The following is a 115,343-nucleotide window of genomic DNA, read 5'->3' on the forward strand; positions in this document are numbered from 1 at the left end:
ATTCGAACCTCCGACCGCCTGGTTCGTAGCCAGGTACTCTATCCAGCTGAGCTACGCGTCCGTCGTTTAAGTATCTTTTACATCTTTACTTACCAGATGCTCTTTTAATTAACCACTTAGAGAAAAGTGGCGAATGCGGGACGTATCTTGAAAGAGTGAACCTCCGAGCGTCTGCATCGCAATTCTTTATATTTAACCACTTAAGAAAAGTGGCGGACGCGGGAGGATTCGAACCTCCGACCGCCTGGTTCGTAGCCAGGTACTCTATCCAGCTGAGCTACGCGTCCGTTATTTACAAGAAACCATTTACTAAAAAATGGCGGAGAAGGAGGGATTCGAACCCTCGATAGGGCTACAAACCCTATACTCCCTTAGCAGGGGAGCGCCTTCAGCCACTCGGCCACCTCTCCGTCTTGTGGATGCGTATAATAAAGGCTTGAGAAAATAAGTCAAACACTTTTATGGTAAAAATGGGCCGTATGCTCATAGAATGTGCAGCTTTTAAGTCATTTATATAACAGCGTTTAACTTTTCTGCACTTTGCGGCTAAAAATACGACAAAGATAGGATAAGATACAAAAAAGCCGCTCTGAAAGCGGCTTTTTATCAATAATTAGATTAGTCAGCTTGTGGGCGCATATGCGGGAACAAGATAACGTCTTTAATAGTCGGTGAGTCTGTAAACAACATCACTAATCGGTCAATACCAATCCCCTCACCTGCCGTTGGCGGTAAACCATATTCAAGTGCTTGGATATAATCATCATCAAAGTGCATTGCTTCATCGTCACCAGCATCTTTCTCTTCAACCTGACGAGCAAAGCGTGCTGCTTGGTCTTCTGCGTCGTTCAACTCAGAGAAACCATTTGCGAGTTCACGACCACCAACAAAGAATTCAAAGCGGTCTGTAATGAATGGGTTTTTATCATTACGACGCGCAAGCGGAGACACTTCCCATGGATACTCTGTGATGAAAGTCGGTTGAATAAGCTTGTGCTCAGCAACTTCTTCAAAGATCTCACATAAGAACTTACCAGGGCCCCATACACAGTTTTCAGGAGTCTTGACATGAATTTGCTTAGCAAACGCTTTTAGCTCTTCAAAGTGATTCTCTGGGTCTTTAAAGATATGTGCTTGTGCTGCTGCCGCTTCTGAGTGTTCAATGATGGCATCCGCCATTGATAAACGTGTAAATGCTTTACCAAAGTCGTATTCTATTGTCTCTACCACTTCACCGTCAGCATTTTTAATTGTATTAACAACAGTCGTTGTGCCAAGTACATCTTGCGCTACAGTTCGTAACATATCTTCAGTCAGGTTCATCAGATCATTATAATCAGCATACGCCTGATAGAATTCGATCATGGTAAACTCAGGATTGTGACGCGTTGATAATCCTTCATTGCGGAAGTTACGATTAATTTCAAATACACGATCAAAACCACCTACCACTAGACGCTTAAGATAAAGCTCTGGTGCGATACGCAGATACATATCAATGTCTAGTGCATTATGGTGCGTTACGAATGGGCGTGCCGATGCACCACCAGGAATGACCTGAAGCATCGGTGTTTCAACTTCCATAAAATCGCGTTCAGCTAAGAAACGACGAATACCTTCGATCACTTTTGAACGGATACGGAAAGTTTCACGCGTTTCCATGTTAGTGATCAAATCAACGTAACGCTGACGATACTTCGCTTCTTGGTCAGTTAAACCATGGAATTTTTCAGGTAATGGACGCAAAGACTTAGTCAGTAGTTCATACTCAACCATATCAACATACAAGTCACCTTTACCGGATTTATGTACTGGGCCTTTAACACCAATAATATCGCCAATATCTAGTTGACCATACTTGGCTTTTAAGTCTTTTTGTACATCTTTTGAAGCATACGCCTGAATACGGCCTTTCATATCTTGTAAAACCAAGAATGGACCACGTTTAGCTAAAATGCGGCCAGCAACAGAAGCTTGATGATCTAGCTCAAGCAACTCTTCTTTCGATTTATCACCAAGCTTAGCCTGTAGATCAGCCGTATAGTCTTCACGGCGGAAGCTGTTAGGGTGGCCATTAGCGTTGCAATTCTCGCGAATCGCATCCAACTTGGTACGACGCTCAGCAATGAGTTTATTTTCGTCTTGGATTTGATCTGTCATTTTTTAGCTCTTAGTTTAGCTTGTTGATTAAAGGCCTGATTTCAGGCTAGCTTCGATAAATTTGTCTAAGTCACCGTCTAAAACGGCTTGCGTATTACGATTTTCAACGCCAGTACGTAAGTCTTTAATACGTGAGTCATCCAATACGTATGAACGTATCTGACTACCCCAACCGATATCTGACTTAGCGTCTTCTTGTGACTGCTTTTCAGCATTTTGCGCTTGCATTTCAAGCTCAAATAACTTGGCTTTCAACTGTTTCATCGCTTGCGCTTTGTTTTTGTGCTGTGAACGTTCGTTCTGACACTGTACGACCGTATTCGTTGGTACGTGGGTAATACGAACCGCAGACTCGGTGGTGTTAACGTGCTGACCACCAGCACCAGAGGCACGATATACATCAATACGTAAATCAGCCGGATTAATATCAATCTCAATATTGTCGTCAACTTCTGGGTATACGAACGCAGAGGCAAATGAGGTGTGACGACGACCACTTGAATCAAAAGGACTCTTACGGACCAAACGATGAACGCCCGTTTCTGTGCGCAACCAACCGTAAGCATACTCACCAACAAAGCGCACTGTTGCACCTTTGATACCGGCTACATCACCGTCTGTTGCTTCAACCAGCTCTACTTTAAAGCCTTTTGCTTCACCCCAGCGTAAATACATACGCAAAAGCATGTTACACCAGTCTTGAGCTTCAGTACCGCCAGAACCTGACTGTAAATCTAAATATGCATCGTTGCTATCGTGTGCACCTGAAAACATTCGACGGAATTCAAGTTTTTCCAAAGACGCCAACAATACTTCTAATTCTTGCTGAGCTTCGTCAAAGGTATCCTGATCTTCCGCTTCAACGGCCAACTCTACCAAGCCTTCCGCATCATCAGCACCTGAAACCAAGTTATCGATGGTTTCTACAACTTCTTCTAAGGCTGACTTTTCGCGCCCTAAAGCTTGTGCTTTTTCAGGCTCGTTCCATACCGCCGAATCTTCAAGTTCCGCATTAACCTCTTCTAAACGCTCTTGTTTATGAGCGTAGTCAAAGGTACCCCCGAAGCAGCTCAGTACGTTCGCGAATGTCCTTGATTTGATTAATCACAGGATTCACTTCAAACATGCATATAACTCCAAAAATTTATCGATTCTCTGCGCTTACTCGCAATGCCCATTATGGCGCTACGAAGCGACAATTATTAAACGCGCCATAATAGCAAAGTTTGTTCTGGCTATAAATGCCTTTATGAGGTTATTGCGCTGATTTCTCGCACTATCAGCTGTAATGAAAACTTGCCTCTAAACTCATTAATGTCAAGCTGATAGGCCACTTGTGAATGCGTTGCTTGTGAATTCGGCCATGACCGTACATCAACGTTAAAAGCTATCGCATCGACCAATCTCCCTGATTGATGTTTGAGCACCAGTTTCAGGTGTTTTTCGCCGACAATTCGCTGTTGTATTAGCTCAAATTCTCCACAGAAAACAGGTTCAGGGAAATGCTGTCCCCAAGGTCCTGCCTGTTGTAAAAGCTGCGCGAACTCCATTGTAAAGCAATCAGCAGGTAGCATTCCGTCAGTTAATAACACACTCTGTTTGTTCTCAGCAGACAAGTTTTCACTCACGGTTTGCACAAATACTTGCTTAAAGCGTTCAAAGTTACTCTCTAAAATGGTGAGGCCGGCCGCCATTGCATGTCCGCCAAACTTCTCTATTAAATCAGGATGGCGAGTATTAAGAGATTCTAACAAGTCTCTTATATGTACACCTTCAATGGAGCGGCAAGAACCCTTTATCTCACCATTATCTCCTTGAGCGAAAACGACGGTTGGACGATGATATTGCTCTTTAAGACGTCCTGCTAGAATGCCTATTACACCTTGATGCCAATCATGTTGGTATAAGCACACCGCATCAGGAACGCTTTGACTACTTAGTACCAAACGCTCCAATACCGCTTGAGCTTCTTGCTGCATACCTTGCTCAATCTCTCGCCGCTCATGATTCAAGCTATCCAGTTCACTGGCAATACGACGTGCCTGATGTATATCCTTGGAAAGTAAACAGGCTATCCCCAAGCTCATGTCATCCAAGCGACCCGCCGCATTGAGGCGAGGTGCTAACGCGAAGCCAAAATCACTGGCCGTTAATCGCGCTGCATTTCGATTGGCAACTTCTATCAACGCCAAGATCCCTGGTCGCGTATGACCACTGCGGATACGTGCTAAACCTTGATAAACTAACGTTCTATTGTTGGCATCTAGAGCTACCACATCTGCTACAGTTCCTAACGCCACAACGTCAAGTAAAGATGCTAGATTTGGTATCGCTTGCTCTAGACGCTCAAAATAACCTTGCTCTTTTAATGTGCTTCGCAGAGCCACTAGTAAATAAAAGGCAACTCCGACTCCGGCAATCGATTTAGAGGGAAACTGGCAGCCATGTTGGTTAGGATTTACTATCGCATCAGCATTAGGTAAATGCTCACCTTGTAGGTGATGGTCCGTGACTATCACACTGATCCCTGCTTGCTTAACGATATCAATACCAGCAATACAAGAAATGCCATTATCAACCGTGATCACCAGTTCAGGTTGCAACTGCACAATTTGCTTTGCTAAGGCAGGACTCAAGCCATAGCCTAAGCTGAACCTATCTGGCACCAAATAATCCACATGTTGATAGCCAAACTGAGCTAACCCTTCCATCAGCACCGTAGTGCTCGTCGCACCATCCGCATCAAAATCACCAACAATTAATATTTTCGCCTGACTGTGTAACGCCGATTGTAAAATATCACAGGCTTTTTCAATGTCTTTTAGCAAGCGAAAATCAAGAAGCGTATTAGTTCTGTTATCTAACTCATGTGCAGATTGTACACCTCGGCTGGCGTATATTTGTTTGATAACTGGGTGTAATTGGTTTGGTAGGTGACTATCATCGACGCGCTGACGTACTTGGATGTGGGTGTTCATTAACTAACTAAACCTTAAATTTTAAGCAATAAAAAAGGCCTGACGGCCTTTTTCTCATTGACGGTATTATACCCTCAATTACGACTTCGTGCTTTTCTCTTCTAACATTTTTGATAATGAGTCTGCAGGCTGGTAACCTGGGATCAGCGTACCGTCGTCAAGAATAATAGCTGGTGTGCCAGACAAGCCAAAGCTCTGACCTAGCTGATAGTGCTCTGCAACTGGGGCACTACAATTTTCAACTTCCGCCACTTTTTGCCCTGCTTTGGCATCAGTAAGCGCTTGTGCAGCATCTTTTGCACACCACACGTTTCTTAGATCTTCGTAGCCAGATCCCTGTAGACCACCGCGAGGATATGCCAGATATTTCACTGTGATACCCGCTGATAGGTAGTCTTCTAACTCTCTGTGCAACTTACGGCAATAACCACAGGTAATATCTGTGAATACCGTGATCTGATGCTTTTCATTTTCTGCTTTATACACAATCATTGAATCTTGGTATTGCGCCACGCCTTCTTTACGTACACCACTTAGCGCTTGATCAGTTACGTTTACACGATTTTCCAAGTCAATTAAATTACCTTGCATCAAGTATTTACCATCAGCGCTGGCATAAAGTACACCTTTGTCGGTCAAAACTGTCTTTAGACCCGCTACAGGGCTGTCTTCAATACTTGAAACCGTTACGCCTAATCTAGCAAAGCTTTCTTTGATAGGATCAACAGCCAGCGGCGTGACCTCCTCAACTGAAGTAGCTTCAGGGGCTGTGTTGGCGAAGGTTGAAAAGCAGCATGCCATTGCCGCTACATACATTAATTTTTTCATATTATGCTCTTTCAATTATTATCCAGTCACCCAGTAGACCGGCAATTTTAAATAAAATTCCATCAAGCCCTAGGATGATGTTGCTGATGAAGCGTTTTTAAACGTTCACTGGCAACATGTGTATAAATCTGTGTCGTTGATAAGTCACTATGCCCCAACATCATCTGTACAACTCTTAAATCAGCGCCATGATTCAACAAATGTGTTGCAAATGCATGACGTAACGTATGTGGTGATAATGGTGACGTTACATTCGCCAAAATAGCATAGTGTTTAATACGATGCCAAAAAGTTTGACGTGTCATACCGGTTCCGCGCTTTGAGGGAAACACAAAATCGGTGGCATGTTTTACCATTTCAGGACGCCCAACCTTTAAAAACTGTTCCACATAGTGCAATGCTTCTTCACCCATCGGAACCAAACGCTCTTTGCCACCTTTACCTTTTACCAACACAACTGCTTGGCGTAGATTGATCTGTTCTATTCTCATGCCAACCAGCTCGGTTACCCGTAACCCTGTAGCATACAATAACTCTAGCATTGCTTTATCTCTGAGTCCCATTGCATCTGCTAAATCTGGGGCGCTTAGTAATGCTTCGACTTCCTGTTCTGTTAGAGTTTTTGGTAATGATTGCGTTGTTTTAGGTTGCGCAATATTCAAAAGTGGCGTGGCTGTGATCACTTTTTGGCTCAAAAAGAATAAATAAAACCTTTTTAGGGCACTGATCGCTCTAGCCGTACTGCGCGATTTTAGCCCTAAATCATGCCGGTGTGCCAAATATGCTTCAACATCTGAACTTTGTACTTCCAATAGTGAATAGCTGCTATCTATTGATTGGATAAAACAAGCAAACTTATCTAAGTCACTTCGATAGGCGCTAAGGGTATTTTCACTTAATCCCTGCTCCAAATATAAAGTGTCCAGAAACAATTCTATATTGTGTGCATTCGCTTCATTTAATGGCGTTCTTGAGATATTTTCGCTCACAGGCTTCCTGTATCAATTTAGTGCGTCATAAGGTAGACTTCGCGCCTATCATATCAGTCAATCTAAAAGTGATAAATACTATGCAAATAGGGTTATTTTACGGTTCAACCACCTGTTACACCGAAATGGCGGCCGAAAAAATAAGAGACATTATTGGTGAAGACATTGTGTCATTACACAACATCAAAGATGAACCTCTCGCCAATGCCCAAAAGTATGACTTTTTGATTTTCGGAATTTCTACTTGGGACTTTGGCGAGTTACAAGAAGACTGGGAATCGTGTTGGGATGATATTGACAGTGTTAACCTAGCAGGTAAAACCATCGCCTTGTTTGGGATGGGTGACCAACAGGGTTATGGCCAGTGGTTTCAAGATGCTCTGGGTATGTTACATGACAAGATTGCGCCACAAGGGGTTAATTTTTTAGGTTACTGGCCCAATACTGCTGATTATGAGTTCGAAGAATCCAAAGCGCTAACTGATGATGGCAAATATTTCGTTGGGTTAGCTCTTGATGAAGACAGCCAATATGATAAAAGTGATGAACGTATTGCCAACTGGATCACCCAAATCATGACCGAATATAGTGATTCACTTTAATATGGCATATAGTGTTTAACCTGTGAATCAACGAAACTGCTCGTTAATTCGTTTCACAGCCTGATTAATCTCATCTGCGGCTGCTAGCTAGGATCTCCGCTGCACTTACATTAGTTGTAATTGACGTCTGGTGTATATCTGTGATGCTAGCGCTAATCTCTTTGATGGTTTGCCCTTGCGTTTTAGCCGCTCGTGTCAACTGCTCATTTTGCTGGCTTATTTGAATACTCTGGTTGTCGTTTTCAATACTCTGTACCGCAGTTTTAAACCCCGCCAGAAGCTAGGTGATAAAAATGTGTGATTTACCACCTTATCCAAATAAAAACAAAAACAAAATTATCAAAAGGTTAAATAGTTATCTGGTGCCGTATTCATTTTAATTCCATGATAGTTCTCTTAGCCAAATCCTCATAAATGGGAACCCCAAATCAGGGTCTACCATATCCCATACCTTCAGCAGAGGAGTGCCAAATGCCTCCCCATCAGAAAATATTTTGACATAATGTTCACTTGCCCCTTTGTAACCATTGGGGTGAAAAACAACTTCCAGTGGCAAACCTATGAACTTGATGGCGGCTACTGACCATGCAATCGCAGCCATTTCTTCGCCTTGCATCCAGCTTTGGTTCCGGCCACTTTTGTAAATATCACCACTCATCAAGTGCCTTTCTGTAGGCTCACAGACTGCGATATGACCCGCTTCATGAAGAATATCTCCAGGATAAAGCAACTTTGCGGAGTCAATTTGTAATACGCCCCGTTCTAGTCTCAGCCCTGGCAAAAACGTTTTTTGCTCAATTGCGCATTCCTGATACGACAAACCTATCTGCTTTAAAAAATCCAAAATAGCCATAACTGTTGCTTGCATTACCTAGGTCCTTTTATTCAATACGGTTACCAATAAATAAGGTATATATTACTTTGTGCCCACTTTAAATTGTCATATTTGTAATAAGATGTAATTTGCTTTTGTCATTTTATTACTATAATTCATTGAGCCAGTTTACTGGATGGTAAGGAAGCTTGTGTATAACCTACTTATAGGTCCCGTCTTTGCAGCAGTCTAGCCTCTTGCACTTTATGTAATGCAGTAACCCGTAATCACTGTTTACTTTCAATAACTCAGGGGCGAGTCATGAAAAACAAAAGCAATGCCAAATTTACGTGGCACAAATATCTATCAATTGTAAGTTGTGGTTTGATCCTAGCGCTACCCGCTAAACAAGCTTTCAGTGCGTCATCGCAAACTGTCAGTTGCAAAGCACCTTCAAGTTGGTTTTCAGGTGATCCTGGCATTCCCAGTGAAGTACCGAATAACGGCAATGATTTTTGCGATTTTTATCACTTTACTTGGCAATCATTTATCAGTCTGATGTCTCCATATAAGAGCACCTCAGTTAACTCCCAGAACAATGCAGAAAATAGAAACTTTTCAAATGCAAGTGATTATCCACTTTATGAGCTGGATGAAAAAGGTAATCCAGCGAACTCATGTGACGACACAGTTACGGGTGTAACTTTGAAAAACGCATTGGCTAAAGGTCATAGTTTTATTCACGGTGAAGCAGGCGGTGGGGATGTAATTTTCGACCAAGTGGGCAATATCGTTTATTACGATATGCGCTTTAGCCGCAACATGTGTGATGATGCAGAGCAAATAAAAAGTGCCACGAATTTCCCCGGCGGTACAACCGAATTGAAAACAGCTTGGAAAGTCTTAACCGAAGCAGACAATCAAGCCGACTATCTCGTATGGAACAACCCACAAGGCGTCCCAGCCGATACCACTCTTGGTTTAATTGGCTTTCATTTCGCCATTGCGACGCCCGATCATCCGGAATTTATCTGGGCAACATTTGAGCATAACAAAAACGTACCAGACTGTAATAAACCCACTACTAATACAGGCTGGTCATTTATCAGTGAATCATGTTCAGCAGCTCTTGCTAGCGGAGATAATATGGCACTTTCCAAGTGTCTGAATCAAGCAGCTCCTAACGGCACACTTACTGGTGTCCCCACAGAAATATGTCGCGTCTATCCAAATGGTACAGCTGCCGGTGACTGGAAAGCAGAAGAAAATGTTAGCGATATTGTATCTATGAACGACAGTGTTCATCAGCAGCTGACTGGGGATATGAGTATTTTCAAAAACTACTTTAATGTTGGCGCTATTTGGGTGAGTGATATCAACAAAGATTCTAGTGTAAATGGCGATGTCAGTAATCAGCGGGGTTCACTACGTTTGGCCAATACTGTTGCTGAAACTACATTCCAATGGGTTGATACAAATCCAGAAACGAATCAAGGGTTTGCCTCAAACTGTTTTGGCTGCCACGGTTATGCAGGTATCGATACGGTGAAAAATAAGAACACCACATCAGGGTCTTTAAGCCACATTTTTGACAACATTGTTGTAGGTATGGGCCAGTGTGTCGATGTTCAAGCAGGTCCGATAACTAACCAACAGGATGCAGTGAAAAAATGTAAGGGTACTGCAGATGACCAAGGCGTATGTCCAAACCTAGCTTTAACATGGAATGGTCAGTGGACTACCACTCAAGAGGGCGTTATGTCAGTGTGCGGTTGCTGCAAATAACTTAATCTACATGCATCTGAGCCAATAGCCTATCTCCGATAGGCTATTGGTTCGGTCTTATCAAAGGCGCACCATGGCATGAAATTACTTTTCTATCCCCAGTACCCAGATAAAGAGTATTATTCCATCACTCATATCATCAATAGATTGAACTATCAGGTAACCCGTGACTTAACTGCGTCATTTGATATGGCTTTTCTATGGAGTGATGTGACTGAGCTTGACTGCCCAGCCGAGCTACTTGAAGCCGTCGGTGACAAGCACATCATCAATCGAAACTGTCTCGATATCAGTAAAAAGCATGTTGAGCAATTACAGTATGCGGTATTTGGTTATGGCAGCTTTATTGACCCATTAACCCATTGTGGAAGGTGTGTTGAAAAACCCAATGCGAACGGCGTTAAGGGTGGTCGAGTGATTAATACACCGATAGAACATTGTGATGAAAGTAAAGTTTATCAAGCACTTATTGACTCTACAATAGGTGACTACCAGCAAGAATATCGCGTACCTGTTATTTTTGGTCAACTCCCTATAGTTTATTTAGTACAGCAAACCGTCGCTTGCGATAAGTTAGATAACAGAGCGCAAAAACCACCTAAACTTTTGGGCACCCATACGGTATTTAGTTATCAGGAACAAATAAACATTACCAAGTTTTGCCAACTAATCGGTTTAGACTTCGGCGAGCTAGACATTGTAAGGTGTGCGCAAAGCCAGCGTTTATTCATTCTTGACGCCAATAAAACACCAGCCGGATATGGCATGTTGAACTACTTCCTATGGCAACACCAAGATAAAGAGACTGCATTAGATACGTTGACAGAAACCTTCGATAGAGCAATCAATAAATTGTTAGTTAACGACTCAACTTGTGAGTTTTCTAATCCAATCGGAGCGCATAACCTATGAAAAAAGCATACTGCTTAGCCACAGTAACCTGCGACAACTTCGCGCTCGGTACAGAAGTATTAATTTATAGTTTTTTAAAATATAACCCTTGGTTCGAAGGTGACATCGTGATCTTCATTGACCATTTGTCTTCGACCAACAAAACACGCTTAAATGCCCATTATCCGGTAAAATTTATCGAGCGTTCGAAGCAAATTGAGCAGGCGACCAATAGGTTGCGCAATCATTTGCCGCAATTGCGCGCCGATCTGCATCTACGGTTATTATCACTTGAAGTACTGCGCTTACGCGATTATGAAAAATTGGTATTTTTAGACAGCGACGGCATGTGCTGTGGCGACATAAGAGACGTATTTGAACATCCAAACGAGTTTTTAGCCGCACCGGATGGTTTCGCCTACGAACATAAAGCTAACAAGTTACTTGCCAATACCCAATCCCCTCTTTTAGCGATCCCAAAAAGTTACGGGCAAAGCAATCTGACCAACACCTTTAACTCTGGTTTTATGGCTATTTCAAAAAGCTACCTAACAGGTGAGCATTATCAAGGTATTGTTAGACTCATTGATGACCTTTCCCTTTGGCGTAGCTTTGGTGTCAAAGGTTTTACCGATCAAATGCTATTTAACATCTACTTTAAGAACAAAGTAAAGCTAACGGACGGCCGCTACAACTTTATGCCTTTTATCGAGCAATACATTCAGCAGCTAGACAAAGTAACCATGCTAGATGCCAAGTTCATTCACTTTGCTGGGGTTATTAAACCATGGTTCAACTACGACGATAAAGAAATTCTTGAGCTAGCCCCCCACTACCTCAAATACTTACATCTATGGCGTGATGTTTGGAATGAATGCACACTAGGAACAGATAATCAGTTTGCAGCATGGCGTATCAAGCAGCAGTACTACTGGACGGAAAACTATGGTGCAAAACACCCAACGAGTATGCAGGCACTGTCAAATGAATATGAAGAGCAACCTGCAGTAAAGTTAGTTAATCAATTATAACAACGTATGACCCTATCTAAATACGCTAGGTATGTTTAAAGAAAGGCTATAGAAAAGGAGTGCTTAGCACTCCTTTTTCATAGCTACTTACTTTGTGTTGCCATATATTTTTGTGCCGCAGTACTTAAGCTAATACCATTTTGATCAAATGCTTCAGCCTTAAAACCACCTCGACTTTCCAAATTATCTTTACTGATTAGAAAGCTAAAAATACTACTTTTTGTGCCACCCGCATTGGTATACTTCGATTGACCGTGACATCCCATACATCCGCCCATCACAATGTTATTTTGCTCCCCATGACTAACGCCAGGAACAACCAAGTTAGGTACATTCTGAATGTTTGCCGCAGTGTCCCCAGCTCTTGGGTTTGGCAAACAATTTACACTAGGCTGTCCAGATGCTGGAACAGGTTTATCACAGTTCACAGTATTCGGTGGCTGTGGAAGTGGGCCCGGAGCCCCGCCTTTAAATAACTGAATGCCTGGTTGACTACTTTCAATCACATTGTTTGCTAAAAAGAAGTCTTTCGTCAGCGGATTAGCTTTACCTGCTACACTGCTGTCTTCGTTTGCAGGTAAAGGTTGAACACCTTTGAGTTGATAATACTGCCACACAGAGTTACCAAACTGGCCGGATTGCGCCATGGCGTTTTTCACCTCTTGATTTACGCTAATCACTGCATTAGTGATAGTCGGTGGCTGAACAACTTTGATAGGACCCGCAGAGGTATCTGTTGGCTGCGTATAATTACCATTAATAAAATCATAACCATTTGCAGGCGTAATTTCGCCGGCTTTTGGTAAAGGCAATTGCACTAAGTTTGTGCCAGTGTTCACAATCGCATGTGGTGTTGACGACACTGTGCTTTGATAACTCAATTGATTATAGGTGGTATAAAAGTAGAGGCCCGTATCAGCGCCGTTTGGCTTTTTCAAGTTATCTACGTGCTCAAACGTAGAAAACACAAACGCTTCGTAATTCTCCATTTTTCTGATGATATGCAAGCCAATCAGACCAAAGGTGGCAACATGCGGCTCAAGAGCACTCTCCTCACCTTTATAGTACACAGCTTCAGCAGTATGGTAACGGCCAGATTGCGCCAACTCATCACTCAATACCCGCCATGCCGCTTTTATTTCTATGGTTTCATTCGGTAAGTCAAAGCTTTCTAACGGTTGTCCTACAGTAACATTTAACCCTTTAATGTAATCATATTCTGTCTGGTTTACCTTCGCTTCAAACAACACTTCATAGTCGTCATAAGGGTTAGTAGAGGGCGTGCTGCCGTTTTTTGGGAAAAAAATCTTATTCTGACCAATTTGAGAACTCTCATCGAGATTATTAAAGCGCGCTTGGTTCGATGACACACTTACGTTTAACAAGTCGTACTGTGGTAATAGAGTCGGAAAATTCCCACTGGCTTTGGCTTCTTTTGGGAATAACTCAGAACGGTGAGCGTAACTTTCCCAAAGCAAAATATTGCTACTGAAGTTATCTGTTGAGCTCTTCCCAGAGTGATAAAAGCGAGGGTTACCCGACGTCACAAAACTAGCGTCAGGATCGACCGTCCCCCTGACTACAGGGGAGACATCAGTCGGCCCTGAATTAGATTTTTTAGTCGGTGAGTTCAAGTAGATAAATTGCCGCCAAGCAAAACGTGCAAACTCTTCATGACTTATTGGGTCGTCCAACTGGTATTTTGGTGGTGGTGCAGGCAGTTGTGCAGGTGTTGCAGTTAAATCAGTTGGGGTGATAGCTGCCCCTCCGGGAAAGCTCTGTGCCAAAACGATGCTTGAACACATGATCAGTGCTCCCGACAATGCAGCCTGTGAAATAAGCTTAGTTAAGCCTTTTACTTGCGTATTCATGATGAATTCCTTTTTGACGAGTATTAACCCTGAGAGTTAAACCATTGCAGTGACAGACTAGTGTCGTTGTAATCAGGTTCTGGCCCCCCCTGATCATCGGTTACAAATAACGTACCACCACCATAAACGATACCATTGAGATCAAACTCAACGGTGCTTGCCGCCACCAAAGACGTTTTTGAATGGTCGTTCTTAAACTGGATTTGGTAGCCTGATTGCATGATGAATTTACCGTTACCATTGGTAAACAAATTCACGCCTGTTCCTTGCCCCGTAATGGGAAATGTATGTGATTGTCCATCAAACGTTTGGAATGTAATAGGCTGACCATTGGCATCAATAATTTGTATCTGCTGCTGGAATTGTGCCTGATGAGTGGCGCTAAAAATTACTAGTTTTCCTGCTGGAATACTTAAAGCTTGAGGTGCTGACCAATTAGACATGTTAATTTCCTCTTCAACAATGCGTTTAAACGAGCATCTACTCGCAGTGAGTTAAATAAGCATTCAGTATTTTTTGCTTATTGTGTTTACAGGCACGGCGTTATGCTCAGACAGCGCCGACTACGCATGTATTCCTTTTGATGATTGCACTACTCATAGTCATGAAGAACTGAGTGCATATCTCCAGTTTTTTTAATCCGAATTAACCGTTGGTCTTGCCAAGCGTATATTCCCTGACAGGGATGAATGAAAGGTTGCTTGAGCACATTGCTGTAACCCCCCATGTATTGAAACACCACAAAATCACCAGCCTGTACAGAGCCCCTTACACCTTGGCAAATTACATCCTTTTCTATACAGGTGTTACCAACAAGATCGAATGTCTCGCTTAAGTTTGTAGTTGAACGACTACCTGGCTTCGGTATGATCTGGACAGGCAAGGTTTCGCCTTGCCATTTATGATTGACGTTGTGATTACTACCATTTATAAGCGCCAACGCTCTGCCAGCTCGACGCTTAACTTCCAATACTTGTGCAACAAATACCATAGCGTTTGACACCAAGGCAGTGCCTGGCTCAAGCAATAGTAACGGTTGGCTTTCACCCTCTTTTAATCCGTACTGAGCCCTAATTGGAGAGCATATGACATCAGCATATTGTTCAAAGGTTGCAACACTTTGCCCATATTGTCTTGCTAAAGAGTCAGGCATCTCCCCAAAGAAACCACCGCCCGCATTTATAAAATGAGGAGACGTTGATTTAAAAAACGTTTTGCTGGCGCTGAGTAGGCCGCTTATACGAGAAGAAAAAGATACAATGCTGCGTGACGAGTTAGAATAATGACTGTGAAACCCAACGATTTGGCAATTCTTGAGACTTTTTTGCCAATTGACTAATTTACTCATGTTAGCGTTATCACAAGTGATGCCAAAGCGAGATTCACCTCCTTGTGCGATCGGATAGGTAATTCGCACGCCAATTCGAAACTGACGCTGAGGGTAGCGCTTACATACCTTTTCAACCATAGCCAGTAAATACCAGGCATCGGCATTGAACAGCGCCCCTTCAATCATCACGGTTTCAACAAACTGCTGACTATGAACAGGCCCATTAACAACCACTTGAGAAGGATGATAACCAACCACCTTTGTGGCCATGTCATACTCCATTTTCGACACGACTTCAGCAAAACAGCCAAGCGCTTTGAGATGGTGACACAACGCAGGGGTGTAGTTGGTTTTGAATGAGTAAGCTATTTGACACGCTTCGTATTGCTCAGCAAAGCTATTTCTAAACTTGTGATAATTATCACTGACCTTGTTCAGATCCAACAAATAATAGGCATCCTGTGCGATATCCGCCAATTCTTTCAACTGTGCATGGCTAAGGCATTGCAAACGTTCCACAGACTTTTCAAAGCTCGGAACATGAATATCTGTATATTCCTTATACGTTTGCATATCTAACTCCTTATACTAAATATCTTTGTGTGGCTTGCTGCCACAAACCTTGCGCTTTAAGTAATGCAACGAGCACCTCTCGCACAGCGCCTTGCCCACCGTTTGCTTGTGTTGTCCAATGCGCAACCTCCTTGGCTTGAGCAGTTGCATCGGCTGGGCATACTGCTATTCCAGCGCGACGCATCACCGGGATATCCATCAAATCATCCCCCATATACAAACACTGCTGCGCACTTAATTGATAACTTTCAAGCACTCGTTTAAACGCATCAAGCTTTACAAGTTCGCCAAAACAACACGGTGCCATGCCAAGCTCTTGCGCATGTTGTGTATTTGCAGGATCTGCTCTACCTGAAATGATCCCTACGGGAATACCCTCACGGATAGTCATGCGGATCAAGTGATCATCCTGAGAATGAAAAAACTTGATCCTAACATCCCCCCCATAACCAACCAGACCATTTGTCATTACACCATCGATGTCTAGCAACACCATGCGGATCTGTTTCGCTTTTGCACTATCCATATTCTCTCTATTATCCTTCTAAACTAGTCAATTGAGAGCGCAATGCAGGCTCATCGCAACACAGTAGCTCTTGATAATTTGCAATCACTTCTCTTAAATCTCTAGGAGTTTGTTTACGACTTTGAGCGATTAACGGCGCATTACTCATATTTAGAAATTCAAGCACGATCCGCTGCTGTGATGAGGTTTTGATAGCCTCATACTCCACCTCACACCACTCTTGCCCAGAGCTATGTAACGTGTCTCTAATATGCTGGTAGTAAGATTTATTCAAAGCAATGTCTGTCTGTAGTTGCTGGATGTCTACCTTAACCTGACAGCGCGCTTGAGGAGGAGAAACCCCATAGTCTTCCCACACTCCACTTTGTTCAGCTATCAATTTAGAAACGTGGACTTTGAGCTGGTTGCGACGCTCAAGTATGATTTTTTTTATGCTTGAGTCGTGGAGTAAACGGGAAAATACGGTTTGATTCTGACAGTGAGTCATTTTAAACCCTACTGCTTTGTGACCTAAATCTAATTGCCAAATACGCTCTAAACAACTCAGAGGCTGTGCATCCCTGTGACGTATATCGTTTGCCACACTAAATTCACCTCCGCGCAACGACAATGCGTAAAACACCCCTTTGGGATTAAAAATCTCATGATGGCACAAAATATCAGGATGAGATTGCAACATGGTACACAGCATGTTGCTGCCACTGCGTGGCGCTGACAGTATGACAAAACGTTCTATTTGCCCACTAAACATATGCGGGCTCGGAGGTTTTTTGCGTCATAGAGCGTAAGCTATTAACTATTATCAACTGTTTGGGGTCAACCAAGTAAATAGCCCCATCATAAGAGGTCGCAGCTAAAAATTCACCGTGGCGCACCACCGCACTAATACCATTTTTGGCAATACAATTACGTATCACAGAGCCGTTCGTTAAGTCGACCTTTAATAACTCCCCCCAGTAGTTGGTAATAATAACCGTGTTTTGATCCAGAAACAGTAAGCCCTTCGGTGAGCGCTTTCCTATATGAATACAGTGATGTAATTTGCCATCCTCAATACCATGTACTTTTAAAATAAAGTCACGTCCAGCGCTTGCAACGTACTGTCCACTTGGGTCTATCACCACATCATCAATAATCGCCGTATGGCCTAAATAACGCTGTAAAATGTTCCCCTCAAAATCCCAGCTCACCAGCTCCCCTTCTGCACAGCAACTTACCCCTAAACGCTGGTGAGGATGTAAGGCAAGGGCTTTGACTGCATTGTCATGAGCTGCAATTTTTTTAAACTGTCTACCATCGCTGGCCAAATGTGCAATTTTTCCGCTATAACAGGCTACAAACAGATCCCCTTCAAAACCGCTATGATGAGCACTGACAATACTGTTAATCGGCCCTTCGTTTAACGCAATGCTGGCTTGTTCATGTAAGTTTTGATGTGAGCGTTCAAATAAATACAAATGTTGATTATGGGCACCGACAATGACCTTTTGCATTTGCGAACAAAAATGCACTGCATTCATCAAAACACGTCCGCTTTGCGGACTATACTGGGTATGCCAGCGTGCCTGCTCTATCGTGAGCAAACCTACTCGAATGATGCCATCATCACTCACCACGACTAAAGAGCCATCGCCTTTGGATGCAATATCATTAAAACAAGCGTTACCAAATGCGTGTTGGGCACCCAGATGGTGTATACACGCCCCAGATGTCACATCCCAAACAAATACAGTACCATCAAAGCTCCCTGCAATTACCCGCTTACCATCTGACGCCCAGTTAAACGAGCGCTCCCATAAAGTATTTTTACTTTCTAATTGTCGGATCTGCTTAAAGTTTTGATGATCCCAAATCAAAATTCGTTGGTCGTAGGCCGCCGATAAAATATCACCATTTGTGGGTGAAACAGCCACCTTTTTAATGGCTGATGTGTGGCCTTCTAATTGCGCTATTAGTTCATGCGTTTGCAAATCGAATACCCGAACGATGCCATCATCGCACCCTAGTACCAGTCGCTGATTTTGCTCATCGATTGCACAGCTATCCGTTTCCGTCGTGAAGGGACCAATCTTAGCCAGTTGCTTGCCCGTGTTGATATCCCATACTCGTAGCGTCATATCATCGCCAGATGTGTATAACTTTCCAGCAAAGTAGTTGACCGACAACACATCTTTTTCATGTCCCAAGATAACCCGTTCAATGGCTCCCGTATCAAGATCCCATATCATAATTCGCCAATCTCGAGACACAGATGCCCCTAAATGGTCATTGATAAATACAAAGTCTTCAACATCATCGTCATGTCCCTTGAGAACACATTTCAGGCTTTTGTCAGCCAAATCCCACAAGTATATGTTGTAATCTGAGGAGGCACTGGCAGCCAAAGTCCCATCCTGATTAACTGTAACTCTATTGACCAAGTGTTCATGGTAGCCAAGCAGTTCAACCTGCTCAGTATCAATATCAAATAATGCAACGGCACTATCGTAGCCAGAAGTAATAATTCGCTGACTATGACCTACTTGAGCTGCACAAGTAACCGGACCACGATGATATAAAAATTGTTCTGAAACACTCATAATCTATTCCTTTGTTAAAACTGAATGTCTAAACACGGCAGTGCTTGAGGGAAAAGCTCTCCCCCTGTTTGCTTATCCAACAAATGGAGATAACCCAACGCTGTTAAGCCATTGACAGCATAGTTGTTATGATCTGCACCATTGACCCGACAATCAGCAGCATAATGCGCTAACGACGAAACCCACTGATGGTAAAATGACTTACGCTGCTGTGCACTAAAGTGCCAGAGACTATAGATTGTAAAAAAGGCATTGCTCCACCAGATGTAACTATTCCCCGCGCCTTTAATGGCATCAAACAATGTTTGTTGATTCTCTAACACATCTATGTGCATATAACGATGAGGTAAGGTTTTGAAGCGTTGCCACTGTACTTTAAAGCTCTGCGCACCACCCCAACGCTTTAATTCTGTTTGCCAAAGACATTCTAAGTCTTGCCAGTCGATATTATTGGTATCGGTGTTGTGCCACAGTTGGTAGAAACAATCAGGCTCAGGAAAGTGCTCAAATATTTTTTTTACAAATGCAGGGAAGTTTTCACCATCCCAATGTTCAACGATAAATTTGCGAACAGCTAACGCCTGTTGGCTATAATCAAAAAATACCACTTGGCTATTTGCATGAAACCCTTGTGTTGCCAGTATTCGGTAGGCCTTAAAACCTGCCGCAACGCTAAATACGCTGTCAAGAGCATGACCTTTAGGCTCATTATCCAAGTCATCATATGACTCAATATTCAACAAAAATACGCCCCTTTTGGAATTTTTGGTCTGCTTTTGTGCCCGCTGTAAAAACTCTAGCTGGGCTGGGGCTAGCTTATTCTCGACCTCTGAAAGCGCGGGGGAGCCGAGCAAACACTCAGCAAATACTTGTTGGGTTTTTGGTACATTCAGATCAAACCGATTGTAGTTAATATCTTGCGAAAACGCCTTAACATGAAGTCCTTGTTCTAAACTGTGTAATACAAATTGCCACCCTTGGGCATCACATGGCTGTTTTTTCTTTTGCCACTGCTCGCTATCGTCAAGTGCTACTTCAGAGGCTACCGAGACCACCTCACGCATTTGCCAATCAATTTCACCAAATTCGGGCTGTCCGGCCCTGTGATATTGTGAAACATTGACTAATATACAGTTAGACTCAATACCCAGCGTATGATTGTCTGAACGGTACAGCTGTCCCGCGACTAAAAAGTCTTGCTGTTGGCAAAGTTCACTTATGCTCTGGTGAAATCCCTGACGTTGCCAATGAGGTAAATACCACTGCTCATCAATCACATGCCCTATAGATTGAATTAGGCAATAATCTGCACCTTTCTCCACGGCCATACTTAGTATCGCGGCTATGTTGTGTCCTTCGAATATTTCTTTGCGATAGCGGTAACGAGAAAACGCAATAGTAAGCTCTCGCATCTTACTTTGCAGAGCATTTAGCTGTTCGCCAAATGGATTAAGCAATCCAAAAATGAGTTTATTCATACGCTAATTCCTGCTTTTGTATCGCATTGAGTTGGGGCTGCTCCAAAACGACACTGAGTAAAATTCCCTCACCAAATGATTGGGCTTCAATTTGATCGGCACTAATACCTTGTAGGACCTCGCTTGCCAACTTAACCGCTTTGCATATCGAAGGTGTGCGTACATAAATGGTAACAAGGTCAAATAGTTGCTGTGAGACAAACGATTTGATTAACGTAATGCCTCCCTCTACTAGCACACTGTTTACTCTTTTTAGCTTTAATTGCGCTAGGGGTTGGGCCAAAAAGTGATCTTTTGTATCAATATGATGTATAAGTCCATTTCTTGCTTTTGAAGTGGCTGACCCCACCAAAAAAGTGGCTCTGTGTATATTGGGCTGATCGACGTCTAAGTTTTGAAGCTGTGCGGCTCTTTTACCTGCAAAGATTATTCTTGCAGGCTGGCGCATGGGCTCACGACCCAATACTTCCTTCCTAACAGTCAATTTGGGGCTGTCATTGAGCCAAGTATTTGCCCCCACAGCAATTGCATCATATTTTTGCCTAAGCTCATGCACGCGTTGCCAATCTGAGCTGCACGACACTGAGAGTGCTTCACCATTTGGGCAACACGTATTGGCGTGCCCATCAATGGCAAAATTAATATGAATAAATGGTCTGCTAATTGGATTTGGGATTGCTTTAGATTTTCCATCATAACTTGCCAACATATGCCCCATTTGCTGACGTTTAGTCTCAAGGTAATCAATAGCATGAGATGTTGGGTCGCTTGGCACTGGCAACCGACCTGTCACCTTGACACCCAACTCTGTAAGTTGTTTGATTTTAAGGGGATTATTGGTTAGCAGCCGCACAGATTCTAGATCATGTAAGCGGATGATCTGCGCTGCATCATCATATGTTCTCGCATCTATCGGCAGATTTAGCATCGCGTTCGCTTCGATAGTGTCATAGCCTTGCTCTTGCAGGGCATAGGCTTTGATTTTGTTGCTTAAGCCAATACCACGCCCCTCTTGAGGCAGGTAAATCACCATGCCTTGATGCGTGGCAATATAAGACAATGCAAAATCGAGTTGTTGTTTGCAATCACACTTTAATGACCCTAGCACCTCTGCGGTGAAACATGCTGAGTGCATTCTGACGGGTAAATCACTACGGCCCTGCAAATCGCCTTTGCAAATAGCTGTTATTTCTTCACCTTTGTGGTTGCGATAAATCTTTACATCAAACGAGCCTAGTTGGGTGGGTAATACGGTACTTGCAGTTAAAATCATAACGCATCTTCCTTTTCTTACCGATGACTTGGCCACAAAGACCATAGCCGGTCGCGCATCCCTTACCGCTCACAGTAATGCGAAACATTATATTAACAACATACAATTACTCTAGCTCAAAATATAGAAAATAAAATTACAACTGCTTACAAAAGCAATATGACGGGCACTAAATATAGCGAATGAGTATCTGGGAGGAATAAAAGTTTTTACATTTTTAGATAGAAACTCTTGCAAAGCTCTATAAAATCAGTGCTGTATGTTTTCCCTTCCTGATAAATACATAACGACTCGACGTACAATGTCTGCTGTTGCAGGCGATGAAACTCCATCATGCTGCGCGTTGGTGCTTTTTCACTAGTGCTGGAAACTTGGCAATGACGTAGCAATGATAATCCACTGGAATATGCAATAGACTGAAACAACTCAGCTTCTTTACAAGGTAAGATGATCGCCAACCTAGACAAGTCATGACTCACTTTCATAAAGGCATCTATCAGTTCCTCAAAGGTTAAACTATCGGTATGGCGTGCTGCATTTCTTGCACTACATGGCCCTTTGAGACTGTTATTAAAATATGGAGGGTTGCAAATCACCAAATCAAAAAGTTGCTGACACTCAAAAGACTGAATATTGCTATGATGAACTCTAATGTCTGGCCATGGACTGCACTGAACATTGTTGCGCGCGTCTGTAACCGCCCCCGAATCAATTTCAACGGCATCAACATTTAATAACGGCTGACGCTGTTTACACATCAGAGATAATAGTCCCGTGCCACAACCAATATCCAATAAGCACTTGGTATTGCTTAAATTTACCCAGGCTCCTAGCATAATTCCATCCGTTGACACCTTCATAGCAGTGTTGCTTTGTTGTATCTTAAATTGCTTAAATGCAAACCCAGACATGATTCACCTTTTCCAAAATAGCCATCGCGCGTATAATTGCGCACATTGTCCTTTATTTATGATGCGCTATGCAATTTTCTGAATTCGATCTTGACGCCAAAGTTTTGGCCGCCATTGACAAAATGGGCTATGAAACAGCCACCAGCATTCAACAACTCGCGATCCCCGAAGCCTTAATTGGTCGTGATATTTTAGCTTCGGCCCCAACAGGTACCGGTAAAACCGCCGCGTTCTTGATCCCTGCGATTCAGTATTTACTTGATTTCCCTCGTCGTGACCCGGGGTTTGCACGCGTGCTGATTATGGCCCCAACCCGTGAGTTGGCTTATCAGGTACATGAACAGTGCCAGTTACTTGCTGCAAACACCCACCTACGAATAGGGGTGGTAACCGGTGGCATTAACTACGGAAGTCACAAAGAAATCTTTGAGAAAAACAACGATATTCTTATTGCCACGCCTGGGCGTCTCATGGAGTACCTTGAGACTGAAAACTTCCACGCTGAGAATGTTGAGCTACTGATCTTGGATGAAGCTGACCGAATGCTTGATTTAGGCTTCAAAAAAGAGATGCTACGTATTTGCGATGAAGCTAAAAATCGACGTCAATGTTTCTTGTTTTCAGCCACACTCGAAGGCGATAGTGTTGAACTATTTGCAGAACGTATTCTTAACGATCCTGCGCTGCTAGAAGCTGAGTCATCAAGAAAAGAGAAAGCTAAAATCCACCAATGGGTACACTTGGCGGACGACTACAAGCATAAGCTCGCCATGCTTACTCACCTCTTGCAAGAGGAGGAAGTGCAAAAGGCCATAGTGTTTGTAAAGACTCGCGAACGTTTAGAGCAGTTGGTGGGGGAATTATACGCCAACGATATAAAAACCACTTGGCTTCGTGGTGAAATGCCTCAAGACAAACGCATGGCTGCTATGGCTAGTTTTCACAGTGGTCGCACCCGCATCCTAATAGCCACCGATGTCGCTGCTCGTGGTATTGATGTACCTGATATTACTCACGTCATTAACTTTGACATGCCACGATCTGCTGACGTGTATGTACACCGTATCGGCAGAACAGGTCGTGCAGGTAAAAAAGGCACGGCTATCTCTTTGGTCGAGGCACATGATGCTGCGATACTTGCTAAGGTTGAGCGTTATACTGAACAAAGTCTTAAGCGCAGGGTGATCAAAGGGGTAGAGCCTAAGCACAAAGAAGCCAAACTCCCCAAAAAGAAAAAAGATCCGGTAAAAATAAAAGCAAAGAAAAAGCTTAAAACCAAACAAAAGAAAAAGAAGTAACCTCTTTTTCAAAACAAAACCTAAATTCATTCTCTAAATAATGGGTTTAGGTTTTGCCTTTTTAGCTTAGATATTGCAATAAAACCGCTTTTAGTTTGTCCATTTCTATAGGTTTGGTAATAAAATGATTCATGCCGTGAGCGAGGGCTTTATCGAAATCTTCTGACATTGCATTGGCTGATAAGCCACATATTGGAATATCCAATTTCAGCTCATTACGTATGCATTGCGTTGCTTTAAATCCATCCATCACTGGCATTTGTATATCCATTAAAACAAGATCATAAGCATAAGGGGTGTTACTTAGCTTATTGATCGCTTGCTTACCATCTTCAGCAATATCAGCCTCAAGTCCCAAAGCATTTAACAGCTTTTTGGCAACCATCTGATTGACTGCATTATCTTCAACTAGCAAAACATGACCGTGTAAATTTAGTTCTATTTCTGGCTCTAAATGAATTTGCTTTTTACCGTTACGCAGACCAAAAAGTTTGCAAGCATAGTCGTAGAAGGTCACATAAGTATAAGGCATCTCCAACACCAGCACGTCATTAGCAATACCTGCTCGAGAGATTAACACCGAATCTCTTTTATCTATAACGACACAAAGCTTCTCACTGTAATGCTGTAGCATCGCCATATCTGACAGACTCATGCTCTTTGACAGTTCATTATCTAACATCAATACCACATATTTATTAGCAATTTGCTGCTGAGCTAGGTGTTTCGACTTACCCAATTGCACATAATTAACCTGACACTTATTAACCGTAAAATATTCACTGATAAGGTCTAGGGGTTTACAATTATGGCTATGATATAGCAAAGTTACGGATAAATTATCTGCTTTGGGGAGCTTTAATACTTCCTGATGTTGAGCAGGCTTTAACCTTAATAGCACCGAAAAAACAGACCCTTGTTCCGATTGAGAGCGAACACTAATACTACCATGCATAAGCTCGCAGAGCTGTTTTACAATGGCCAACCCCAACCCTGTTCCGCCATATTTTCTACTGGTTGATACATCTGCTTGGGAAAAGCGATCGAACACGTCTAGTTGGTGTTGTTCTGACATACCAATCCCCGTATCTTCTACTTCTATACCTAAGATCACTTCTCCGGTAGCACTACCATGTGCACAAAGCCGTATATCAATCCCTCCTATCGAAGTAAACTTAATAGCATTGTTACACAAATTTAAGATTATCTGTGTGATACGTACTTCGTCGCCAACAAAATGACTCAATTCGGTTGGACACAAACACCTGAGATATAAATTCTTTTCAGCAGCTCTAAGACTGACCGATGCAAGGATATTTTCAAGCATTTTATTGAGTTCAAACTCTTTATCTTCAATATCGAGCTTACCAGCTTCTATTTTAGAAAAGTCTAGAATGTCATTGATAACCGACATTAAAACACCACTGGAATAATCTATTTTATCGAGATATTCACGTTGTTCTTCCTGTAAATCCGATTTTTTCAACAGCTCAACGAGTCCGATAATACCGTTCATGGGGGTGCGAATTTCATGACTCATATTGGCCAAAAACAAGCTTTTTGACACCGTGGCTTGTTCTGCTTCCTGACGCTTTACATCCAACTCCTGATTTAGCGCTTTTTGTTCGATCACCAACTCTTTAGTCCGCTCAAACAACTCTGTTATTTGAATATTTTTTTTATGGAACACACTGGCAGCCAGTGACAGTTGTCCGATTTCATCTGTGCGTTTTAGATAAGGAATGTCCACTATATGAAGGTTATTACTGAGACGTTGAAACAATACAGTCAAAGTTCTAATTGGACGGATCACCCGTAAAATTAGGAACACTGCATATATGGCAACCATCAGCATACTCAATAAAATAAACAGCTCGCTGCGCTGCTGTAAAGAGTTCATAGTCTGCTTTGCCTCAACAATTTTATTTTGCATCGCTTGTTCTTCTTGTTCACGAAGCTTTGAAGAAAGGTGTAATATTTCATTAGCGCTACCTGTTAAAACCACGTTGGTTAAATACAGATAGCCACGAATGGTTTGATGTAACTTTCTAAAGGCTAAATGAATATCCTGAAACTGAGCCGCCACTGACTCTTCATTAAGCGCTGTGAGCTCAGCCCTTGCCTCAGATACTTGAGCATCAAACGTTCTAATATGTTCAGAGTTTTGTGTTATTAAATAAGCCAGCACTGCGTTGTGAGCTTTTAGCAAGTAGGATGATATAAGCGCACGATTATTAACATCAATTTCTTTATTGATGGATTCTTGAGCTTTATTAACCAAGCCCAGCAGCTCATTTTGGTATAAAGATTGACGCTTTTCCCGGCCCGAAATAACCGTCGACAAATTATCGCGGTAGTCACTTATATGAGTTCGCATTCGCAAAATCATATCACCCACTTCTTTGCGACTAGGAGAATAGTCTAACTCCGCAAGCGCACTTTCAATTTTATTGATTAAGTCTTGGCTACGATCCATCGCCACCAAACTTGCAGACTGCTTATAAATCAGAACATTTCGTTGCAGGTCGATAACAGAAAGTTCAAGGTCGTAAGCAATCTCTGCCATTTGAGTTGATTGTTCAATCTCTGCATCGCGCTGCTCAAGGAGTCGATAACTAACATTAGTTAAATATGCGGAGAACAACGCCATCAACCCAATACATAACAGCCCTAAGCTAAGTTGAAATGTCAAAGAGCGATAGAACTTCATACCACGCTCCTAATTAATAAACTCATACCACTTTTGCAAGCTGTAGTCATAGCTGGGCATAACAGTATTCCACACTGCTACATTACTAAACCGTTTTAGATAGCTACCACCTGTACGGACTTCTCCCTTTTTAACGGATAATTGACCATCAGTCCCCGCTAAGTCACTTGCCGCAGGCTGACCTTCATACCAATAATTCCATTCATCCTGCGACAGATAATTTTTTGCTCTTTGCGGGTTCGAAATGTAATAACCCTGACGTGCGATAAATGCACCAGGCCAGCCCGATAACCACCAATTCATATACTCATATGCCGCGTCTTTCACTGCTCCTTGGGTATGCGAAGACAGGCACATTACTCCATGCCACCCCCGATATCCTTCTTTTGGTGCAGCATAAATAACAGGCACATTTTGACCATTAAGAGCCGACACTGCCGGAGAGAACATACTTTCAATGACCACTCGGTTACTTTTCATAAAATCAACCGATTCAGGCACCGATGTCCAAAAACCACTAAAGTGGCCTCGTTGCTTATACTCACTTAGAATCTTAAATAATTGATCAAGCTCTTGATTGGTAATGTTACCAATATTGCCAAAGGTCATAAGTCGCTGCGCTTGCGCCGCGAGGGCTAAGTCGAATAATCCAATTGTAGGGGCATTCACCACAGCAACCTTACCTTGGTACTTTTCCTCAAGCAGCCACCCCCAACTTTCAGTTTTATAGGGAATGCCTGGCTCAATGACATTAGTGTTATATCCAAATGAGTCTACATTATGTACATAGGGTAGATAGCTGATTAGTTCAGTTTCCTGATTAGAGAGACTGCCATCTGGCTGCACGTGTAGTAGCTTATATGGTGCATCTCCCGCTCCGATACTAGCACTTGGTTGCACACGGCCAGTCTTAGTTAAAGGGTTTATTTCATCCCAGTAACGCAATCGCTTCTTCTCTATGGGTTGGATCGAGCCCGTATACCACAACACATTGATGCTATTTGACCACTGTTCATACAAATCAAAAGATTCCGGAGACATAGCAGCCTTTTGTAACACCGCCGCACTTCCTTTAGGCTCAAATGACAGGTTAATACCCAGATCCTTCTGTGCTTGCTCTTTTAATGCTGCTTGCAAGGTCACATGTGTGCCAAGTACTCTGACTGTGTGTGTTTTTTTAGCAAACACGTATGGCACATTAAATCCAAGTAGACCACATGCTCCCAAGCCTGCTGCGCGCTTTAGTAACTTACGCTTACCTTGATCAATATCACAACGAAGCGGTTTATTGGTCATCGCTATTTCCTTCTTATCGCAACTTTGCGACACATTTATCACTTAAATTTTAACCAAGTATAGAAGAGCAAAAGGTATTTGGTATGCGCAACAACAAATTTTACGCTCACAACAAAGGCGCAAGGGCGCAAAGAAATTGTAAGAATGAAGGGACGACTCAACGTATCAAGCTGGCCTTAAAAATATAACTGGGCTTAACAAGTATGGGGAAGGCAAAAGGCAAAAAAAGCGTGCTACGCACGCTTTTTTCAAGTTAGCTTTGTTCTTCTCGCAAGAAAACTGGATCATTAACTTTACTGGTGGCCTGCTCACTAAAGTAATAACCTGCCACATCAAATTCTCGTAACTTGTCAACACTTGTCACTTGTTGCTCCATAATATAGCGAGCCATCATCCCACGCGCCTTCTTGGCGTAGAAACTAATCACTTTATATTGACCATTTTTACAGTCTTTAAAGACAGGTGTAATAATTTCACCTTGCAATGCCTTTTTATCTACAGCCTTGAAATATTCATTAGATGCCAGATTAACTAACTGTGATGACTGAGTTTGTGCCAGCGCCTCATTTAGCTTTTGCGCTATAATACTTCCCCAAAACTCATATAAGTTCTTGCCGCGAGGGTTATCTAGTTTCGTGCCCATTTCTAATCGATATGCTTGCATCAAATCCAGAGGCTTTAGCACTCCATATAGACCAGATAATATTCGCAGATGCTGTTGTGCATACGCCAATGTATCTTCACTTAGAGAGCTTGCTTCCAGGCCACTATACACATCGCCGTTAAAGGCCAGTACCGCCTGTTTGGCGTTTTGTGATGTGAAGGGTAATGACCAATCATTAAAGCGAGCTACGTTCAACCCAGCCAGCTTATCGCTAATTTTCATTAAACTGGCAACCTGTTGCATTGATAAAGTACGACATACTTTTATCAGTTCTTCACTGTGCTGTAATAATTCAGGCTGAGTAAAATGCGATATATGTGATGACGTTTCAAAATCTAAATTTTTTGCCGGAGAGATTACCGTGATCATGGCGAGCCTATTGACTTAAAATATGTTTAATGTCAATTTCAACACTATCCCCTGTTGACTTCAAGTACTGAATAACCCTTGATTTTATAGGGGATAACAACAATTCAACAAAGTGTCCCTACCTTTTATACACTGTGAACACCCGCATAATAGTGTTATCCGCATAAATACGGACAATTGACCTATTAATGGCTGTCATGGTGCTGCAACATAGGAACACTAAAATTTTTCGAAATTTTGCTGCAAATAGGAATGAGGAAAACCAATGACATCAGCACTAGATAGGCTCAAACAGCACTCTTCGATCGTTGCCGATACTGGCGATATTGAAGCAATTCGTAAGCATCAACCAGAAGATGCCACAACTAATCCGTCGCTACTATTAAAAGCTAGCGAAATGCCAGCCTATCAAGCTTATCTACAAAAAGCATGGGACTACGCAAAGTCAGTACATTCTGATACGGATAAACAGCTAGAACTAGCGTGTGATTACTTTGCGGTTCTTATTGGTAAAGAAATCGCTGATATCGTCCCAGGCTATATTTCTACAGAAGTCGATGCGCGTTTATCCTTTGATACGCAAGCGACCATCGACAAAGCCAAGAGCTTATTGGCTCTGTATCGCAAAGAAGGCGTTAGCCAGGATAAGATCCTGATTAAAATCGCGTCAACTTGGGAAGGCATCAAAGCCGCTGAGCAACTAGAAAATGAAGGTATTAAATGTAATTTGACCTTATTGTTCAGCCAAGCTCAAGCTCGTGCATGTGCCGATGCAAACGTATTTTTGATTTCTCCATTTGTTGGCAGAATTTTAGACTGGCATGTTGCCAATGGCCTAGCAAAGCCGACAGATCCAATGGCTGACCCTGGTGTACAATCTGTTCGCAGCATTTATGAATTTTACAAACGCCATGGTTATAAAACGGTTGTAATGGGTGCAAGTTTCCGTAATACCGGTGAAATAATCGCACTAACGGGCTGTGATAAATTAACGATTAGCCCTGCACTACTTGAGGAGTTAGGCGAATTAACTGATGCGCCAGAATATTTACTTGAAAGTAATTATGCCCTTGAAGCGAAACCAGCTCCGTTGAGTGAAGCGCAATTCCGCTGGTTACACAACGAAGATGCCATGGCAACAGAAAAGCTGGCTGAAGGTATCCGCTCTTTCGCTCAAGCACAGGAAGAGTTAGAAACTCGCTTCAAAGCCCTCTAATAGCGCTCCTCTAGTTCCTTAAAAACGCCACTTAATGTGGCGTTTTTTATGTCAGCTATTTGTTGATTTTAATCAAAGTGTCACCCGACTTTAACCTAAACGACACATTTGTGTTTTATTTTTACGCAAGTTGTGGTATACCGAAGTTGCTTAAAGTGCGAAATTAAGTACAAAAGCGTTATTGAGGTTAATAATCAATAGGAGAAATTCATGGATAGCCTAGACGATATACTAGAAATATTAGAAGGTCCTGAAACACAAAAACGAACCTCTCAGAAAAAGCAAAAACGAAAATGGCGTGAAATAGAAGCGCTAAAAGATAAACAGCGTCTTCGCAAAGAACTACAGGAACTAGATTACTTCGCAGACAACCTAGATTTAGACGAATTAGATTTCATTTAATTCATCTGGATTTAACCTTTAAAAAAGGCTCCTATGAGCCTTTTTTAGTATTCGCCAACTTCACTCTATACCTGCCAGTTAATGGGCTGTTTACCCATCTCCTGTAATAACTGATTAGTTTTAGAAAAGTGCTGACAACCAAAGAACCCACGGTGAACCGACAAAGGAGAAGGGTGTGGAGCATGCAACACGTAATGGCGGTGCTTATCAATATTCTTACCTTTTTTCTGGGCATGGGCACCCCATAATAAAAACACAATACCGTCACGGTGTGTGTTCAACTGCTCAATAACCACATCGGTAAAGCGCTCCCAACCTAGTTTTTTATGAGAGTGAGCTTCGCCCTGCTCAACTGTCAATACGGTATTAAGCAGCAACACACCTTGCTCAGCCCAAGGCAACAGATAACCATGATTTGGAATGGTAAATCCAGCAATATCCTGAGCTAGCTCTTTATACATATTAGCTAACGAAGGTGGTGGCTTAATGCCGGGAAGCACCGAAAAACATAGGCCATGGGCTTGACTCGGCCCATGATAGGGGTCTTGTCCTAAAATAACGACTTTGACCTGCTCAAACGGCGTTACTTTGAAAGCTTCAAAAATTTGTTCATGTGGCGGATATACCGTGACACCTTCAGCGCGTCGCTGTGCCACATAGTTTAATGTCTCTTGAAAATAGGTTTGCCGCTCTTCCTGACCCAATACACTTTGCCAAGTTGTCATGCTGGTTTCCTTTATTCTTTATCGTAATATGCGCGAGCAAGCTGCAGTTTATCACACATATCCGTTACTCCATCAAGCACCCGAGTACTGTAGCGATGCAACAAATCCGCATCTACTTCGATAAATTGTTGATATTGAACAGCGGGGATCTCCGGCCAAACTTGCCAATTAATGGTTGGCATAACCTTTTTGCTTTTCTCATTGGGCAACACAATGACTTCTGGCTTTTTCTTGAGCACATTTTCAACACTGATTTGTGGATACTCCATTGAGCTATCAGCAAATACATTGTCTACGCTGCATAATTCTAGTAGCTGATGAATCCATGTATTACGGTTAATGCTCATCATTGGCTCAGGCCACAGTTGATAAAATACCTGTAAGCGTTTCGCACCTTTATAATGCGTTTTTAAACGATTGAAGCGCGCAGTGAATTGTTGTGCTAATTGCTCTGCTTCTTGAATTTTCCCAGTTAACTTACCAAACAAACGTAATTCATCCGCAACCTTGCTAATATCTCTGGTATCACTGTAGATAACGCGTATCCCCAGCTTTTCTAGCTTCTGCAAGTCATCCTTTTTGTTACCAGAGTGCCACGCAATCACCAAGTCAGGCTTCAGTGCCAGCACTTTTTCAAGCATGATGCCATTGTGGCCGCCAATACGAATAATCTCGTTCGCCGCTTCTGGGTAATCTGCGTACTCAACTGTGCCGACAATACGTTCACCTGCTCCAATGGCAAATAAATTTTCTACAATATGTGGCGCTAAAGCAATGATCCGCTTTGCGTCACTGGCGTGGCTATAACTACAAAATAGCCCAATGATAAGTAGGCATAAACGTATATAAAGCATTAGAAATCAAACCCCTCTAAGGCCTTAACTCCTGACTCAAAAGCATGTTTAACATTGCGAACTTCGCTCACAGTATCAGCTAATTCTGTTAATTTTCGATGAGCGCCGCGGCCCGTCACGATCACTGATTGCATTTTTGGACGATTCGCAATTGCATGAAGCACTTCTTCTAAATCAATATAATCGTAACTGACCATATAGGTGAGCTCATCAAGTAGTACCAAATCAATGCTATCATCTTGCAACCATGCTTTAGCTTGTTGCCATGTTTGTTGTGCAGCTTGTGTATCAGTTTCTCGGTTTTGCGTCTCCCAAGTAAATCCTGTTTTCATCACTGCAAAAGGGACCCCAACTTTTTCTAATAAATTACGTTCACCACACTCCCACATCCCTTTGATAAACTGCGCCACCGCAGCTTGTTTACCATGACCAACACAGCGTGCCACCGTGCCAAAGCCAGAGGTTGACTTGCCCTTGCCATTACCGGTGATCACCTGAAAAATTCCCTGTACTTTATCAGCACTAGCCACCTTTGCATCTACTTGCTCTTTCACTTTTTGCTGTCTTTGCTGATGTTTTTCCTGATTTTTTTTACTACCTGAGTCGCTCATAAATTCCTCTTGGTTAAATTGTTTTTATGCTTCTAACGCCATTGCCAATAATTTATCTATATCCAAATGTTGCTCGCAGGCATCAGCCAAGCGTTCAAGCTGCTGCTCTCGGTGCTTTGCCAAGTCAAATGCATTTGCCTGCACTCGTCCATCGCTGGCCCATGCCAGTATCATATTGGCAGCATCAGGGGTATCAAACAGGCCATGTAAGTAGGTACCCACAATCTGATTATCATCAGATATAAAGCCATCTTGAGTAATATTGTGCGGATGATTGGTAAAGCGCATGAACGGCTGGTTAAAGGCCTTGCCTTCACTGACACCACAATGAATTTCATACCCTTTGATGGCAACAGGTATCTCTCCTAGTAAACACTCACCTGATACTTGAGTTAACGTTTTACTGCCTGTTAGCGTGGTCGAAAATTGGGCTAGGTTTAGAGCACTAATTTGTTTTGCCGAAGATTCGATGCCATCGGGATCGTAAATCGCTTGCCCCAACATCTGCAAACCTCCACAGATCCCCAACAACTTGCCACCAAAACGTAAATGCCGCATGATCTCTGCTTGCCAACTCTGTGCTTTAACAAAGGCCATGTCTCCTAATACATTTTTGCTACCCGGGACAATGATAAGGTCAGTTGGACCAATTTGCTCACCGTAACGCACATAGCGTAAGTCCACATTGGGGTGTAGTCGCAAGCTGTCAAAATCAGTGTGATTACTAATATGTGGCAAAAGCAACACACTCACTCGCAATTGTGCGTCTATCACATGGTTGTCTATTGTCACCGCATCCTCTGCATCCAGATTGAGTGAATGCAAATACGGCATCACCCCCAGTACAGGTTTGCCTGTATAAGCTTCAAGCCAGTCCAAACCTGATTGCAGCAACTCGATGTCACCTCGAAAGCGATTGATCACAAACCCTTGTACCAGTGCTTGCTCCTGTTCACTGAGTAACGCCAAAGTACCAACAAGGTGGGCAAACACCCCCCCTTTGTCGATGTCCGCAACAATGATAACTGGGCAATCAACTTCACAGGCAAAACCCATATTAGCAATATCATTCTCTCGTAAATTGATTTCTGCTGGACTGCCCGCCCCTTCCACTAATACCAACTCATATTGTGCTTCGAGTCGTTGGTGAGATTCTAATACAGCACCCATCGCAACTTTTTTATAGTCATGATATTTACCCGCTTCCATATTACTGATGGCTCGACCATGTATGATCACTTGCGCCCCAGTATCGCTGTTGGGCTTTAACAAGATGGGATTAAAATCTGTGCTCAACGCTAACTTTGCCGCAATTGCCTGCAAAGCTTGCGCTCTACCAATCTCTCCACCACAAGGAGTCACTGCACTATTGAGCGCCATGTTTTGCGGTTTAAATGGAGCAACCAGAATACCTTTGCGCGCAAACACACGACACAATCCTGCCACAAGCGTACTTTTACCTGCATCAGAGGTGGTCCCCTGTACCATGAGTGTTTTCGCCATTATTTTAGCCTCAACGCACAACCTGCCATGACAAATTCAACATGAGTCGCGATATTTGCAATGTCCTGATGCAACCAACCAGACTGGTCAACAAATTCACGGCTCAACTCTCCAACAGGAACAATTCCGTGACCCACTTCATTACTAACTAAGATCACATCAGCCAAGGTGATTTGTAAGGCTTCTAGCAGCTGCTGTTTCTTGTTCAAATATTCTTCTAGACCTTGTTCACATAGGCCATATGTCAACCACAGCGTTAAACAATCAATTAGTACACAACTGCGCTGAGGTTGCTCTATCAATCTCTCTGGCACTAACCAAGGTTCTTCAACAAGCAACCATTGCTCGTCTCGACGCGCTTGATGATGAGCAATACGGCTTCGCATCTCATTATCCTTGGCCAGTGCAGTGGCCAGATAAACAATCTGATCGACTTTGCCGCTGGCCAGCAGCGCCTTTGCCTTACGTTCAGCTAGAGCACTTTTTCCTGAGCGAGCGCCGCCTAATATCAGTTGAATCTCTTTGTTCATCGCCATACTAGTAAACACACCATATACACCACTACTTCTGCAAGTTGCTGAGCTGCTCCAAGACAATCCCCAGTGTAGCCTCCAAGTTGCCAGCGAAACCAACTGACGCATAAACGCCTTAGTAGCACTAAACAACCAATCAGAACCACACTGTGCCACAGGCTAAAAAAGTCAATGCCCCAGAAAACCAACAACACAGCCAGTGCGCAGCCATATAAACTCTCTCGCGCATTTTTTGATAAACTTTGTACCACAGGCTTAACCTTGCTTTGAGTATCCTGTTGTACATAGGGCAATAAACCAATTAAACTAGTCGCCATAGCTCGACTTAGGGAGTGCCCACAGATAAGCGCGATACATACCCAATACCAGTGCTCTGCTAAGCCAACCAACAATTGATACTTCAAAAGTAACAACAAACACAGGCTGGCAGCGCCGTAGGTGCCAAGTCGACTATCTTTCATAATGTTTAGCTTTTGCTCAACCGACCAGCCCCCACCAAAGCCATCCCATACATCCGCAAACCCATCTTCATGAAAAGCACCGGTGAGCAGTATTCCTGTTGCAAGCGTTAATATCACAGCTATTTCAACAAGAAAAATACTCTGTAATATGAGGTAGATAAACGCTAAAGCAAGGCCGATGAGTAGCCCTACCAAGGCAAAGTAACGACTCGCATGGTTCAGCAGTGCTTCATCCACTTCACCTTTAATAGACACCGGTAAACGGGTGAGAAATACGATAGCTAACAAAAATGCGGTTTTATTCACGCACTCACCACATCAGTTACCTGCGCCTGAGAAAAGCTGGCCATGTCGTTGTAAATTGCTAATGCGCTTTGCAATATAGGTAGGCACAGTGCCGCTCCTGTCCCTTCCCCTAACCTTAAACCTAAATTTAACAGCGGCTTGACCTGTAAATAGGTCAGCATTTTGGCATGCCCTTGCTCACCTGAATTATGAGCAAAAATCATGTAATCACGGCTAGCTGGTTCCATTTCAATCGTCAACATAGCAGCCGCTGTTGCGATAAAACCATCAACCACGATAGCTTTTTGCTGCTGAGCTGCCGCCAACATCGCGCCTACCATTTGGCAAATCTCGAACCCACCTAAGCAACGCAAAATATCTAGAGCGGTGTTTAACTGTGCGCTGTGAAATAGCAAAGCCTGCTCTATCAATCTGCGCTTTTTAGTATGAACATCGTCACTAACACCTGTACCTCTGCCGACAGTATGCTCAGGAGCAAGGCCACTTAATGCTGAAAAGATAGCCGCCGCTGAGCTGGTGTTGCCAATTCCCATCTCTCCAAATGCTAGCAAGTTACAGTTATAAGCCAGCTTAGTTTCAACCAATTGCTTGCCATAAGCTAAACCTTGCTCTAGCTGTTCGTCTGACATCGCCGCAGCAGTTGTAAAACTCGCGGTACGCCTGCCAAGACGCTGAGAAATAACGCCCAACTTTGGTTCCGGCGCATGTAAGATCCCACAATCAACCACACTGAGCTGCCAGTCAAACTGACGACACAAAACATTAATAGCCGAACCACCATTAGCGAAATTAGCGACCATTTGCCCTGTCACCTCACTGGGAGCGATAGATACCCCATGCGCTGCTATCCCATGGTCTCCTGCAAAAACGACTAATTGTGGATTATTGATAGCAAAGCGAGTAGTTGCGAATTGCTCCACATCCATGCGTTGAGAAAAGATCAAAACTAGCTGTCTAGCCAACACCTCTAAATCACCCAAAGCGCCTAGCGGCTTTGTTTTATCATCAATTCGATGTTGGATTTGCTCTGCAAGTTGCAGGTCCAAATTACGTACATTACTCATATCGCTTTCCTACATAGAAGCCGTTGCGCGCTTTCGTAACACCAACAAAGCTAAGAAAAACACGCTACCTATGGCCGCAGTGATCACGCCGACTGGCAGCTCTTGATTTTCAAGTACAGTGCGAGCAGCGATATCGACCCACAACATGAATAATCCCCCGCTCATTGTCGTGATCAGCAAACCTGCTGTGCTTGCTTGGGATACAAAAAATCGCACAATATGTGGGATCATTAGCCCCACAAACCCAACACCACCACACATAGCTACCAGTACAGCCGTCAGTAGCGAACTCAATACCAACATACCCAAGCGTAACTTAGTAACATTTACCCCTAGAGTTGTGGCACTTTCATCACCAAGTAGCATAGCATTGAGCGTTCTTCGAAATAGCAACATACAGCTTACACTCATGCAGACTACCACCGCCGGCAACCACAGTATTTGCCAATCAGCACGTGAAAAGCTGCCTAATGTCCAAAAGACAATGGCAGTCACCGCTTGTGGGTCACTCCAGTACAACAATAAACTAGTACACGCACTAAAAAGAAACGACAAAGCAACCCCAGCCAGTAGCATTGACTCTACTTGATTATTCAGTTGCGATTTGGCGATTAACAACAAAGCAGTCATCGCCAACAGGCTGCCTGCAAACGCTGCACCTGATAATACCAACCCAGCTTGCACTCCAGTGAGCGCAAATAGCAACACCACCCCAAATGATGCACCGGATGACACGCCAAATAAGTAGGGATCTGCCAAGGGGTTGCGCGTGACAGTTTGTAAAATAAGGCCAGCCATGGCTAATCCGCTGCCCACTAAAAATGCTAATATGGCTCGTGGTAAACGCAGCTCTATGACAATTTTCTGTTCTAAGTTTGTAGCATCGTAAGACACCAAAGCTTGCCAAATATCCGATAACTCAATGGCAATCGCCCCAAAACCCAGGGCTGACACAAAGCTCATCGACAGGAGCAGTAACAACCCTGATAGCACTAATTTACTCATTGAATATACCCATAGTGGTAGCGAATATGTGGCACTAGTGTCTGTTCATTATGAGCACTGGGTACCTGGGTAACCTTCGCACATACGCCAAATACGTCACTGAGTAACTCACTGGTAAGTACCTGAGAAGGCGCGCCCTGAGCTTTTAATTCGCCGTTGTGTAGTACCAACAAATGGTCCGATATAGCTGCTGCAAGATTCAAGTCATGAAAGGATGCCAGTACACTTACTCCGAGCGATTTTGCCAATTCCATGATCTGAATTTGATATTTCACATCTAGGTGGCTGGTTGGTTCGTCCATGATCAGTAATTGCGGCTGCTGTACCATCGCTCTGGCTATCATCACGCGCTGTTTCTCACCGCCAGATAATGAGCTGAACATCTGATTTGATTTATGCGTTAAACCAACCTTTTCAAGAGCAGTCGCTATTTCATATTTATCTTTATGATTCATAGATGAAAACAGAGGCTTGTGCGGGGTTAATCCCATAGCAATCACATCAAATACCGCTAGGTTAAATTGTTCAGGTACATCTTGTAGCACCACGGCAACTTGCTTTGCGTATTCTTGTCGTGAATAACTGTCTATTGGAGCATCAAGCAGCTTAATTTGTCCGCTCGTAGGCTTGATAAAACGATAGATGCATCTCAACAGGGATGACTTCCCGGCCCCATTGGGGCCAAGCAAGCCAACAAATTGTCCAGCTTGGATATTAAAGCTGACATCTTTGAGGATATAGGATTGATTCATTTGCAATCCAACTTGCTGGATATCCAACATGGAGTGAGTTGCTTGTACTAACTGATTCATGCTTACCTTAAAACACATAACCGCGAGTCGTAAGCACAAACAATAGCGCAGTCATGTAATGACATGAATGCTAAGAAGAGTATTATTGTATGTGACTCAAAGTACGCCCGCTATGAGTATGTCTGCTGGTCTTGGTATCTGACTTTGGCCACGAGTGTGCCTTCACAGTTGCGGGGACAGTTGAGTATTTGCAACTCATTCCCAAGATTTACCAACAAAGTTAGCCGTTATTATGCTGTCTAGACGTCTAAAATACAACTTTTGCCCAACCTTTATCCTGTTCATCGTAATAAACAGACACTTTGAGCACTTTGCCATACTCAATGTCTAACGCGCTAAACACAGACGGGTTGCTAATTGGTATCTGTAAAATATGTGCCGCCAACTGCTTTATCACTCCTGCATGTGTGAACACCACATTGTGCGGATTTCGGTTACTATGGAGTTGAAAGTGCCACCATTGCTCTACGCGCCTTCTGAACTCTAATAAAGACTCTCCGTTTGGAGGGGTATACAAATGTGGGGACTGCCAAAATTGACCTAGGGTTGGTTTATGGCTCAGTTGCCATAACGACTCATAAGACTGGCCATCCCAATCACCAAAATTCATTTCTTTGAGTGACGCATCTAGCTCAAACTGATAACCATGCAATTGTGCATAATGCTGAGCAAATTCTTTGCAACGTTTTAAAGGTGAGCTAAAAACTAATACCCCACTGGTGACTGATTCAACAGTATGGCTAAGCTGCTGCCAACCAAGTTTACTCAATGCAACATTACTGTGTCCGAGCAAATGTCCTGTTACTTGTGGCTGACCATGACGGATAAAGTACCAAGTTTGTTGCATATGCTCACCTGTCTCTACTACACCTAGTTGTGGTGATCAAAAATGCGAGCCTTAGCTCGCATTTTAAATAAAACCAAATACTTACAAAATTTGATTTTCTTTCCAAGCTTGCTCTTTTGCCAGACGCTTTTTGCGTCTGTCGCAAGGGTCATCACAATCGCAGGCCTTTTCAACACCTACAGCACCTAACCCACCACAGCTGCTAGCCATTGATTTCTTTTGTACTATCACGCCAACAGCCATTGCTGCTACAATCAAAATAAGTAAACCAAAGGTAAGTAAAAACAGTGACATGGTACTGGCCTCTAAAAGATAAAAGTTGGCTCACATTTGTAGAGCCGATGACGGTCTAAGACCAACTTATTATAACTCGCTTATTCCCTACTCACAAATAAGGTTTAAATGCATCGCTTGCATAAGTAACAAGACCTTGCTCCGATTTACTTATCAAGTAAACCGCCAACTGATGTTGCTCGGCATAGGCCTTGGCACGTTCAGTTCCCATCACCGTCAGCGCTGTAGCTAAGCCATCAGCCGTCATAGCGGATGGGTGTAATACTGTTACCGACACCAATTCATGTTTAACTGGCATACCCGTTGCTGGGTCAATCAAATGCGTAAAGGTTTCACCATCCATTTCATAAAAGATACGGTAGTCACCAGAGGTCGCAATACCCGTATTTCTCAACTTAAGCTCTCGATGTACTTGCCTTTGTCCTATAGGCGCATCCGGTTGCTCAATAGCAATGATCCAAGGTTTATCATTCGGTTTGCTTCCTGAAACACGCAGCTCTCCACCAATTTCAACCATGTAATTCTGAAGACCTAGTTGCTCTAACAAAGCTGCGACCTTATCGATACCAAACCCTTTAGCCGTCGCGGAAAATGAGACTTCCAAGCCATCTATTGTTTTCGCCAACCCCTGCTCACTAAGAAGCAATTTATCCACACCAATACGAGCGCGCATATCATCTAGCTGCGCTTGGCTGGGACGCTTCATCGGTCTTTTATCGGGTCCAAATCCCCATAGATCAATGAGTGGTCCCATGGTCACATCTAATGTTTCGGTCGACTTTCCAAGGCGAATAGATTCAGCCACCACAGTGCGAAAGTCTTCACTTATGGCCATAAACTCACCTTCTGAAAGCGCATTAAACTGATTAATCTCAGAGCCTTCAACCCATGGAGACATAGACTGATTTACCGCGATTAGTACATCATCGATTTGTTCTTTTAGCTGCTCTTTATTTAACTCAAGCGTACCCGGGAAAACCTTAATATTGTAGGTAGTGCCCATTGTTTTACCATTTATCACTATAGGTTGTGAGGCATTCGTTGAGTTGTTGTCACACCCACTTAAGATAAGTGTCAGCAAAATAATAATGGGTAAAAAAATACGTGCCATCTTCCTTCCTATCGTTCATCTAGTTATTCGCAAGCGCCATACACGTTTATCCCTACATACGCTGCATTCGCTCATTTATAAGCATTAAAAAGCCCCAAGACGAAGCGCCTTGGGGCTGATATTTTATCTCAAAACAGTGTTTTGGATCATGCTCTAAAAGCCTGACTAGCCACCAAAGTCATCTAGTAAGATGTTTTCGTCTTCAACGCCTAGGTCTTTAAGCATGTTGATTACTGCTGCGTTCATCATTGGAGGACCACACATGTAGAACTCACAATCTTCTGGCGCTTCATGATCTTTTAAGTAGTTTTCATAAAGTACATTATGGATGAAGCCAGTGTAACCTTCCCAGTTATCTTCTGGTTGCGGATCTGATAACGCGGTGTGCCATACGAAGTTGTCGTTCTCAGCGGCTAGGCCATCGAAGTCTTCAACGTAGAACATTTCACGCTTAGAACGTGCACCATACCAGAAAGACATCTTACGCTTAGAGTTAAGACGCTTAAGCTGGTCGAAAATATGTGAACGCATTGGTGCCATACCCGCACCACCACCAACGAATACCATTTCTGCGTCAGTATCTTTAGCGAAGAACTCACCAAATGGACCAGAAATTGTAACCTTATCACCTTCTTTAAGTGACCAAATGTACGACGACATTTTACCACAAGGCAGTGACAAGTTATTTGGCGGCGGAGTCGCAATACGTACGTTAAGCATAATAATGCCAAACTCTTCTGGGTAGTTAGCCATTGAGTATGCACGAATTGTTTCGTCATCCACTTTAGACTCAAGATTGAAGAAGCCAAAACGCTCCCAATCAGGACGGTACTCTTCAGGAATATCGTAGTCTGCATATTTAACATGATGAGGTGGCGCTTCAATCTGAATATAACCACCTGCACGGAACGGTACAGACTCACCATCAGGAATCGCAAGCTTAAGCTCTTTGATGAAAGTCGCCTTGTTATCATTAGAGATAACTGTACATTCCCATTTCTTAACACCGAAAATTGACTCTTCAAGTTCAATTTCCATGTCGTTTTTAACGTTCACCTGACACGCTAAACGACAGCCTTCACGTGCTTCACCTTTAGAGATGTGATCAAGTTCGGTAGGTAGAATATCACCACCACCTTCTTTGATATGTACGCGACACTGACCACATGAGCCACCGCCACCACACGCTGATGATACAAAGATACCCGCATCTGCTAAAGCGCCAAGTAATTTACTACCTGCAGATGTAGTGATCGCTTTATCTTCATCACCATTAATTCCAATTTTGATGTCACCGCTTGCTACTAACTTAGATTTAGCCGCAATAATAACTAAAACTAAGATAACAACGATAGCAATGAACATCCCTACGCCTAAATATACCTCAAGCATGATTTTTCCTCGCTACCTTACAGTGAAATACCAGAGAATGACATAAAGCCAAAGCCCATTAAACCTACCGTGATGAAGGTAATACCTAAACCACGAAGACCATCTGGAACGTCTGCATATTTCATTTTCTCACGGATACCAGCAAGCAATACGATTGCCAATGCCCAACCCACACCAGAACCAATACCAAATACCACTGACTCACCAAAGTTAAGGTTACGCTCAACCATGAATGAAACCGCACCAAAAATTGCACAGTTTACAGTGATAAGTGGTAAGAAGATGCCCAGCGCGTTATAAAGTGCAGGAAAGAACTTGTCTAATGCCATCTCAAGGATTTGTACCAATGCAGCGATTACACCGATAAAAGTCAAGAAGCGTAAGAAACTTAAGTCAGCTTCAGCAAATCCTAACCACTCTAAAGCACCCGGTGCCAATACCGCGTAATAAACGAGGTTGTTTACTGGTACAGCAACACCTAGTACGAAGATTACAGCAACACCAAGGCCTAGTGATGTGGTTACTTTCTTAGATACCGCTAGGAATGTACACATACCCAAGAAGAAAGATAAAGCTAAGTTTTCAACAAAAACCGCTTTAACGAATAAACTAATATATTGTTCCATCTCTCTCCCCTTATGCCTTCGCTTCTACTTGGTCTTTCTTGTATGTACGAAGTATCCAAATAAAGATACCCACCAAGAAGAACGAGCTGAATGGCATAATCAGTAGACCCATTGGGCGATACCAACCACCGTCAGAAACCAGTGGTAAGATTTCAACACCAAATAAAGTACCTGAACCAAATAGTTCACGAACGAAACCAACCGTTAGTAGTACCACCGAGTAACCTAAGCCGTTACCAATACCATCTAAGAAAGACATCACAGGTGGAGACTTCATAGCATAGGCTTCAGCTCGACCCATTACGATACAGTTGGTAATGATCAAACCGATGAATGTCGATAGCTCTTTAGCCGTTGAGTAAACAACCGCTTGCAACACCTGATCAACAACGATTACCAAAGAGGCAATGATGGTCATCTGCACAATGATACGCACACTCGAAGGAATGTGGTGACGCATCATAGAGATGAATAAGCTTGAAAATGCTGTTACCAATGTCAAAGCGATTGACATGATTAAAGCATTTTTAAGGCTTGATGTTACCGCCAATGCAGAACAAATACCTAATACCTGAAGGGCAATTGGGTTGTTTGCAAAGACAGGACCAAACAAGACTTCTTTCATTTCTTTAGTGTTAGCCATTAGTTCAATGCTCCTTTACGTACTTTCGCAAGGAATGGACCAAAGCCTTTATTGCTAGTCCAAAAATCAATCGTGTTATCCACACCGTTTGACGTCAAGGTAGCGCCTGACAAGCCATCAATCTTGTGCTCGTTGTTACCTGCAGTACCTTTAACGATATCAACCGGAAGCTGTTTACCATTCCACGTTGCTGTCCACTTAGGGTTTTGGATTTCGCCACCTAGACCCGCAGTTTCGTTGTGCTTATAGAACTGAATTGCTTTGATTGTTTGACCATCATCATCTAATGCTAAGAAGCCAAACATTACACCCCAAAGACCATAGCCTTGAATTGGCAAAATAACCGTAGACACCTGACCACTTTCATCTTTTGCAAGATAAACTGGTGAGTTATTGGTCATACGCTGAATGCCCGCTAAGTCATCTTCTTTTGGGATAGCAAAGCTACGATCTGCATCATATTTAGTGCTTTCGAAATCAAATGAACTGTGATCTACATCTACATATTCACCGGTTTTCATATCGATAACGCGAGGTTCGATGTTTGCCTTAAATGTTGCTTCAACATCTTGCACATCTTTAAAACCAGCAGCCGCAAGAATGTTGCGTTGAACGTCTTTAATTTTGTTAGCCTGTTGTAGTGGACGTAACTGAACCGAAGCAACAGATACTACGATCGCACATACCAAACACAGGCCAACAACAACGCCTAACGTTTTGCCAATAGATTCATTGTTACTAGACACGTGCTAATCTCCTCTTAACATTAGACTGCACAACAAAGTGGTCGAATAGTGGAGCAAACAAGTTAGCGAATAGAATTGCTAACATCATGCCTTCTGGGTATGCCGGGTTAACCACACGGATCAACACTACCATCACACCGATCAGTGCACCGTATGCAAACTTACCTTTATTAGTGAAAGACGCAGAAACCGGGTCAGTCGCCATAAAGAACATACCAAATGCAAAACCACCTACCACTAAATGCCAGTACCAAGGCATAGCAAACGCAGCGTTCGTGTCTGAACCTAAAGCATTGAACAAGCTTGCCATAGCAACCATACCTAGGAATACACCTAGCACGATACGCCATGAAGCAATACGAACATACATTAGGAAGAAGCCACCGATCATCAGTGCTAACGTAGAAGTTTCACCCATTGAACCTTGAATGAAACCGTAGAACGCATCCCACCAAAGAACCATGTTATTGAAATCTAAAGCACCTTGAGCAGCTTGACCTAAATAGGTTGCACCAGAGAATGAGTCAACTGCCGTCCATACTGTGTCACCTGAAATATTTGCAGGATAGGCAAAGAATAGGAATGCACGACCAGCAAGCGCAGGGTTTAAGAAGTTACGACCTGTACCACCAAATACTTCTTTTGCAACCACAACACCGAAGGTAATACCAAGAGCAGCTTGCCAAAGTGGAATTGTTGCAGGAAGAATTAACGAGAATAGTACCGATGTTACGAAGAAACCTTCGTTAACTTCGTGCTTACGGATTGATGCGAATAACACTTCCCAAAAACCACCAACAGCAAAAACTGTAGCGTAGATAGGTAAGTAGAAACATGCACCGTAGAACATCTTCGCGCCCCAACCAGCTTGTGCGGTTAACTCACCGCCAAGTGCTTGGAAAATAGCTACCTGCCAAGTGTTTGCAAGTTCAAAACCGTTGCCAAGTGCAATTGCCGCTTGGTGACCGATGTTGAACATACCAAAGAACATTGCAGGGAATGTTGCCATCCACACTAAAATCATAATACGTTTTAGGTCGATGTTGTCACGTACGTGAGTAGCACCTTTGTTTACATAACCCGGTGTGTAGAAAATGGTAGCGACTGCTTCGTACAACGCATACCACTTTTCGTGTTTACCACCAGGTTCAAAGTGAGGTTCAATGTCTTCTAAAAATTTCTTTAAGGCCATTTTTAACCTTCCTTCTCGATAGTAGTCAGGCAATCGCGCAGGATTGAACCGTACTCATACTTGCCAGGACATACGAAGGTACATAGTGCTAAATCTTCTTCATCCAGCTCCAATGCGCCTAACGCAATCGCACTATCCAAATCACGTGCAATCAAATCACGTAATAATGGTGTTGGTAAGATATCGAGTGGCATAACACGCTCATAGTTACCGATTGGTACCATCGCACGCTTAGAACCGCCCGTTGAGGTAGTCATTTTAAATAAACGACTTGGTGCTAAGTGTGAAATAAATGTACGTGTTACTGAGAACTTGTCACTACCAGGTGTGATCCAGCCAAACAGCTCTTTCTCACGACCTTCAAGTAATACAGATACTTGAACATGGTAACGACCTAGGAAAGCATGAGGGCCAGTTGCTGTTTTACCAGCTAACACAGAGCCAGAAATGACTCGGTTATCACCGTCTTCAAGCTCGCCTGCTACTAAATCTGTTAGCGACGCACCTAGTTGAGTTCTAACTAAACGTGGGTTCTTAACACGAGGACCAGCTAGTGATACCACACGCTCAGCGTTAATTTCGCCAGTTAAGAATAACTGACCATACGCTATCACGTCTTGATATCCTAGATGCCATACCTGCTTGTTCGCAGATACTGGGTCCAAGTGGTGAATGTGAGTACCCACTAAGCCTGCTGGATGCACACCTGCAAATTCATGCACTTCTACCTGAGAAAGTGATGAGCTTGGCACCTTGCTACCTGCTTGCTTACAAACGAATACTTTGCCGTCAGTTAAACATGACACTACCGCAAGACCTGCTTCAAATGCTTCCACATTTTCAGCAATAATCACAGCAGGGTCAGCAGCTAACGGATTTGTATCGATCGCAGTTACAAAGATAGAACTTGGTGTTGCATCAATTGCAGCTACTTTGCTAAAAGGACGTGCTCTTAGCGCAGGCCATTGACCTGATTCAACAAGCACTTCTTTCACTTTGTCACGCTCTAAGCCACTTAATTCGGTAGCAGAGAACTTGTCAAAAGTGATTTGCTCGTTGCCTTGTACTTCAATCACGACGGATTGCAGTACACGCTTAGCACCACGGTTGATTTCTTTAACTACACCAGCAGCTGGTGCAGTAAACTTGACGCCAGGATTCTTTTTGTCTTCAAAAAGAACTTGGCCTTTCTTGACTTGGTCATCCACACGAACATGCATGGTAGGACGCATACCAATAAACTCTTCGCCAAGCACAGCAACTCGTTTGACGGCAGAACCATCATGAATCACTTGCTGAGGCGCGCCCTCTATGGGTAAGTCCAGACCTTTTTTTATGTTGATCATACGCACTTGCATTACATTAACGGAAAGAAATTGAAAAATCTTTAGTTACCACGGCGCTTATTGCCTCATATCAAGTCAGTATCAAAGAGCCACTTGAACAAGTATCGAACAAGCATCGTAGTTGTATTCTCATATATTTCTGTGATTTTAACATTAATCACTCAAACTATGCGAGTGGAATTACAAAATTAATATGCCTTTCATCGGCTTTGCTACGAGCATTGAGAGCAGTATAGACTAAAGTAGCACAATAGAAAGTTTGTTCCCTTAGAGGTGTACAATTGACTTATTTAAGCGCTCTTAGCCTAGTTTGGTCATTACACAGCACCATCCAACAAGCTAAATGTAGCCACACGCAAAGACCACTCTTTATATTGAGTTAGTACCTAACAATTAAACTATTTCGTTCTCTAACGAGCTCACTATTTGCTTTGTAGCTTGAGAAAAATTTCCCATGGGCCATGAGTTCAACATCAACAAGCACTCCAAACCGGGAAAAATAAATGAGAGATAAACGAGCGATAGGAGGCCTATTGGCAACTTCACTCATTTGTGACTAAACCTGATTCGGCATGATTAAGCACTACGAACGTAGCTGACAATCCGAAAAAGGGCGCAATAAAAAACGGCTAATCAACCATCAAAACTAATGGTCAGCTTAGCCGCTTAGCCTAAAATCTATAGACTTATGTTGCTTAAATCAGATTGTTGATTGCAACATCAGGATTAACGTCTTGATCATAATCAATTTCATCGATACCAAAACCGAACAAGCGGAGGAATTCATTGTGATAACCAACGTAGTCCGTCAACTCATCAATAGTTTCTGTTGATACCGTATCCCAAATGTGCTGCACACGTGCCTGAACATCGTCTTCAAGCTCTTTGTAGTTTTGGAATAAATGACCGCCGTCATCAAAGCGTGGCGTTTCACCATAGAGGTTTTCACGAAATAACGCGTTTATTTGCTCGATAGTGCCTTCATAGGTACCGTCAGCTTTCATGACTTTGAATAGCGCAGAGATATACAACGGCATAATCGGGATTGCCGAACTTGCTTGTGTTACAACCGCATTTAAAGATGACACATACGCTTCACCGCTTAATGAAGCAGTAGACTCTTTGATTGCCGCAGTCGCTCGGTCTAAATCTTCTTTTGCTTTACCAATGGTTGCATGACCATAGATAGGCCAAGTAAGCTCTTTACCAATGTAGGTGTAGGCCGTGGTTTTGAAGTTGTCAGCTAACACGTCAGCTGCTTTTAATGCTTCAATCCACAGTTCCCAATCTTCACCACCCATCACTTTCACGGTGTTGGCTATTTCATCTTCATTTGCCGCCTCTACTGTGACTTCATCAATTTCACGCTTAGAGGTATTTAAGTTTTTAGTAGTGATATCACCACCAATTGGCTTAAGTGTTGAAGAATAAACTTCACCTGTTTTAGGGTCAGTACGACGGGGTGAAGCCAAGCTATAAATGACAAGGTCTACTTTTCCCATTTCAGCTTTAATTGTTTCAACGGTCTTTGCTTTGATTTCATCTGAAAAAGCATCACCATTAATATTTTTAGACCACAACCCTGCTTCATCAGCCGCTTGCTGGAAAGCCGCAGTATTATACCAACCTGCCGAAGCTGTTTTACGCTCAGAGCCTTCTTTTTCAAAAAAGATACCTAACGTTTTGGCACCAGCACCGAACGCAGCAGTGATACGTGAAGCAAGACCATAGCCTGTTGATGCACCGATCACTAATACATTTTTAGGGCCATTAGTAACTTGACCTTGTGCTTTAACGTAAGCAATTTGCTCTTTTACATGCGCTGCACAGCCTTGAGGGTGTGCGTTGGTACAAATAAAACCACGAATTTTCGGTTTAACGACCATAATTAATCCTATAATTTTTCAAAAACTGTCATAGTTTAATGGTTGATCAGACAAATACAGGTCTGATCAGCTAGTTATCTAACTTAGAACCACCTAAACAACCCGGTGAGTCTGGTATTTGACCTGCTTTTTCACTGTATTCATCAGGCGTGTATGCATGAATGGACAAAGCATGAATATGATTCGCCAACTCCCGCTGCAAAACCTCATTCACTTTACGATGGCGCTGTAGCAGACGTTTACCAACAAATTCTTCACTCACCACCACAACTTTAAAGTGAGATTCTTCGCCACGGCTATGCATATGACTTTCGTTTACAATATTGAGGTGTTTACAGCTAATTGCCGCCGCCAATTTATCGTAGATTTGCGCTTGCATCGACATGCTAACCCCTTAATTCGAATTTATTTATGGCCGATACTATACGCTTTTGTTGACGCTTGACCAACCGTTCTGAAGGTTAAATTAATTCTCCCGCCAGATACCTTCGCTTGCGCAGGTAGAGCATGTTGATATAACTGTTGACTGCCACCATGCATCACAAGCGCACTGCCACTTTGCAGCAAAACTTGGTGCTGTTGCCCTGTTATCTTATTTTTTATCTTAAACTTACGCGATGCACCCAAAGAAATAGAAACAATACATGGCTGACTACCAAGTTCAGCTTCGTCGTCGCTATGCCAGCCCATTTTATCCTGACCATCTCGATACCAGTTGGCTAGTAGCGCATTAAATTCATAGCCATAAGTGCGCTGTAAACGACGTCGCATTGCCAGCAGAGGTTCAGGCCAAGGTGCGTTATTTAGTGCTTGTTTTGAATAGCTATAGACCACACCATCGTCAGCAATGAAGCATTGCATACGTGGAATAAGGTGATGTTTACCAAAGACCTGGATACGTGGCTGCTGCCACTCTAGCTGCTCACAAAGATAATCATACAAGGCGATACTTTTCTCTAGACTTATCACGGCGGGGTAATAATCAAAACCCGCGGGTAAGAGCTGTTCAGGCTGAGACGATGTCATGATACTATTCACCTATTCGATACATGTTTCTTTATATTATGACAACAGATGCGTTATTAGGTGGCCACCCCCTAACCTTACACCGTTTTCCTTTAGAACAAAAAAACCGCAGTCTGCAAGCATGGGATGCGGCCGACGAATACCTCATCGATTATGTGCTGGAGCATCATAACCAAGCCAAACGTATTTTGGTACTCAATGACAGCTTTGGTGCTTTAACATGCGCGTTAAAGGTAATCGACGCAGAGCGACAGGTGGTTAACGTGAGCGACTCATTCATCGCTCATCAAGCAAGTCAATATAACTTGGTTGAAAACCACTTAGACACTACCCATGTTAGTTATTTGGATAGTCTCAGCGCGCTACCAAGTGACATAGATTTAGTGTTATTAAAAATTCCCAAAAATGCAGGTTTTTTGGCTCATCAATTATCTTTGCTCAGTCATTTACCAGCCAGCATAAAAGTCATTGCAGCAGGTAAAGCAAAAGAAATCCATACCTCTACCTTAAAGAGCTTTAGTCATTTTTTAAGTGAGCCAACAACCAGTTTGGCTGTAAAAAAATCACGGCTAATTTTCAGTGAAACAACGGCAAAACCTGTGGCGAGCAAATTTCCCGTGTCTTGGCCTTTAGAAAAAACAGAGTTTGTTTTAAGTAACCATGCCAACGTGTTTTCAAGAGACTCTTTAGATATCGGTGCCCGGTTCTTTATGAACTACCTGCCACAAGGTAAAAAGCCACTCAAAGTGATTGATTTAGGCTGTGGTAATGGCGTGATAGGCTTACTGACCTTAAATAATATGCCAAATGCACAGCTCACCTTTGTAGATGAGTCAGCTATGGCTGTAGCCAGTGCAAAAGACAATATCAGCCAAAATCTACCAGAAGCGTTAAGCCGTTGTCTGTTTATACAAAACGACTGCCTCAGTGATTTCACCCCAGGTTCAGCTGACCTAGTGTTATGTAATCCTCCATTTCACCAAGCACAAGCCATCACGGACCATATTGCTTGGCAGATGTTCGTACAGGCCAAGCATGTCTTGAAAAAGGGCGGCGAGCTGAGAATTATCGGTAATCGCCACCTTGATTACCAAGACAAACTCAATCGTCTATTTGGGAACTGTAAAGTCATTGGAAACAATAAAAAGTTTACCGTGCTTAGTACAATAAGAAGAGGTTAACGAATGAAACTACTTTTTGCTGTCTCGCTAATTTTTCTGGTCAGTTGTGCAAGCTCACCTAAGAAAGTGATACTTAATCCAAGCTATTCATCTGGTGCAATTAGCAACATTCAGGCTTCCGTTCATGTTACTGTTGCAGATAACAGAATTAGTAATTTCACAATACGTGTACAGGATCAGGAGCCAGCTCTTTATCTGCCCGATGCAAATGTTCCTATTATTGTTGAAAATGTATTCAAACAGGCTTTACTGGCCAATGGTAGCTCTGTTTCAGCAATAGCAAAAAACAAACTGGTATTACACATTACCGAGTTTTCGAGCCTCATCACCGAGTCGCTTAGCAAACATCATAGTGTTGCCAATGCTCGCTTTAAGATTGAAGTGACGCAAGGAAGCAGACACTTTGAAAAAAGCTACAGCGCAAAGTCAGAACTTAACGGACCGCTAAGACACGATCAGGCTAAAATCGAATCTCAACTCAATGACTTGACTGAAATGCTAATCACTCGCATTGTATCAGACCAAGCACTCATTCATTTCTTACAGGGATCATAATGAAAAATATCATCGTTTTTTTATCATGCTTGTTATTTTCACTGACAAGCGCAGCTATGAACAAAGAAGGTAGCTTTGTTCAAAAAGACAATTTATTCCCTCGCGTCAAACTGTCGACTAGCCTAGGCGATATCGTTATCGAACTTGACCGTTCACGTGCCCCCATAACAGTGAATAACTTTTTGACCTACGTGGTCAATGGCGACTACAAAGGCTCGGTTTTTCATCGTGTCGAACGCGATGAAGTGAACGAAACCGACTTTGTGATCCAAGGTGGCGGGTACGATAAGGAATACGATGGTATGTTTGAACGTGCGCCTATTTTTAATGAAAGTGGTAATGGCTTGAAAAATGATATGTATACAGTTGCAATGGCATATCAGGATAACAAGCCACACTCAGGTACTCGTCAGTTTTTTTTCAATATGAATGATAATGACCACCTAAATCCAGGTCGAGACTGGGGCTTCGCTGTATTTGGCAGCGTTGTAGAGGGTTATGAAACACTGGATAAAATAATGCAAGTAGAGACAGGTTATAACAGTAAACTGGGCTATACCTTTATCCCTAAAACCCCTGTGATTATCTTTGATGCAAGTGTGTTAAAAGCACAGCCTCTTTAATTCGACAAGGAAGTATATGATCCTCAAGGCCAGTTTGCGGGAGTACCTAAGCTACTATAAAGACAAACGCTTAGTGACCATTTTTATGTTGGGGATCAGTAGTGGCTTCCCATGGGTATTAATTGGCTCTGTGATGTCAGCCTGGCTCAAAGATGAGGGCCTCAGCCGCAGCATGATAGGTTTATTTGGTCTTGTATTTGCCGCCTATACAATTAACTTCCTGTGGTCACCACTTTTAGACAGGATCAAATTGCCCATCCTAGAGCGCTTGCTAGGACAGCGACGTAGCTGGATTTTGCTGTGCCAATGTATCACCGCAACAGCCGCTCTTGCTATGTCCACTGTGGTACTAAAAGAGCAATTGTTTCTAGCCGCGCTACTTTGCTTCATCATTGCATTAGCATCCGCGACCCATGATATCGCTATTGATGCGTTTCGTATCGATTCACTCCCAGAAGAAGAAAGTGAAAAAGCAACCGCTGCTGCTGCTATGGCAACATCGGGATGGTGGACAGGATATGCACTGCTAGGTGCTATGCCTTTCTTTCTTGCTGACCTACCTAGCTTCGACTGGCCACATATTTATATTTTCCTCGCCTCAATCATGTTGATGCTGGTCATTGTGACCTTATTTGCAAAAGAGCCAGAATCTAATCGTGACGTCGTACAAGCACAGTTAGAACAAGCCTATCAAGACAAATTAATAGAGTTAGCGCCCGGAAAGCTTAGCCAGCTTACAGCTTGGCTTGCGGTTACCCTGATTGAACCATTTAGAAGCTTTTTTAGAAAAAATGGTGTTAAAACAGCGATAGCACTGTTGGCGTTTGTCTTTTTGTTCAAAATTGGAGAGTCATTTCTGGCGCGTATGTCGATTGTCTTCTACAAAGAGATAGGTTTTAGTAACAGTCAGATAGCACAATACTCTAAGCTAGGTTCAGGTGTCATTACCATAATATTTGCCTTTTTAGGCAGTATTTTTAATCACCGCTATGGGATAGTAAAAGGCTTATTTATAAGTGGTGTCGCTATGGCTGCATCAAATTTGATGTTCTCCTGGATAGCCATAGCCGGTCCTAAAGAACATTTATACGCCATGGCTATCGTGGTAGATGGATTCACTCAAGCTTGGTCATTAGTTGCCATGGTTGCTTTTATTTCCATGCTCTGCGACAGAGCGTTTAGCGCAACCCATTATGCTCTTTTAGCATCCTTAAGTAGTTTGGGTAGAACTGTGCTTTCAAGTTACAGTGGGGTGGTTATTGACGATTGGTTGGCGGGAAATTGGGCGTTATTTTTCGCGTTAACAGCGTTGATGGTAACACCATCACTGGCATTTTTGTTCTTTATTAGACACAAGCTATACGCTATAGAAGCATCTTATCACTCAAGAGGAAACACTAAGAAGGAGGTGTAGACAGTATTGCAGTGAAATTGAACTGAGAGGAAAAGATTAAGGTGCAAATCCCTGCACCTATCGAAATGAACTGTTACAGCTCATCTTTTAATAAATGAAGACCTTCATATGGGTCTACTTCTAATGCTTCACAGTAACGTAAAAACTCAATTACATCCAAGCGACGCTCTTGATTTTCAATTTTACCGATGAATGAATGCGGCGTACCTAAAACTTGAGCAAGGCTACGCATTGTGTGGCCTTTCTCATGACGCTTTGATTTAAGCCATTTTGTTAGCTTACCGTTCTCTTCAGAAGAAACCGTTTTTCCCATCATATTAAACATCTCCTACTAGATGATATTAATAAAATCTCAAACGAAATATGCCCGTCTCGCTTGAGGTGTTGTATTGTATACCATAATGAACGCCAAGTATTTACTCTTTGTTCCTATGTACCAAATTAGGTATAGACTATAATTCTTTTAACACCTAATTAAAACTTCAGTTATGAAAAACTTTTTGCTTAAGTGTTCAGCCCCCCTAACTTTAACAAAAATTTTATAAAATGTACCACTTTTAATAATAAAATATTTTTCTTTTAAAAATATGGGGTTACGTATAATATTAACATATTAACTATAATGTAGGCTGAATATAAATGATCAGATTGCTGTTTTTGTTACCAATTTTACTGTGTATAGCGTGGTATTGCTTTTTACGCACTAATGGTGTGCCAATTAAAAAAGGAAAGCGTGGATTTATGTATATATTGGCATTCAGTACCTTTGTATTAGGTTTTTTTGTTTTAATGATTCAAGTCACAAAAAATACATAAAAAAAGCCACTACAATGAGTGGCTTTTAAATCGAATAAAATTTAAACGCTGAAGCTTGCACCACAACCACAAGTTGTAGTGGCATTAGGGTTGTTTACAAAAAAGCGAGCACCCTCTAAGCCTTCAGTGTAATCAACTACACCATCGATCAGGTATTGAATACTCATTGGGTCAACCACCATGGTCACACCATTTTTTTCAATTTCCAGATCACCTGGATTGGTTTTTTCATCAAATGTAAAACCATACTGAAAACCAGAGCAGCCACCGCCCGTCACATAAACACGTAACTTAAGGTTTGAATTTTCTTCTTCCTCAATCAACTCTTTTACTCTGTTCGCTGCTGCGTCGCTAAATTGAATAGGTAACTGTTCAGACATATCGGCTCGACCTTTATACATTCTATGGGGCGATTATCTAATACCCGAGTATTTTAATCAAGTATAGTTATTTCTTTAAAGAAGTAGTGGGAGTGCACTAAAGCATAGAACTTTATATGTGATGAACAAGGACGATATGACATTTTTTTGTTAGACTTAAGTCCTTATTATGACTTGGAATTCGAACATGTCGCTGGATACTCTCAGGCGTCGTCTTGCTAAACCTAAAACTTCTGTACAGTTATGCTTACTTGGTGTCGCTGCCGGGTTGCTGGCGGCTATCCTGATCATTCTTTTTCGTTTGACCATTGCTAGCGTACAAGGGTTATTTTTAGAGACGTCTGAAGATTTTTCAACGCTTGCAGAACATCAGCGTGTTATTCTCCCTGTTGTTGCTGCATTAATGATCGCTGTATTTGCAGATTTAACAGGTTTCAAACATTACCGCTTAGGCATTCCTTTTGTTATCCATAGAATAAAGCACCACTACGGACAAATGCCTATTTGGAATACAGCAAATCAGTTTTTTGGTGGTGCCGTTGCGTTGATCTGCGGTTTTTCTGTTGGCCGAGAAGGCCCTTCGGTTCACATGGGTGCAACTGGCGCAAGCATTTTAGCTGAGCGTCTTCACTTACCTCTCAATTCAGCCAGAACACTTGCCGGATGTGGTGTTGCTGCTGGTATTGCAGCTTCCTTTAATACTCCACTCGCCGCTGTTATTTTTGTCATGGAAGTGGTTTTACGTGAATATAAAGTCCACATTTTCGTACCGATTATGTTGGCTGCAGTCACTGGGGCTCTGGCCACGCAATTTGTTTTCGGTAATGACAGTGAACTTGCACTAATCAGTATTAATACCTTAAGCTTTTGGCATTACCCATACCTTATCCTGTGCGGTGTAGTCCTCGGTGCTATTGCTTTTAGTTTTAATCAAAATTTGATGCTCATAATCAAAACTTTCAACCCTGTCAGCATGTTTCCCCGACTGATGTTAGCGGGTCTTATCGCTGGGTTCATTGGCTATCTTGTCCCAGAAGCTATGGGCTCAGGCATGAGTGCGATACGTTTAGCTGTTGAAGCTCCAGACAATATGCAGCTTTTGACTACAGTATTAATTGCCAAACTACTCGCCACTTTATTTGCTATTGGACTTGGGATCCCTGGAGGTCTGATAGGCCCAGTTATTGGGTTAGGGGTTATAATGGGAACATTAATGTCTTTTTTTGCACAATACATCTCTCCTGGAGTCGATGTAAGTGGTACATATGGTGTTTTAGGTATGGCTGGGTTATTAGCAGCAACTTTACATGCACCGCTGGCTGCACTAACTGCTGTAATGGAATTAACCTCCAACCCAAAAATCATTGTGCCAGCGATGCTCGTGATCTCTGCAGCATACATCACTGCACTACAAGTATTTGGAAATCGCTCTATCTTTTTGCAGCAGCTCGACTTTCAAGGGTTACCCTATCAGGTATCTCCTGCCAGTGAAGCGCTGCAAAAAGTCGGGATCATGGAAGAAATGGATGAAAACTTTAAACTGCTTTATTCCGATGATAAAGAGCAGATTAAAGACACCTTATCAGCGGTTAATAGCCAAACGCCGCTTATCGTTTTTGATGAACAAAATGGCTACCGTCTGGCAGAATATGATCTCAGCTTGATGAGTGACCAAAGCATGAGTATTTCATATATTCCATTACAAGGGCTCAGTAGCCAAGCTACTTTGTCTGATGCTTTTGATATCTTAAAAGATAAACGCAGTGGCGCCGTATACATTTACAGCCAAAAAGACAACAAACAAATTATGGGACTGCTGCGTTGGGACCAAATTCGCCATATTCTCACTATTCGTAACAGCTTACTTTAACGAGGACGTTATGAGCGCATTACTTATTTATAAAGCTCTGCATATATTTTTTATGATTGCCTGGTTTGCAGGTATTTTTTATGTTCCCCGCCTGTTTGTATACCATGCTATGACCGAGGAGAAATCCTGTAGTGCCATGTTAAAGATCATGGAACGCCGCTTGTTATATTTTGTGACGCCATTTGCTCTGTTCACCTTAGTGTTTGGCGTACTTACTATTGTTGAATATGGCCGTGATTGGTTTCGCCACAGCATGTGGCTGCACTACAAGCTGGTACTTGTGATCATTCTTTATATTTATCACGGTTATTGTTTTAAGCTACTGAGCGATTTTAAACATGATAGAAACCAAAGAAGTGATCGTTTCTATCGTTACTTTAATGAGTTTCCAGTCCTACTTTTATTAGCAATTGTTCTGCTCGCAATACTCAAACCTAATCTATAACTATGCTATGATAGCGCGCCAAATAACCGCGATGTTATGTGCGCGTTATCACGGTTGGGTTGTATGTGACATTCAACCCATTGTTTATGTGTGATTAGGAACCGCCCCATGTTAAGTTTCCAAGGTGAAAATATTCTTTCTGTCAACCAGTTAGACAGAGAAGCTATAGAGCATATCTTTACTGTTGCCAAAAAAATGGAACCTTACGCGAAAAAGCATAAGCGAACTCGCGTACTCGAAGGAGCCATTTTGGCTAATTTGTTCTTTGAGCCAAGCACGCGCACGCGCGTAAGTTTTGGTACTGCATTTAACTTATTAGGTGGAATTGTACGTGAAACCACTGGAATGCAAAGCTCAGCATTGGCAAAAGGTGAATCCCTATATGATACAGCACGAGTAATTTCGGCGTACGCAGACGCCGTTGCCATGCGTCACCCTGATGCAGGCTCAGTTAGCGAATTCGCCACAGGTTCAGATGTACCAGTTATCAATGGCGGCGACGGCCCTAATGAGCACCCAACTCAAGCCTTGCTGGATCTATTAACAATCGAGCGTGAACTGAGCCGTTTTGACAACAGTATTGATGGCATGCACATCGCTTTGGTAGGAGATCTTAAGTATGGTCGTACCGTGCACTCGCTCTCGAAGTTACTTTGTCATTACAAAGATATCCGCTTCACTATGGTAGCGCCCGACGGTTTACAAATGCCTGACTACATTTTGGACAGCGTAAGTAATGCAGGTCATAAAATTGAGTTAGTCTCTCAAATGGAAGGCAACCTAGCAGCCGACATCGTATATCAAACACGTATTCAAGAAGAGCGCTTTCCTTCGCAAGAAGAAGCCAACAAATATCGCGGTGGCTTTAGAATTAGCCAGGCTATTTATAACGCTCACTGTAAACCCAGTTCTGTATTAATGCACCCTTTGCCACGCGATAGTCGCCTAGATGCTAACGAACTGGATAACGATCTAAATAGTAATGATAACCTAGCCATTTTCCGCCAAGTACAAAACGGCGTACTTATTCGTATGGCTCTGTTTGCATTGACCCTAGGGGTCGAAAATCAGGTTGAAAAGTATGAAGCTGACGTACCTTGGTTTAGCCGCAAACGAAACAGTTAACTAATAGGAATAACAATGACGATTAGCCAAGATCTATTCACTCGCGCCCAAGCATCAATTCCCGGTGGCGTAAACTCTCCTGTTCGTGCATTTAATGGCGTTGGTGGCACACCGCTGTTCATTACCAATGCAGAAGGGCCATATACCTATGATGCTGACAATAACAAATACATAGATTATGTCGGGTCTTGGGGACCAATGATTTTAGGTCACAACCACCCACAAATAAAACAGGCCGTTCTTGTGGCAGTTGAACATGGCCTAAGCTATGGCGCACCAACCGAAACTGAAATTTTGATGGCGGAAAAAGTCAAAGAACTGGTTCCGTCTATCGAAAAAGTGCGTATGGTTAGTTCAGGTACCGAAGCGACTATGAGTGCAATCCGTCTAGCGCGTGGTTACACCGGTCGCGATAAGATCCTAAAGTTTGAAGGATGCTACCACGGTCATGCCGACTCTTTACTAGTAAAAGCAGGCTCAGGCGCCCTAACTATGGGTGTACCAAACTCTCCTGGGATCCCTGCTGACTTTGCAAAACATACACTCACTGTATCGTTCAATAATTTGGATGAAGTAAAAGCAATCTTTGCACAGTATAAAGATGAAATCGCTTGTATTATCGTGGAGCCTGTGGCTGGTAACATGAACTGCATCCCACCAAACCCAGGATTTCTAGAAGGTTTACGCTCAGTATGCGATGAGCATGGTGCTGTGCTTATCTTTGATGAAGTTATGACTGGCTTCCGTGTTGCTTTAGGTGGCGCACAGCAATACTACAACATTACACCTGATCTTACTTGCCTAGGTAAAGTCATCGGTGGTGGTATGCCAGTAGGTGCATTCGGCGGTAAACAAGAGATTATGGACTTTATCGCACCTGTTGGTCCGGTATATCAAGCTGGTACACTTTCTGGTAACCCAATCGCTATGGCCGCAGGACTTAAAGCGTTGGAACTACTTTGTGAGCCAGGCTTACACGAGCAACTTGAAGCTAAGAGTAAAGCACTTTGTGAAGGGTTCCAACAAGCCGCTGACGATGCCGCAATTGCACTCACAACCAATTATGCAGGTGGTATGTTTGGCTTTTTCTTCACTCAAGCAAGTAGCGTAAGTAGCTATCAACAAGCAACTGAATGTGATTTGGAGCGTTTCAAGCGTTTCTTCCACTTAATGCTTGAAGAAGGTGTTTACCTAGCACCTTCAGCGTTTGAAGCTGGCTTTGTAAGTACCATGCATACACAACAAGATATTGATGACACGATAGCCGCTGCAAAGCGCGCTTTTGCAAAACTATAAATTAGTGTCTCTTTACGGCCAGCGAGCAAACCGCTGGCCGTAGCTAAAACATTTCACCCTGTTTCCCCCCTCCTTGCACAAACTCAACTAAATTGAACTAACATTAGCTTTTAACAGGTCTTTATCACTCTAAGTGTAATCTAACGAGAACCCCATGAAAGGCATAAGATCATTCTGCGCTCCAGCAATAAAACTCATGGCGAGCCTAAAGTACAAAACAAAAATTGGCTTAGTGTTTGGTATTTTACTGGTACCTTTGAGCCTAAGTTTGTTTTTCCTAACCAGTATGTTGTCCCAGTCAATCAATATCAGTATTGGACAACAAGCCGGTTTGAACCTCTACCCTGCTTTGCTCGACAACACAATGAACATGCAAGAAGCGACTAATTTGTCATTAGCCAAACAAGCAGGCTATAACATTGACACTAAAAACTCAGTGATTGAACAAGTCTCTATTCAATCACTGCTGGCAATTGATGATGATTTAGCCCGTTCTTACATAAATCGAGCTTTAGTTGAGTCCACCCCAAAATTACTTGAACACGTAAACAAACTCTCAGAACAGGCTAATACTGTGATAAGCGAAGGACAATTTAACCCTGACAGTTTTATTGCGTTGTCCAATTTAAACAAAGCATTGCCAGAGTTTTTTGTACAACTAAGCAGTAAACTACATGTTGCAATGGCAGCAAACAACGACATAAAGCCACAGTTACAGCCGCATCTTGAGCAACTCCAATCCAGTTTGAACAATTATCAAAATAGCATCAAAAAAGATCTCTTAGACCCTGATGAGTTGCAATTATCCAGTGCGCAATTTAAAAGAATTCATGACAATGTGATAAATGACGTCAGTCATTTTATCGCCACAGCCACCCCCATGCTTAAACAGTTGTTGCAGAAGAAAATAACGCAGCAAAGTTTGATAAGAAATAGCGTCGATACCGCGGCCGTGATCAGCTTGCTACTTGCAATATATCTCATGTTTGGTTTTTATTTTGCGGTGGTCGATAGTATTTCTGCATTTTCCATCTCAGCAGGGCGTGCAGCTCAAGGCGACTTGAGCGCTAAGGCAACCGCATTTGGTAACGATGAAATGTCTATCATCGTTGAACAATACAATAAAGTGATCTCAGCATTTATTGCTCTGCTCAAAGAAGTAAACAGCACCAGTGTGAGCCTTGATAGCGCAACAAAAAAACTCAGCCAGATAAGCCAAGATACACGTGGTGATGTCGGTCAACAACAAATTAAAATCAGTACCATTCATGGTGCGCTCAGTGAAATGACACAAGTAGCAGACTCAGTAGAGCACTCCGCACAACATGCCACAGAGCTTGCCAGTACTGCTGCACAGCAGGTTAAGCAGGGTTCGCATAATACCACCCAACTGGCTGAGCATATGGCGTTACTGCAACAGGAGTTTGAAGAAAGCCGAGTCGCTTTGGATAAACTGGCACAAGACAGTCAAAACATCAGTAAAGTAAGCGCTGCTATTAGTGAAATTGCAGAGCAAACCAACCTATTAGCACTCAATGCAGCCATTGAAGCTGCTAGAGCAGGAGAACAAGGGCGAGGATTCGCCGTGGTCGCTGACGAAGTCCGCACACTGGCCAAGCGTACTCAACAACAAACAGAAGAGATCCACAGCATTATTAGTTCGCTACAAAATGCTTCTAACGACACACAAACAAAAATGCGTAGTAGCGTTGAAAAAATGGAACAAGGTGTCAGTGCTGCAGAGCAAACCAATCAAGTCTTACTGTTAGCGCAGCAAAGTATGGTGAATATTGATGAACAAGGAGCCCATATTGCTCAACTTGTTCAACAACAAAGTCAGGCCACTCAGCAAGCTCTCAATGATGCAAGTGAGATCAATAACCTAGCAGAACATACGCTTAGTTCAGCCGTTGCCACCGAGGATGATGCTAGAAAGCTGGCGACCATGGCTCAACATTTACAGTCAGCCATGAGTCAATTTAAAACCTAGTTATAACTATTCGCAATGTGGCCTAGGTTCAAACTCACTAGCACGTATCGGTAGTTGAACAACCTTACCACATCCAGGTGGTGCCTGCTTACCCGTTATGGTATTAACAAACGCCCAGCGTATTCCCGTTGGGCGATTATCGGCAATTGCTTGGGGGTTAAGTGGTTTTAAATAGCGAATATATAATTCCAGCGCACCGTTTCCACCTGTTAATCCAGTAGACTTATTATCATCACGGCCAATCCAAGTAACGGTTACTGTATTATGGTCAAATCCTGCAAACCAACTATCACGCAAATCATTACTTGTACCCGTTTTACCCGCCAACTGGATCGAAGGGAAATGCTGATTAAGACGTTTTGCAGTCCCCTCTTTGGTCACTTTCTTAAGGCCAAATTTGGCCATGTAGCTTGCCTCTGGTGTAAAACGCTCGCGACTGATGACATCATGTTCGTATAAAACTTTACCTGTGGCGTTAGTCATGGCTGAAATTGTCGTTAACTGACGATACTGCCCGTTGGCTGCCAATGTAGCGTACATTTGTGCTACGTCATAACTGGAAAGCTCTAGCGCACCAAGCAATAAAGATGGATATTGATTAATCCGCTCTGTCACCCCTAGTTTTTGTATTGTGCTCGCAACATTATGCACGCCTAAATCAAGCCCCAAGTTAACTGCTGGAATATTAATACTATTACTAAATGCTTGATATAAAGGTAATGTGCCACGGTATTTATGGTCAAAGTTTTCCGGACGCCACACATCACCTGACTCATCGGTTACTTGTAGTGGCCCATCTTCCACTAGCGTTCCCAAATTGTACTTTTCCTGCTCCAATGCCGTTAAATAAACCGCAGGTTTCACTAAAGAGCCAATGTTACGCTTGGTATCCAAAACACGATTAAAGCCACTAAAGCGCATATCTCTTCCCGCGACAAGCGCTGAAACGCCGCCTTTTTCAACGTTGACCGAGATCATGGCCGTTTCTAGCTTCGTAGTGTCAAACCGCCTTTCAAGATATGGTAGCCCCTGCTCCACTGCATTTTCCATAGCGGTTTGTTTTTGCAGATCAAAATAAGTGAAGATACGCACGCCCGCATTGATTATTTCTTGGTTGGTTAGCAAGCTCTTAAGCTCCCTGTCTACCAACTCTAAATAACCCGGATAGCTCTGCTGGCGGCTCTTGTCCAAAGGTTGAATTTTTATTGGACGTACCAAAGCCTGACGCAGTTCATTGGGTGAAATATAACCTTGTTCAGCAAGCAGGCGTAACACTAGGTCACGGCGCTCTCGAACACGCTCAGGGTAGCGTCTAGGGTTATAATACGAAGGCCCTTTGACAATGGCTACCAACATAGCTATTTGGTCAAATTCCAATTCATCTACTGGCTTTGCAAAATAAAACTCCGCCGCCAGTCCCATACCATGAACCCCTTGATTATAAGCCTGACCCATAAATACTTCGTTAAGATAAGCTTCTAAAATCTCATCTTTGCTATATCGATAATCCAATATCAAAGCAATAAAAGCTTCATTCACTTTTCGAATTAGCGAGCGCTCACGGCTTAAGTAAAAATTTTTCGCCAATTGCTGTGTCAGCGTACTTCCGCCTTGCACCGTGCGCCCAGCTTTTAGGTTGGTATACAATGCCCGTAAAATTGACCATGCGGATACGCCATGGTGATCGTAGAATTCTCGATCTTCAACCACCAGCAAAGCTTGCTTAAGAATGTTTGGGAATTTTTCAAGAGGTAGGAATTCCCGGTCTTGTTTTGATTCATTGCCTATTCGAGCTATTTGCACAGGCTCCAAACGAGCCTGTTCAATGCGTCGTCCATCTTTATCTACAATACTTGCAAGGCGTTTTCCAGCAAAGTTAAGGGTAAAGATCTGACCGTCTTCGATGCCGTTATAAAACTCAAATGATCGACGATAGATTTTTATGGTACGTCCTTGCACAATGTACTGACCTGTACGACTAAGTTGGTTTACGTGTGAGTAGTTGAGACGTTTTAGCTCCCAAATCACTTCTTGTTCAGACAAAAACTGTTCTGGATAAAAATTCATGGCACGAGCATACACCTGAACAGGCAATTGCCATTTACTACCCTCAAACTGCCGAGTAATTTTTGAATCCAGATAAATAATATAAAAACTAACTAAAACCAATATGGCCAAAGTGCCTTTCCACAAGAAACGCCAGCAGGCTTTTAGCGTACGTTGTTTAAAGCGGCTCAATGAGGAGCTTGGCTGCGTTTGCTTAGCTTTACGTTTGCTATTTTTTGCGCGTGAGGATTTATTAGCTGTGGTACGTGTGGTTTTTTTGCTTGTTTTCGCTGTGTTGTTATTATTTTTATCTACCATACCACTTATATAAACTTCAAAATCAAATATGCCAGAGCATAGAGTACCTTAGATTAACCAAGCCTGAAAGAGAGAACGGGCCACAATGGGCCCGTTCGACGTGATAGATATTGAAATTAGCTATTACCGCGCACAGATACAAACTCAGGGTATGCGTCGATACCACAATCGTGCTGGTCCATACCGTTAATTTCTTCTTCCTCACCAACACGGATCCCCATGGTATTTTTCAACAGCGCCCACACTAAGTAAGACACAATAAATACAAAGCCAAGAATACAGACCAAACCGATAAACTGATTCACAAAAGTTGCATCACCGTTTGATAATGGCACTAGCATTACACCTAACATGCCACATGTTCCGTGTACAGAAATCGCCCCCACAGGATCATCTATTTTCGCTTTATCTAAAAATACGATACTAAACACAACCAATGAACCACCTAGGGCACCTAGTAGACAAGCCAATAATGGTGTAGGAGACGCAGGCTCTGCTGTGATCACCACAAGACCTGCCAGTGCACCATTGAGTACCATGGTTAAATCAGCTTTACCCCATAATGCTTTACACACTAATAAAGCAGCAATTGCACCCGTTGCAGCAGCAGCATTGGTATTGAGTAATATTTGACTAACTGCAACTGCATTCGCTTTGTCAGCCAAGAACAATTGCGACCCCCCATTAAAACCAAACCACCCCATCCAAAGAATGAAAGTGCCTAATGTTGCCAACGGCATGTTAGAGCCTGGAATTGGGTAGATTTCTCCATTTTTACCGTATTTACCTTTACGCGCCCCCAGTAGCAACACGCCCGCCAAAGCAGCTGCAGCACCGGCGCCATGCACAATTGCTGATCCAGCAAAATCTACAAAGCCAAGCTTAGATAAGAAGCCTCCGCCCCATGTCCAGTACCCTTCAATTGGATAAATGAAACCAGTTAATACCACGGTAAATGCTAAAAACGCCCATAATTTCATGCGCTCAGCAACAGCCCCTGAAACAATCGACATTGCTGTGGCAACAAAGACTACTTGGAAGAAAAAGTCAGACTCAAGAGCGTGATCTGCATCGGTTGACGCTTCACCTATCAACGCACCGAAGCTTGGAACTATCCCGCCTTCTGTATTACCAACATACATAATGTTGTAACCCACTAGTAAAAACATGGTACAAGCTATGGCATAAAGCGTAATATTCTTGGTCAGTATCTCAGTGGTATTTTTTGAGCGAACGAGTCCTGCCTCTAGCATGGCAAAACCTGCAGCCATCCACATCACCAGCACACCTGAAATTAAAAAGTAAAATGTATTCAAAGAGAATTTTAGTTCTATAATTGCGTTTTCCATCTTCGGCCCCTTAAATCGCGTCTTCGTCTAATTCGCCGGTACGGATCCGCACGATTTGGTCTAAGTCATATACAAATATTTTACCGTCACCAATTTTTCCGGTGCTGGCAGCTTTAGTCAGCGTATCTACAACACGCTGTGTATTTTCACTACGAGTTGCTATCTCTAGCTTTATTTTTGGAATAAAATCGACTTGATATTCAGCGCCACGATACAGTTCTGTATGGCCTCGTTGACGGCCAAAGCCCTTTACATCAACAACGGTCATCCCCTCTACGCCTAAATCAGCCAGCGCTTCACGAACTTCATCCAATTTAAATGGTTTTATTATTGCACTTATCATTTTCATTGTTGGTCCCCTTAGGACAGGTTTATCCTGTTTGCAAAGTTAATCCAACCTTCGTGCCATAAAGTTAAACCTATTAATTTCAAATAATTAGGTGATTGCACTGATGCTTTTTAGTATAATTTCGCACCAACCAGGTGCAATATTGCACACCATGCTCATTACTGGTGCAGATGTTAAGATATAGCTGCTAGAGCTCGCCTGCTATCTGTAGAGCGTGCATAATGAGCATTGGGTCGCGGTCTGAGCTTACCAACCGTCCCGCTATTAGGGGCGTTCGACTCATACCCTTTGAAAATTGAAATAAAAGCAATTTAAATGTTAAAAACTTATCGTCCGGGGAAAAAAATGAACTTAACCAAACTGCTGGTTGTGTGCACCTTAGTTTTAAGCTTTGGTAGTAACGCAGTTGAGCATCAACGCAAAATTGATATTGATAGTAAAGTCATCACAAACCATAAAACCACCATTAACGGTGAGCGTATTAACTACAGCGTCGCTTCTGGCACACAGCCTGTTTGGGATGAGCAAGGTGAAGCTGTTGCAACCTTATATTACAACTACTACACAAAAGACAAAGTAGACGATTTAAGTAAACGCCCACTGCTTATTTCATTCAATGGCGGACCAGGCTCAGCCTCCGTGTGGATGCATATTGCCTACACAGGTCCTCGTGTTTTAAAAATTGATGACGAAGGATATCCAGTTCAACCCTATGGCATGAAAGACAATCCATATTCGGTACTCGATGTTGCTGATATTGTCTTTGTTAACCCTGTCAACACGGGGTATTCTCGCGTATTACCTGACAAAGAAGGCAAAATGCCAAGTAAAGAAGAACAGCAAAAACAGTTCTTTGGCGTTAACGCAGACATTAAATATCTTGCTAGCTGGATCAACACCTTCGTCACTCGCAACAATCGCTCACTATCGCCAAAGTTTTTGATTGGTGAAAGCTATGGTACAACACGCGTATCTGGTCTTGCCAAAGAATTACAGTCAGCACATTGGTGGTTCTTAAATGGGGTTGTTTTAGTTTCTCCTACTGATATTGGTATTAACCGTGACGGCCCTGTGAAGGCGGCAAATCGTTTACCTTACTTTGCTGCAACTGCTTGGCATCACAAAGTTTTACCTACAAAGTTACAACAAAAAGACTTACCTGAGGTATTAGCAGAAGTAGAAGCGTTCACATTAAATCAATATTTGCCAGCACTGGCAAAAGGGGCGTTTATTTCCGCACAAGACAAACAAGCTATTGCCGAGCGTGTATCACTGTATAGCGGTCTATCTAAACAGTTTGTATTACAAAATAATCTGGATATTAGCGATGATGCTTTTTGGAAAGAGTTACTACGAGATCAAGGCTACATCTTAGGTCGTCTAGATTCTCGTTACTTGGGTATCGACAAACGTGATGCAGGTGATTCTCCTGATTACTTCCCTGAGTTGAGTGCTTGGTTGCACGCCTTTACCCCATCAATCAACCACTATATTCGTGAAGAACTTAACTACAAAACCGATGTGCAATACAACATGCTAGCGAATGTTCATCCTTGGGATCGCAGCAACAACACCACAGGCGAACAACTACGCCAAGCCATGGCTGAAAACCCATATCTTAATGTGTTATTTCAAGCTGGTTACTATGATGGTGCAACCAACTACTTTGATGCCAAGTACACCATGTGGCAACTAGACCCAAGCGGCAAGATGCGCGACCGTTTAAGCTTTAAAGGCTATCGCTCAGGACACATGATGTACCTTAGACATGAAGACCTTAAAGCCTCAAACGATGATTTACGCGAATTTATTGTTGAGTCATTAAAGAGCCAAACTCGCTCAGCTAAATACTAATCACTCTTTGCGGGTAGCAAAAAGCTACCCGCCTGTTTTTGATAAACTCACCTAACACATTGTGACTTGTCGGTTCGCTTGGTAGTATCGCCCTTTTAACATCTTTAGGGGCGTAAAGATGCAAGGCACTTTAAGCAAGCTTAAGGCACAACTCACTCAACCAATTCAGTACCACCTTCCCATTGGTGATGAGTTAGTTAACTTAAATGACTATATAGGAAAGCAGTTCACGCTGACCCACACGGGTAATATTTTCTGCTGTAACTGCGGTAAAAAAACCAAGAAAAGTTATTCTCAAGGTCACTGTTTTGTCTGTATGAAAAAGCTGGCTAGTTGCGACATGTGTATCATGAAACCTGAAACTTGCCACTTTGATAAGGGTACCTGTCGAGAGCCTGAATGGGGTCAGCAGAATTGTATGATCCCTCACTATGTGTACTTGGCCAATACCTCAGGGCTAAAAGTGGGTATCACTAGACACACGCAAATTCCTACTCGTTGGATAGATCAAGGCGCCACGCAAGCGCTGCCACTTTTTAAAGTACAAACAAGGTTGCAATCGGGTCTTGTTGAAATCGCATTAGCTGAATTTATTGCAGACAAAACCAATTGGCGAAATATGCTCAAAGGTGTGAGCGATGAGATGGATTTAAAAGCAGCCGCTCAAGAATTAGTGCCTCAAATCCAAAGCAAGCTTGATGAACTGGCCGAGCTATTTGGCGCCACTGCAATTGAGCGTTTAGACGAAGATGTGGTTGATTTGAGTTTCCCTGTTGAGCAGTTCCCAAGCAAAATTACTTCTTTTAACTTTGATAAAACCCCCGAAGTGACAGGTACATTGCAAGGCATAAAAGGCCAGTACCTGATCTTTGATACTGGCGTTATCAATATTCGCAAGTTCACCGCTTACGAAGTCGCCTTCTCAGCATGATAAAAGCGCAGCCAATCGTCTGCACTTAAAGGTTTGCAAAACAGGTAACCCTGAACAATATTGCAGCCCAGTTTTTGTAAAAACTGGCGCTGCTCGCTCTTTTCAACTCCCTCAGCAACCACCTGTAGGTTAAGTGCTTTAGCCATTGCTATAATGGCACTAACGATTTCGCTATTGCCATATTCATCAGGAATTTTTGCCACAAAGCTCGCATCTATTTTTAAAGTATCGATAGGCAGTTTGGTTAAGTAACTCAGCGCAGAATAACCGGTGCCAAAATCGTCCAAGGCAATTGAAACACCTAAGCTTTTCAGCTTTTGTAACTCACTTTTCGCCTCGTGTAAATTGCTGATAAAACTACTTTCCGTGAGCTCCAACTCAATAAAACGACCATCTAAACAATGTTTGCTCAAAGAGTTGGCAACCGTGATAGCCAAATCTCCCTGACATAAGTGCTGTGCAGACACATTAATTGCAATGCGCCTAATATCACTGCCTTGACGACGCCACAGCGCCATGCTCTCACACGCTTTGTTGATCACCCATTGGTCCAGTTTGATGATAAGTCCCAGCTCTTCAGCAAGTGGAATAAACTGAGCCGGAGAGATCATACCCAGGTTTGGGTCATTCCAGCGCAGCAAACACTCAACACTGGATATTCGGCCACTGGCTAAGCATTGCAAAGGCTGAAAATACAGCTCAAATTCATCATGTTCAAGTGCATATTGAAAACGACTGAGCATAGACAAGCGCTCCAGTGAGCGAGCATTCATAGATGCCTTATATAACTGAAATGAGTTTCGGCCAATTTCTTTGGAGCGATACATAGCAACATCGGCGTGTTTTAATAGGGTTTCACTGTCTAAACCATCTTCAGGATAGACGGCAGCCCCAAGCGAAGCTGTAGCGGTGACACTCAGATCATTGAGTTCAAACGCCACACTTAATTGCGCAAGTATTTTATTGGCAAAATTTACCACATCGGAAATATGCTTCACTTCAGTGAGCAGTACAACAAATTCATCGCCCCCCAAACGCGCCAAGGTATCCCCCTCATTTAGCAGACCCTTAATGCGCTCACTCACCTGCACCAAAAGTTCATCCCCGGCACTGTGCCCCAAACTGTCATTGACTTCTTTAAAGCGGTCAAGGTCGATAAACATCACTGCGAGTTTATGGTTGTCTCGGTGTGCTGAGGCCAACGCCATGGACAAACGATCATAAAATAAGCGCCGATTTGGCAGCGCTGTTAACTCATCAAAATAGGCGAGCCGTGCTATCTTCTCCTCTGCATTTTTGCGCTCGGTAATATCACTGAATATCGCGGCATACAGCACTTCATCGCTATAAGGCTCGTTTATCGCAATGATGGTCAACCATTCAACGTATATTTCGCCGCTTTTCTTACGGTTACATATCTCCCCTTGCCACACACCGTTTTTTCTTAGCTCTCCCCACATTTGATCATAATAATCTTTACCATGAATACCCGAACTCAAGATACTGGGGCTCTTGCCTATCACTTCATAATCTTGATATCCGGTGAGCTCACTGAACGCTGGGTTTATCTGTAAAATTTCACCATCTCCACGGGTGATCATAATGCCATCTAAGGAGGCATCTATAATGCGATTAGCCAAATACAGATTTTTCTCTGACTTTTGCAACGCAAGATCACGCTGCACCAATACCTTTTCAAGCTCGCTACAGTAGGCTGTTTCAATTTCAGTGAGCACATTTTTCAATGGCAACAGGCCTATCACCTTGCCAGAGCATGGCTCCTTCACGACCAAGTGGCGAATTGACTCAGCTGTCATCAACCGATAAGCATCAAATAAGCTGTCTTTTGGACTGACTTGTAACATAGGATATGTAGCAAGCTTCCAACAGGGTATCCGCCAATCGGGGTTTAGCAGCATATATGCAATGTCACGTTGTGTGATAATGCCATACTCTGCCAACTCATGGTTATAGACCAAGACCGCAGTCATACGCTTAATACGCATAACTTCAATCACTTTTGATACACAATCACTGGCCTTTAAAATCACAACATTACGATTATAGTGATCCTCAATTGGACGAAAATGCAAGTAATGATCAAGCCCTTGATTACGCACGATGTCAGACAAAGAGACCACACCAATCGGAACCTGTTGCTGATCTTTTACCAGTAAATGCCGGATTCCCAACTGATGGAATTTAATCGTGGCCTCACTAAGAGTTTTATCAATTTGGATATCATGTACAGGTGAAGTCATTGAGGACGCAATAGAAGCTTGAGCAAAGTCAGGGTCATTAAAGTTAAGTTTGACACAATCTGACTCCGTCCAAATTCCTACAATCTGTTGTTGCTCGGTGACAAAAATAGAGCTAACCCGACGCTTATGCATCATTTTGACCGCCTCACAAAGCGGTGTTTGATGATCACATGACAATAATTGATTAGAAAAAATATCTTTGATTTGTAATTGACGGCTATCAGAGACCATGAAGCACAACCTCGCATTTTAACTTGAATTGCAAGTATAATGCTGCTCACCTTTTATACTTTGATTGAGAACAAACAATGCCAATAAAATATTACCCATTCTTGCTCTGTTTAGAAGAAAGTATTGAATTTATTGACACTGAAACGACGTTCGAACATGCGGTGTTTTATCTTACAGACACTCAAATGCAGCATGCTCTGTGTGTCTATGAAAATGGTCAGTGCTATGATTTGCAAGGTAATAAAATGGAACTGCCGGGCTTAGCGTTACTCACTCAACACGTGCAGCAGGCGCTGCTTGATGATGGTCAGTGTTGTGTGCAAAAAATTACGCTTACAGATGTCAGGCAAGCATTTGCACTACTGAAATCAACTTTAAGCGTATCTTAGCCTTCAACTAATGCTTTGATGTGTGTCACCGCACTGCGACCTAGAGCAGACAGCGCGTAACCCCCTTCCAAAAATGAAATAATTCCTTTGGCCTTGGTTTCTTTGCTCAATAGAACAATTTGCTCAGTTAACCATTGATAGTCAGCCTCAACAAATTGTAAACCGCCCATATCATCTTCCAAGTGAGCATCAAATCCTGCACTAATAAAAATAAGCTCAGCCTCAAACTCCCTAAGCCTTGGTAACCATTGCTGCGTAAACAGTGCTCGTAAATCTTCACCTTTACTTGCCACTGGCAGAGGTGAGTTTACGATATGATCATTATTCTCAATTTCACTATTGGGATAGAATGGGTGTTGAAATAAAGAGCAAAACAGTACGTCTGTGCGTGTTTTAAAAATATCTTGCGTACCATTACCATGGTGCACATCAATATCAAGGATGGCAACTCGCTCAATACCTAAACTTTTGGCGTACTCCACTGCGATTGCAAGGTTATTAAACACACAAAAACCGCAAGAGTGACTGCGATTGGCATGATGGCCTGGCGGGCGTACACTACAAAATGCAGCGTCGAGATCGCCGGCAAGAATTTTGTCTACCGCTAAAATACCCGCCCCCACTGAGCGCTCAATCGCTTGTAAAGACTCTGGTGCTAACCAAACATCTTCTGCAAAGGCGCTTAAGCCGTCGGTTGGGATACTGTTGCACACTTTGTCTATCAATGCCTGCTCATGAACCAAGGCAACCTGTTCCATTGATGCTTTGGGCGCTTGCAGCTGCATCAGTGCAATATCCAGCCCCGATGCCAACAGCCTATCAGCAATGGCATCCAAACGCTCAGGGCACTCTGGGTGCTCATCTGGCATTTTGTGCTTTCTGCAATATGGATGTGTGATTACTGCGGTACGCATAACGCTCTCTCTATTGATGTTTCAGTCAGTGTAACAAGCTTGTGTAGCCTACACAGTGAGACTTTGGTGTTACTCGCTCTCAACAACAGGTGAAGCTGTTAGCTCTAGATCGTGAAAATCAAAACTAAAGTCCGTAATATCTGGGTTTACAAATTCCATTGTGGCACCAACAACACGCTGGAAGTTATCTAATTCAAACTGAATATAGGCATCCGCCTCAAGCAGTCTTTCGTTCCAACGTACCACAAAGGTATTACCGCTATAGTGTTCAAGTTTACCCTTTAGCAAACTGGTATGCGTAAAATCAATCGTCAACTGACCATTGATTAGCTCAACAATTACATCACCATACCAAGGGCTTTCCAATGTGCTGGTATAAAAGTCTAGCGGCAGATTTGCTTGCACTGCTGTGAGGGGTTTCAAACCTGCACTAGCGTAGCTTTGAGCCTTTTCTTGTTCGTAACTTTTCGCGGCCAGTTCCACATGATCTTCATCACTCAGTCCTAACGCACCTTCAAACACTTCATCAACAATACTTGTAAGTGCAGGGGAAGCTTGCTGATTTGATAATAACACCACGCCTAACTGCTTTTCAGGGAGTAGTGCAACCCGAGACACCATCCCCAAAATCCCGCCACCATGGCCAAGCTTTTTGTAACCAAAGTAGTCTTCAATAGCCCAACCCAATCCGTATCCTCTAAATTGCTGACGATGAGTGATAAAACTTTCTTCTTTTGGCTCTCGCATGATATGCGGCTGCCACATTTGCAGTTGCTGTTGGGCACTGAACAACTGCTGTCCTTGTGGGGTTTTACCAGCATTTAACTGTGTTATTAGCCACTGACTCATGTCGTCCACATTTGAAGCTATCGCCCCAGCACCACGAAAGTCTTCTAAATAATTAACGAAAAATGGGTTTAGCTTACCATCCATTGGAATATGACCTGTCGCCCAGTTAGTATTTGTAGGACTAATACGTGAGAACCCCGCCTTTGAGTCATCCATACCGATCTTAGAGAACATGCGTTGCTCAACAAAATCTTGCCAACTAACACCACTAACTCTTGCCACCACCTCTCCTGCCACCACAAACATTAAGTTGTTGTAGGCATATTCACTGCGAAAACTAGAGCTGGGTTTTAATTTAGCGATACCTGCTATGAGTTGCTGCGTTGTTTTATTGGTATCAGGCCAAATCATTAAATCACCCGCTCCCAAAGCTAACCCGCTACGATGACTCAACAGATCGCGAATAGTCATTTCGCCAGTCACATAGGCGTCAAACATTCTAAATTCTGGAAGATGTTTTATTACTTTATCATCCCATTTGATCTTTCCTTCATCCACCAGCATCGCCAAAGCGGCACTCGTGAATGCTTTGGTATTTGAGGCAATACCAAATAATGTGTGCTTATCAACCGGCTCTGATGTTTCAATATGCCTAACACCATACCCTTTGGCCAGTATCACTTTCCCCTTCTCGACAACCGCAATTGCCAAGCCTGGGATATTGAAACGTGTCATCGCTTGGCGCACAGCAGCATCGACATCACTCACATCTACAGAAGTGTTTATTGAAGTACTGACTCTCTCATTGGCCACAGACGGAAGAGTCAACAGTAACGCCAGTCCAGCGCCAATCATGCTATGTAAATTCATATTATGCCTTTTTAGTTGTTTTTAATGGGCTGTGTAACTGCCACTCTCGCTGAGCTCGTTCGCCATGATGGTCGGTAATATGAGGTTGAGATTTGATGAGCGAAACATACTCTGTTGGGAAGGCATGCTCTAAAGCCCCACTTAGCACGTGCTGTACATACCAATCAAAAGGGAGATGATCATCTATAAAAGTGTTAGCAATGTAACAATAGGCTTCTATCAAACCGTGCCGATGCGCTTCAACTTCAACACTCACCCTATCGTAACGCTCTCCTTCTATGGCATCTAACATGGCTAGTTCTTCATCATCTAGCGCGTACAGCACTCCGATAACAACATCATCTTTACAACTAGTAGGTTCTATCGTGCATTTTGCAGAACCATCTGTACTGAGCATATTGAAGGTCAGTTTATGTTGATACAGTTTAGCAACTCCAAGGCAATGAGCCTCTGGAAGACGAGCAAACAATCTTTTGGTTGATAAGTTAGAACCAAATGCAAAATTAATGTGAGGTTTATTACTCATACTCAACTGACCCTTTTACAATACAACACGCACCGCCAGTGCTATTAATACCACACCAATTCCTCGGTCAAACCAATGTCCTGCACTTTGGAAGAATGCCCTAACTTTAGCTCGACTTAAGACTATCGCCAAAAATGAAAACCATATCCAAGTTGCCAGTGCCATATAGAGTCCGTAAAAAGCCTGAACAGGTGTTGGCGTTGTGGGCGCGATAACCAATGTAAATAAAGACAAAAAGAACAGAGTCGCTTTGGGGTTAAGTGCATTTACCAAAAATCCGCGCCTTAGGGCATAGACTGCGTGCTCTGACGTTTGATGTTCTAGATCTGCGGCACTATCTTTACCATTGACTGGTTTTGCACGTAATGCCTGCACTCCCATATAAGCCAAGTATGCACCAGCAACATACTTTAAAATATTAAACATCGCCGGTGATTGAGAAAGTACAATCGCAACACCGAGCAAACAGTAGGTAACATGCACCAAAATACCTAGTGCGACCCCCGCACTGGTCCACAACGCATTTGCTCTGCCCCGCTGAATACTCTGTTTTAGCACAACGGCAAAGTCAGGGCCTGGGCTGGCAACAGCAAAAAAATGCGCTAACGCTATCAATAAAAATTCATCGAGATATTCAAGCACCGCTTTGTTCCTTGAACATTAACAACAACGGGTTTGCAGATCCCTTCACATACTCCTGAATTTGTTTATGTGCTTTTTTATATACACTTTTCAAATGAGGCTTTAAGTGTTTTTTACCGTCGGTACCAGGCTTGAAATAACATACCAACGCGTGCATAAATACTGTTTGTTCCTCACTTAAAGCTGCTTGCCGGTTTGCATATGGGTTGTAACAAGAACCACAACCGCCTTTAAACTGATATACGGTGTTGCTCATCATCACGCCAAATCCCATAAAACAGGCCAATGCATCGCTTGCAGCGGCAATTTGCTCCTCTCCTCCTGGCGGTAACGCCCCTTTTTGATAGATAGCAATCGTCGCCAGTGTTCCGGCAAAGCTTGCGACCAAATCCTGAGGTTGGTTTATTTGATTAGGATTATAAGATAACAATACTGGGTGTGAGGGCGCTGCTACAAGCTCAGCGGCGTCACCTCGGGACGGTCCATGAAAGCCAAAAGCTGGAATACTTTGTTGCGCAGGCAAATGCGCGGGGCTCACCAATTGTATTGGCCAAGCTTGCATTCCCGCATAGTCACGTACGCGAGCGAATACTGTTTGTGCCATCTGCTCAACACTGGATACCTGATCCGGAAAGTACTGCCCAGTTGGTTCAATTATTTTCGTATGTGATAAGAAGTGCTGGCCGTCAAAATGTTCACAGGCCCACACAAAGGTGTCAATCAGCCAGGCAGCTTCGCCATCACTCAATAAAGGTTTTGATTTAAATAACGCTAACATAATTACTCTGTTTTGGTGGCCCATTGCCAAGCCTGAGTGTTATACAAAGGCACGGTAGACAGTGCATGATGATGACTGCCGCTGGTTTCTTTTGTTGAATATGATAAATACAATAAAGTGCGCGTTTTGGCATCATAAATACGACGAACTTTTAAAGACTTAAACAAAATACTCTTGGATGTTTTAAATACCACTTCACCATCTTTGGACAAATCGATTTGTTGCATCTGTTGTGCCGTGATTTCGCCTGTCTGTCGACACGCTATCGACATATCCGAAGGGTCTGAAAAGTCCAAGTTAGCCTCTACATGACTAATATGGCAAGTTACCCCTGTGATAATAGGGTCTTGCTGTGCTGATACCACAACATCTTTGGTGGTAAACAAGCCAAGACTAATTTTTGCTGCATCATCACTACAGCCAGCCAGAGCAACTAGCCCCGCCAACGCCAACCAAACTTTCTGCTTATGCATTTGGTGTTTCCTTATAAATCCCCTAATATAGGCCCATTTACTCATACTTGAAACTATAAGTCACCATGCCACACCTGATCATTGAGCACTCTAGTAATTTGCCTATACCAGCACAGCAGTTGGTTGATGCTGTTCACTATGCTGCGGAGCGCACCGAGTTATTTGCTCCTGAGACGATTAAAACTCGCACCCAAAGCACAGAGTATTTTAAAGTTGACGACAAAAAAATTGGCTTTATACATATTCACGCCCACCTAATTGAAGGCCGAACTGAAGCACAAAAACAATTACTCAGTAACACCCTACTAGAGACACTACAAAACATGGTCGATACAAACTGGTTACTTAGCGTGCATCCCTATGATTTGCTCCCATCAATATACCGAAAGAACTGATCAAAGTCGTACAATCACGTATAATATCGACTCGTTCAATTTACAGACAAAGTATTATGAAATTTCCTTGCCGATTGGATAAATTCTTGAGCCACCTGGCCGAGTTACCACGGACCAAAGTCAAAGCTGGTATTAAAAAACGTTATGTAACAGTAAACGGTGTAGTCATCACCAAGTTTGATTATTCCGTTAATGAAAACGATCACGTCACTTGGCAAGGTAAGCCTTTGCAATACCTTGGCAAGCGCTACTTTATGCTCAACAAACCCGTCGGTTATATTTGTGCAAATAGTGATGACATGCATCCAACTGTATTTGATTTATTAGATGAACCTAACTTAAAAGATTTTCATGTTGCGGGGCGTCTGGACATAGATACAACAGGCTTGGTGCTGCTCACCAATGATGGAGACTGGTCTCACCAAATCACTTCACCAAAAAAGCAAAAATTCAAGACCTACCTTGTTGAAACTCAAGAACCTATTACCGAAGATGCATTACAGCAACTTAGAGACGGCGTACAACTTCACAACGAAAAACAACCCACACTACCTGCTCAGGCAGAGCAACTAGCCAGCTACAGCCTACGCTTATCTATCTGTGAGGGTAAATATCATCAAGTTAAGCGAATGTTAGCCGCTGTGGGCAATAAAGTCGTAGAGTTGCACCGTGAAAAGATTGCAGATATTGAGCTTGATGCCGCCCTAGCAAGTGGCGAATATCGTGAATTGACCGACCTAGAAATCAACATAATCAATGCAAAATAAGATGGTTTCCTCATCAAGATGAGGAAATATCATCTCTTTTTATATCAAAATACACTATATGTTACTTACATGATTTCTTTAAACATGGTAGATAATAATATTCTATTATCTGAAAGGGGCGTATTGTGCTATCAGGTTTAACATTAAGAATTAAAATAATACTTTTCGCTGCGGCTATTTTCCTCTCACTTTTGCTAGTCGTCATCTTAGGGTTACAAGCGTTACGCCATGCCAGTGAATCTGACAACATCGCGCGTATCAACCAGTTAATGAAGAGCACGGTAAACATTGTTGAACAATTCGAAGGATACGTACAAACCGGGGCCCTCAATGAAGAACAAGCCAAAAAACTTGCCACCAAGATGCTTAGGGAAAATAAATACCATGACTCTGAGTACGTTTATGTGGTCGACGACCAGCTAAATTTTGTTGCGACACCGCATGATCCACAATTACATGGCACCAGTTTTAACGACTTCAAAGATGCCAAAGGCAATAGTATTGGTAGAATGGTAGAACGATTAGTCGGCAATAAAACAAATCAAATTATTACCTACGAATGGGACTCTGTGCGCGAGGGCGAAGTCGTCGATTTAACATCTGTTGTGCAAAAGACTCCCATATTTGGTTGGTATGTGGGCACAGGGATTAGCGCCAAAGAAACCGAAGAACGCTATTGGGGCACTGCACGCTGGTTATTAACTCTATCCCTACTGATTGCTGTGGCCCTGACCTTTGCGTTGGCAAAATTTGGCCTTGGTCTTTCTAACAAGCTCGGTGGAGAGCTCGACGAAGTATTGACCATCGTTAAACAAGTATCTCGTGGTAACTTAAGCTCGCCAATCAATACCAGCGCCGCCAAAGAAGACAGTATCATTGCTGCCATGAGCTACATGCAACAAGGCCTACAAGGGGTAGTTGGAGGGATTGCAACGGTCAGCGATGCACTTAAAGCACAAAGTAACGATGGTGAAAAGCGCTCCAACGAGTTGGAGCAGCTTACACGTAGCCTAAGCAACGAAACACAAATGGTCGCTTCGGCCATCACGGAACTCACAGCGTCAGCACAAACCGTTGTGGAGCATGCCGAGCAAACCGCCAACTCTGTGCAAGAAGCCGAACGTCAGGGTCAAAATGCCGACAAGCTCACAACTGAGGCAGCAAAAACTATCGCTTTATTAGAGCAGCAAATTGACAGCGCTGGTAATAATATCCAAACCCTTGACGAAGAAGTGACCAACATTGCCAATGTACTGAGTGTGATCCAAAGTATTGCTGAACAAACGAACTTGCTTGCACTTAACGCAGCCATAGAAGCGGCTCGAGCAGGTGAGCAAGGTCGCGGTTTTGCGGTGGTTGCAGATGAGGTCCGCCAGCTAGCCCAGCGCACTCAAACAAGTACAGAAGAAATTCATACTATGATTGGCAAGTTACAATCGGCCACCCAGGAGGCGAAATCTTCAGTCACAGTGTCAATTCACACCAGTGAAAAAACGGTCAGTATGTCCAAAGAAGCAGGTGAAGAGCTGCGCAAAGTAGCAAATTCATTAGGTGAGATCTCGCAAATGAGCCATCAGATAGCCCATGCAGCAAAAGAGCAGCTGGAAGCAGGTGAAGATACCGCACGCCGAGTGGTGACGATTTCAGATACTGCCTCTCAAACCGCTCATGTGTCTGAAAAAGCGCATCATGCCACAGACAGTATCAAAGAGCTAACCGTTAATTTGGAGTCAGAAATCGCCAAGTTCAGCTGTTAAAGCACTTTGATGTAAAAGATACATTTGTATACCTTGTAACTAAAAAGGACCGTCAGGTCCTTTTTTTTATTCTTACAGTGGCTAGAAAAATGGAGTACTTATACATAGCCCCCACTTGCCCATTATAATATCACTTATTTAATTTCTACACGCTGCGAGCGCATAACCACTTCGTCGTTGAGCTCGATACCGATACCTGGCTCCTCAGACACTTTAAACACCCCATTTTTAGGCTGCGGGTCTTGGATACACAGTTCGCGGTTCCACTTTTTAATCGCATAGGTGTGATGCTCGTGAATTAAAAAGTTCGGGATTGCAGTTTCAAGGTGTAACGAAGCTGCGGTAGCGACTGGACCGCCACACACATGAGCTTGAATACGAACATCAAAAATATCTGCATAATCACACACTTTCTTGGTTTCCGTAAAGCCACCACACAAGCCAATATCAGGCTGAAGCACATCAATACTTTGGTCTTCTAAATATGGACGAACTCCCCAGCGGTTATACAAACGCTCACCACCTGCTATTGGTACAGCGACTTTATCAGCGACCTTCGCATGCAGTGAATGGTTTAGGTAATTCACAGGCTCCTCATAATACATGCAATCAAACTCTTCTGCTATCGCACCAATCTGAATAGCAGAAGTCGCGCCTGGCAAGCTGTGACATTCAAAAATAATGTCTACTTCATCGCCTACCGCTTCACGGATCGCTTGAATACGGGCTCGATAAAGTTTCATCTCAGCTCTAGAGATGATCTTGGTGCGGTCATAGTAGGTGTTGCCATGTTTGTCATACTGGATTGGATCGACCTTAACAGCATCATACCCTTCAGCGACAGCCTTAAGCGCCGCTTCTGCATATTCCTGTGGCTCTACTAACGCTTTAAATTCTTTATCCCAGTCAAATTGTAACTGTGATGCATAGGTTCTCAGCTCAGGGTTAACCTTACCGCCTAATAGTTGATAAACTGGTAGGTTAAGAGCTTTACCCTTAATGTCCCAAAGCGCTGTATCAATAGCACTCATAGCAGCGTAAACCACAGGCCCACCGCCTAATCCCCAAAAGCTCTCACGTAACATACGAGACCAGAGTAATTCTGTTTGGAATGGGTCATGACCAATCAAAAATGCTTCTGCCATTTCTTTGATCATACTGGCCGCAGCACTGTGACCTAAATCATATGCCAGACCCGCCTCACCAACACCGCTGATGCCTTCATCGGTGTGAATTCTTACGAATACAGGGGTCCACGCGGGCCTATCAGGACAGTGGATATCAAATACTTCGACGCGATTAACTTTCATTGCTGATTCCTATTGTGCAAAGCCTGGGTCTAAGCGGTATGCTTTTCTGAGCATTGCAGGCCAAGCTAATTGCCCGCCTGTGCTGCCGCTGTGAACAACATTAGCTTGGTTATAAATATTATCAATGATGGGCTGAGGTACTGGCACAGCTCGTTGACCCGTTGATTGAATTGCCACCTGAATTTCGCAGGCTCGTTGCAAATCATAAAAGCGCATAAATGCATCTCCAACTGTCGGTCCAACCGTCAATCCGCCGTGGTTAACCAATAACATGTGATTAGTCATACCCAAATCATCCTGAAGTCGTTTACGCTCGTCATCATTAACGGCTAAACCCTCGTAGCCGTGATAAGACAACGAAGGTAATGAGAACATTGAGTGCTGGCTTAGAGGCAACAACCCACATTCAAGACTGGCAACCGTAACCGTCTCTTTTGTATGTAGGTGTATCACACAGTGTGCATCTTCCCTTACTTCATGGATAGCGCTGTGAATAGTAAAACCCGCAGGATTAATTTTAAATGGCGTATCATCTAGAATATTCCCCTGTAAGTCCACCTTAACCAAATTTGATGCTGTCACTTCATCAAAACTCAGACCAAACGCATTCACTAAATATTGATCCGTCCCAGGTAGACGCGCCGACATATGGGTATAAATCAAATCCCCCCACCGCATGTGCTCAACCAAACGATAACAAGCAGCTAGGTCAACTCTTAACTGCCATTCCTGCTCGGATACTTTTCCTTTAAGGTTGAGTTTAGGTAGTTCAAACATAGAGGGTCCTTTACTGAGCCCAGTAGATGTATAGAAGTCTAAATTAGTCTGGGCATTTGTTCAACATAATAAAAACCACCGACATGCGGTGGTTTTTGCAAAGCGTGTAGCTGGATAACTATTTAACCTGTGATAAATACTCAGCGATGGCTTCTAGTTCAGCATCAGATACATTAGCAACCATTGCCTTCATCGCAGCTGACATACCATTACTACGGGCACCTGACTTAATGTCTTTCATTTGTGCTAATAGATATTCTTTACTCTGGCCCGCCACTTTTGGATACATTGCCATAATTGGGGTCTTACCCTCAGGGCCATGACAAGTTTGACACATTTTAGCAGTATACAATGCTGCGCCGTCTGCAGCTTGCACTGCGTTTGCGCCCAGCGCAGCCATAGATAACCCAACCCCACAGATTAATTTTTTTATCTTACTCATAACATTACTCTTTTTTTTAATTAACGGATAATTCCCTTACAGTGTAGACCATTTGTTAGCGCTACACATATGTTGCTAATTAGCAGACCTATGATGAGTAAAAACGGTTACCAAATTAAATCGTCTGGAACCTCATAACCTGCATACGGATCATCCTCATCAGGTCCGTTACTATCGTCTTCAACATGAAAAACAATGTATTTTTCGTCTACCTCAGCAATTTTACGCGCAGGTTCGTCCTGTAACACGTAGAACTGACCTTCAAGCACACAAATGGCCAAACGCCCCTTCGACAACGCTTGTTTGGTCTGTTCATTCACATCTAACTCTTTGACCTTATTTTCATAGGTAAAGTTAAATGTGACTTCACCACGTATCGAATCCTGATTGTGATGCTCTAAAATCTGCTTAACGCGAGCTATTTGTTCACGCTCTTTAAGTTCCGCCTGCTTAGCTTTGTTTAGCTCTTCGGCTTTTTGCTGTTGCTCTAGTTTTGTTTGAGCAATATGCTTTTGCAGATCACTTGGATCACTGGTTGCACCTTTTTTCTTTTTCTTCTTCTGTGCTTTACGCTTTTCCGACTTTGCCATCTTTGCCTTATGCTCAGTCGTTAACCCTGCCTTTAGTAGCTGCTCTTGTAAAGAACCCATTGTGCATGCTCCATGAAATACGAATTGTCATATTTTAACGCAGTGGTTTTTTTTGACCATATGCAAAAGATGTATTAGCGAATTTTTTTATCTTCACAAGCTACCTTAACAAGACCCTTGTCTCTCTTATATGATTTACCGCAAAGAATTGCTAACTAGCTGATTCAAAACTGTTCAACAAAAACAAATCCACGCATAATGAAGACGAACCGAGCAAATCCCCTTTTGGAACCTCAATGCCGTTAATACAGCTGCTTATTTCTTCTGTTTTTATATTTTTTGTACTTTATGCACCGCAGCCGTTGCTCGCTATTTTTGCACAATCTTTTTCCGTATCAACCGCCACCAGTGGTGCGCTCATGTCCATCACTATGGCACCATTGGCTATAGCGCCAATTTTTTATGGACTGCTGTTTGCACGCAGAAACCCGCTCAGTATCCTTAAAATCGCGATGCTTATTTTAGCACTCACCAGCGTATTATTCGCTCTTGCTCCGAGCTTTGAGTTATTACTTGCTCTTAGGTTTATTCAAGGCTTAACTTTGCCAGCCGCACTCACAGCAATGACAGGCTTCATTGGGCAACAGTACAGCGGTATTCAACTACAGCAAAATATGACACGCTATATTGGTAGCACAATTTTAGGTGGGTATTTAGGACGTGTGCTGGCAGCCAACTTCGCTAGCTGGTTTTCATGGCAGAGCTTTTATTATTTATTTGCATTTACCTTACTGGTTTTGGCTTTATGCATCAAACCTCACCGCTGCCAACCTCCAGAGCGAGCTCCGGCCTCGCCCAAGGCTTACCTAAAACCTTTGCGTAATAGACTAATAGTGCGATTGTTTGGCTGCGTTTTTTGTATGTTCTTCTGCTTTGCGGCATTAATGAATTATCTTCCTTTTATTCTTCGGGATATGTTCAATATAACCGACAGCAAAACCATTGGTTGGGTATATAGTGGTTATCTGATCGGAGCAATCATTTCGATGGCCACACCACGCCTTAACCAATTTTTCAACAACCCATGGCGATGGCTGAGCATATTATTTGCTGTTTACTGTTTAACTCTTGTAGCCATGCAAATTCCGCTTTTGGGCATCTTCTTGGTCACCTTTACACTGTTCTGTGCTTGCATGTTTATGATCCACGCCAGCGCAGCCCCATTGGCGAATAAGATTAGTGATGCCCCACCCACTGTAACCAATGGCGCTTACGTATCTTTTTACTATAGCGGCGGCGCGTTGGGGTCATTTATACCAGGAATGGTTTTACAAAGTTTTGGCTATCATGCTTTTTTATTCGCCTTACTTTTGGTATGTGCAACGGGTCTACTGTTGACATACATGACCTATAAGCAAGGCACATCAATAACCTGAGGTTTATGTCCTGTGTACTGCCAAAACTGGAGAAGTTGGGGTTTAGATAAAACCCAAGTTTTGCGGTTATCCAGTGGGTGACATTGCCACAGCTTTGCATCCCAAAGGCCGCTATCAATCCACAACTCTACTTGCTTATCACTATCATTGAATAATGCCAGTGCCGACACACATCCGGGCTGAATTTTAAGATACTTTTCTAACCGCTGATCAGAGGCAAAGCCGAGACGGGACAGGCCTTGCTGAATTGACAGCGTTTTTAAGTCGACTTTCAGATATGATCTGAGTAAAAGCAGCACATGACGTCGTCCATAATTATCTCTTAAAAACAGGTTTTTAATCCGAGTTCCTTGTCGTTCAAGCTGTAATTTATCTGCTTCATCACAGGTGTGCAACGCTGGGTGCTCATATTGAATGGGTTCAATCTTAAGCTCTTTTAGAGCCTTGGCAAGACTATGCTCTAATGACATACTCACAAACAATTACCTCTAAGCTGAACACTGCGCTGACGCCAATAAACTCGGTTTATTTTGTGCCCTGCTCGACAATAATCTCGTTGCCCAAGCGCCTTTTCCAACAACTCTACCGCACGTTCTTCCAGTTGTAATTTTAGCTCTGGTGAATCTTCAACGCGTTGATGTTCAGCATACCTTTTTAGTTCGCCTCGACTCATAGGTTTGTGGCTGCTAACCTTCATCAATGGCGTTGGCTCGACGGTAACAATATAAACAAAAAGCAAATCTCCTGACTCGGATTGCTTTGTATGGAGCGCTTGTTCAGCTATTTGAAATTCGACTTTTTCAGGTGCAGATGCACACCCCCCTAATAAAATAAAACACACACTAGCCAGTAGAAGACGTACATTCTTTTGAAACATCAAACATTCAATCTTGGTATTATTTTCACTTAGTCTATCAAAGGCATTTGCAAAAATGTGAAAAAAATTTCCTGGCAAAGACTTGACGAGTCATTCAAAAAGTTTTAAATTTCGCTCCGTCCAAACGGAATGTGGGGCTATAGCTCAGCTGGGAGAGCGCCTGCCTTGCACGCAGGAGGTCAGCAGTTCGATCCTGCTTAGCTCCACCACTTTCCGCCTTTCTTATGTAACATCTCGTTACCGTATCTAATGGTATATAAATTTTTTGGCTTTGTTGTGTGTGAATGCTTTTACACCAATAAAAAACGGGCCTGTTAGCCCGCTTTCATTACGTTATTTACTAACTTACTAATCCCTGATCTGGCCTTCGCCCGTTACCAAGAACTTTTCTGTTGTTAGTGACTCAAGCCCCATAGGGCCATAAGCATGTAGCTTAGTTGTAGCAATGCCTATTTCAGCACCTAACCCAAGTTGTGAGCCGTCAGAAAAGCGCGATGAAGCATTCACCATTACTACTGATGCATCAACACTGCGCTGAAATAGTTCAGCTTTTTGACTATCTTGCGTACAAATTACTTCTGTGTGATGACTACCAAAACGATCGATATGTTCTAAAGCGCCAGCGAAATCATCAACAATACGTACCGCAACTTCTAAGCTTAGATATTCTTCACCAAACTGGTCCTCTGAAATTATATTTGCATTTTCAAAGTATTTAGCAGACTGAGTGTCAGCATTAACCACAACCTGTTTATGTGCAAACGCTTTTTGTAAACGAGGCAAAAATTGCGAAGCAACTGCTTTGTGAACAACAATCCCTTCAAGAGCATTACACACACCTGTACGTTGTGTTTTGCCATTCAATGCAAGCTTAAGTGCAATATCAAGATCTGCGTCCTCATCAACATATAAATGACATACCCCTTTGAAGTGCTGGATCACAGGAATGGTACTGTTCTCAGTAACAAAGTTGATCAAGCCTTCACCGCCACGAGGAATAATTAGGTCGATATATTTCTTTTGCTGCATCAATTCCATCAGTAGTGCTCTGTCTGGATCTGGCACAACCGTTATTAGTGCAGTCGGTAAACCGTGTTGCTCTAACACCTGATGCATCACCTTAGCGATGGCTTGAGAGCTTTGTAGCGCTTCTTTACCGCCGCGAAGAATAACACCATTACCAGACTTAAAGCACAGAGCTCCAGCATCTGCTGTCACATTTGGACGCGCCTCATAAATCATACAAACAACCCCAAGTGGTACACGCATTTTGCTAATTTTTATACCATTTGGGCGTACCCCCATATCTCGAACTAAACCCACTGGGTCGTCGAGCTCAACGATTGTTTTGATCCCCTCAGCCATATCTGCGATACGCTCAGGTGTTAATGTTAAACGGTCAATCATGGCTGGAGGCAACTGATTGTCGCGTGCCAAAGACAAGTCGTGCTCATTTGCTGCTAAAATATCACTGCTTTGAGCTACGAGTGCCGCTGCCATATCTGTCAGAACAGCATTTTTTTGCTGGGTGCTCAGAAGTGCCAATTGCTTTGCTGCACTTGCTGCTTGTTGTGATAATTCTGTAATTAAACTCATGAGTTACGATTTCTCCAAAATTGCAATGTCTTGTTCCGAAATAACAGGGCCTATGCTTTGTTGTAAGTGTCCGTTATCCGACGTTTCTTCCTGCTCAGCTAAAAAGTTCAGCAGACAGCTACTATAGTTGGTCGTAGCCTTAGCGAGTCGCTCACCTTTAGCGGTACGCACAAGTACCGTGTCGCCGACCGAAAATTCACCATTTACGTGCGAAATATTGCTCGCAGCTAGCGGCTCAGCGTGATCTTTCAATTCTTCTGCATAATCATGTTCAACAACTATTTCACCCTGCTCAGAGGCCGTATGTGTCATCCAATGCTGCTGAGCATGCATCGGTTCATCATAAGGCAAGAATACTGTGCCTGGGTTTTCACCTAACAGTAAACGCTCAAATGTTCGCCCTTTAAAACCATTTACAATATAAGTGCTGATACCATGAGACGTTGCCTTTTCAGCGGCTTCTATCTTGGTTTTCATACCACCCGTGCCGACCGTACTTGTCGCACAGCCAGCCATTGCGTATATATCTTCAGATATTTCAGAAACTTGTTGTATCAACATGGCATCTTCATGCAAATTTGGGTTTTTATTGTAAAGACCATCTACATCTGAACACATCAATAGCACATCAGCATCAGCTGCGGCAGCGACCATCGCTGACAAGTTATCGTTGTCACCCACCTTCAAATCATCACTGGTCACAGCATCATTTTCATTGATAATAGGTAATATGCCGTGTTCAAGTAAAGTGAATATAGTTTCACGGATGCTGTTATAGCGCTCTAAATCTCGTAAATCACCATGTGTTAATAAAATTTGTGCAGACGGGAAATCAAAAAATCGGTCCCATGTTGCCATCATTTCTGTTTGACCCGCTGCGGCCATCGCTTTTTTGAGCACCACTGATGAATTTTTAGCATCTTCTGGAAACAGATGTGACCCTGCAGCGACGGAGCCCGAAGATACAAGCACGACCTCCTTCCCCATTGAGCGACAACGGACGATAAATTGTGCAATGGTCAATAAATAACGCGCACGACAACCATCTTGGTCAGGTGCAATAAGTGCGCTACCTATTTTGATCACGATACGCCGAGAGTTTGAAATGTTCATATTGTTTCCTGTCGTTGCCTTACTTAAATAAAATTCACGCAGCACCAACGTAAATTGGACGTGCGCGAGTAAAAACAACCAGAGTTGAACAATACAAATATACAATACAGCTTACGCGTTTACACTCATGTGCCCAACACTGGCTGTCGCTTTACTAAAAAATGGATTGTGACATTGTATTTTTTCTACAATGTCGAGCCGTTTTCAGCAGGTACATCATGGTTTGATGAGGCTGAAAAGACCTATACCGCAATGAATAATTGCGCAAAGAATAGTTTAATTGTTGAACCGTACTAAGCTCTTTTCATATTCACATATGCCAATGACCAGTACTAAAAGCTAGCTTGTTATAATTGCTACAACAAAGCCAAAAAGAATTTCGGTGTACATCTACCGAACGCTTTATAGCTTAACCCATTTATCAGACATTTTTCAACTTTACGGGGAAATAATCGCTTATACCGACCATAAATATGGAAAATAGCACTTTATGGGGACAAAACTAGCACAATACTTTGCCGCAATATAAAACAATGTAATGATCCATTTCTGTTGATAGAGACTATGGTTAACTAAGAGAGCACGGCTTATATCTGAATTCGATTTCGTAGCCGTAATATAACTGTGGTATAACCCGCTTAGTTTATTTTTAACTATGTTAACCAATAGGTTAACTGGAGACATTATGTCAGCTATTTATATCGCTGGAATCGCCATTTTTTCTGTGCTTGCTCAGTGGCTTGCTTGGGTGCTAAAAGTGCCTGCTATCTTGTTTTTATTATTAATTGGTTTGTTACTCGGGCCACTAACTGGTCAGTTGAGTCCTGATGACCTTTTGGGTGACTTACTGTTTCCTGTCGTGTCACTATCGGTGGCCATTATTTTATTTGAAGGCGCGCTCACTTTACATTTTCGGGAGCTTAAAGGGATTGGTAAGATTGTTCGAAACCTTTGCTCTATAGGCATGTTTGCAACTTTCGTTATCATTGCACTGTGCGGTTATTTTATTTTGGACTTAGACTGGCGTGTCGCAGCCGTATTAGGCGCTGTGCTGGTTGTAACAGGCCCAACTGTAATAGCCCCTATGCTTAATGCCATGAGGCCAAATCAAGACATCGATAGAGTGCTACGTTGGGAGGGTATCGTCATCGACCCCATTGGCGCCTTGTTTGCCGTACTCGTATTTGAAGCGGTGAGTTTTGTAGGTCAAGGAGAGGTCCTAAGCCACACCCTGATTGCTTTGTTTTCAACACTGGGGGTTGGAATAAGTGTAGGTGTTGTAGCTGGCTGGATCACCAGTTCATTGATACGCCGAGAGTGGCTCCCGTATGAATTGCATAAGTTTGGAATATTAGCTTTGGTGCTATTTAGCTTTACCTTTTCAAATCATCTTGCCCATGAATCTGGGCTGCTAGCGGTAACGATTTTTGGTATTTGGTTGGCTAATCAAGACGACTTAGAAATCGACTCCGTCTTAGAGTTCAAAGAAGACTTATCGATGATATTGATCTCTAGCCTGTTTATTTTACTCGCTGCCAGATTGCAACTAAGTGATTTAATGTTGCTGGGGGTAGAAACCTTTATTTTTCTTGCTGTAGTTTTATTTATCGCGCGCCCTATTTGTATTGCGATATCAACTTACAACACCGATTTACCACTTAAATCTCGTGTTTTACTTTCATGGATCGCGCCAAGAGGGATTGTTGCTGCGGCTGTGGGCTCTGTATTCGCGCTGAGCATGATAGATTCGCAAATTCCCGATGCCAATAAATTAGTACCGCTGATCTTCACCGTTATCATTGTCACAGTAGTACTACAGAGCTTAACGGCAACACCGCTGGCTAAACTATTAGGTGTGCGCCAACCAAGCCCCAACACCTTATTGATTATAGGTGCGAACCACGTTGCTAGAGCAATAGCAAAAGGTTTGAAAGAGCAAAATATTGATGTGTACTTATCAGACCCTGCATGGGAAAACTGTAAAATGGCCAGAATGGATGGGCTCCCCTGCTATTACGGCAATCCTCAATCTGAGCACGCTGAGCGTTATTTGCCGCTCACTTCACTCAAATCAGTTTTGGCCTTATCACCAAATAGGCATCACAATGCGCTAGGTGTCCAATATTTCTCCCACTTATTGAATGAGCAAAATGTATTTTCATTACGCTCATCAACCAACCATGCAAAAGCAAACAAAGACAGTGCCACCTTTTTATCCAGACAAATCTTGTTTGGAGAGCAAGGCTACTACGCAAGACTAAGCAGCCTAATAGCGAAGGGCGGTAAAGTTAGCGCAACACGCTTGTCTGAGGAGTTTAGCTGGCAGCAGTACCTTGAGATCAACAAAGAAGCTATCCCACTGTTTATTATTTCAGACACCAATAATAGTGATGAGTCGCAAATCAGACCGTTTGTGATTGAGATGAAAAAACCGCCAGAACAAGGTGAGCGTATTGTTGCGTTGCAGCCACCTAAGATGTCTGTACTTAAAGAGCCCAGTCTCAATAAAGAGCAAAGCAGTAGCACTTTGGGAGAAAAGCTCGGGAACTAATAAAAACGTGTCATCACCTGTGCTAGTAAAGATTGGTGATGACTGTTTTACATGGGTAACCTTGCACGACGCACAACACTTTCTGGCATTTTTTCAGCCAAGCGTGCGAGTGCATTTTGTATTTTCTGGTGTAGCTCCTTGTCTGCGACTGCAGAATGAAATAGCCAACGATAAGCATCTTCGTAATCTCTTGGACTACCGTGCCCACTATTAAATAGATTAACCAAGCGCAGCTGTGCAGCGAGATTCCCTTGTGATGCAGCCTCTCGTAAATAAATGACAGCCATCGCTTTATCAGCCTGTACCAACTGACCTACATCGTAATAACGCCCTAACTGCTCCAATGCCGATGATAAGCCTTGCTCTGCAGCTTTGCGCATAAAATATAACCCAAGCTCAACATTTCTATCGACACATACTGCATAAGCTAGCATATCGCCATATAGAAATTGATATGAAGGCAGCTGCATTGTCTCGGCTCGCGCCTCAATGTCTTGAACAAGCTGGCAATCATCAGCCTTAACTCTCTGTAAGTGCTGGTTTTTCTTTATTAGCTCTATTAACTCTGCTTCAGTATACAAAGGTACAGCGGTAAGTGGTTCCTGCGCCACTGCCGTCACGCTCATTAATAAAGCAATACAACACAACTTCTTGATCATAAGTTACCTGATTTTTTTGACTCGCATTAAAATTATACAAAGTCCGTACCAGTTCTTCGTATATTGGCACATTAACAATCACCAAAATAACATGCTCGCAGCTAACCACAACGGAACTCATTTATTATAGGCACAAAAAAAGCTGCACTATGCAGCTTTTTTCAACTTAACTATAAATTATGCGCCGAATGGGTTGCGAACAATCATAGTCTCAACGCGATCTGGACCTGTCGAAATAATATCAATAGGAACACCAGTAATTTCTTCTAAACGCTTGATGTAGTTAACCGCAGCTTGAGGAAGTTGCTCAATGGTAGTTGCGCCAAACGTATTTTCGCTCCAACCAGGCATCTCTTCATAAACAGGTGTTACTTTCTCGTAACCCTCTGCAGCAAGCGGAGTAACGTTAGTTACTGTACCGTCTTCTAACTGATAGCCCGTACAGATCTTAATAGTCTCTATACCATCAAGTACATCTAGCTTTGTTAAACAGAAACCTGAGATACTGTTTATTTGTACTGCACGGCGCATTGCCACCGCATCAAACCAGCCTGTACGACGTAAACGACCAGTCGTCGCGCCAAATTCATGGCCTTTTTCACCTAAGTGCTTACCTACTGGATCTTGTTTTTCCTGGCCATCGTATAACTCAGTAGGGAAAGGACCTGAACCAACACGCGTGGTGTAAGCTTTAACAATACCAAGTACATAATCAAGGTTTAGCGGACCGAAACCCGCACCTGTTGCTACACCACCAGCCGTGGTGTTAGATGATGTTACATACGGATAAGTACCGTGGTCGATATCTAGAAGTGTACCTTGTGCACCTTCAAATAAGATATTTTTACCAGCGATACGAGTCTGATCTAACAACTCAGTTACATCAACAACCATAGATTTCAAGATCTCTGCAACAGCCATTGCATCATCAAATGTCTTCTGGAAATCTACCGCTTCAACTTTGTAGTAGTTAACTAGTGTGAAGTTGTGATACTCAAGTACTTCTTTAAGCTTGGCAGCAAACTGCTCAGGGTTAAACAAGTCACCTATGCGAAGGCCACGACGTGCAACCTTATCTTCGTAAGCAGGACCAATACCACGACCCGTTGTACCAATTGCCTTCTCGCCACGCGCTAATTCACGAGCCTGATCCAGTGCAACATGGTAAGGCAAGATTAATGGACACGCCTCGCTGATCAGTAAACGCTCACGAACTGGTACACCACGTTCTTCTAGCATACCAATCTCTTTCATTAGCGCATCTGGTGCCACTACCACACCATTACCAATCACACATTTTACGTTATCACGCAAAACACCAGATGGAATTAAATGTAATACGGTTTTCTCACCATCGATCACCAAAGTATGGCCTGCATTATGACCACCTTGATAACGCACAACTAGAGAAGCTTTATCTGTTAGTAAGTCTACAACCTTACCCTTACCTTCGTCACCCCATTGGGTGCCTAATACAACGACGTTTTTACCCATTGCAAAATCACTTAGAAAAAATTAGGCGCAGATTTTACCAGAAAAGCATGGTGGAGATCACCCCGTTTTGAGTGTTTTTTCCGCATTCGCGAAAATAGTATTGAAAACAACTGAATTAAAACAAAAAAAGCCCTGTTCAATATCAGGGCTTTTTTTAAGTTCAGTCGCTGCAATTAGTAATTATTTACCTTTTGCGCCTTTCATGTAATCAAAGAATTCACTGTCTGGTGATAGTACCATGACATCACCTTTGTTTTGGAAAGTACGTTTGTAAGCTTCTAACGAACGAACAAAACTGTAAAATTCAGGATCTTTGTTATACACATCAGCGTATACCTTAGCCGCTGTTGCATCACCTTCACCTCGTACAGCTCGGGCATTACGCTCCGCATCAGCCAACATAACAGTCACTCTTCTATCAACTTCAGCGCGAATGGTTTCAGCCTTCTCCTGACCTTCTGAACGGTGCTCTTTAGCCACAGCTGTACGCTCAGCACGCATACGTTGGTAGATAGAACTACTAACTTCATTTGGCAGGTTGATCTGCTTCACACGCACGTCCAGTACCTCAATACCTAACTCTTTAGCACTTTCAGAGGCCTGAACCAACGCTTCTTCCATCAACTCACTACGTTCCCCTGATACAATTTCTCGTATAGTACGCGAACCGAAGTTAGTTCTCAGGCCGTTGTTTACTTTTTGCTTCAGTAGCGTCTCTGCATATTGCTTATCACCTCGAGCGCGCAGATAAAACGAACTGAAGTCATTAACACGCCACTTTACGAATGAATCTACAATCAAGTCTTTCTTTTCACTCGTTACAAAGCGGTCAGGTGCACCATCTAAAGTCTGTATACGCGCATCAAGTTTGCGCACTTGGCTAAAAAACGGAACTTTAAAGTGCAAACCAGGTGCGTACACTACCGCGTTATCTTCACTGTCCTTTTGTACTTTACTGAACAGTAAAACAATCGCGCGCTGACCTTCTGTGACCACAAATACCGATGAAAAAGACATCAATACCGCAGCGAGTAAAATCACAATACTAAAATTCTTCATTGCGTTTATCTCCCGTTATTGAATCTGTCTTGTGAAAAACGATCATTACCACCACCCACAGTGCTATTGCGAGATTGGCCTAATGTTTTTCTAAGTTCATTGATATCGTTCTTACTAGGTAAGGTAATCTGGCTACCAGCCCCTGTTTGTCCCATAATTTTATCCAGCGGTAAATACATCATGTTATTACCACCTTTGACATCCACCAATACTTTCATGCTGTTAGTCAACACTTCTTCCATTGCATCTATGTATAAACGCTGTCTAGTGACTTCTTTCGCCGCCTGATATTCAGGTAGTAGTTTTTCGAAACGTTCTACTTCACCTCGAGCTTCTAAGGTAACACGCTCGCGATACGCTTCTGCTTCTTGCGTCATTCGCGTAACTTGACCACGTGCTCTTGGCTCAATTTCACGAGCATACGCTTCTGCTTCACGAATAAAGCGTTCTTCATCTTCTTGCGCAGCAATAGCATCATCAAATGCATCTTTTACTTCCGCAGGTGGACGAGAGTCTTTAAAGTTCACATCGGTAACCAAAATACCTAGGTTATATGGCTCGATAATTTTATTAAGTTCATCCCAAGTTCTTTGGCGCACCAGCTCACGACCTGTCGTGAGTACCTGGTCCATTCTTGAGTGACCCACAACATAGCGTAAAGCGCTGTCTAGAGACTGCTGTAAGCTGTGATCTGCATCGGTCACACTAAATTTATAGAGCCTTGGGTCCATCACTCGATATTGAACTTCAAACTCAACACTCACCACATTTTCATCTTCAGTTAGCATAAAGCCTGATGCCGACAATGAGCGAACCGCTTCAATATCAATTGGGATCACTTGTTCAATAAAAGTCATTTTCCAACGCAAGCCTGGCTCTGCAATACGGTCAAACTGACCAAACTGCAATACAATACCGCGCTCAGCTTCTTTTACGGTATAAATACCGCTGAGTGCCCAAACGGTAGCAGCGATCACTAAAATGAAAATCATGCCAGCACCACCGATGCCACCACTCCCTCCACCGCCGGACTTGCCACCGAATAAACCACCAAACTTGTTGCTGAATTTACGGAATACTTCGTCTAGATCAGGTGGGCCTTGATCCCGTCCTCCGCGGTTTTTCCACGGATCGTTATCATTGCCATTATTACCCGGTTCATTCCAGGCCATAGCTATACTCCATTGTTATTAAAGTCAATTAGGGTAAATCTACCAAATATGCGACGATTCTCATACCCAAAAGCGAACAAAACTACACTTTTTATGTAAAAATTATGTTTCAATAAATTTTTCAATGTCCATACCCTGTTCTTTTTTAAGACGTTCCCAATCAACTTCAGGCAAACGTACCTTGATCAACCAGTAGCCTCGCTCGTCATAATTTTCCTGCTGCACCGCATTTAAATTAAATAACGCGCCTCGTAAACGACCAAAAGCTGGCGGAATGCAAAGGGTATGATTAAAGATTTTCTTTGCAAGCAACTCTGATATCGCTTGCAGTAGTAACTCAGTTCCAACGCCAGAGTGGGCTGATAGCCAAACTCGAATAGGCTGCCCTTCGTCATTACGATCGATTCTTGGGCGCACCTCTTCAAGTAAGTCAATCTTGTTATAAACCAACAATTGTGGAATGTCATCCGCTTCGATTTCTTTTAAAACAGACTGAACCTCTTCAATATTTTCTTTTCGACGACTATCGGCAACATCAATCACATGAATTTGTAAATCAGCTTCGCGTGTTTCTGTTAAGGTTGCTTTAAATGCCGCTACTAAATCATGTGGCAAATGACGGATAAAACCAACAGTATCTGCCAGAATAACAGGCCCAATATCTTCTATTTGAAGTTTTCTTAGCGTTGGGTCTAACGTTGCAAATAGTTGGTCAGCAGCATAAACATCTGAATTAGTTATAAGATTAAATAGCGTAGATTTACCAGCATTGGTATAGCCAACCAAGGACACTGTTGGTACCTCATTACGACTACGTGCTCGACGCCCTTGCTCACGAACCGTGGCTACTTTATCCAAGCGCTTACGGATACTCTTGATACGCTCTCGTAATAAACGTCTATCTGTCTCAAGCTGAGTCTCACCTGGCCCCCGTAAACCGATACCACCTTTTTGTCTTTCAAGGTGAGTCCAGCCACGGATCAATCGAGTAGAAATATGCCTAAGTTGAGCTAATTCAACCTGTAACTTACCTTCGTGCGTACGTGCTCGCTGCGCGAAAATATCAAGTATCAGGGTGGTTCTATCTAAAACCCGACACTGACAAACACGCTCTAAGTTTCTTTCTTGAGAAGGACTAAGTTGATGGTTGAATATAACGACATCTGCATTGTGGATTTTGACAATCTCAGCAATCTCTTCTGCTTTACCCGTACCGACGAATAGTTTGGCATGTGGTGCTTGACGACTGCCTTGCACAATCGCCAAACTACTAACACCTGCAGAAGAAACCAACATTTCCAGCTCGCGCAGATCTTCACGATCGCCTTCATTGGGAAAGTCGATATGAACCAAGACTGCCTGTTCGCCGGCTTCGTAACGGTCAAACAAGCATTATGCTCCTACTAAAAATTAATAATTACCATCATCAGTTTGGTCGCCACCTTCGCTGCCCTGGGCACTTTGGAAGTTTACCGCTCGAGCTGGCACAACCGTGGAGATAGCATGTTTATAAACCATTTGGTTTACCGTGTTTTCTAATAAAATCACGAACTGGTCAAATGATTGAATCTTACCTTGTAATTTAATGCCGTTGACTAAAAAAATTGAAACAGGAATGCGCTCACGACGTAAGACATTCAAAAACGGGTCTTGTAACGATTGGCCTTTTGCCATTTTCTTTTCCTTCGTTCTAGGTGTTATTATTAGTTTCGCCGTCGATTAAATCTTCAGTAGCTTGATTTAACAGCTACTATTAGCTTAGCGAAGTTAATACACGTTGCAAGTTTTGTTGCTCATCGGTCTCTAACCAAGTCACATCCGGCCAACCTCTTAACCAAGTAAGTTGCCGCTTTGCTAATTGTCTGGTTGCTGCAATACCTTTGAAAACCATTTGGTCGTAATCACAGTCTCCAGCTAAATGCTCCCACATCTGTCGATAACCGACACAACGTATCGAGGGAAGATCAGGGTGTAAGTCTCCTCGACGATATAAGGCCAAAACTTCATTTTTAAACCCCTGTTCCAACATAATTTGGAATCTTTTTTCAATACGTTGGTGAAGCACCTTTCGATCTGTCGGAGCAATCGCAAACTGATGAAACTGATAAGGCAAAGGTGACTGTTTTTGTTTTTGCAATTCCGTCATGTTTTTGCCCGTAATACGGAACACTTCCAACGCTCGGTTGATGCGTTGAGAGTCGTTTTCACTTATTTTTAAAGCTGCTTCTGGGTCAATTTTAGTGAGCTGATTATGCAGTTCAGGCCATCCCAATTCTTTTGCTTCAACTTCCAATTGTGCGCGTATGCCTGAATCAGCTTCTGGCAGCGGTGATAGCCCTTCTATCAACCCCTTAAAATACATCATAGTGCCACCCACAAGGATAGGAACTTTGCCCTTCTGATGCAAAGCATCTATGTGATGGCAAGCATCGCGGCGAAAATCAGCAACCGAGTAGCTTTCAAGAGGGTCTATAATGTCAATTAAATGATGCGGTGCCAAAGCGAGTTCATCTTCATCTGGCTTTGCAGTGCCTATATCCATGCCCTTATATACTAAGGCAGAGTCAACACTTACCACTTCAGTGTCTAAATGCTGACATAACTCAATCGCCAGGGCCGTTTTTCCTGCGGCTGTAGGCCCCATCAGGGTTATAACAGGTAACTTATTCACTCTTAAACTCTTGTGGTAATAACGCTAAAAACATCTTTTGATCTATTTTAACTGCTTTTTCCTGAATGCGCGCCAAACATTTTTGATTTTTTTCAATATATTGCTGAACTTTAACAAATTGCTCAGACGAGAAATAGCGACTAGGGGTATGCACAACTAACCAAGTTAACCAGCCCTCTACACTATCCAACCTCTTCTCGCAGGCTTTTATAACTTCAGAAATAAATGTGCCCACATCAATGCTGTACAGGCACACAGGAAGCTTTTTAACCATGATATACCGATCAAACAATTGCACATCAAAGCCTAGTAAGGTCAACCAAGACTCATATTCTGCCAACGTTGCAATTTCCTGTTTTTCAAGATTTACTCTCACTGGCAATAACAACGCCTTACTCGACAAGCTTGCGTCTTGTTCCAATAGTTCCGACCAGTAACTATGAAGTGCATATTTAAAATGCGATACCAGCAATTTATTTTGCTGACCAATTAAAACAACACCATCTTCTAAAGCAAGCAAGGAAACATATCTTGCCAAATTTTCTGGCGACTCTATTAAGCTGGGCTGAGCATCAAACTCGCTCGCTTGTTGATGAGTCAAGCCTTGATAAAGCTGATTTACATTATAGTGTCGAGAGCTGGGCTCTGAACGCCCCATACCTTTATTTTGACTAGCGCCTCCTCCCCCTGCAGAAGAATTAACACTTGAGGTACGACGCTCATAATCTGTATTTGTTGCTCGGCTGACACCAGAGTCAAACTGAGGTTGTAAAGTACTTCGATAGGCCTGATGGTCTACATCAGACACTTGCAAATCCATAGCTGTGGCTGCCAACTCGCTGATTTGTGGCGTTACAGCTTGCTTTATAGCCTGAACAATAAAGTCATGAACCAAACGAGCTTGATGAAAACGTACTTCATGCTTTGCTGGGTGTACATTCACATCCACCTGTCGTGGGTCGATTTCTAAATACACCACAAAACCTGGAACTTCTTGCTCCCCGACCACTTCTTCAAATGCTTGACGAATGGCATGTAAAATCAGCTTGTCCCGCATCATACGGCCATTCACATAAGTGTATTGAGCGCTGTTATTAGCCCCCACAGGTAACACCCAGGCATGAAGCATCAATCCGTCAGACCCCGACTCGATATATGTTGCTTGCTGCTCAAAGTCTTTTCCTACCACCTGTGCTACGCGCTTTACACCTTCGTCCTTGCTCCGAGCACGATATTGACGTACCACTTTTTGATTGTGTGTCAAAGTAATAGCAACGTCAAAACGGCTTAAAGCAATACGCTTAACAAGTTCATCAATATGGCTGAACTCCGTTTTTTCAGTGCGCAGAAATTTGCGCCGCGCCGGGGTGTTAAAGAACAAATCTTTCACTTCAATGGTTGTGCCATCAGGATGAGCTGTCGGCTGAACTTGTACCGCCATATCCCGTCCCTCGGCAAAGGCTTGCCAAGCGGTTTCTTGTTCTGCAGGTTTTGAACTGAGGGTCAAACGAGACACTGAGCTGATAGATGCCAAAGCTTCTCCTCGAAACCCAAGAGATAATATACACTCTAAGTCATCCAAGCTTTTAAGCTTGCTGGTTGCATGGCGAGAGAGCGCCAAAGTCAATTCATCTTTAACGATGCCTTTACCATTGTCGCGAATGCGAATAAGTTTGTGACCGCCTCGTTCAATATCGATATGAATTCTGGTTGCACCAGCATCTATGCTGTTCTCCACCAGCTCTTTGACCACCGAAGCTGGGCGTTCAACTACCTCACCAGCAGCGATTTGGTTAGCGAGCCTCGCTGGTAAAATCTCTATCGTCATATTGAATTAAGCCTTAGGAATTGTCAGTACCTGACCAACATATAAAATGTCTTTTGTCAGCTGGTTAGCTCGCTTTAATGCCGCAACGGACACGCCATAACGACTGGCAAGTAAGCTTAATGACTCACCACTTTTAACCACATGCTGATCCGGCTCTTTTAGGCGTGCGAACAGAGAATCATCCGGAGGATTACGTTTATAGTAACTCTTAATAGATTTAAAAATAGCCCTTGCCAATTTTTCTTGATGGTTACTCGATTTCAACAAACGTTCTTCTTTGGGATTCGAGATGAACCCAGTTTCCACCAAAATAGAAGGAATATCTGGCGATTTCAACACTCCTAAATTAGCTGACTGAGGTTTCTTTTTATGTAATTTAGTAACTTTTTTTAGTTCGCCAACCACTTCATCAGCAACCTGCACCGCGGTTCGCATTGAGTGGTCCATCGACATATCCAACAATGCTTTTGCCAAATACTTTTCGTTTTCTGTATCTTTAATAAGCTCCGCAGCACCACCCAATAGCTGAGAATGTTTCTCTTTATCTTCCAGCCATTTACCTATTTCAGAGTTTGCACGGCGTAATGACAGCACCCATACAGAAGCGCCATTTGGGCCTGGCGTAAAAAATGCGTCCGCATGAATTGAAACAAAGAAATCCGCGCGTTTCTCGCGCGCTTTGACTGAGCGAGTATTTACTTTTAGAAAGTAGTCTCCCGTTCTGGTCAAACGCGCTTTCATGCCTGGTTGTTTATCTATTAAACGAGCCAAACGCCTTGCTATTGGCAAGGTCACGTTTTTTTCATACGTACCGGATGGGCCTATGGAACCTGGGTCTTCACCACCGTGTCCGGCGTCCACAGCAATTATAATATCTCGATCTGAGACTCTTTCACGCTTTTTAGACTGAGGCTTCTCGTTGCTATATAAACTAGTTTGTTGCGCATATAGGTCAACCACCAATCGGTGCTTTTTTGGTGGTGTGGGCGCAAGAGCGAACACCACAGGCTTGGCGCTGCCTGATAAATCAAATACCACGCGAGTGCTTTTTGAGTCTTTTGCTTTACTGTAGCGGATCTTTGTTATGATTCGGTGTTCGTCAGGGATGTGTGGCAGCTCATCAGCTTTGCCAGTATTATCAAAGTCAACAACTAACCGCAGAGGGTTTTTCAGCATAAAATAGCTGTAATCTGGCTTATCTGATAAATCAAATACAACGCGGGTGCTATCTGGCGAAGGCCAAACCCGCACCCCTTGAATGTCATTTTTTGCTTCTACTACAAAACTTAACATCATGACTATGATGCTAAAAAAGCTATTTATCAGAAATCCTATACTACGCATCTTGCCCTAATTGTTCTATGATTTGTTGCCCGCGTTCACTTGTTGCTGACACAGTGATATTTCTGTGCTGCCCATCGTATGCCATCTCCACATTCAAGTCTGGATTAGGTATAAACCCGCGTCCCTTGTCTGGCCACTCCACAATACAAATCGCCTTAGGACTAAAATAGTCTCTAATACCCATGTATTCCAGCTCTTCGGGATCACCTAAACGATATAAATCAAAATGATATATTGAGACATCATTGAGTTCATAGGGTTCAACTAAGGTATAAGTTGGGCTTTTCACTTTACCCTTATGCCCCATTCCTTGCACTATACCGCGTGACAAAGTTGTTTTTCCAGCCCCTAAATCACCGTGTAAAAACAATACTGCACCGTCTTTTATATATTTACACAGGCGTGCGCCCATAGCCACCGTTTGGGCCTCATCGGCCAAATGCTGACTAAAAGTATTACTCATGGTTACCCCAATAAACGTCGAATATGCACAAATAGGTCGCTGGCTAGTAATCCTCGTTCACCCTCTTTTGCGGCGATTTGTGCTGCTAAACCATGAATATACACAGCTAGAGTGCTTGCCGCAAATGGCTCCATGCCTTGCCCTATCAAAGCGCCGATTATACCAGACAAAACATCTCCCATCCCAGCGCTTGCCATAGCCGAGCTTCCTGAACGGTTAATATTTACGCACTTTTTATCTGCGACCAATGAACCTGGTCCTTTTAATACCACTGTTGCGTTGTAGTTTGATACCAACCAAGATGCTAATTCAAAGCGAGAGTGTGGGTCAATGTCTTGGTTTTTTGCCAATAAACGCTTTGCCTCCCCATGGTGTGGCGTCAAAACACAATGGCTATAGCGCTTATCCGATTTTGCCAGTAAGTTTAATGCATCCGCATCGACCACTATGGGGCCCTTAAAAGAAAAACTCTGCTCAAACATGACTTGCGCCCAATCATTCTGACTAAGGCCCGGACCTATCACCACAACATCAGCCTTTTTTATAAGTGCTGCTAATTCATCTGCTTTGTTGATGCCATGTACCATGAGCTCGTATCGCCCTTGAATTACGCTTGTCACATTATCAGGGTGTGTTGCAACACTCACTAACCCAGCACCACTGCGCAACGCTGCCTCGGCAGCTAATCTTACCGCTCCCGCCATACCTTTATTGCCACCGATGACTAATACATGACCACAACTGTTTTTATAGCTATCAACCGCCCTTCGCTCTAGCTGATTAAACAAAGCACTCGAAGCAAGGAAGGTAACACTCGGGTGTACTATCTGGTTAAACGCCTCAGCTACATCTAACGAAGCATAAAGTAACTGACCACATGCCGCTTTTGCAGGTCCTGTTAACATACCCTGTTTTAATGCTATAAAGGTCATCGTTATATCAGCAACAAAAGCGCCCTTAGAGACCACTGACGAGGTTCCATTGACACCACTAGGTATATCAATGCTAACGCGCTTTGCATGAGTATTTTTACAGTCGTTAAATAAAGTGATTAGCTGCGGTGAAAGCTGTCCTTTGAATCCTGTTCCAAATACACCATCAACTATCACGCAAAAATGTGCCAACTCTGGTTGTTCTGCTACAACATTGACCCCACATTGACTAGCCGCTAAATAGGCTTGACGCGCATCGCCTAAAAGTTGCTCGGGGGAACACACAGCATAAATACAAACCTCGCGGCCAGCTTGATGTAACAGCTTAGCAAGTACATAAGCATCTCCTGCATTGTTACCTTTACCCGCAAGCAGCAGCACCCGCTGAGCTGTCACCAATTCGTGATCAAACAATGAAAACAAGGCTTGACCCGCACAGAGCATCAATTGCGATAGGTTCGTGCCAGACATGAGTGCAGCTTCACCTTCATATTGCTTGACCTGTTGGGCGCTATAAGCAACTTGTGGTAAATTAGTAGAGTATTTAGCTTCCAAGATAAACATTCCGTGACGACTGATAGTATTAATTATATTGAACTGGCCGAAAAAATTAAGCAATGGGGCAAAGAACTCGGTTTTGCCGATGTAGGCATCACGGATATAGACTTGTCTGCTCATGAGTCGCAACTGCAGCGCTGGCTCGATCATGGCTACCATGGTGAGATGGAATATATGGCAGCGCACGGTATGAAAAGGGCTCGTCCAAATGAGTTAGTTCCTGGCACGCAACGTGTCATATCCGTAAGAATGCACTATCTACCACCTGACGCCAGCTTCGCTAAAGCTCTGGCCAATAAGGAGACGGCCTATATCAGTCGTTATGCACTTGGACGCGACTACCATAAGGTTATGAGAAACAGGCTCAAACAACTCGGACAAAAAATTTCTGTAGAAGTCGAGCAGTTAGGGTATCGACCTTTCGTTGACTCCGCGCCAATATTAGAGAGGCAACTTGCAGAAAAAGCGGGGTTGGGCTGGCGAGGAAAAAATAGTTTACTGCTCCAAAAGCAAGCCGGTTCATGGTTTTTCCTCGGCGAATTGTTTGTTGATATTCCTTTGCCGATTGATCAAAAAGATGAATTTGAAGGGTGTGGTAAGTGCAATGCTTGTATCACTTTATGCCCAACAGGTGCCATTGTAGAGCCTTATGTTGTTGACGCACGAAAATGTATTTCCTATTTAACGATTGAATTACAAGGAGCGATCCCTGTGCAATATCGCTCACTCATAGGTAATAGAGTTTATGGTTGTGATGATTGTCAACTTGTCTGCCCATGGAACAGATATGGTCAGCTGACCAAAGAGCAAGACTTTATGGCCAGACCTCAATTGAAAGATCGAACGTTACTTGAGTTGTTTTCTTGGAATGAAGAGACCTTTTTAAAGGCAACTGAAGGGAGTCCAATTCGCCGAATTGGTCATCAACGGTGGCTACGTAACCTCGCCGTTGGCTTAGGTAATGCAGACTATGATGAATGTATCATTGACGCCTTAGAAAAACGCCTTGAAGGCGCATCAGATTTGGTTAAGGAGCACATTCTTTGGGCATTAGAGCAGCAAAATAATAAACAACAACAAGCAGAACGCAAGCAAGCTCGTTTGATACGTATTATTGAGAAAGGCATGCCTAGGGACGCTTAGTCAGGGACGCTTAGTCATAAACCAAAAATGACAATACGTCCTCACAGGCTCATATTTGCTTTTAGATAGAATGAGTTACTTTTCATCAACTTTGTTGCTTAAAGCTGCTAAATCAGACTCAATTTCCGCAAATGCTGCTTTGACTTGCAAGACAGCCTCTTGCCTTGCCACTGATTTTTGAATAGCTTCATCAACATGATTATAAATAAACCACTCTTGGTCTTCGTCCAATCCCATAGTCGGAATTCGGTTTTCGAACTGCTCCTGTAAGCTCCTAAACACCGCTTCATTTTGTTTTCGATTATTGTCCAGCAACGAAATCAACCCTTTGAACTTGCTGTTGATCATGGCAATAGCACCATTGAGATTTTGCTGCTGTTCTCGCAATTCATTGCGAGTTTGTATTGCCAAAAGCTGTTGCTCTGTAACACTCACAATAAAGCAAATATGGTCTCGAATGCGGCCATGTTTATCCGCATCTCCCTCAGGCATGTTTAATACTAGTGCACTTATAGAATCATAATTAACCAAAATTCGGCTGGTAAACTCATGCAAACGCCCCTTTGACTTCAGAATTTCGAACAACTCCAATACAATAGGTGAACAAATACCAGAAGAAGCAAAATGCATTGTCTGTTTATCGGTACGGATCTCAATATTACAGCTGAGCCCAAAATTCGCCATACAATTTATCAGCGCTCCCGCCAAGGCTGGTATATTATCAATACTACCTATATGCTCGATATAATTAACAATTTGCCCCATTTCACTACTTGTGGCCATGGCGCTAAAAGCAGTTGATGTTGCGTCTTCAACCTGTTGCTCTAAAATATCCTTCTCAAGCAGCATTTGACCTAACTTAATCAGTTTCGCTGTCAATTCACCTTGTCCAAAAGGCTTCACAATGTAATCTTCGGCACCTACCGCGTACCCTTCCATACGTTCCTCAACAGAACCTCTGGCCGATACAAACATTACAACGATATGACTCGTTTCTGGATTGGATTTGATCGTACGGCAGACCTCATAGCCATTCATATTGGGCATACTGACATCCAGCAAGATCACCTGAGGCTCAAACTCCTCAAGCATATCTAAGCATTCTGGGCCACCGCAAGCAGTGCGCAGTTCAAAATCTAAGTCTTCTAGAATTTCTTCGATGATCTCGAGGTTGAATGGCTCATCATCTACGGCGAGTACACGTTGTAATGCCATACTTAAACTCCTTGTATTATCGTAAACCTATATAGTTATAGCCCTGCTTAGCAAGTTATGCGAATGTAAAATAGATGTCTTACTGTTTATCAACTGGTAACTCTATATGCATCGTCGCACCTGCGTCATCGTTATTTGTGGCGTAAATTCGGCCTTTGTGTAGTAACACAAATTCCTTACAAATCGCCAACCCCAAGCCTGTACCACCAGCCCCGCTATTCGTGGTGCTGCTTTGTACAAACTTAGAGAAAATTTTATCTAACTCATCTTTTGGAATGCCAACTCCCTGATCTCGTACTTCAATTTTCACTAAATCATCCAATGCTTTTACACTAATAAATACACTCGCTTTTTCAGGGCTAAATTTAACCGCATTACCCAATAGATTACGTATAACCTGATTCATCAAATCAGGATCACAGTAGACTAATAGCGCTTGATTAGGTGCGGATAATTTAAAATGAATTTGCTTGGCCATAGCACTGCCAGACACATCGTCAATCCCCGTTTTAACTATGGCACATAGGTCTAGAACACAGGGGTTAAAAGGAAACCTCCCGGCGTCCAGTTTTGATAAATCCAACAGATTATTAAGCAAAAGCAGCAGTCGCTCACCACTGGTTTCTATCCTAGATAAATACTTGGCCAACTTATCAACCGGCACTTGATCAGCTGCGAGCTTATCGATACCAAAGCGAGCAAAGCTCAAAATGGAGTGCATGGGGGTGCGCAACTCGTGCGACATGTTGGCCAAAAATTCAGACTTGCTCAGATTCGCAGCTTCCGCTGTTTCTTTAGCTTTTTGTAACTGCGCGGTACGAGCCTGAACTTCAGCCTCAAGTACTTCTTTCGCTTCTTCCAACACTTGCTGTCTTTTTTTCAAGTGTGCAACATTCTTTAAAATCACCGAAAAGGCCAACTCTCCATGATGGTCAATTTCATGGAAAGTCCCCATCAAAGGAATCTCTTTGTTTTCGTGAGTAAGCATTAGCTCACAATCAAAGCTCCGCTTTCCTCTGAGCTCCTGAATGTGCTGCTTCAAACTCGAGACAGATTCTTCATCGAAAATCTCAAATATAGACCTAGTTCGTATTTGCTCTTGTGAACATTGAAATAGCTCAACACACGCATCATTACCTTCGATAATATTACCATTACGTGTAAACAGCATAATTGAGTCAGGTGTGTGTTTATAAATCACACGCAGTAAACTGTCTCGCTCAATTAGAGCATCTACCGTATCTTGCAGTCGCTCAACTAGCTCTTGGTTGTGGCGCTTTAACACCTCTGTTTGCCAAAGTTTATGTAAAGCTTTTAGTAAATCACCGTCATCAAACGGGCTAATGAGTACATCCTCAACGCCTTCTCGAATAGCCTCAAGCATATCTATCTGATCGGCTTTTTCTGTATACAGCAAACAACGTGTGCCAGCACTGATTGACTTGAGCTGAGCAAACAGTTCCAAAGCACTTTTATCATGCGGTTCAAAAGCGGCAATGAGCAAATCAATACTCTGCTTCTGTGCATGCGCTAACCCTGCGAAACTCGACTCCGCCGTAAAGACCTGCAGTTGTGCCCCGGATAAGCTTGACGCTAAATCAGCTAAACGAGGTGTTGAATGATCAACCAAGAGTACCGTTGGTAAAACTAAGCGGTTATCTGCGCCAATTTCAAATACCCTTTCGAGCAAATTGGTTATTTCTTTATTAGAAAAAAATGGATATACCACAATACCATTGGGCAGAGCTTTATTAAATTTACTGAAACTCGCCAGTTGCTGCACATTATCAGGCTTAGGAGCCAGTAAAATTAGTTTATCGTGATTACGCAGTTGAGCGAGTTTGTTCAGAACAGAGTCTGGAATACCGTTGGCGATCGCCACAGCATTATATTTGGTTAGATCATCTAATTGTTCAAGCATTCTATAGTGAATATGCTCAACCTCCCCCCCTAACAGCTCAAACAACACTTTAATACGCATTGCCAACACGCTGTTACTATCGATGATCAAAACCTTATTCGTCATATTGTCACATTGATTTTTCCTTAATGTGTTTCTAGTGTAGACGAATTTTTGAGCGCTTGAATATTAAAGACCAAAGGTTAGTACAAGTGCTTCCCCATTATCGTAAGGTTGTAATACTCTTCATCCATTAGGGCTACTGCTGGCAGCTCTCCCCAACAGCTATAACCATGCTTTTTAAATAAATTAATGCTCGGGGTGTTATGGCTAAAGATAAACCCTAGCAACGTTGTTACACCAATATTAGGCGCATGTTCTTGTGCAAATACCATAAGAGTGTGTCCAAGCCCTTTCCCTCTAGCTCGAGTGGCAATATAAATACTAATTTCGCAAGTTTGATCGTAAGCTGGGCGACCATAGAAAGACTTAAAGCTTAACCATGCTAGTATTTCCCCCTCAGACTCATATACAAATAAAGGGCGGCGTGGATGATGACCGTCAAACCACGACAAACGTTGTTCAACGCTAGTTGGCTCGGTATCTGCAGTTACCATTCGACCGGCGATGGTTTCATTATAAATGTCAACGATATGCTGTAAATCACCGCGCTGTGCTACTCTTATTGTCATTTCAGAAAAACTTGATCAAATCTTAAAAGGTTGGCGTATCATAGAAGATATTCATCACAGAGGGAAAGCCAGTGTTCAGAAAATTATTGTTTCGCACCCTAGTATTGGGTGCCCTCATTACCAATACGCAATCATTCGCCAGTGAATGTGACGACTTCACTAACGTTGAATTTAGAAAACTGCGTTCAGAGCAAACGATTAACCTCTGCCAGTTTAAAAACAAGCCTTTATTAATCGTCAATACCGCCAGCAACTGTGGATTCACAGATCAATTTGCAGGTCTAGAGGAACTACATAAGACCTATCAAGACAAAGGCCTAGTGGTACTTGGTTTCCCATCGGATGACTTCTTTCAAGAGGAGGATGATGAAAAAGACACCGCTAAGGTCTGTTTTATAAATTACGGCGTGACTTTCAATATGTTTGCCACATCAGCTGTACGAGGAAGCGACGCCAACCCTGTTTTCAAGTACCTGAACGAACAGACTAGTTCTCCTAACTGGAATTTTTACAAGTACTTGGTGTCTGCTGATAGAAAACAAGTCACTCGCTTTAACAGTCGTACTAAACCTTTGTCAAAAGAGTTGACCAACGCGATTGAGAATGCGCTGTAGTAGAAATCGTGAGTTTTTGATGTTCTTGTATTAGAATAAAGTTTGAGCAAAAAATAATCATAAGCAAATTATGGAGAGCGTATGACAGTTGCAAGTGCAAGACACATTTTAGTTGAGAGTGAGGCTGAGTGTTTAGATTTGAAGGCCCGTATCGCAGCCGGTGAGGACTTTGCCGAGTTGGCAAAGCAGTACTCTAGCTGTCCGTCTGGGCAAGATGGTGGAGCACTAGGAGAGTTTGGCCCTGGGATGATGGTACCAGAGTTTGATAAGGTCGTTTTTTCGGCACCAATTAATGAAGTACAAGGTCCTGTGCAAACACAGTTTGGCTTTCATTTGCTTGAAGTTACCAGCCGCTCCGAGTAAGTTATTAACTAGATTTGTGAGGCCGCTCTATGCGGCTTTTTTTATACCTTGTTAGATAAGGAAATACTATGCAATTGTACGGTTCTGATACCTCTCCTTATGCCCGCCGTATTCGGATGTTCTGTGCACTTCACAACTTAAACGTTGATTACCAACATTTAGATATTTTCAGCGAAGCAGGCAAAGCTGTGTTAGTAGCCAATAACCCAGCAAGAAAAATCCCCTTTCTTGTGGATGGTGAACACACAGTTTGTGATTCTGGCGCGGTACACCGCTACCTTACAGAGAAATTTAACTTAGCTAAAATGACCTATTGGCAAGAGAATCAGTTAGTCAATATTAATGCGTGTAATGACTCCTTGGTCGAGCTTCTGCTGTGTTCACGCTCAGGCTTTGATATTCAAAGCGATGTTTTATTTTTTAATTTGCAACGAGAGCGTATTACGGCAGTATTAACCGATTTAAATGAACAATGTGTTAAAACTGATTTTTTAGACTGCGACTATTTGAAGATCAGTTTATACTGCTTGCTGGATTGGATCATATTTAGATCTTTAGCCGAGCTGGCACCCTACAACGCACTGCTGAACTTCTATGAAGTTCACAAAAGTTTACCGGGAACTACACATTCTGATCCAAGAATATGATGATCAAATCAAAGAGGTAAAGAATCATGAACGACATTGAAATAGAGTCAGAATTAGTCACGTTTGTTGAGCAAGTGCGCAAAAATGATCAAATTTGGGCACTGGGCGCTGAAGATGGTGGCGTTGTAGTGTGTGAATCAAATCAATTTGAAGAAACTGATGTACTCCTTATATGGGACAGTGAGCAAAAAGCGCAAGCACAGTGCAAAGATGAATGGCAAGATTACTCACCCGTTGCCATTGCTCTGGATGAGTTTTTGGACGAATGGGTTGAAGATCTGAATGAAGATCAAGCCTTGTTTGGTTTGAACTGGAACGATGACAATGTTTGCGTAGAGATAGAGCCGGTAGGACTAGCCCGCGCGCTCGTTGACTAACGCGATCAGTGTTCCTTCTATGGCGCGCACATATGCCTGTGCGCCTTCGCCTTTAACGCTAGGCGGCATTAACGGCTCTGCGCCAGCAATTACCGCTCTGTCATAACTTTCACTTACATTGTTACAACATAGAGTTAATTCAAAACCTAACGCAGGTTGTTTGGGTTGAGACCGAATGTAGCTTTGCTTAAACTGCGCCTGTGCCAAAGGATGAGATGCAAATCCCAAAATAACCTCACCACTGTCTATCTCACCATAATCACCGGACTCTGTTAAAGCTTGGGTACTCAAGCCAAAAGCTTGATAATAAAAATCTAAGACTTCTTCTACATTGTCTACATATATAATCGTTTTTGCATAGCGCATGGTTACACCACCAGTAATACCATTAGCCTTGTTCAAGACAGGCTTTGTTTTACTTAAGCATAAAATTAAAACAGAGCAAAATACAACCAAAGACTTCTATAACTTGAAGTTAAGTAAATGGAAATTATGTAGGCATAAAAAAACGACACATTAAGTGTCGTTTTTTACGTGCAAAGATTATGACTTATTGCGACTTTCTTTTGTAAATGCTCTGAGCTTGCGCTTTTGAGATAAAGTCATTTTATTACTACGGCTAGCATAAGGGTTATCCCCTTCTCGGAACTCTATCTTTATAGGTGTGCCCATAATGTTAAGCGCTTTGCGATAGTAGTTCATCAAATAACGTTTATAGCTATCCGGTAAGTCGTGAACCTGATTACCATGAATAACGATCCTTGGTGGATTATAACCACCAGCATGAGCATATTTCAGTTTTACACGGCGACCACGTACTAATGGAGGCTGATGATCTGCCTGTGCCATATCCATGATACGACGCAGCATGGCTGTGCTAATACGCTTGGTTGCTGACTCATAAGCTTCATTTACCGATTCAAACAAGTGACCAACGCCCGTGCCATGTAGAGCCGAGATAAAGTGTAAGCGAGCAAAATCAATAAACCCTAAACGACGGTCAAGTTCAGACTTAATACGCTCTTTTACGTAGTCATCCAATCCATCCCATTTGTTCACCGCAATTACCAATGAACGTCCTGAGTTAAGAGCAAACCCTAATAAGCTCAAATCTTGATCTGAAATACCTTCTCTCGCATCAACAACCAACAACACAACGTTAGCATCTTCGATAGCTTTGAGGGTTTTGATAACAGAAAATTTTTCGACTACATCACTGACTTTCTTACGTTTACGCACACCTGCCGTATCAATAAGTACGTATTCACGCTCATTACGCGTCATCGGGATATAAATAGAGTCTCGTGTTGTGCCAGGCATATCATACACAATTACTCTTTCTTCACCCAATATACGGTTAGTCAGTGTTGACTTACCTACATTAGGGCGACCAATGATAGCAAGCTTAATTGGCTTATCTTCAAAACCAGACTTACCATCTTCGCCTTCACCTTCTTCACCCTCAAGATATAACTCAGCCAATTCAGCATCGTCTTGCTGTAGCTCATCTTCTTGACTGGCAAGCTCAGCAATAACAGGCTGTAAAGTCACCTCAAGTAATTGAGTCACACCCCGTCCATGAGCCGCAGCGATTTGATAAACTTCGCCTAACGCTAACTGGTAAAACTCCGCACAGCTTGAGTCTGCATCAATGCCATCTGTTTTATTAGCAACCAGAAAGCACTTTTTTTGCTGTTTACGTAAGTGTTGCGCTATGGCCTGATCAGCGGCATTCATACCCGCACGCGCATCAACCAGAAAGAGTACAATATCAGCTTCTTCAATCGCTAATAGCGATTGCTCGGCCATTTCTGTTTCAATACCTTCTTCAGAACCATCAATACCGCCAGTATCGACTACGATGAATTCGTAACCATCATAATTGGCTTGACCGTATTTGCGATCACGCGTCAGACCTGGAAAATCAGCCACTAAAGCATCTCTAGTACGCGTTAAGCGGTTAAACAGTGTGGATTTACCCACATTAGGTCGCCCAACAAGAGCGATCACCGGAAGCATAGACTACCTCTTTAATAAACAACAAAAGGCTTCGCAAAGCGAAGCCTTAACAAACTTAACTAAATATTAAGTGTTACGGAATTTTTACTGCGCTGACTTCACCATCTCGGGTGTATAAAATCAGTTTATCATCAGCTTTTACTGGCTCAGTAAAAAAGCCCGAACTATCAAACGATTCACGTGATACTAACTGACCTGATTGTTTATCAAGCCAATGAAGATTACCTTCTTGGTCACCCAAAACTATGTATTCGCCTGCTACTGTTGGGGCTGTTAAATACCAACCTCTAAGTGCCGGCTGGCTCCAGCGCTCAATACCAGACTCTTTGTCTAGGGCGTAGACCACTCCATCGCTGTCGACAATATAAATAATATTTAGATCTATGGTTAAATCGCGATAACTACTATATTCTCGCTTCCAAACCACATTACCGTTACGAACATCAACTGCCGCTAAATTACCATTATAGCCGATTGCATATACTAACGCGCCGCTAACTACAGGTTTAGTATCGACATCCACCAAACGCTCAAACTCTGATGAACCTTTAGCCAAAGCAACGTCAACGCTCCATGCACTGTAACCGTTTTCTGCTATTAGCACTGAAAGCTTGCCACTTTCCTCGCCAAACAGCACACCGCCATTTGCTGAAGTAGGAGAACTTAACCCTCTTAGTGTAAGAGCTGGTACTTCTTGTTCATGGCGCCAACGCTCTTCTCCAGTATCAGGGTGCAATGCGAGTAACTTACCAGAACCCAAATTAACATATATCAGTCCATCACCTGCGGCCGGAGATGAAAGTGCTTCACCTGGTACATTTTTGCGCCAAACTATCTCACCTGAATCTCTATTAATAGCAATCACTTCACCATGCTCAGAGCCGATGTAAATGTTGCCATAAGCCTGCAAAATACCACCTGATAACTTGGCGCTATCGTTGTCTTCCCACGGCCAAAATGCAGGTTCTTTGCGTGTGTCAGTCTCCCACAAAGTTTTACCTGTATTTGCATTAAGAGCTTTAACCTGCCCGTAACGTTCAGCCACAAATACCATATCTTGATACACGGCAGGCGTCAGTCGCGAGAAGTAATGTTCAACACCGCTGCCAACACTTTCTTGCCAAACGATCTGCGTTTCAAACTGGTTGGTTATTTGTGGCAATACCAGTTCATCTTCATCATCATCACTTGATGAACATCCTAACAACGACGCCATACATAGCGCCAAGGTTGCCATACTAAGCTTCTTCATGCTGATGACTCCTATGCAGCTGGCTGAGCGGCTGCTAAGTCGTCTAACTTAATTTTCAGCAGAGTATTTGCATTACCAGATGACGCATCTAAAGCGGCTTGATACTGGCTTTTGGCCTGTTCTTTATCGCCCTTGGCTAAAAGTACATCACCTTTAATTTCAGCGATTTGTGCTTTAAAGCTCTCAGGCATAGGCTGATTTAAGGTCGCCATTGCCGCATCAAACTGTTGTTGTGCTAATTGAACACGAGCCAAGCGAGTTAATGCAGTTGCCTTTAATTCAAGACTAGCTACGTTATCAGCAGCCCACTGCAGCTTTTGCGCAGCTACATCAAGTTGCTCTTTATCTGCTGCTTCTTTCGCTGCAACGAATGCAGCTAAAACCGCATAACTAGAATCGGCATTCTCTTTAACAAAGTTCTCACTAGCCGCTATTACATCATCACTTTCAACAAATTTGTTGTAAGCATTTGATGCAGCTTCAGCTGTTTCGATTTGATTCTGGTTATAGGCTTTCCAGCCGTACAAACCACCAAGGCCAATCACTATGCCCAACGTCAACGACACACCATTTTCACGGAAAAATCGTTTTATGGCTTCTGCCTGTTGTTCTTCTGTTGAGTAAATTTCCATTCTAACCTCTTATACTGTCAGTGCTTGCAATAAGGTTTTCACCTCAGCTAAAGACACTGTAATTTGTTCTTTTTGTTCTCGCAGATACTTTACGGTGACTTTACCTTCTGCAAGCTCATCTTCACCCAAAATTAGGGCAACTAAAGCATCGCTTTTATCTGCGCGTTTTAATTGTTTCTTGAAATTACCACCGCCGGCATGAACCATGACACGTAACCCTGACACATCAGTGCGCAACTGCTCAGCGATAACAGGCGCTTGAATGCTAGCTTTGTCACCCATTGCAGCAACATATACATCCGCACTACGGCGGATCTGACCCACACATTCAAGCTCTTGTAGCATCAGCACTAGACGCTCAAGACCCATGGCAAAACCTACTGCTGGGGTGGCTTTACCACCTAGCTGCTCAACGAGACCATCATAACGACCACCTGCACAAACGGTACCTTGTGCGCCAAGACTTTCAGTTACCCACTCAAAAACCGTGCGATTGTAATAGTCTAAGCCTCGAACCAGCTTTTCATTGACCTGGTATTCGACGCCAGCGGCATCTAAACGTTCACATAAATTTGCAAAATGTGCTTTTGACTCATCATCTAAGTGCTCTGACAGCTTAGGTGCATCAGCGAGTAGAGCTTGTACTTCTGGGTTTTTGCTATCGAGTACACGCAAAGGATTACTATGCATTCGGCGCTTACTATCTTCATCAAGCTGCTCTTCATGCTGTTCTAAGAAGGCAACTAAGGCATCACGATATTGTGCTCGTGCTTCATTTGACCCCAAAGAGTTAAGCTCTAAGCGAACATATTGGCTAATTCCAAACTCTTTCCACAAACGTGCTGTCATTAGGATCACTTCAGCATCAATATCCGCACTGGCAATACCGAAGGTTTCTACACCAAACTGATGAAACTGACGATAACGCCCTTTTTGCGGACGCTCATGGCGGAACATCGGACCCATATACCACAGGCGCTGTTCTTGGTTGTACAGCAACCCATTTTCGTTTCCTGCACGAACACACACTGCCGTCCCCTCAGGACGAAGCGTCAAGCTATCGCCACTTCGGTCTTCAAAGGTATACATTTCCTTTTCGACAATGTCGGTCACTTCGCCAATAGAGCGCTTAAATAAATCGGTAGATTCAACAATTGGAAAACGGATCTCCTGATAACCATACGACGCCACCGTTTTACGTAACGTATCTTCGACCTTCTGCCATATTTGCGTTGTACCAGGCAGACAATCGTTCATACCACGAACTGCTTGAATTTGTTTTGCCACTGAAATTCCTAAATAAATCTGTTTTTTATCAAAGCGATTGCCGCAAAGTACCGTATTTGCGTAAAAAATTAATCGCTTATTATACCCAAACCGACTAAAAATGCGACCAACTAGCTAACCTAAGCACCCAGGTGCCCATTTACTGGTTACTGATTGGTATGAGTCGGTTATTCAACAATTTTGATATCTATCTCGCCCTGTTGTTCTTTTTTAGCAACAAATTCACGAACTTGGGCTTCTAACTGCTCAACTATATTGTCATTGTCGATGCGTAGTTTCTGGCGCTCGCCATTAATATATAAGCCAGAACGACGATTTGCTCCCGCCAGGCCAATATCACTTACTAAAGCTTCACCAGGGCCATTAACCACACACCCAATAACAGATACAGAGATCGGCGTAATAATATCTTCTAAACGCTCTTCTAGTTGGTTCATCGTGCTTACTACATCAAACTCCTGACGAGAACAACTTGGACAGGCGATAAAGTTAATGCCACGAGAGCGAATTCGCAGAGATTTTAGGATATCAAACCCTACTTTGATCTCTTGTACAGGGTCTGCCGCCAATGAAACTCGCAGAGTATCTCCAATCCCTTCGGCCAACAACATCCCCAAACCCACTGCTGATTTCACCGAGCCCGAACGAAACCCGCCCGCTTCAGTGATCCCAAGGTGCAATGGCTGGTCGATTTCTTTAGCAAGTAAACGGTATGCACCAACAGCTAAAAATACATCAGAAGCCTTTACGGACACTTTGAATTGATCAAAGTTAAGTCGCTGAAGAATTTCTACATGGCGCATCGCTGATTCTAATAACGCTTCAGGCGTTGGCTCACCATATTTTTCTTGTAGGTCACGCTCTAAAGAGCCACCATTAACTCCTATGCGAATAGGAATATTGCGTTCTGCTGCCGCATCGACAACAGCACGTATACGATCCTCTGAACCGATATTACCGGGGTTAATCCGCAAGCAATCGGCACCGTATTCGGCAACTTTTAAAGCAATCCGATAATCAAAGTGGATATCCGTGACCAATGGAATATCAACCTGTTCTTTAATACTTTTAAAGGCTTGTGCAGCATCCATGGTAGGCACTGATACACGTACGATGTCCGCCCCTGCATCCTGAATGGCTCTTATTTGTGCCACAGTTGCATCTATGTCAAGCGTATTGGTGTTGGTCATAGACTGTACAGCAATGGGGGCACCGTCTCCAATCGGCACATTTCCTACATTGATGCGGGTCGACTTTCTGCGTTTAATAGGAGATTCTGAAAACATGGATGATTACTCTGCTAACGGTAATTTGAATTTTGCTAAACGGTTTCGAGGAAGTGCCGATAGGTCGACTAGCTGACCATCAAGTTCAACATCAACAACCTGATGCTTACCCAACACGACCGAAAAAGGTGCTTTACCATCAACTGTCATGGT

General features: G+C 43.0%; 109 protein-coding genes, 3 tRNA genes and 1 riboswitch (1 of these 113 running past the window's edge). Of the genes, 30 read left to right on the forward strand and 82 right to left on the reverse strand.

Annotated features, from left to right (window positions below; translation table 11 throughout):
* Window positions 1-210 precede the first annotated feature (210 nt).
* The 7 genes from BIW53_RS00745 to xerD all read right to left on the reverse strand — a co-directional run bounded on the left by BIW53_RS00745 (window position 211) and on the right by xerD (window position 6,955).
* Window positions 211-287 (reverse strand) — tRNA-Arg (locus BIW53_RS00745).
* A gap of 30 nt (window positions 288-317) precedes the next feature.
* A tRNA-Ser gene (locus BIW53_RS00750) sits at window positions 318-410 on the reverse strand.
* 208 nt (window positions 411-618) lie between these two features.
* Window positions 619-2,160, reverse strand: a complete 1,542-nt coding sequence (gene lysS / locus BIW53_RS00755) for a lysine--tRNA ligase (RefSeq protein WP_070989695.1) — start codon at window positions 2,158-2,160, stop codon at window positions 619-621.
* Between the two features lie 27 nt (window positions 2,161-2,187).
* Window positions 2,188-3,286, reverse strand: a protein-coding gene (gene prfB / locus BIW53_RS00760) for a peptide chain release factor 2 (protein WP_139158752.1) whose coding sequence is annotated in 2 segments (ribosomal slippage) — window positions 2,188-3,210 and window positions 3,212-3,286 — 1,098 coding nt in all. Because the reading frame shifts where the segments join, the coding sequence is not laid out codon by codon here.
* A 121-nt stretch (window positions 3,287-3,407) separates the two neighbouring features.
* Entirely contained in the window at window positions 3,408-5,138 is a 1,731-nt protein-coding gene (gene recJ / locus BIW53_RS00765) for a single-stranded-DNA-specific exonuclease RecJ (RefSeq protein ID WP_070989699.1), read from the reverse strand.
* 78 nt (window positions 5,139-5,216) lie between these two features.
* Complete coding sequence (gene dsbC, locus BIW53_RS00770; protein WP_070989701.1) at window positions 5,217-5,966, reverse strand: bifunctional protein-disulfide isomerase/oxidoreductase DsbC; 750 nt, start codon at window positions 5,964-5,966, stop codon at window positions 5,217-5,219.
* A 62-nt stretch (window positions 5,967-6,028) separates the two neighbouring features.
* A complete protein-coding gene (gene xerD, locus BIW53_RS00775) occupies window positions 6,029-6,955 on the reverse strand; it encodes a site-specific tyrosine recombinase XerD (RefSeq protein WP_070989702.1) in 927 nt (308 codons plus the stop codon).
* An 80-nt stretch (window positions 6,956-7,035) separates the two neighbouring features.
* Here xerD and fldB point away from each other — a divergent pair, with 80 nt between their 5' ends.
* On the forward strand, window positions 7,036-7,557 hold the full coding sequence (fldB, locus tag BIW53_RS00780; protein WP_070989704.1) for a flavodoxin FldB: 522 nt from the start codon (window positions 7,036-7,038) through the stop codon (window positions 7,555-7,557).
* A gap of 376 nt (window positions 7,558-7,933) precedes the next feature.
* Here fldB and BIW53_RS00785 read toward each other — a convergent pair whose 3' ends face one another.
* Complete coding sequence (locus BIW53_RS00785; protein WP_070989706.1) at window positions 7,934-8,425, reverse strand: hypothetical protein; 492 nt, start codon at window positions 8,423-8,425, stop codon at window positions 7,934-7,936.
* 267 nt (window positions 8,426-8,692) lie between these two features.
* On the opposite strand from BIW53_RS00785, the gene BIW53_RS21020 reads away from it, so the two are divergent.
* The 3 genes from BIW53_RS21020 (at window position 8,693) to BIW53_RS00800 (ending at window position 12,078) form a co-directional block, all read left to right on the forward strand.
* Complete coding sequence (locus BIW53_RS21020; RefSeq protein WP_217495700.1) at window positions 8,693-10,156, forward strand: mannan-binding lectin; 1,464 nt, start codon at window positions 8,693-8,695, stop codon at window positions 10,154-10,156.
* Between the two features lie 78 nt (window positions 10,157-10,234).
* Window positions 10,235-11,068: a hypothetical protein gene (locus BIW53_RS00795; protein ID WP_070989709.1), complete on the forward strand. Its 834-nt coding sequence runs from the start codon at window positions 10,235-10,237 to the stop codon at window positions 11,066-11,068.
* Window positions 11,065-12,078 carry a glycosyltransferase family 8 protein gene (locus BIW53_RS00800; protein ID WP_070989710.1) on the forward strand — a complete coding sequence of 338 codons (1,014 nt, stop codon included), beginning with the start codon at window positions 11,065-11,067 and terminating at the stop codon, window positions 12,076-12,078. Before BIW53_RS00795 ends, BIW53_RS00800 begins: the two co-directional genes overlap by 4 nt.
* Before the next feature lie 83 nt (window positions 12,079-12,161).
* Here BIW53_RS00800 and BIW53_RS00805 read toward each other — a convergent pair whose 3' ends face one another.
* From BIW53_RS00805 to BIW53_RS00845, 9 genes are all read right to left on the reverse strand, one after another.
* Complete coding sequence (locus BIW53_RS00805; RefSeq protein WP_070989712.1) at window positions 12,162-13,949, reverse strand: hypothetical protein; 1,788 nt, start codon at window positions 13,947-13,949, stop codon at window positions 12,162-12,164.
* 23 nt (window positions 13,950-13,972) lie between these two features.
* Window positions 13,973-14,392: a hypothetical protein gene (locus BIW53_RS00810; RefSeq protein WP_070989714.1), complete on the reverse strand. Its 420-nt coding sequence runs from the start codon at window positions 14,390-14,392 to the stop codon at window positions 13,973-13,975.
* Between the two features lie 149 nt (window positions 14,393-14,541).
* Window positions 14,542-15,852, reverse strand: coding sequence for a type III PLP-dependent enzyme domain-containing protein (locus tag BIW53_RS00815; RefSeq protein ID WP_070989716.1), 1,311 nt, complete (start codon window positions 15,850-15,852; stop codon window positions 14,542-14,544).
* 10 nt (window positions 15,853-15,862) lie between these two features.
* A complete protein-coding gene (locus BIW53_RS00820; RefSeq protein ID WP_070989718.1) occupies window positions 15,863-16,378 on the reverse strand; it encodes a KdsC family phosphatase in 516 nt (171 codons plus the stop codon).
* Between the two features lie 10 nt (window positions 16,379-16,388).
* Window positions 16,389-17,129, reverse strand: a complete 741-nt coding sequence (locus BIW53_RS00825) for a hypothetical protein (protein ID WP_070989720.1) — start codon at window positions 17,127-17,129, stop codon at window positions 16,389-16,391.
* Window positions 17,122-18,957, reverse strand: a complete 1,836-nt coding sequence (locus tag BIW53_RS00830) for a WD40 repeat domain-containing protein (RefSeq protein WP_070989722.1) — start codon at window positions 18,955-18,957, stop codon at window positions 17,122-17,124. Before BIW53_RS00830 ends, BIW53_RS00825 begins: the two co-directional genes overlap by 8 nt.
* A 14-nt stretch (window positions 18,958-18,971) precedes the next feature.
* Window positions 18,972-20,435, reverse strand: a complete 1,464-nt coding sequence (locus tag BIW53_RS00835) for a hypothetical protein (protein ID WP_070989724.1) — start codon at window positions 20,433-20,435, stop codon at window positions 18,972-18,974.
* Window positions 20,428-21,708, reverse strand: a complete 1,281-nt coding sequence (gene ribA, locus BIW53_RS00840; RefSeq protein WP_070989726.1) for a GTP cyclohydrolase II RibA — start codon at window positions 21,706-21,708, stop codon at window positions 20,428-20,430. Before ribA ends, BIW53_RS00835 begins: the two co-directional genes overlap by 8 nt.
* Before the next feature lie 209 nt (window positions 21,709-21,917).
* Window positions 21,918-22,619, reverse strand: a complete 702-nt coding sequence (locus tag BIW53_RS00845) for a tRNA1(Val) (adenine(37)-N6)-methyltransferase (RefSeq protein ID WP_070989728.1) — start codon at window positions 22,617-22,619, stop codon at window positions 21,918-21,920.
* 68 nt (window positions 22,620-22,687) lie between these two features.
* Between BIW53_RS00845 and srmB the strand changes: the two genes are divergently transcribed.
* A complete protein-coding gene (gene srmB, locus BIW53_RS00850; RefSeq protein WP_070989730.1) occupies window positions 22,688-23,917 on the forward strand; it encodes an ATP-dependent RNA helicase SrmB in 1,230 nt (409 codons plus the stop codon).
* A gap of 61 nt (window positions 23,918-23,978) precedes the next feature.
* Here the strand turns inward: srmB and BIW53_RS00855 are convergent, their stop codons facing one another.
* From BIW53_RS00855 to yaaA, 3 genes are all read right to left on the reverse strand, one after another.
* The gene (locus BIW53_RS00855) at window positions 23,979-26,627 is read right to left on the reverse strand and encodes an ATP-binding protein (RefSeq protein WP_070989732.1); all 2,649 of its coding nucleotides are present in this window, start codon (window positions 26,625-26,627) and stop codon (window positions 23,979-23,981) included.
* A 9-nt stretch (window positions 26,628-26,636) separates the two neighbouring features.
* Window positions 26,637-27,896, reverse strand: a complete 1,260-nt coding sequence (locus tag BIW53_RS00860; protein ID WP_070989935.1) for an ABC transporter substrate-binding protein — start codon at window positions 27,894-27,896, stop codon at window positions 26,637-26,639.
* A 280-nt stretch (window positions 27,897-28,176) separates the two neighbouring features.
* Complete coding sequence (gene yaaA / locus BIW53_RS00865) at window positions 28,177-28,956, reverse strand: peroxide stress protein YaaA (RefSeq protein ID WP_070989734.1); 780 nt, start codon at window positions 28,954-28,956, stop codon at window positions 28,177-28,179.
* A 265-nt stretch (window positions 28,957-29,221) separates the two neighbouring features.
* Between yaaA and tal the strand changes: the two genes are divergently transcribed.
* Both tal and BIW53_RS00875 read left to right on the forward strand, forming a co-directional pair.
* Window positions 29,222-30,172: a transaldolase gene (tal, locus tag BIW53_RS00870; protein ID WP_070989735.1), complete on the forward strand. Its 951-nt coding sequence runs from the start codon at window positions 29,222-29,224 to the stop codon at window positions 30,170-30,172.
* A 210-nt stretch (window positions 30,173-30,382) separates the two neighbouring features.
* Entirely contained in the window at window positions 30,383-30,574 is a 192-nt protein-coding gene (locus tag BIW53_RS00875) for a DUF3545 family protein (RefSeq protein WP_070989737.1), read from the forward strand.
* 65 nt (window positions 30,575-30,639) lie between these two features.
* Here the strand turns inward: BIW53_RS00875 and ung are convergent, their stop codons facing one another.
* The 21 genes from ung to BIW53_RS00980 form a co-directional block, all read right to left on the reverse strand.
* Entirely contained in the window at window positions 30,640-31,299 is a 660-nt protein-coding gene (ung, locus tag BIW53_RS00880; RefSeq protein ID WP_070989740.1) for a uracil-DNA glycosylase, read from the reverse strand.
* Window positions 31,300-31,310: 11 nt separating this feature from the next.
* Window positions 31,311-32,153, reverse strand: a complete 843-nt coding sequence (locus BIW53_RS00885; RefSeq protein WP_070989742.1) for a cobalamin-binding protein — start codon at window positions 32,151-32,153, stop codon at window positions 31,311-31,313.
* The gene (gene cobO / locus BIW53_RS00890; RefSeq protein WP_070989744.1) at window positions 32,153-32,764 is read right to left on the reverse strand and encodes a cob(I)yrinic acid a,c-diamide adenosyltransferase; all 612 of its coding nucleotides are present in this window, start codon (window positions 32,762-32,764) and stop codon (window positions 32,153-32,155) included. The genes BIW53_RS00885 and cobO overlap by 1 nt, the downstream gene beginning before the upstream one ends.
* Window positions 32,765-32,788: 24 nt before the next feature.
* Window positions 32,789-34,267 (reverse strand): cobyric acid synthase, encoded by a 1,479-nt coding sequence (locus tag BIW53_RS00895; protein ID WP_070989746.1) that lies wholly within the window; start codon window positions 34,265-34,267, stop codon window positions 32,789-32,791.
* The gene (gene cobU / locus BIW53_RS00900) at window positions 34,267-34,797 is read right to left on the reverse strand and encodes a bifunctional adenosylcobinamide kinase/adenosylcobinamide-phosphate guanylyltransferase (protein WP_070989937.1); all 531 of its coding nucleotides are present in this window, start codon (window positions 34,795-34,797) and stop codon (window positions 34,267-34,269) included. Before cobU ends, BIW53_RS00895 begins: the two co-directional genes overlap by 1 nt.
* The gene (locus BIW53_RS00905) at window positions 34,794-35,567 is read right to left on the reverse strand and encodes an adenosylcobinamide-GDP ribazoletransferase (protein WP_070989748.1); all 774 of its coding nucleotides are present in this window, start codon (window positions 35,565-35,567) and stop codon (window positions 34,794-34,796) included. The genes cobU and BIW53_RS00905 overlap by 4 nt, the downstream gene beginning before the upstream one ends.
* A complete protein-coding gene (gene cobT / locus BIW53_RS00910; protein ID WP_070989749.1) occupies window positions 35,564-36,631 on the reverse strand; it encodes a nicotinate-nucleotide--dimethylbenzimidazole phosphoribosyltransferase in 1,068 nt (355 codons plus the stop codon). Before cobT ends, BIW53_RS00905 begins: the two co-directional genes overlap by 4 nt.
* Window positions 36,632-36,640: 9 nt before the next feature.
* Window positions 36,641-37,636 (reverse strand): FecCD family ABC transporter permease, encoded by a 996-nt coding sequence (locus tag BIW53_RS00915; protein ID WP_070989751.1) that lies wholly within the window; start codon window positions 37,634-37,636, stop codon window positions 36,641-36,643.
* Window positions 37,633-38,448 (reverse strand): ABC transporter ATP-binding protein, encoded by an 816-nt coding sequence (locus tag BIW53_RS00920; protein ID WP_070989753.1) that lies wholly within the window; start codon window positions 38,446-38,448, stop codon window positions 37,633-37,635. The genes BIW53_RS00915 and BIW53_RS00920 overlap by 4 nt, the downstream gene beginning before the upstream one ends.
* Before the next feature lie 110 nt (window positions 38,449-38,558).
* A riboswitch (cobalamin riboswitch) is annotated at window positions 38,559-38,679 on the reverse strand.
* A 16-nt stretch (window positions 38,680-38,695) separates the two neighbouring features.
* Window positions 38,696-39,295 carry a histidine phosphatase family protein gene (locus BIW53_RS00925; RefSeq protein ID WP_070989755.1) on the reverse strand — a complete coding sequence of 200 codons (600 nt, stop codon included), beginning with the start codon at window positions 39,293-39,295 and terminating at the stop codon, window positions 38,696-38,698.
* A gap of 81 nt (window positions 39,296-39,376) precedes the next feature.
* Window positions 39,377-39,589 carry a (Na+)-NQR maturation NqrM gene (gene nqrM / locus BIW53_RS00930; RefSeq protein ID WP_070989757.1) on the reverse strand — a complete coding sequence of 71 codons (213 nt, stop codon included), beginning with the start codon at window positions 39,587-39,589 and terminating at the stop codon, window positions 39,377-39,379.
* Window positions 39,590-39,680: 91 nt separating this feature from the next.
* On the reverse strand, window positions 39,681-40,700 hold the full coding sequence (locus BIW53_RS00935) for an FAD:protein FMN transferase (RefSeq protein WP_070989759.1): 1,020 nt from the start codon (window positions 40,698-40,700) through the stop codon (window positions 39,681-39,683).
* 165 nt (window positions 40,701-40,865) lie between these two features.
* Window positions 40,866-42,092 carry an NADH:ubiquinone reductase (Na(+)-transporting) subunit F gene (gene nqrF / locus BIW53_RS00940; RefSeq protein WP_070989761.1) on the reverse strand — a complete coding sequence of 409 codons (1,227 nt, stop codon included), beginning with the start codon at window positions 42,090-42,092 and terminating at the stop codon, window positions 40,866-40,868.
* 17 nt (window positions 42,093-42,109) lie between these two features.
* Window positions 42,110-42,718 (reverse strand): NADH:ubiquinone reductase (Na(+)-transporting) subunit E, encoded by a 609-nt coding sequence (gene nqrE, locus BIW53_RS00945; RefSeq protein WP_070983820.1) that lies wholly within the window; start codon window positions 42,716-42,718, stop codon window positions 42,110-42,112.
* Between the two features lie 10 nt (window positions 42,719-42,728).
* Window positions 42,729-43,361, reverse strand: coding sequence for an NADH:ubiquinone reductase (Na(+)-transporting) subunit D (locus tag BIW53_RS00950; protein WP_070989763.1), 633 nt, complete (start codon window positions 43,359-43,361; stop codon window positions 42,729-42,731).
* A complete protein-coding gene (locus BIW53_RS00955; RefSeq protein ID WP_070989765.1) occupies window positions 43,361-44,107 on the reverse strand; it encodes a Na(+)-translocating NADH-quinone reductase subunit C in 747 nt (248 codons plus the stop codon). The genes BIW53_RS00950 and BIW53_RS00955 overlap by 1 nt, the downstream gene beginning before the upstream one ends.
* Window positions 44,100-45,299: an NADH:ubiquinone reductase (Na(+)-transporting) subunit B gene (locus tag BIW53_RS00960; protein WP_070989767.1), complete on the reverse strand. Its 1,200-nt coding sequence runs from the start codon at window positions 45,297-45,299 to the stop codon at window positions 44,100-44,102. The genes BIW53_RS00955 and BIW53_RS00960 overlap by 8 nt, the downstream gene beginning before the upstream one ends.
* Before the next feature lie 2 nt (window positions 45,300-45,301).
* A complete protein-coding gene (locus tag BIW53_RS00965; protein WP_070989939.1) occupies window positions 45,302-46,645 on the reverse strand; it encodes a Na(+)-translocating NADH-quinone reductase subunit A in 1,344 nt (447 codons plus the stop codon).
* A 695-nt stretch (window positions 46,646-47,340) separates the two neighbouring features.
* A complete protein-coding gene (gene fabV / locus BIW53_RS00970; protein ID WP_070989769.1) occupies window positions 47,341-48,531 on the reverse strand; it encodes an enoyl-ACP reductase FabV in 1,191 nt (396 codons plus the stop codon).
* Window positions 48,532-48,601: 70 nt separating this feature from the next.
* Complete coding sequence (locus BIW53_RS00975) at window positions 48,602-48,916, reverse strand: BolA family protein (RefSeq protein ID WP_070989771.1); 315 nt, start codon at window positions 48,914-48,916, stop codon at window positions 48,602-48,604.
* 20 nt (window positions 48,917-48,936) lie between these two features.
* Window positions 48,937-49,557: an alpha-ketoglutarate-dependent dioxygenase AlkB family protein gene (locus BIW53_RS00980; protein WP_070989773.1), complete on the reverse strand. Its 621-nt coding sequence runs from the start codon at window positions 49,555-49,557 to the stop codon at window positions 48,937-48,939.
* Between the two features lie 38 nt (window positions 49,558-49,595).
* On the opposite strand from BIW53_RS00980, the gene BIW53_RS00985 reads away from it, so the two are divergent.
* Genes BIW53_RS00985 through BIW53_RS01000 form a run of 4 tightly spaced genes read left to right on the forward strand, consistent with a single transcriptional unit; the run spans window position 49,596 to window position 53,330 of the window.
* Window positions 49,596-50,738 (forward strand): methyltransferase, encoded by a 1,143-nt coding sequence (locus tag BIW53_RS00985; RefSeq protein ID WP_070989941.1) that lies wholly within the window; start codon window positions 49,596-49,598, stop codon window positions 50,736-50,738.
* A 3-nt stretch (window positions 50,739-50,741) separates the two neighbouring features.
* On the forward strand, window positions 50,742-51,293 hold the full coding sequence (locus BIW53_RS00990; RefSeq protein WP_070989775.1) for a YajG family lipoprotein: 552 nt from the start codon (window positions 50,742-50,744) through the stop codon (window positions 51,291-51,293).
* Entirely contained in the window at window positions 51,293-51,916 is a 624-nt protein-coding gene (locus BIW53_RS00995) for a peptidylprolyl isomerase (protein WP_070989777.1), read from the forward strand. The genes BIW53_RS00990 and BIW53_RS00995 overlap by 1 nt, the downstream gene beginning before the upstream one ends.
* Before the next feature lie 16 nt (window positions 51,917-51,932).
* The gene (locus BIW53_RS01000) at window positions 51,933-53,330 is read left to right on the forward strand and encodes an AmpG family muropeptide MFS transporter (protein WP_070989779.1); all 1,398 of its coding nucleotides are present in this window, start codon (window positions 51,933-51,935) and stop codon (window positions 53,328-53,330) included.
* A 73-nt stretch (window positions 53,331-53,403) separates the two neighbouring features.
* On the opposite strand, the gene BIW53_RS01005 is transcribed toward BIW53_RS01000, so the two are convergent.
* The gene (locus BIW53_RS01005) at window positions 53,404-53,646 is read right to left on the reverse strand and encodes a helix-turn-helix domain-containing protein (RefSeq protein ID WP_070989781.1); all 243 of its coding nucleotides are present in this window, start codon (window positions 53,644-53,646) and stop codon (window positions 53,404-53,406) included.
* 541 nt (window positions 53,647-54,187) lie between these two features.
* A complete protein-coding gene (gene erpA / locus BIW53_RS01010; RefSeq protein ID WP_070989783.1) occupies window positions 54,188-54,526 on the reverse strand; it encodes an iron-sulfur cluster insertion protein ErpA in 339 nt (112 codons plus the stop codon).
* 187 nt (window positions 54,527-54,713) lie between these two features.
* Between erpA and BIW53_RS01015 the strand changes: the two genes are divergently transcribed.
* The 5 genes from BIW53_RS01015 (at window position 54,714) to BIW53_RS01035 (ending at window position 61,252) form a co-directional block, all read left to right on the forward strand.
* The gene (locus BIW53_RS01015) at window positions 54,714-56,396 is read left to right on the forward strand and encodes a chloride channel protein (RefSeq protein WP_070989784.1); all 1,683 of its coding nucleotides are present in this window, start codon (window positions 54,714-54,716) and stop codon (window positions 56,394-56,396) included.
* Between the two features lie 10 nt (window positions 56,397-56,406).
* Complete coding sequence (locus tag BIW53_RS01020) at window positions 56,407-56,841, forward strand: CopD family protein (RefSeq protein ID WP_070989786.1); 435 nt, start codon at window positions 56,407-56,409, stop codon at window positions 56,839-56,841.
* Window positions 56,842-56,949: 108 nt separating this feature from the next.
* Window positions 56,950-57,966 carry an aspartate carbamoyltransferase gene (locus BIW53_RS01025; RefSeq protein WP_070989787.1) on the forward strand — a complete coding sequence of 339 codons (1,017 nt, stop codon included), beginning with the start codon at window positions 56,950-56,952 and terminating at the stop codon, window positions 57,964-57,966.
* 15 nt (window positions 57,967-57,981) lie between these two features.
* Entirely contained in the window at window positions 57,982-59,262 is a 1,281-nt protein-coding gene (gene hemL / locus BIW53_RS01030; protein ID WP_070989789.1) for a glutamate-1-semialdehyde 2,1-aminomutase, read from the forward strand.
* Between the two features lie 154 nt (window positions 59,263-59,416).
* Window positions 59,417-61,252 (forward strand): methyl-accepting chemotaxis protein, encoded by a 1,836-nt coding sequence (locus tag BIW53_RS01035; protein ID WP_070989791.1) that lies wholly within the window; start codon window positions 59,417-59,419, stop codon window positions 61,250-61,252.
* Window positions 61,253-61,258: 6 nt separating this feature from the next.
* Here the strand turns inward: BIW53_RS01035 and mrcB are convergent, their stop codons facing one another.
* From mrcB to BIW53_RS01050, 3 genes are all read right to left on the reverse strand, one after another.
* Entirely contained in the window at window positions 61,259-63,616 is a 2,358-nt protein-coding gene (gene mrcB, locus BIW53_RS01040) for a penicillin-binding protein 1B (protein WP_070989793.1), read from the reverse strand.
* Window positions 63,617-63,732: 116 nt separating this feature from the next.
* On the reverse strand, window positions 63,733-64,965 hold the full coding sequence (locus BIW53_RS01045; RefSeq protein ID WP_070989795.1) for an ammonium transporter: 1,233 nt from the start codon (window positions 64,963-64,965) through the stop codon (window positions 63,733-63,735).
* A 10-nt stretch (window positions 64,966-64,975) separates the two neighbouring features.
* Window positions 64,976-65,314 carry a P-II family nitrogen regulator gene (locus tag BIW53_RS01050; RefSeq protein ID WP_070983801.1) on the reverse strand — a complete coding sequence of 113 codons (339 nt, stop codon included), beginning with the start codon at window positions 65,312-65,314 and terminating at the stop codon, window positions 64,976-64,978.
* Window positions 65,315-65,659: 345 nt separating this feature from the next.
* On the opposite strand from BIW53_RS01050, the gene BIW53_RS01055 reads away from it, so the two are divergent.
* Together BIW53_RS01055 and BIW53_RS01060 are read left to right on the forward strand one after the other, a co-directional pair.
* The gene (locus BIW53_RS01055) at window positions 65,660-67,168 is read left to right on the forward strand and encodes a S10 family peptidase (RefSeq protein ID WP_070989943.1); all 1,509 of its coding nucleotides are present in this window, start codon (window positions 65,660-65,662) and stop codon (window positions 67,166-67,168) included.
* A 118-nt stretch (window positions 67,169-67,286) separates the two neighbouring features.
* Entirely contained in the window at window positions 67,287-68,099 is an 813-nt protein-coding gene (locus BIW53_RS01060; protein ID WP_070989797.1) for a DUF2797 domain-containing protein, read from the forward strand.
* Here BIW53_RS01060 and BIW53_RS01065 read toward each other — a convergent pair.
* Window positions 68,075-70,591 carry an EAL domain-containing protein gene (locus tag BIW53_RS01065; RefSeq protein WP_070989799.1) on the reverse strand — a complete coding sequence of 839 codons (2,517 nt, stop codon included), beginning with the start codon at window positions 70,589-70,591 and terminating at the stop codon, window positions 68,075-68,077. The genes BIW53_RS01060 and BIW53_RS01065 overlap by 25 nt on opposite strands.
* A 77-nt stretch (window positions 70,592-70,668) precedes the next feature.
* Here BIW53_RS01065 and BIW53_RS01070 point away from each other — a divergent pair, with 77 nt between their 5' ends.
* Window positions 70,669-70,980 carry a hypothetical protein gene (locus BIW53_RS01070; RefSeq protein WP_070989802.1) on the forward strand — a complete coding sequence of 104 codons (312 nt, stop codon included), beginning with the start codon at window positions 70,669-70,671 and terminating at the stop codon, window positions 70,978-70,980.
* On the opposite strand, the gene BIW53_RS01075 is transcribed toward BIW53_RS01070, so the two are convergent.
* From BIW53_RS01075 to BIW53_RS01100, 6 genes are all read right to left on the reverse strand, one after another.
* Window positions 70,977-71,894 carry a histone deacetylase family protein gene (locus BIW53_RS01075; protein ID WP_070989804.1) on the reverse strand — a complete coding sequence of 306 codons (918 nt, stop codon included), beginning with the start codon at window positions 71,892-71,894 and terminating at the stop codon, window positions 70,977-70,979. The genes BIW53_RS01070 and BIW53_RS01075 overlap by 4 nt on opposite strands.
* Before the next feature lie 69 nt (window positions 71,895-71,963).
* Window positions 71,964-73,538, reverse strand: a complete 1,575-nt coding sequence (locus BIW53_RS01080; protein ID WP_070989945.1) for a serine hydrolase — start codon at window positions 73,536-73,538, stop codon at window positions 71,964-71,966.
* Between the two features lie 16 nt (window positions 73,539-73,554).
* On the reverse strand, window positions 73,555-74,079 hold the full coding sequence (locus tag BIW53_RS01085) for a gamma-glutamylcyclotransferase family protein (protein WP_070989806.1): 525 nt from the start codon (window positions 74,077-74,079) through the stop codon (window positions 73,555-73,557).
* A 15-nt stretch (window positions 74,080-74,094) separates the two neighbouring features.
* Window positions 74,095-74,721 carry a LysE family transporter gene (locus tag BIW53_RS01090; protein ID WP_070989807.1) on the reverse strand — a complete coding sequence of 209 codons (627 nt, stop codon included), beginning with the start codon at window positions 74,719-74,721 and terminating at the stop codon, window positions 74,095-74,097.
* Window positions 74,714-75,499, reverse strand: a complete 786-nt coding sequence (locus BIW53_RS01095) for a hypothetical protein (protein ID WP_070989809.1) — start codon at window positions 75,497-75,499, stop codon at window positions 74,714-74,716. The genes BIW53_RS01090 and BIW53_RS01095 overlap by 8 nt, the downstream gene beginning before the upstream one ends.
* Window positions 75,500-75,501: 2 nt before the next feature.
* Window positions 75,502-75,972 (reverse strand): CreA family protein, encoded by a 471-nt coding sequence (locus tag BIW53_RS01100; RefSeq protein WP_070989811.1) that lies wholly within the window; start codon window positions 75,970-75,972, stop codon window positions 75,502-75,504.
* Window positions 75,973-76,037: 65 nt separating this feature from the next.
* Between BIW53_RS01100 and BIW53_RS01105 the strand changes: the two genes are divergently transcribed.
* From BIW53_RS01105 to BIW53_RS01115, 3 genes are all read left to right on the forward strand, one after another.
* A complete protein-coding gene (locus BIW53_RS01105; RefSeq protein WP_070989813.1) occupies window positions 76,038-76,367 on the forward strand; it encodes a 5-carboxymethyl-2-hydroxymuconate Delta-isomerase in 330 nt (109 codons plus the stop codon).
* Window positions 76,368-76,423: 56 nt separating this feature from the next.
* Window positions 76,424-77,134: a 16S rRNA pseudouridine(516) synthase RsuA gene (gene rsuA / locus BIW53_RS01110; protein ID WP_070989815.1), complete on the forward strand. Its 711-nt coding sequence runs from the start codon at window positions 76,424-76,426 to the stop codon at window positions 77,132-77,134.
* 125 nt (window positions 77,135-77,259) lie between these two features.
* Window positions 77,260-78,891 carry a methyl-accepting chemotaxis protein gene (locus tag BIW53_RS01115; RefSeq protein WP_070989817.1) on the forward strand — a complete coding sequence of 544 codons (1,632 nt, stop codon included), beginning with the start codon at window positions 77,260-77,262 and terminating at the stop codon, window positions 78,889-78,891.
* A gap of 134 nt (window positions 78,892-79,025) precedes the next feature.
* Here the strand turns inward: BIW53_RS01115 and BIW53_RS01120 are convergent, their stop codons facing one another.
* The 4 genes from BIW53_RS01120 to BIW53_RS01135 all read right to left on the reverse strand — a co-directional run bounded on the left by BIW53_RS01120 (window position 79,026) and on the right by BIW53_RS01135 (window position 82,070).
* Window positions 79,026-80,201 carry a mandelate racemase/muconate lactonizing enzyme family protein gene (locus BIW53_RS01120; protein ID WP_070989819.1) on the reverse strand — a complete coding sequence of 392 codons (1,176 nt, stop codon included), beginning with the start codon at window positions 80,199-80,201 and terminating at the stop codon, window positions 79,026-79,028.
* 9 nt (window positions 80,202-80,210) lie between these two features.
* Window positions 80,211-80,978: a class II aldolase/adducin family protein gene (locus BIW53_RS01125; RefSeq protein WP_070989821.1), complete on the reverse strand. Its 768-nt coding sequence runs from the start codon at window positions 80,976-80,978 to the stop codon at window positions 80,211-80,213.
* Between the two features lie 118 nt (window positions 80,979-81,096).
* A complete protein-coding gene (locus tag BIW53_RS01130) occupies window positions 81,097-81,420 on the reverse strand; it encodes a c-type cytochrome (protein ID WP_070989823.1) in 324 nt (107 codons plus the stop codon).
* 107 nt (window positions 81,421-81,527) lie between these two features.
* Complete coding sequence (locus tag BIW53_RS01135) at window positions 81,528-82,070, reverse strand: DUF2058 domain-containing protein (protein ID WP_070989825.1); 543 nt, start codon at window positions 82,068-82,070, stop codon at window positions 81,528-81,530.
* Between the two features lie 236 nt (window positions 82,071-82,306).
* On the opposite strand from BIW53_RS01135, the gene BIW53_RS01140 reads away from it, so the two are divergent.
* Window positions 82,307-83,446, forward strand: coding sequence for an MFS transporter (locus BIW53_RS01140; RefSeq protein WP_070989827.1), 1,140 nt, complete (start codon window positions 82,307-82,309; stop codon window positions 83,444-83,446).
* Here BIW53_RS01140 and BIW53_RS01145 read toward each other — a convergent pair.
* Together BIW53_RS01145 and BIW53_RS01150 are read right to left on the reverse strand one after the other, a co-directional pair.
* Window positions 83,419-83,916, reverse strand: coding sequence for a prolyl-tRNA synthetase associated domain-containing protein (locus tag BIW53_RS01145; protein WP_070989829.1), 498 nt, complete (start codon window positions 83,914-83,916; stop codon window positions 83,419-83,421). The genes BIW53_RS01140 and BIW53_RS01145 overlap by 28 nt on opposite strands.
* Before the next feature lie 2 nt (window positions 83,917-83,918).
* Complete coding sequence (locus tag BIW53_RS01150; protein WP_070989831.1) at window positions 83,919-84,323, reverse strand: hypothetical protein; 405 nt, start codon at window positions 84,321-84,323, stop codon at window positions 83,919-83,921.
* Window positions 84,324-84,456: 133 nt separating this feature from the next.
* Here BIW53_RS01150 and BIW53_RS01155 point away from each other — a divergent pair.
* Window positions 84,457-84,532 (forward strand) — tRNA-Ala (locus tag BIW53_RS01155).
* Window positions 84,533-84,671: 139 nt separating this feature from the next.
* On the opposite strand, the gene BIW53_RS01160 is transcribed toward BIW53_RS01155, so the two are convergent.
* Window positions 84,672-85,919, reverse strand: a complete 1,248-nt coding sequence (locus tag BIW53_RS01160; protein ID WP_070989833.1) for a glutamate-5-semialdehyde dehydrogenase — start codon at window positions 85,917-85,919, stop codon at window positions 84,672-84,674.
* A 3-nt stretch (window positions 85,920-85,922) separates the two neighbouring features.
* Window positions 85,923-87,032, reverse strand: a complete 1,110-nt coding sequence (gene proB, locus BIW53_RS01165; protein ID WP_070989835.1) for a glutamate 5-kinase — start codon at window positions 87,030-87,032, stop codon at window positions 85,923-85,925.
* A 685-nt stretch (window positions 87,033-87,717) separates the two neighbouring features.
* Here proB and BIW53_RS01170 point away from each other — a divergent pair.
* Complete coding sequence (locus tag BIW53_RS01170) at window positions 87,718-89,583, forward strand: cation:proton antiporter (protein WP_070989837.1); 1,866 nt, start codon at window positions 87,718-87,720, stop codon at window positions 89,581-89,583.
* A 47-nt stretch (window positions 89,584-89,630) separates the two neighbouring features.
* Here BIW53_RS01170 and BIW53_RS01175 read toward each other — a convergent pair whose 3' ends face one another.
* The 11 genes from BIW53_RS01175 to BIW53_RS01225 form a co-directional block, all read right to left on the reverse strand.
* A complete protein-coding gene (locus BIW53_RS01175; RefSeq protein ID WP_070989838.1) occupies window positions 89,631-90,242 on the reverse strand; it encodes a tetratricopeptide repeat protein in 612 nt (203 codons plus the stop codon).
* A 177-nt stretch (window positions 90,243-90,419) separates the two neighbouring features.
* Complete coding sequence (locus BIW53_RS01180; protein ID WP_070989840.1) at window positions 90,420-91,736, reverse strand: adenylosuccinate synthase; 1,317 nt, start codon at window positions 91,734-91,736, stop codon at window positions 90,420-90,422.
* A 180-nt stretch (window positions 91,737-91,916) separates the two neighbouring features.
* Entirely contained in the window at window positions 91,917-92,795 is an 879-nt protein-coding gene (gene hflC, locus BIW53_RS01185) for a protease modulator HflC (protein WP_070989841.1), read from the reverse strand.
* Between the two features lie 5 nt (window positions 92,796-92,800).
* Window positions 92,801-93,967: an FtsH protease activity modulator HflK gene (hflK, locus tag BIW53_RS01190; protein ID WP_070989842.1), complete on the reverse strand. Its 1,167-nt coding sequence runs from the start codon at window positions 93,965-93,967 to the stop codon at window positions 92,801-92,803.
* A 102-nt stretch (window positions 93,968-94,069) separates the two neighbouring features.
* On the reverse strand, window positions 94,070-95,356 hold the full coding sequence (gene hflX, locus BIW53_RS01195; protein WP_070989843.1) for a ribosome rescue GTPase HflX: 1,287 nt from the start codon (window positions 95,354-95,356) through the stop codon (window positions 94,070-94,072).
* Between the two features lie 21 nt (window positions 95,357-95,377).
* Window positions 95,378-95,641, reverse strand: coding sequence for an RNA chaperone Hfq (gene hfq, locus BIW53_RS01200; protein ID WP_070989844.1), 264 nt, complete (start codon window positions 95,639-95,641; stop codon window positions 95,378-95,380).
* Between the two features lie 79 nt (window positions 95,642-95,720).
* Window positions 95,721-96,638 carry a tRNA (adenosine(37)-N6)-dimethylallyltransferase MiaA gene (miaA, locus tag BIW53_RS01205; RefSeq protein ID WP_084228024.1) on the reverse strand — a complete coding sequence of 306 codons (918 nt, stop codon included), beginning with the start codon at window positions 96,636-96,638 and terminating at the stop codon, window positions 95,721-95,723.
* Window positions 96,631-98,466 carry a DNA mismatch repair endonuclease MutL gene (mutL, locus tag BIW53_RS01210; RefSeq protein WP_070989846.1) on the reverse strand — a complete coding sequence of 612 codons (1,836 nt, stop codon included), beginning with the start codon at window positions 98,464-98,466 and terminating at the stop codon, window positions 96,631-96,633. The genes miaA and mutL overlap by 8 nt, the downstream gene beginning before the upstream one ends.
* 6 nt (window positions 98,467-98,472) lie before the next feature.
* The gene (locus BIW53_RS01215) at window positions 98,473-99,762 is read right to left on the reverse strand and encodes an N-acetylmuramoyl-L-alanine amidase (RefSeq protein WP_245699324.1); all 1,290 of its coding nucleotides are present in this window, start codon (window positions 99,760-99,762) and stop codon (window positions 98,473-98,475) included.
* Between the two features lie 40 nt (window positions 99,763-99,802).
* The gene (tsaE, locus tag BIW53_RS01220) at window positions 99,803-100,273 is read right to left on the reverse strand and encodes a tRNA (adenosine(37)-N6)-threonylcarbamoyltransferase complex ATPase subunit type 1 TsaE (RefSeq protein WP_070989850.1); all 471 of its coding nucleotides are present in this window, start codon (window positions 100,271-100,273) and stop codon (window positions 99,803-99,805) included.
* A 2-nt stretch (window positions 100,274-100,275) separates the two neighbouring features.
* Window positions 100,276-101,769, reverse strand: a complete 1,494-nt coding sequence (locus BIW53_RS01225; RefSeq protein ID WP_070989851.1) for a bifunctional ADP-dependent NAD(P)H-hydrate dehydratase/NAD(P)H-hydrate epimerase — start codon at window positions 101,767-101,769, stop codon at window positions 100,276-100,278.
* Between the two features lie 3 nt (window positions 101,770-101,772).
* Between BIW53_RS01225 and queG the strand changes: the two genes are divergently transcribed.
* Window positions 101,773-102,906 (forward strand): tRNA epoxyqueuosine(34) reductase QueG, encoded by a 1,134-nt coding sequence (gene queG / locus BIW53_RS01230; RefSeq protein WP_070989853.1) that lies wholly within the window; start codon window positions 101,773-101,775, stop codon window positions 102,904-102,906.
* Between the two features lie 75 nt (window positions 102,907-102,981).
* Here queG and BIW53_RS01235 read toward each other — a convergent pair whose 3' ends face one another.
* The 3 genes from BIW53_RS01235 to BIW53_RS01245 all read right to left on the reverse strand — a co-directional run bounded on the left by BIW53_RS01235 (window position 102,982) and on the right by BIW53_RS01245 (window position 106,713).
* Window positions 102,982-104,121: a response regulator gene (locus BIW53_RS01235; protein WP_070989855.1), complete on the reverse strand. Its 1,140-nt coding sequence runs from the start codon at window positions 104,119-104,121 to the stop codon at window positions 102,982-102,984.
* A 79-nt stretch (window positions 104,122-104,200) separates the two neighbouring features.
* Entirely contained in the window at window positions 104,201-106,147 is a 1,947-nt protein-coding gene (locus BIW53_RS01240; RefSeq protein ID WP_070989857.1) for a hybrid sensor histidine kinase/response regulator, read from the reverse strand.
* Window positions 106,148-106,224: 77 nt separating this feature from the next.
* Window positions 106,225-106,713 (reverse strand): GNAT family N-acetyltransferase, encoded by a 489-nt coding sequence (locus BIW53_RS01245; protein ID WP_070989859.1) that lies wholly within the window; start codon window positions 106,711-106,713, stop codon window positions 106,225-106,227.
* A 71-nt stretch (window positions 106,714-106,784) separates the two neighbouring features.
* Between BIW53_RS01245 and BIW53_RS01250 the strand changes: the two genes are divergently transcribed.
* The 4 genes from BIW53_RS01250 to BIW53_RS01265 all read left to right on the forward strand — a co-directional run bounded on the left by BIW53_RS01250 (window position 106,785) and on the right by BIW53_RS01265 (window position 108,714).
* Window positions 106,785-107,327 carry a glutathione peroxidase gene (locus BIW53_RS01250; RefSeq protein WP_070989861.1) on the forward strand — a complete coding sequence of 181 codons (543 nt, stop codon included), beginning with the start codon at window positions 106,785-106,787 and terminating at the stop codon, window positions 107,325-107,327.
* 81 nt (window positions 107,328-107,408) lie between these two features.
* Window positions 107,409-107,690: a peptidylprolyl isomerase gene (locus BIW53_RS01255; RefSeq protein WP_070989863.1), complete on the forward strand. Its 282-nt coding sequence runs from the start codon at window positions 107,409-107,411 to the stop codon at window positions 107,688-107,690.
* A 68-nt stretch (window positions 107,691-107,758) separates the two neighbouring features.
* The gene (locus BIW53_RS01260) at window positions 107,759-108,337 is read left to right on the forward strand and encodes a glutathione S-transferase family protein (protein WP_070989868.1); all 579 of its coding nucleotides are present in this window, start codon (window positions 107,759-107,761) and stop codon (window positions 108,335-108,337) included.
* 26 nt (window positions 108,338-108,363) lie between these two features.
* Window positions 108,364-108,714: a DUF2750 domain-containing protein gene (locus BIW53_RS01265; protein ID WP_070989869.1), complete on the forward strand. Its 351-nt coding sequence runs from the start codon at window positions 108,364-108,366 to the stop codon at window positions 108,712-108,714.
* On the opposite strand, the gene BIW53_RS01270 is transcribed toward BIW53_RS01265, so the two are convergent.
* The 7 genes from BIW53_RS01270 to BIW53_RS01300 form a co-directional block, all read right to left on the reverse strand.
* Window positions 108,691-109,080, reverse strand: a complete 390-nt coding sequence (locus BIW53_RS01270; protein ID WP_070989949.1) for a VOC family protein — start codon at window positions 109,078-109,080, stop codon at window positions 108,691-108,693. The two genes, BIW53_RS01265 and BIW53_RS01270, sit on opposite strands and share 24 nt — an antisense overlap.
* 177 nt (window positions 109,081-109,257) lie before the next feature.
* A complete protein-coding gene (gene der / locus BIW53_RS01275) occupies window positions 109,258-110,733 on the reverse strand; it encodes a ribosome biogenesis GTPase Der (protein WP_070989871.1) in 1,476 nt (491 codons plus the stop codon).
* Window positions 110,734-110,806: 73 nt separating this feature from the next.
* Entirely contained in the window at window positions 110,807-111,985 is a 1,179-nt protein-coding gene (gene bamB, locus BIW53_RS01280; RefSeq protein WP_070989873.1) for an outer membrane protein assembly factor BamB, read from the reverse strand.
* An 11-nt stretch (window positions 111,986-111,996) separates the two neighbouring features.
* Complete coding sequence (locus tag BIW53_RS01285) at window positions 111,997-112,617, reverse strand: YfgM family protein (protein WP_070989879.1); 621 nt, start codon at window positions 112,615-112,617, stop codon at window positions 111,997-111,999.
* 9 nt (window positions 112,618-112,626) lie between these two features.
* On the reverse strand, window positions 112,627-113,904 hold the full coding sequence (gene hisS / locus BIW53_RS01290) for a histidine--tRNA ligase (RefSeq protein ID WP_070989881.1): 1,278 nt from the start codon (window positions 113,902-113,904) through the stop codon (window positions 112,627-112,629).
* A 167-nt stretch (window positions 113,905-114,071) separates the two neighbouring features.
* On the reverse strand, window positions 114,072-115,190 hold the full coding sequence (ispG, locus tag BIW53_RS01295) for a flavodoxin-dependent (E)-4-hydroxy-3-methylbut-2-enyl-diphosphate synthase (RefSeq protein WP_070989883.1): 1,119 nt from the start codon (window positions 115,188-115,190) through the stop codon (window positions 114,072-114,074).
* Between the two features lie 6 nt (window positions 115,191-115,196).
* On the reverse strand, window positions 115,197-115,343 hold the end of the coding sequence (locus BIW53_RS01300; RefSeq protein ID WP_070989884.1) for a RodZ domain-containing protein. Its footprint extends 777 nt past the window's final position; 147 of the gene's 924 nt are visible here — the last part of the coding sequence; its start codon lies off the right edge, out of view — the gene reads right to left on this strand; its stop codon occupies window positions 115,197-115,199.

This window comes from Pseudoalteromonas byunsanensis, assembly GCF_001854475.1.
GTDB classification, from domain to species: domain Bacteria; phylum Pseudomonadota; class Gammaproteobacteria; order Enterobacterales; family Alteromonadaceae; genus Pseudoalteromonas; species Pseudoalteromonas byunsanensis.

Coding starts and splice junctions, on each gene's coding strand:
- fldB (WP_070989704.1), top strand. CDS start 7,036: ATGCAAATAGGGTTATTTTACGGTTCAACCACCTGTTACACCGAAATG.
- BIW53_RS00935 (WP_070989759.1), bottom strand. CDS start 40,700: ATGGCACGTATTTTTTTACCCATTATTATTTTGCTGACACTTATCTTA.
- BIW53_RS00980 (WP_070989773.1), bottom strand. CDS start 49,557: ATGACATCGTCTCAGCCTGAACAGCTCTTACCCGCGGGTTTTGATTAT.
- BIW53_RS01225 (WP_070989851.1), bottom strand. CDS start 101,769: ATGTTTATCTTGGAAGCTAAATACTCTACTAATTTACCACAAGTTGCT.
- BIW53_RS01035 (WP_070989791.1), top strand. CDS start 59,417: ATGAAAGGCATAAGATCATTCTGCGCTCCAGCAATAAAACTCATGGCG.
- BIW53_RS01095 (WP_070989809.1), bottom strand. CDS start 75,499: ATGTTAGCGTTATTTAAATCAAAACCTTTATTGAGTGATGGCGAAGCT.
- BIW53_RS01130 (WP_070989823.1), bottom strand. CDS start 81,420: ATGAGTAAGATAAAAAAATTAATCTGTGGGGTTGGGTTATCTATGGCT.
- srmB (WP_070989730.1), top strand. CDS start 22,688: ATGCAATTTTCTGAATTCGATCTTGACGCCAAAGTTTTGGCCGCCATT.
- BIW53_RS01145 (WP_070989829.1), bottom strand. CDS start 83,916: ATGTCATTAGAGCATAGTCTTGCCAAGGCTCTAAAAGAGCTTAAGATT.
- BIW53_RS00875 (WP_070989737.1), top strand. CDS start 30,383: ATGGATAGCCTAGACGATATACTAGAAATATTAGAAGGTCCTGAAACA.
- BIW53_RS01140 (WP_070989827.1), top strand. CDS start 82,307: ATGCCGTTAATACAGCTGCTTATTTCTTCTGTTTTTATATTTTTTGTA.
- BIW53_RS00820 (WP_070989718.1), bottom strand. CDS start 16,378: ATGGATAGTGCAAAAGCGAAACAGATCCGCATGGTGTTGCTAGACATC.
- BIW53_RS01020 (WP_070989786.1), top strand. CDS start 56,407: ATGAGCGCATTACTTATTTATAAAGCTCTGCATATATTTTTTATGATT.
- nqrM (WP_070989757.1), bottom strand. CDS start 39,589: ATGTCACTGTTTTTACTTACCTTTGGTTTACTTATTTTGATTGTAGCA.
- BIW53_RS01285 (WP_070989879.1), bottom strand. CDS start 112,617: ATGGAAATTTACTCAACAGAAGAACAACAGGCAGAAGCCATAAAACGA.
- BIW53_RS00825 (WP_070989720.1), bottom strand. CDS start 17,129: ATGTTTAGTGGGCAAATAGAACGTTTTGTCATACTGTCAGCGCCACGC.
- mutL (WP_070989846.1), bottom strand. CDS start 98,466: ATGACGATAGAGATTTTACCAGCGAGGCTCGCTAACCAAATCGCTGCT.
- ispG (WP_070989883.1), bottom strand. CDS start 115,190: ATGTTTTCAGAATCTCCTATTAAACGCAGAAAGTCGACCCGCATCAAT.
- BIW53_RS01060 (WP_070989797.1), top strand. CDS start 67,287: ATGCAAGGCACTTTAAGCAAGCTTAAGGCACAACTCACTCAACCAATT.
- BIW53_RS00965 (WP_070989939.1), bottom strand. CDS start 46,645: ATGATCAACATAAAAAAAGGTCTGGACTTACCCATAGAGGGCGCGCCT.
- hfq (WP_070989844.1), bottom strand. CDS start 95,641: ATGGCAAAAGGCCAATCGTTACAAGACCCGTTTTTGAATGTCTTACGT.
- BIW53_RS01170 (WP_070989837.1), top strand. CDS start 87,718: ATGTCAGCTATTTATATCGCTGGAATCGCCATTTTTTCTGTGCTTGCT.
- tal (WP_070989735.1), top strand. CDS start 29,222: ATGACATCAGCACTAGATAGGCTCAAACAGCACTCTTCGATCGTTGCC.
- BIW53_RS21020 (WP_217495700.1), top strand. CDS start 8,693: ATGAAAAACAAAAGCAATGCCAAATTTACGTGGCACAAATATCTATCA.
- BIW53_RS01160 (WP_070989833.1), bottom strand. CDS start 85,919: ATGAGTTTAATTACAGAATTATCACAACAAGCAGCAAGTGCAGCAAAG.
- BIW53_RS00855 (WP_070989732.1), bottom strand. CDS start 26,627: ATGAAGTTCTATCGCTCTTTGACATTTCAACTTAGCTTAGGGCTGTTA.
- BIW53_RS01000 (WP_070989779.1), top strand. CDS start 51,933: ATGATCCTCAAGGCCAGTTTGCGGGAGTACCTAAGCTACTATAAAGAC.
- proB (WP_070989835.1), bottom strand. CDS start 87,032: ATGAACATTTCAAACTCTCGGCGTATCGTGATCAAAATAGGTAGCGCA.
- BIW53_RS01120 (WP_070989819.1), bottom strand. CDS start 80,201: ATGAAAGTTAATCGCGTCGAAGTATTTGATATCCACTGTCCTGATAGG.
- BIW53_RS01065 (WP_070989799.1), bottom strand. CDS start 70,591: ATGGTCTCTGATAGCCGTCAATTACAAATCAAAGATATTTTTTCTAAT.
- BIW53_RS01260 (WP_070989868.1), top strand. CDS start 107,759: ATGCAATTGTACGGTTCTGATACCTCTCCTTATGCCCGCCGTATTCGG.
- BIW53_RS01240 (WP_070989857.1), bottom strand. CDS start 106,147: ATGACGAATAAGGTTTTGATCATCGATAGTAACAGCGTGTTGGCAATG.
- BIW53_RS00975 (WP_070989771.1), bottom strand. CDS start 48,916: ATGTCGATGCAAGCGCAAATCTACGATAAATTGGCGGCGGCAATTAGC.
- tsaE (WP_070989850.1), bottom strand. CDS start 100,273: ATGAGTAATACTTTTAGTCAGCATTTGGCCGATGAGGCCCAAACGGTG.
- BIW53_RS00960 (WP_070989767.1), bottom strand. CDS start 45,299: ATGGCCTTAAAGAAATTTTTAGAAGACATTGAACCTCACTTTGAACCT.
- BIW53_RS01045 (WP_070989795.1), bottom strand. CDS start 64,965: ATGGAAAACGCAATTATAGAACTAAAATTCTCTTTGAATACATTTTAC.
- BIW53_RS00810 (WP_070989714.1), bottom strand. CDS start 14,392: ATGTCTAATTGGTCAGCACCTCAAGCTTTAAGTATTCCAGCAGGAAAA.
- BIW53_RS00815 (WP_070989716.1), bottom strand. CDS start 15,852: ATGCAAACGTATAAGGAATATACAGATATTCATGTTCCGAGCTTTGAA.
- lysS (WP_070989695.1), bottom strand. CDS start 2,160: ATGACAGATCAAATCCAAGACGAAAATAAACTCATTGCTGAGCGTCGT.
- rsuA (WP_070989815.1), top strand. CDS start 76,424: ATGAAATTTCCTTGCCGATTGGATAAATTCTTGAGCCACCTGGCCGAG.
- BIW53_RS01105 (WP_070989813.1), top strand. CDS start 76,038: ATGCCACACCTGATCATTGAGCACTCTAGTAATTTGCCTATACCAGCA.
- fabV (WP_070989769.1), bottom strand. CDS start 48,531: ATGGTCGTTAAACCGAAAATTCGTGGTTTTATTTGTACCAACGCACAC.
- BIW53_RS00830 (WP_070989722.1), bottom strand. CDS start 18,957: ATGAGTGTTTCAGAACAATTTTTATATCATCGTGGTCCGGTTACTTGT.
- BIW53_RS01125 (WP_070989821.1), bottom strand. CDS start 80,978: ATGTTTGAACTACCTAAACTCAACCTTAAAGGAAAAGTATCCGAGCAG.
- BIW53_RS01255 (WP_070989863.1), top strand. CDS start 107,409: ATGACAGTTGCAAGTGCAAGACACATTTTAGTTGAGAGTGAGGCTGAG.
- BIW53_RS00800 (WP_070989710.1), top strand. CDS start 11,065: ATGAAAAAAGCATACTGCTTAGCCACAGTAACCTGCGACAACTTCGCG.
- BIW53_RS00995 (WP_070989777.1), top strand. CDS start 51,293: ATGAAAAATATCATCGTTTTTTTATCATGCTTGTTATTTTCACTGACA.
- cobO (WP_070989744.1), bottom strand. CDS start 32,764: ATGAGCGACTCAGGTAGTAAAAAAAATCAGGAAAAACATCAGCAAAGA.
- BIW53_RS00925 (WP_070989755.1), bottom strand. CDS start 39,295: ATGCAACAAACTTGGTACTTTATCCGTCATGGTCAGCCACAAGTAACA.
- BIW53_RS01175 (WP_070989838.1), bottom strand. CDS start 90,242: ATGATCAAGAAGTTGTGTTGTATTGCTTTATTAATGAGCGTGACGGCA.
- BIW53_RS00845 (WP_070989728.1), bottom strand. CDS start 22,619: ATGTCTGGGTTTGCATTTAAGCAATTTAAGATACAACAAAGCAACACT.
- hflC (WP_070989841.1), bottom strand. CDS start 92,795: ATGAAGAATTTTAGTATTGTGATTTTACTCGCTGCGGTATTGATGTCT.
- BIW53_RS01180 (WP_070989840.1), bottom strand. CDS start 91,736: ATGGGTAAAAACGTCGTTGTATTAGGCACCCAATGGGGTGACGAAGGT.
- BIW53_RS01085 (WP_070989806.1), bottom strand. CDS start 74,079: ATGAGTAATAAACCTCACATTAATTTTGCATTTGGTTCTAACTTATCA.
- BIW53_RS01100 (WP_070989811.1), bottom strand. CDS start 75,972: ATGCATAAGCAGAAAGTTTGGTTGGCGTTGGCGGGGCTAGTTGCTCTG.
- bamB (WP_070989873.1), bottom strand. CDS start 111,985: ATGAAGAAGCTTAGTATGGCAACCTTGGCGCTATGTATGGCGTCGTTG.
- BIW53_RS01025 (WP_070989787.1), top strand. CDS start 56,950: ATGTTAAGTTTCCAAGGTGAAAATATTCTTTCTGTCAACCAGTTAGAC.
- BIW53_RS01005 (WP_070989781.1), bottom strand. CDS start 53,646: ATGATGGGAAAAACGGTTTCTTCTGAAGAGAACGGTAAGCTAACAAAA.
- ung (WP_070989740.1), bottom strand. CDS start 31,299: ATGACAACTTGGCAAAGTGTATTGGGTCAGGAAGAGCGGCAAACCTAT.
- BIW53_RS01270 (WP_070989949.1), bottom strand. CDS start 109,080: ATGCGCTATGCAAAAACGATTATATATGTAGACAATGTAGAAGAAGTC.
- nqrF (WP_070989761.1), bottom strand. CDS start 42,092: ATGCTTGAGGTATATTTAGGCGTAGGGATGTTCATTGCTATCGTTGTT.
- BIW53_RS00795 (WP_070989709.1), top strand. CDS start 10,235: ATGAAATTACTTTTCTATCCCCAGTACCCAGATAAAGAGTATTATTCC.
- BIW53_RS00985 (WP_070989941.1), top strand. CDS start 49,596: ATGACAACAGATGCGTTATTAGGTGGCCACCCCCTAACCTTACACCGT.
- cobU (WP_070989937.1), bottom strand. CDS start 34,797: ATGAACAAAGAGATTCAACTGATATTAGGCGGCGCTCGCTCAGGAAAA.
- BIW53_RS01070 (WP_070989802.1), top strand. CDS start 70,669: ATGCCAATAAAATATTACCCATTCTTGCTCTGTTTAGAAGAAAGTATT.
- BIW53_RS00895 (WP_070989746.1), bottom strand. CDS start 34,267: ATGGCGAAAACACTCATGGTACAGGGGACCACCTCTGATGCAGGTAAA.
- BIW53_RS00885 (WP_070989742.1), bottom strand. CDS start 32,153: ATGCTTTATATACGTTTATGCCTACTTATCATTGGGCTATTTTGTAGT.
- hflK (WP_070989842.1), bottom strand. CDS start 93,967: ATGGCCTGGAATGAACCGGGTAATAATGGCAATGATAACGATCCGTGG.
- ribA (WP_070989726.1), bottom strand. CDS start 21,708: ATGATTTTAACTGCAAGTACCGTATTACCCACCCAACTAGGCTCGTTT.
- dsbC (WP_070989701.1), bottom strand. CDS start 5,966: ATGAAAAAATTAATGTATGTAGCGGCAATGGCATGCTGCTTTTCAACC.
- BIW53_RS01235 (WP_070989855.1), bottom strand. CDS start 104,121: ATGGCATTACAACGTGTACTCGCCGTAGATGATGAGCCATTCAACCTC.
- hemL (WP_070989789.1), top strand. CDS start 57,982: ATGACGATTAGCCAAGATCTATTCACTCGCGCCCAAGCATCAATTCCC.
- BIW53_RS00835 (WP_070989724.1), bottom strand. CDS start 20,435: ATGAATAAACTCATTTTTGGATTGCTTAATCCATTTGGCGAACAGCTA.
- BIW53_RS00950 (WP_070989763.1), bottom strand. CDS start 43,361: ATGGCTAACACTAAAGAAATGAAAGAAGTCTTGTTTGGTCCTGTCTTT.
- BIW53_RS00805 (WP_070989712.1), bottom strand. CDS start 13,949: ATGAATACGCAAGTAAAAGGCTTAACTAAGCTTATTTCACAGGCTGCA.
- cobT (WP_070989749.1), bottom strand. CDS start 36,631: ATGAGTAATGTACGTAATTTGGACCTGCAACTTGCAGAGCAAATCCAA.
- nqrE (WP_070983820.1), bottom strand. CDS start 42,718: ATGGAACAATATATTAGTTTATTCGTTAAAGCGGTTTTTGTTGAAAAC.
- BIW53_RS01050 (WP_070983801.1), bottom strand. CDS start 65,314: ATGAAAATGATAAGTGCAATAATAAAACCATTTAAATTGGATGAAGTT.
- BIW53_RS01245 (WP_070989859.1), bottom strand. CDS start 106,713: ATGACAATAAGAGTAGCACAGCGCGGTGATTTACAGCATATCGTTGAC.
- BIW53_RS00920 (WP_070989753.1), bottom strand. CDS start 38,448: ATGAATCAGTTAGTACAAGCAACTCACTCCATGTTGGATATCCAGCAA.
- recJ (WP_070989699.1), bottom strand. CDS start 5,138: ATGAACACCCACATCCAAGTACGTCAGCGCGTCGATGATAGTCACCTA.
- BIW53_RS01055 (WP_070989943.1), top strand. CDS start 65,660: ATGAACTTAACCAAACTGCTGGTTGTGTGCACCTTAGTTTTAAGCTTT.
- yaaA (WP_070989734.1), bottom strand. CDS start 28,956: ATGATCACGGTAATCTCTCCGGCAAAAAATTTAGATTTTGAAACGTCA.
- mrcB (WP_070989793.1), bottom strand. CDS start 63,616: ATGGTAGATAAAAATAATAACAACACAGCGAAAACAAGCAAAAAAACC.
- BIW53_RS01080 (WP_070989945.1), bottom strand. CDS start 73,538: ATGATTGGCGCTGGACTGGCGTTACTGTTGACTCTTCCGTCTGTGGCC.
- BIW53_RS01075 (WP_070989804.1), bottom strand. CDS start 71,894: ATGCGTACCGCAGTAATCACACATCCATATTGCAGAAAGCACAAAATG.
- BIW53_RS01135 (WP_070989825.1), bottom strand. CDS start 82,070: ATGGGTTCTTTACAAGAGCAGCTACTAAAGGCAGGGTTAACGACTGAG.
- BIW53_RS01215 (WP_245699324.1), bottom strand. CDS start 99,762: ATGATGTTAAGTTTTGTAGTAGAAGCAAAAAATGACATTCAAGGGGTG.
- BIW53_RS01265 (WP_070989869.1), top strand. CDS start 108,364: ATGAACGACATTGAAATAGAGTCAGAATTAGTCACGTTTGTTGAGCAA.
- BIW53_RS00990 (WP_070989775.1), top strand. CDS start 50,742: ATGAAACTACTTTTTGCTGTCTCGCTAATTTTTCTGGTCAGTTGTGCA.
- BIW53_RS01150 (WP_070989831.1), bottom strand. CDS start 84,323: ATGTTTCAAAAGAATGTACGTCTTCTACTGGCTAGTGTGTGTTTTATT.
- BIW53_RS01015 (WP_070989784.1), top strand. CDS start 54,714: ATGTCGCTGGATACTCTCAGGCGTCGTCTTGCTAAACCTAAAACTTCT.
- BIW53_RS00785 (WP_070989706.1), bottom strand. CDS start 8,425: ATGCAAGCAACAGTTATGGCTATTTTGGATTTTTTAAAGCAGATAGGT.
- der (WP_070989871.1), bottom strand. CDS start 110,733: ATGCTTCCGGTGATCGCTCTTGTTGGGCGACCTAATGTGGGTAAATCC.
- erpA (WP_070989783.1), bottom strand. CDS start 54,526: ATGTCTGAACAGTTACCTATTCAATTTAGCGACGCAGCAGCGAACAGA.
- BIW53_RS00915 (WP_070989751.1), bottom strand. CDS start 37,636: ATGAGTAAATTAGTGCTATCAGGGTTGTTACTGCTCCTGTCGATGAGC.